The sequence below is a fragment of the Mycobacterium sp. Root265 genome, from assembly GCF_001428895.1.
GTDB lineage: Bacteria > Actinomycetota > Actinomycetes > Mycobacteriales > Mycobacteriaceae > Mycobacterium.
The window spans coordinates 168,155-281,275 of sequence record NZ_LMJA01000031.1 but is presented as its reverse complement, the minus strand read 5'-3'; the positions used below and the strand labels follow the sequence as shown (position 1 = coordinate 281,275).

Annotated in this window: 114 protein-coding genes and 1 riboswitch (2 of these 115 only partly in view); of the genes, 60 read left to right on the top strand and 54 right to left on the bottom strand. The window is 68.0% G+C overall.

Going from position 1 to position 113,121, the window contains the following annotated elements; genetic code table 11:
* The 3 genes in view from ASE48_RS27235 to ASE48_RS27225 are tightly spaced (at most 12 nt apart) and all read right to left on the bottom strand, a layout consistent with a single transcriptional unit that may run on beyond the window.
* On the bottom strand, positions 1–78 hold the start of the coding sequence (locus ASE48_RS27235) for an aldose 1-epimerase (protein WP_057170288.1). Its footprint begins 813 nt before the window's first position; only the first 78 of its 891 coding nucleotides appear in the window; its start codon is at positions 76–78; its stop codon lies beyond the left edge, outside the window.
* Positions 79–90: 12 nt separating this feature from the next.
* Positions 91–1,242 carry an FAD-binding oxidoreductase gene (locus ASE48_RS27230; RefSeq protein ID WP_057170287.1) on the bottom strand — a complete coding sequence of 384 codons (1,152 nt, stop codon included), beginning with the start codon at positions 1,240–1,242 and terminating at the stop codon, positions 91–93.
* An 11-nt stretch (positions 1,243–1,253) separates the two neighbouring features.
* On the bottom strand, positions 1,254–2,237 hold the full coding sequence (locus ASE48_RS27225; protein WP_057170286.1) for a hypothetical protein: 984 nt from the start codon (positions 2,235–2,237) through the stop codon (positions 1,254–1,256).
* 96 nt (positions 2,238–2,333) lie between these two features.
* Between ASE48_RS27225 and ASE48_RS27220 the strand changes: the two genes are divergently transcribed.
* Together ASE48_RS27220 and ASE48_RS27215 are read left to right on the top strand one after the other, a co-directional pair.
* Positions 2,334–2,960 (top strand): TetR/AcrR family transcriptional regulator, encoded by a 627-nt coding sequence (locus tag ASE48_RS27220; RefSeq protein WP_057170285.1) that lies wholly within the window; start codon positions 2,334–2,336, stop codon positions 2,958–2,960.
* Positions 2,957–3,877, top strand: a complete 921-nt coding sequence (locus ASE48_RS27215; RefSeq protein WP_235571573.1) for an antibiotic biosynthesis monooxygenase — start codon at positions 2,957–2,959, stop codon at positions 3,875–3,877. The genes ASE48_RS27220 and ASE48_RS27215 overlap by 4 nt, the downstream gene beginning before the upstream one ends.
* Here ASE48_RS27215 and ASE48_RS27210 read toward each other — a convergent pair.
* The 3 genes from ASE48_RS27210 to ASE48_RS27200 are packed head-to-tail and all read right to left on the bottom strand — an operon-like array spanning position 3,862 to position 5,734.
* On the bottom strand, positions 3,862–4,533 hold the full coding sequence (locus ASE48_RS27210) for a GAP family protein (protein WP_057170284.1): 672 nt from the start codon (positions 4,531–4,533) through the stop codon (positions 3,862–3,864). The genes ASE48_RS27215 and ASE48_RS27210 overlap by 16 nt on opposite strands.
* The gene (locus tag ASE48_RS27205; protein ID WP_057170283.1) at positions 4,530–5,099 is read right to left on the bottom strand and encodes an Rv0361 family membrane protein; all 570 of its coding nucleotides are present in this window, start codon (positions 5,097–5,099) and stop codon (positions 4,530–4,532) included. The genes ASE48_RS27210 and ASE48_RS27205 overlap by 4 nt, the downstream gene beginning before the upstream one ends.
* A gap of 17 nt (positions 5,100–5,116) precedes the next feature.
* The gene (locus tag ASE48_RS27200; RefSeq protein WP_057170282.1) at positions 5,117–5,734 is read right to left on the bottom strand and encodes a hypothetical protein; all 618 of its coding nucleotides are present in this window, start codon (positions 5,732–5,734) and stop codon (positions 5,117–5,119) included.
* Between the two features lie 158 nt (positions 5,735–5,892).
* On the opposite strand from ASE48_RS27200, the gene clpB reads away from it, so the two are divergent.
* The 7 genes from clpB (at position 5,893) to nhaA (ending at position 14,710) form a co-directional block, all read left to right on the top strand.
* Positions 5,893–8,439, top strand: coding sequence for an ATP-dependent chaperone ClpB (clpB, locus tag ASE48_RS27195; protein WP_057170281.1), 2,547 nt, complete (start codon positions 5,893–5,895; stop codon positions 8,437–8,439).
* A 137-nt stretch (positions 8,440–8,576) separates the two neighbouring features.
* Positions 8,577–9,401 (top strand): trehalose monomycolate transport factor TtfA, encoded by an 825-nt coding sequence (gene ttfA / locus ASE48_RS27190; protein WP_057170280.1) that lies wholly within the window; start codon positions 8,577–8,579, stop codon positions 9,399–9,401.
* Positions 9,402–9,407: 6 nt separating this feature from the next.
* Positions 9,408–10,178 (top strand): SDR family NAD(P)-dependent oxidoreductase, encoded by a 771-nt coding sequence (locus ASE48_RS27185; RefSeq protein WP_082614451.1) that lies wholly within the window; start codon positions 9,408–9,410, stop codon positions 10,176–10,178.
* A gap of 15 nt (positions 10,179–10,193) precedes the next feature.
* Entirely contained in the window at positions 10,194–11,078 is an 885-nt protein-coding gene (locus ASE48_RS27180) for a hypothetical protein (RefSeq protein WP_200962276.1), read from the top strand.
* The gene (locus ASE48_RS27175; RefSeq protein ID WP_057170278.1) at positions 11,071–11,727 is read left to right on the top strand and encodes a TrmH family RNA methyltransferase; all 657 of its coding nucleotides are present in this window, start codon (positions 11,071–11,073) and stop codon (positions 11,725–11,727) included. The genes ASE48_RS27180 and ASE48_RS27175 overlap by 8 nt, the downstream gene beginning before the upstream one ends.
* A 14-nt stretch (positions 11,728–11,741) precedes the next feature.
* Positions 11,742–12,869, top strand: a complete 1,128-nt coding sequence (locus ASE48_RS27170; protein ID WP_057170277.1) for a glycoside hydrolase family 76 protein — start codon at positions 11,742–11,744, stop codon at positions 12,867–12,869.
* A complete protein-coding gene (gene nhaA, locus ASE48_RS27165) occupies positions 12,866–14,710 on the top strand; it encodes a Na+/H+ antiporter NhaA (protein WP_057170276.1) in 1,845 nt (614 codons plus the stop codon). Before ASE48_RS27170 ends, nhaA begins: the two co-directional genes overlap by 4 nt.
* Here the strand turns inward: nhaA and ASE48_RS27160 are convergent.
* Positions 14,707–16,131, bottom strand: coding sequence for an MFS transporter (locus tag ASE48_RS27160; RefSeq protein WP_057170275.1), 1,425 nt, complete (start codon positions 16,129–16,131; stop codon positions 14,707–14,709). The genes nhaA and ASE48_RS27160 overlap by 4 nt on opposite strands.
* Before the next feature lie 49 nt (positions 16,132–16,180).
* Here ASE48_RS27160 and ASE48_RS27155 point away from each other — a divergent pair, with 49 nt between their 5' ends.
* Positions 16,181–16,789 carry a TetR/AcrR family transcriptional regulator gene (locus tag ASE48_RS27155; RefSeq protein ID WP_057170274.1) on the top strand — a complete coding sequence of 203 codons (609 nt, stop codon included), beginning with the start codon at positions 16,181–16,183 and terminating at the stop codon, positions 16,787–16,789.
* Here ASE48_RS27155 and ASE48_RS27150 read toward each other — a convergent pair.
* Together ASE48_RS27150 and ASE48_RS32350 are read right to left on the bottom strand one after the other, a co-directional pair.
* On the bottom strand, positions 16,786–17,499 hold the full coding sequence (locus ASE48_RS27150; RefSeq protein WP_057170273.1) for a DedA family protein: 714 nt from the start codon (positions 17,497–17,499) through the stop codon (positions 16,786–16,788). The genes ASE48_RS27155 and ASE48_RS27150 overlap by 4 nt on opposite strands.
* Positions 17,500–17,524: 25 nt before the next feature.
* Complete coding sequence (locus tag ASE48_RS32350) at positions 17,525–18,013, bottom strand: lipoprotein LpqH (protein ID WP_162264275.1); 489 nt, start codon at positions 18,011–18,013, stop codon at positions 17,525–17,527.
* A 100-nt stretch (positions 18,014–18,113) separates the two neighbouring features.
* Between ASE48_RS32350 and fbaA the strand changes: the two genes are divergently transcribed.
* The gene (gene fbaA, locus ASE48_RS27140) at positions 18,114–19,151 is read left to right on the top strand and encodes a class II fructose-bisphosphate aldolase (RefSeq protein WP_057170271.1); all 1,038 of its coding nucleotides are present in this window, start codon (positions 18,114–18,116) and stop codon (positions 19,149–19,151) included.
* Here the strand turns inward: fbaA and ASE48_RS27135 are convergent.
* A complete protein-coding gene (locus ASE48_RS27135; RefSeq protein WP_082614502.1) occupies positions 19,148–20,614 on the bottom strand; it encodes a PPE family protein in 1,467 nt (488 codons plus the stop codon). The two genes, fbaA and ASE48_RS27135, sit on opposite strands and share 4 nt — an antisense overlap.
* A 111-nt stretch (positions 20,615–20,725) precedes the next feature.
* On the bottom strand, positions 20,726–21,436 hold the full coding sequence (locus ASE48_RS27130) for an Rv0361 family membrane protein (protein WP_057170269.1): 711 nt from the start codon (positions 21,434–21,436) through the stop codon (positions 20,726–20,728).
* Between the two features lie 80 nt (positions 21,437–21,516).
* Between ASE48_RS27130 and ASE48_RS27125 the strand changes: the two genes are divergently transcribed.
* Positions 21,517–21,933: a DUF3151 domain-containing protein gene (locus ASE48_RS27125; protein WP_057170268.1), complete on the top strand. Its 417-nt coding sequence runs from the start codon at positions 21,517–21,519 to the stop codon at positions 21,931–21,933.
* On the opposite strand, the gene ASE48_RS27120 is transcribed toward ASE48_RS27125, so the two are convergent.
* The 3 genes from ASE48_RS27120 to ASE48_RS27110 are packed head-to-tail and all read right to left on the bottom strand — an operon-like array spanning position 21,930 to position 24,310.
* Positions 21,930–22,826, bottom strand: coding sequence for a cation diffusion facilitator family transporter (locus ASE48_RS27120; protein ID WP_057170267.1), 897 nt, complete (start codon positions 22,824–22,826; stop codon positions 21,930–21,932). The two genes, ASE48_RS27125 and ASE48_RS27120, sit on opposite strands and share 4 nt — an antisense overlap.
* 40 nt (positions 22,827–22,866) lie before the next feature.
* Positions 22,867–23,646 (bottom strand): site-2 protease family protein, encoded by a 780-nt coding sequence (locus ASE48_RS27115; RefSeq protein ID WP_057170266.1) that lies wholly within the window; start codon positions 23,644–23,646, stop codon positions 22,867–22,869.
* A 13-nt stretch (positions 23,647–23,659) separates the two neighbouring features.
* Positions 23,660–24,310, bottom strand: coding sequence for a hypothetical protein (locus ASE48_RS27110; protein ID WP_057170265.1), 651 nt, complete (start codon positions 24,308–24,310; stop codon positions 23,660–23,662).
* 69 nt (positions 24,311–24,379) lie between these two features.
* Here ASE48_RS27110 and ASE48_RS27105 point away from each other — a divergent pair, with 69 nt between their 5' ends.
* Genes ASE48_RS27105 through ASE48_RS27095 form a run of 3 tightly spaced genes read left to right on the top strand, consistent with a single transcriptional unit; the run spans position 24,380 to position 27,018 of the window.
* Positions 24,380–25,669 (top strand): adenylosuccinate synthase, encoded by a 1,290-nt coding sequence (locus ASE48_RS27105; protein WP_057170264.1) that lies wholly within the window; start codon positions 24,380–24,382, stop codon positions 25,667–25,669.
* Entirely contained in the window at positions 25,666–26,310 is a 645-nt protein-coding gene (locus ASE48_RS27100) for a PaaI family thioesterase (RefSeq protein ID WP_057170263.1), read from the top strand. Before ASE48_RS27105 ends, ASE48_RS27100 begins: the two co-directional genes overlap by 4 nt.
* 18 nt (positions 26,311–26,328) lie before the next feature.
* Positions 26,329–27,018 carry a hypothetical protein gene (locus tag ASE48_RS27095; protein WP_057170262.1) on the top strand — a complete coding sequence of 230 codons (690 nt, stop codon included), beginning with the start codon at positions 26,329–26,331 and terminating at the stop codon, positions 27,016–27,018.
* 284 nt (positions 27,019–27,302) lie between these two features.
* On the opposite strand, the gene ASE48_RS27085 is transcribed toward ASE48_RS27095, so the two are convergent.
* The 5 genes from ASE48_RS27085 to ASE48_RS27065 all read right to left on the bottom strand — a co-directional run.
* On the bottom strand, positions 27,303–28,681 hold a 1,379-nt coding region (locus ASE48_RS27085; protein ID WP_235571673.1), incomplete at its 3' end, for an HNH endonuclease signature motif containing protein.
* A gap of 133 nt (positions 28,682–28,814) precedes the next feature.
* Complete coding sequence (locus ASE48_RS27080; protein WP_057170259.1) at positions 28,815–29,006, bottom strand: ferredoxin; 192 nt, start codon at positions 29,004–29,006, stop codon at positions 28,815–28,817.
* Between the two features lie 2 nt (positions 29,007–29,008).
* Positions 29,009–30,208, bottom strand: a complete 1,200-nt coding sequence (locus ASE48_RS27075; RefSeq protein ID WP_057170258.1) for a cytochrome P450 — start codon at positions 30,206–30,208, stop codon at positions 29,009–29,011.
* A gap of 35 nt (positions 30,209–30,243) precedes the next feature.
* Positions 30,244–31,059, bottom strand: a complete 816-nt coding sequence (locus tag ASE48_RS27070) for an alpha/beta fold hydrolase (protein ID WP_442928769.1) — start codon at positions 31,057–31,059, stop codon at positions 30,244–30,246.
* A 1-nt stretch (position 31,060) separates the two neighbouring features.
* Complete coding sequence (locus tag ASE48_RS27065) at positions 31,061–33,037, bottom strand: MMPL family transporter (RefSeq protein WP_057170256.1); 1,977 nt, start codon at positions 33,035–33,037, stop codon at positions 31,061–31,063.
* Between the two features lie 55 nt (positions 33,038–33,092).
* On the opposite strand from ASE48_RS27065, the gene ASE48_RS27060 reads away from it, so the two are divergent.
* Positions 33,093–33,557 (top strand): MarR family winged helix-turn-helix transcriptional regulator, encoded by a 465-nt coding sequence (locus ASE48_RS27060; protein ID WP_057170697.1) that lies wholly within the window; start codon positions 33,093–33,095, stop codon positions 33,555–33,557.
* Here ASE48_RS27060 and ASE48_RS27055 read toward each other — a convergent pair.
* Positions 33,544–35,124, bottom strand: coding sequence for a Na+/H+ antiporter (locus tag ASE48_RS27055; protein WP_057170255.1), 1,581 nt, complete (start codon positions 35,122–35,124; stop codon positions 33,544–33,546). The genes ASE48_RS27060 and ASE48_RS27055 overlap by 14 nt on opposite strands.
* Before the next feature lie 24 nt (positions 35,125–35,148).
* On the opposite strand from ASE48_RS27055, the gene ASE48_RS27050 reads away from it, so the two are divergent.
* From ASE48_RS27050 to alr, 11 genes are all read left to right on the top strand, one after another.
* Positions 35,149–35,463 carry a UBP-type zinc finger domain-containing protein gene (locus ASE48_RS27050; protein ID WP_057170254.1) on the top strand — a complete coding sequence of 105 codons (315 nt, stop codon included), beginning with the start codon at positions 35,149–35,151 and terminating at the stop codon, positions 35,461–35,463.
* Between the two features lie 23 nt (positions 35,464–35,486).
* Complete coding sequence (purT, locus tag ASE48_RS27045) at positions 35,487–36,692, top strand: formate-dependent phosphoribosylglycinamide formyltransferase (RefSeq protein ID WP_057170253.1); 1,206 nt, start codon at positions 35,487–35,489, stop codon at positions 36,690–36,692.
* Positions 36,689–37,126, top strand: a complete 438-nt coding sequence (locus ASE48_RS27040) for an Rv0361 family membrane protein (protein WP_156409394.1) — start codon at positions 36,689–36,691, stop codon at positions 37,124–37,126. Before purT ends, ASE48_RS27040 begins: the two co-directional genes overlap by 4 nt.
* 16 nt (positions 37,127–37,142) lie before the next feature.
* Positions 37,143–37,574 (top strand): rhodanese-like domain-containing protein, encoded by a 432-nt coding sequence (locus ASE48_RS27035; protein WP_057170251.1) that lies wholly within the window; start codon positions 37,143–37,145, stop codon positions 37,572–37,574.
* Positions 37,571–38,791, top strand: coding sequence for an O-succinylhomoserine sulfhydrylase (locus ASE48_RS27030; protein ID WP_057170250.1), 1,221 nt, complete (start codon positions 37,571–37,573; stop codon positions 38,789–38,791). The genes ASE48_RS27035 and ASE48_RS27030 overlap by 4 nt, the downstream gene beginning before the upstream one ends.
* A 3-nt stretch (positions 38,792–38,794) precedes the next feature.
* Positions 38,795–39,196 (top strand): hypothetical protein, encoded by a 402-nt coding sequence (locus ASE48_RS27025; protein ID WP_057170249.1) that lies wholly within the window; start codon positions 38,795–38,797, stop codon positions 39,194–39,196.
* A gap of 12 nt (positions 39,197–39,208) precedes the next feature.
* The gene (xylB, locus tag ASE48_RS27020; protein WP_057170248.1) at positions 39,209–40,597 is read left to right on the top strand and encodes a xylulokinase; all 1,389 of its coding nucleotides are present in this window, start codon (positions 39,209–39,211) and stop codon (positions 40,595–40,597) included.
* Positions 40,590–41,513 carry a LysR family transcriptional regulator gene (locus ASE48_RS27015; RefSeq protein WP_235571565.1) on the top strand — a complete coding sequence of 308 codons (924 nt, stop codon included), beginning with the start codon at positions 40,590–40,592 and terminating at the stop codon, positions 41,511–41,513. Before xylB ends, ASE48_RS27015 begins: the two co-directional genes overlap by 8 nt.
* A gap of 104 nt (positions 41,514–41,617) precedes the next feature.
* Positions 41,618–43,120: an APC family permease gene (locus ASE48_RS27010; RefSeq protein WP_057170247.1), complete on the top strand. Its 1,503-nt coding sequence runs from the start codon at positions 41,618–41,620 to the stop codon at positions 43,118–43,120.
* A gap of 35 nt (positions 43,121–43,155) precedes the next feature.
* Positions 43,156–44,175, top strand: a complete 1,020-nt coding sequence (locus ASE48_RS27005) for an aminotransferase class IV (protein ID WP_057170246.1) — start codon at positions 43,156–43,158, stop codon at positions 44,173–44,175.
* A 47-nt stretch (positions 44,176–44,222) separates the two neighbouring features.
* Positions 44,223–45,305, top strand: coding sequence for an alanine racemase (alr, locus tag ASE48_RS27000; RefSeq protein WP_235571562.1), 1,083 nt, complete (start codon positions 44,223–44,225; stop codon positions 45,303–45,305).
* Here the strand turns inward: alr and ASE48_RS26995 are convergent.
* Genes ASE48_RS26995 through ASE48_RS26985 form a run of 3 tightly spaced genes read right to left on the bottom strand, consistent with a single transcriptional unit; the run spans position 45,251 to position 46,759 of the window.
* Entirely contained in the window at positions 45,251–46,111 is an 861-nt protein-coding gene (locus ASE48_RS26995) for an SDR family oxidoreductase (protein WP_057170244.1), read from the bottom strand. The genes alr and ASE48_RS26995 overlap by 55 nt on opposite strands.
* Positions 46,112–46,154: 43 nt before the next feature.
* The gene (locus tag ASE48_RS26990; protein WP_057170243.1) at positions 46,155–46,433 is read right to left on the bottom strand and encodes a barstar family protein; all 279 of its coding nucleotides are present in this window, start codon (positions 46,431–46,433) and stop codon (positions 46,155–46,157) included.
* Positions 46,430–46,759 carry a ribonuclease domain-containing protein gene (locus tag ASE48_RS26985; RefSeq protein WP_442928780.1) on the bottom strand — a complete coding sequence of 110 codons (330 nt, stop codon included), beginning with the start codon at positions 46,757–46,759 and terminating at the stop codon, positions 46,430–46,432. The genes ASE48_RS26990 and ASE48_RS26985 overlap by 4 nt, the downstream gene beginning before the upstream one ends.
* A gap of 110 nt (positions 46,760–46,869) precedes the next feature.
* Here ASE48_RS26985 and ASE48_RS26980 point away from each other — a divergent pair, with 110 nt between their 5' ends.
* Genes ASE48_RS26980 through ASE48_RS26970 form a run of 3 tightly spaced genes read left to right on the top strand, consistent with a single transcriptional unit; the run spans position 46,870 to position 48,773 of the window.
* The gene (locus ASE48_RS26980) at positions 46,870–47,364 is read left to right on the top strand and encodes a GNAT family N-acetyltransferase (RefSeq protein WP_156409393.1); all 495 of its coding nucleotides are present in this window, start codon (positions 46,870–46,872) and stop codon (positions 47,362–47,364) included.
* Positions 47,361–48,473: an LLM class flavin-dependent oxidoreductase gene (locus ASE48_RS26975; protein WP_057170241.1), complete on the top strand. Its 1,113-nt coding sequence runs from the start codon at positions 47,361–47,363 to the stop codon at positions 48,471–48,473. Before ASE48_RS26980 ends, ASE48_RS26975 begins: the two co-directional genes overlap by 4 nt.
* Before the next feature lie 9 nt (positions 48,474–48,482).
* Positions 48,483–48,773, top strand: coding sequence for a hypothetical protein (locus tag ASE48_RS26970; RefSeq protein ID WP_057170240.1), 291 nt, complete (start codon positions 48,483–48,485; stop codon positions 48,771–48,773).
* Here the strand turns inward: ASE48_RS26970 and ASE48_RS26965 are convergent.
* Positions 48,763–49,494, bottom strand: coding sequence for an MBL fold metallo-hydrolase (locus ASE48_RS26965; protein WP_057170239.1), 732 nt, complete (start codon positions 49,492–49,494; stop codon positions 48,763–48,765). The genes ASE48_RS26970 and ASE48_RS26965 overlap by 11 nt on opposite strands.
* Positions 49,495–49,564: 70 nt before the next feature.
* On the opposite strand from ASE48_RS26965, the gene fgd reads away from it, so the two are divergent.
* Positions 49,565–50,575: a glucose-6-phosphate dehydrogenase (coenzyme-F420) gene (fgd, locus tag ASE48_RS26960; RefSeq protein WP_057170238.1), complete on the top strand. Its 1,011-nt coding sequence runs from the start codon at positions 49,565–49,567 to the stop codon at positions 50,573–50,575.
* Here the strand turns inward: fgd and ASE48_RS26955 are convergent.
* The 3 genes from ASE48_RS26955 to ASE48_RS26945 are packed head-to-tail and all read right to left on the bottom strand — an operon-like array spanning position 50,535 to position 53,079.
* Positions 50,535–51,305 (bottom strand): GntR family transcriptional regulator, encoded by a 771-nt coding sequence (locus tag ASE48_RS26955; RefSeq protein ID WP_057170694.1) that lies wholly within the window; start codon positions 51,303–51,305, stop codon positions 50,535–50,537. The two genes, fgd and ASE48_RS26955, sit on opposite strands and share 41 nt — an antisense overlap.
* Complete coding sequence (gene fabG / locus ASE48_RS26950) at positions 51,305–52,081, bottom strand: 3-oxoacyl-ACP reductase FabG (protein WP_057170237.1); 777 nt, start codon at positions 52,079–52,081, stop codon at positions 51,305–51,307. Before fabG ends, ASE48_RS26955 begins: the two co-directional genes overlap by 1 nt.
* A gap of 8 nt (positions 52,082–52,089) precedes the next feature.
* Positions 52,090–53,079, bottom strand: a complete 990-nt coding sequence (locus ASE48_RS26945) for a phosphotransferase enzyme family protein (RefSeq protein ID WP_057170236.1) — start codon at positions 53,077–53,079, stop codon at positions 52,090–52,092.
* A gap of 250 nt (positions 53,080–53,329) precedes the next feature.
* Here ASE48_RS26945 and ASE48_RS26940 point away from each other — a divergent pair, with 250 nt between their 5' ends.
* From ASE48_RS26940 to ASE48_RS26925, 4 genes are read left to right on the top strand one after another with little or no spacing between them, the layout of a single operon-like run.
* Positions 53,330–54,889, top strand: coding sequence for an APC family permease (locus ASE48_RS26940; RefSeq protein ID WP_057170235.1), 1,560 nt, complete (start codon positions 53,330–53,332; stop codon positions 54,887–54,889).
* An 8-nt stretch (positions 54,890–54,897) separates the two neighbouring features.
* Positions 54,898–56,172, top strand: coding sequence for an aspartate aminotransferase family protein (locus tag ASE48_RS26935; protein ID WP_057170234.1), 1,275 nt, complete (start codon positions 54,898–54,900; stop codon positions 56,170–56,172).
* Positions 56,169–58,289: a phosphate acetyltransferase gene (gene pta / locus ASE48_RS26930; RefSeq protein ID WP_057170233.1), complete on the top strand. Its 2,121-nt coding sequence runs from the start codon at positions 56,169–56,171 to the stop codon at positions 58,287–58,289. The genes ASE48_RS26935 and pta overlap by 4 nt, the downstream gene beginning before the upstream one ends.
* The gene (locus tag ASE48_RS26925) at positions 58,286–59,389 is read left to right on the top strand and encodes an acetate kinase (protein ID WP_057170232.1); all 1,104 of its coding nucleotides are present in this window, start codon (positions 58,286–58,288) and stop codon (positions 59,387–59,389) included. Before pta ends, ASE48_RS26925 begins: the two co-directional genes overlap by 4 nt.
* On the opposite strand, the gene ASE48_RS26920 is transcribed toward ASE48_RS26925, so the two are convergent.
* The 3 genes from ASE48_RS26920 to glnX are packed head-to-tail and all read right to left on the bottom strand — an operon-like array spanning position 59,386 to position 63,904.
* Positions 59,386–61,629, bottom strand: coding sequence for a serine/threonine-protein kinase PknG (locus ASE48_RS26920; protein ID WP_057170231.1), 2,244 nt, complete (start codon positions 61,627–61,629; stop codon positions 59,386–59,388). The genes ASE48_RS26925 and ASE48_RS26920 overlap by 4 nt on opposite strands.
* Positions 61,629–62,585: a glutamate ABC transporter substrate-binding protein gene (locus tag ASE48_RS26915; RefSeq protein ID WP_057170230.1), complete on the bottom strand. Its 957-nt coding sequence runs from the start codon at positions 62,583–62,585 to the stop codon at positions 61,629–61,631. Before ASE48_RS26915 ends, ASE48_RS26920 begins: the two co-directional genes overlap by 1 nt.
* Complete coding sequence (glnX, locus tag ASE48_RS26910) at positions 62,585–63,904, bottom strand: protein kinase G-activating protein GlnX (RefSeq protein WP_057170229.1); 1,320 nt, start codon at positions 63,902–63,904, stop codon at positions 62,585–62,587. The genes ASE48_RS26915 and glnX overlap by 1 nt, the downstream gene beginning before the upstream one ends.
* 86 nt (positions 63,905–63,990) lie before the next feature.
* Here glnX and ASE48_RS26905 point away from each other — a divergent pair, with 86 nt between their 5' ends.
* Entirely contained in the window at positions 63,991–64,470 is a 480-nt protein-coding gene (locus tag ASE48_RS26905) for an NUDIX hydrolase (protein ID WP_057170693.1), read from the top strand.
* Here ASE48_RS26905 and thiE read toward each other — a convergent pair.
* Positions 64,442–65,113 (bottom strand): thiamine phosphate synthase, encoded by a 672-nt coding sequence (gene thiE, locus ASE48_RS26900; protein ID WP_057170228.1) that lies wholly within the window; start codon positions 65,111–65,113, stop codon positions 64,442–64,444. The two genes, ASE48_RS26905 and thiE, sit on opposite strands and share 29 nt — an antisense overlap.
* A gap of 93 nt (positions 65,114–65,206) precedes the next feature.
* Here thiE and thiO point away from each other — a divergent pair, with 93 nt between their 5' ends.
* Genes thiO through ASE48_RS26835 form a run of 13 tightly spaced genes read left to right on the top strand, consistent with a single transcriptional unit; the run spans position 65,207 to position 77,550 of the window.
* On the top strand, positions 65,207–66,235 hold the full coding sequence (gene thiO, locus ASE48_RS26895) for a glycine oxidase ThiO (protein ID WP_156409392.1): 1,029 nt from the start codon (positions 65,207–65,209) through the stop codon (positions 66,233–66,235).
* Entirely contained in the window at positions 66,232–66,429 is a 198-nt protein-coding gene (gene thiS / locus ASE48_RS26890) for a sulfur carrier protein ThiS (protein ID WP_057170227.1), read from the top strand. The genes thiO and thiS overlap by 4 nt, the downstream gene beginning before the upstream one ends.
* Complete coding sequence (locus ASE48_RS26885; protein ID WP_057170226.1) at positions 66,422–67,186, top strand: thiazole synthase; 765 nt, start codon at positions 66,422–66,424, stop codon at positions 67,184–67,186. The genes thiS and ASE48_RS26885 overlap by 8 nt, the downstream gene beginning before the upstream one ends.
* Positions 67,183–67,941, top strand: coding sequence for an SGNH/GDSL hydrolase family protein (locus tag ASE48_RS26880; RefSeq protein WP_235571560.1), 759 nt, complete (start codon positions 67,183–67,185; stop codon positions 67,939–67,941). The genes ASE48_RS26885 and ASE48_RS26880 overlap by 4 nt, the downstream gene beginning before the upstream one ends.
* Complete coding sequence (locus tag ASE48_RS26875) at positions 67,938–68,822, top strand: ABC transporter ATP-binding protein (RefSeq protein ID WP_057170225.1); 885 nt, start codon at positions 67,938–67,940, stop codon at positions 68,820–68,822. The genes ASE48_RS26880 and ASE48_RS26875 overlap by 4 nt, the downstream gene beginning before the upstream one ends.
* Entirely contained in the window at positions 68,819–69,565 is a 747-nt protein-coding gene (locus tag ASE48_RS26870; protein ID WP_057170224.1) for an ABC transporter permease, read from the top strand. Before ASE48_RS26875 ends, ASE48_RS26870 begins: the two co-directional genes overlap by 4 nt.
* Positions 69,566–69,584: 19 nt before the next feature.
* Entirely contained in the window at positions 69,585–71,093 is a 1,509-nt protein-coding gene (locus ASE48_RS26865; protein WP_057170690.1) for a M28 family metallopeptidase, read from the top strand.
* Positions 71,090–72,484, top strand: a complete 1,395-nt coding sequence (locus tag ASE48_RS26860) for a M28 family peptidase (RefSeq protein WP_057170223.1) — start codon at positions 71,090–71,092, stop codon at positions 72,482–72,484. The genes ASE48_RS26865 and ASE48_RS26860 overlap by 4 nt, the downstream gene beginning before the upstream one ends.
* 6 nt (positions 72,485–72,490) lie before the next feature.
* Positions 72,491–72,751 carry a hypothetical protein gene (locus tag ASE48_RS26855; RefSeq protein ID WP_057170222.1) on the top strand — a complete coding sequence of 87 codons (261 nt, stop codon included), beginning with the start codon at positions 72,491–72,493 and terminating at the stop codon, positions 72,749–72,751.
* A 20-nt stretch (positions 72,752–72,771) separates the two neighbouring features.
* Positions 72,772–74,901 carry an MMPL family transporter gene (locus ASE48_RS26850; protein ID WP_057170221.1) on the top strand — a complete coding sequence of 710 codons (2,130 nt, stop codon included), beginning with the start codon at positions 72,772–72,774 and terminating at the stop codon, positions 74,899–74,901.
* A 60-nt stretch (positions 74,902–74,961) separates the two neighbouring features.
* On the top strand, positions 74,962–76,029 hold the full coding sequence (locus tag ASE48_RS26845; protein ID WP_156409391.1) for a type III polyketide synthase: 1,068 nt from the start codon (positions 74,962–74,964) through the stop codon (positions 76,027–76,029).
* 4 nt (positions 76,030–76,033) lie between these two features.
* Positions 76,034–76,528, top strand: a complete 495-nt coding sequence (locus ASE48_RS26840; protein WP_057170219.1) for an isoprenylcysteine carboxyl methyltransferase family protein — start codon at positions 76,034–76,036, stop codon at positions 76,526–76,528.
* Positions 76,525–77,550 carry an NAD(P)/FAD-dependent oxidoreductase gene (locus ASE48_RS26835; RefSeq protein ID WP_057170218.1) on the top strand — a complete coding sequence of 342 codons (1,026 nt, stop codon included), beginning with the start codon at positions 76,525–76,527 and terminating at the stop codon, positions 77,548–77,550. The genes ASE48_RS26840 and ASE48_RS26835 overlap by 4 nt, the downstream gene beginning before the upstream one ends.
* Here the strand turns inward: ASE48_RS26835 and ASE48_RS26830 are convergent.
* From ASE48_RS26830 to thiC, 8 genes are all read right to left on the bottom strand, one after another.
* Positions 77,486–78,769 (bottom strand): uracil-xanthine permease family protein, encoded by a 1,284-nt coding sequence (locus tag ASE48_RS26830; RefSeq protein ID WP_057170689.1) that lies wholly within the window; start codon positions 78,767–78,769, stop codon positions 77,486–77,488. The two genes, ASE48_RS26835 and ASE48_RS26830, sit on opposite strands and share 65 nt — an antisense overlap.
* Positions 78,770–78,798: 29 nt before the next feature.
* Positions 78,799–79,638: a bifunctional hydroxymethylpyrimidine kinase/phosphomethylpyrimidine kinase gene (gene thiD / locus ASE48_RS26825; protein ID WP_057170217.1), complete on the bottom strand. Its 840-nt coding sequence runs from the start codon at positions 79,636–79,638 to the stop codon at positions 78,799–78,801.
* Between the two features lie 14 nt (positions 79,639–79,652).
* The gene (locus ASE48_RS26820) at positions 79,653–79,922 is read right to left on the bottom strand and encodes a hypothetical protein (RefSeq protein WP_057170216.1); all 270 of its coding nucleotides are present in this window, start codon (positions 79,920–79,922) and stop codon (positions 79,653–79,655) included.
* An 11-nt stretch (positions 79,923–79,933) separates the two neighbouring features.
* On the bottom strand, positions 79,934–81,409 hold the full coding sequence (locus ASE48_RS26815; RefSeq protein WP_057170215.1) for a flavin-containing monooxygenase: 1,476 nt from the start codon (positions 81,407–81,409) through the stop codon (positions 79,934–79,936).
* A 27-nt stretch (positions 81,410–81,436) separates the two neighbouring features.
* A complete protein-coding gene (locus tag ASE48_RS26810; RefSeq protein WP_057170214.1) occupies positions 81,437–82,168 on the bottom strand; it encodes a DUF4190 domain-containing protein in 732 nt (243 codons plus the stop codon).
* Positions 82,165–82,779: an alpha/beta hydrolase family protein gene (locus tag ASE48_RS26805; RefSeq protein WP_057170213.1), complete on the bottom strand. Its 615-nt coding sequence runs from the start codon at positions 82,777–82,779 to the stop codon at positions 82,165–82,167. Before ASE48_RS26805 ends, ASE48_RS26810 begins: the two co-directional genes overlap by 4 nt.
* Positions 82,776–83,609 carry a bifunctional hydroxymethylpyrimidine kinase/phosphomethylpyrimidine kinase gene (gene thiD, locus ASE48_RS26800; RefSeq protein ID WP_057170212.1) on the bottom strand — a complete coding sequence of 278 codons (834 nt, stop codon included), beginning with the start codon at positions 83,607–83,609 and terminating at the stop codon, positions 82,776–82,778. The genes ASE48_RS26805 and thiD (ASE48_RS26800) overlap by 4 nt, the downstream gene beginning before the upstream one ends.
* On the bottom strand, positions 83,606–85,147 hold the full coding sequence (gene thiC, locus ASE48_RS26795) for a phosphomethylpyrimidine synthase ThiC (protein ID WP_057170688.1): 1,542 nt from the start codon (positions 85,145–85,147) through the stop codon (positions 83,606–83,608). Before thiC ends, thiD (ASE48_RS26800) begins: the two co-directional genes overlap by 4 nt.
* Positions 85,140–85,248: riboswitch (TPP riboswitch) on the bottom strand. Its footprint overlaps the gene before it by 8 nt.
* An 85-nt stretch (positions 85,249–85,333) precedes the next feature.
* Between thiC and ASE48_RS26790 the strand changes: the two genes are divergently transcribed.
* From ASE48_RS26790 to ASE48_RS26780, 3 genes are all read left to right on the top strand, one after another.
* Positions 85,334–87,049 (top strand): MFS transporter, encoded by a 1,716-nt coding sequence (locus ASE48_RS26790; protein ID WP_057170211.1) that lies wholly within the window; start codon positions 85,334–85,336, stop codon positions 87,047–87,049.
* Positions 87,050–87,813: 764 nt separating this feature from the next.
* Positions 87,814–88,071, top strand: coding sequence for a hypothetical protein (locus ASE48_RS26785; protein WP_057170210.1), 258 nt, complete (start codon positions 87,814–87,816; stop codon positions 88,069–88,071).
* Between the two features lie 92 nt (positions 88,072–88,163).
* Positions 88,164–88,805, top strand: coding sequence for a class I SAM-dependent methyltransferase (locus tag ASE48_RS26780; RefSeq protein ID WP_057170687.1), 642 nt, complete (start codon positions 88,164–88,166; stop codon positions 88,803–88,805).
* On the opposite strand, the gene ASE48_RS26775 is transcribed toward ASE48_RS26780, so the two are convergent.
* From ASE48_RS26775 to ASE48_RS26740, 8 genes are read right to left on the bottom strand one after another with little or no spacing between them, the layout of a single operon-like run.
* Positions 88,792–89,439 carry a hypothetical protein gene (locus ASE48_RS26775; RefSeq protein ID WP_057170209.1) on the bottom strand — a complete coding sequence of 216 codons (648 nt, stop codon included), beginning with the start codon at positions 89,437–89,439 and terminating at the stop codon, positions 88,792–88,794. The two genes, ASE48_RS26780 and ASE48_RS26775, sit on opposite strands and share 14 nt — an antisense overlap.
* Positions 89,439–90,221 (bottom strand): exodeoxyribonuclease III, encoded by a 783-nt coding sequence (locus tag ASE48_RS26770; protein WP_057170208.1) that lies wholly within the window; start codon positions 90,219–90,221, stop codon positions 89,439–89,441. The genes ASE48_RS26775 and ASE48_RS26770 overlap by 1 nt, the downstream gene beginning before the upstream one ends.
* 10 nt (positions 90,222–90,231) lie before the next feature.
* A complete protein-coding gene (locus ASE48_RS26765; RefSeq protein WP_057170207.1) occupies positions 90,232–91,758 on the bottom strand; it encodes a hypothetical protein in 1,527 nt (508 codons plus the stop codon).
* Positions 91,759–91,813: 55 nt separating this feature from the next.
* On the bottom strand, positions 91,814–95,152 hold the full coding sequence (locus ASE48_RS26760; protein ID WP_057170206.1) for an ATP-binding protein: 3,339 nt from the start codon (positions 95,150–95,152) through the stop codon (positions 91,814–91,816).
* The gene (locus tag ASE48_RS26755; RefSeq protein WP_057170205.1) at positions 95,149–95,808 is read right to left on the bottom strand and encodes a DUF4194 domain-containing protein; all 660 of its coding nucleotides are present in this window, start codon (positions 95,806–95,808) and stop codon (positions 95,149–95,151) included. Before ASE48_RS26755 ends, ASE48_RS26760 begins: the two co-directional genes overlap by 4 nt.
* A complete protein-coding gene (locus ASE48_RS26750) occupies positions 95,805–97,217 on the bottom strand; it encodes a DUF3375 domain-containing protein (protein ID WP_057170204.1) in 1,413 nt (470 codons plus the stop codon). Before ASE48_RS26750 ends, ASE48_RS26755 begins: the two co-directional genes overlap by 4 nt.
* The gene (locus ASE48_RS26745) at positions 97,210–98,136 is read right to left on the bottom strand and encodes an N-acetylglutamate synthase, CG3035 family (protein ID WP_057170686.1); all 927 of its coding nucleotides are present in this window, start codon (positions 98,134–98,136) and stop codon (positions 97,210–97,212) included. Before ASE48_RS26745 ends, ASE48_RS26750 begins: the two co-directional genes overlap by 8 nt.
* Before the next feature lie 19 nt (positions 98,137–98,155).
* A complete protein-coding gene (locus ASE48_RS26740) occupies positions 98,156–98,749 on the bottom strand; it encodes a peptide deformylase (protein WP_057170203.1) in 594 nt (197 codons plus the stop codon).
* 127 nt (positions 98,750–98,876) lie between these two features.
* Here ASE48_RS26740 and ASE48_RS26735 point away from each other — a divergent pair, with 127 nt between their 5' ends.
* From ASE48_RS26735 to ASE48_RS26715, 5 genes are read left to right on the top strand one after another with little or no spacing between them, the layout of a single operon-like run.
* The gene (locus tag ASE48_RS26735; protein ID WP_019513723.1) at positions 98,877–99,185 is read left to right on the top strand and encodes a DUF3263 domain-containing protein; all 309 of its coding nucleotides are present in this window, start codon (positions 98,877–98,879) and stop codon (positions 99,183–99,185) included.
* Between the two features lie 19 nt (positions 99,186–99,204).
* Positions 99,205–99,672 (top strand): LytR C-terminal domain-containing protein, encoded by a 468-nt coding sequence (locus ASE48_RS26730; RefSeq protein WP_057170202.1) that lies wholly within the window; start codon positions 99,205–99,207, stop codon positions 99,670–99,672.
* A 10-nt stretch (positions 99,673–99,682) separates the two neighbouring features.
* Complete coding sequence (gene sodC, locus ASE48_RS26725; RefSeq protein ID WP_057170201.1) at positions 99,683–100,366, top strand: superoxide dismutase[Cu-Zn]; 684 nt, start codon at positions 99,683–99,685, stop codon at positions 100,364–100,366.
* Positions 100,347–101,480, top strand: coding sequence for a glutamate--cysteine ligase (locus ASE48_RS26720; RefSeq protein ID WP_057170685.1), 1,134 nt, complete (start codon positions 100,347–100,349; stop codon positions 101,478–101,480). The genes sodC and ASE48_RS26720 overlap by 20 nt, the downstream gene beginning before the upstream one ends.
* The gene (locus tag ASE48_RS26715; RefSeq protein WP_057170200.1) at positions 101,480–102,112 is read left to right on the top strand and encodes an LON peptidase substrate-binding domain-containing protein; all 633 of its coding nucleotides are present in this window, start codon (positions 101,480–101,482) and stop codon (positions 102,110–102,112) included. Before ASE48_RS26720 ends, ASE48_RS26715 begins: the two co-directional genes overlap by 1 nt.
* Here ASE48_RS26715 and mnhG read toward each other — a convergent pair whose 3' ends face one another.
* Genes mnhG through ASE48_RS26680 form a run of 7 tightly spaced genes read right to left on the bottom strand, consistent with a single transcriptional unit; the run spans position 102,113 to position 108,657 of the window.
* Positions 102,113–102,454: a monovalent cation/H(+) antiporter subunit G gene (gene mnhG / locus ASE48_RS26710; protein ID WP_057170199.1), complete on the bottom strand. Its 342-nt coding sequence runs from the start codon at positions 102,452–102,454 to the stop codon at positions 102,113–102,115.
* On the bottom strand, positions 102,451–102,732 hold the full coding sequence (locus ASE48_RS26705) for a monovalent cation/H+ antiporter complex subunit F (protein ID WP_057170198.1): 282 nt from the start codon (positions 102,730–102,732) through the stop codon (positions 102,451–102,453). Before ASE48_RS26705 ends, mnhG begins: the two co-directional genes overlap by 4 nt.
* On the bottom strand, positions 102,732–103,265 hold the full coding sequence (locus ASE48_RS26700; protein WP_057170197.1) for a Na+/H+ antiporter subunit E: 534 nt from the start codon (positions 103,263–103,265) through the stop codon (positions 102,732–102,734). Before ASE48_RS26700 ends, ASE48_RS26705 begins: the two co-directional genes overlap by 1 nt.
* Positions 103,262–104,854 carry a Na+/H+ antiporter subunit D gene (locus ASE48_RS26695; protein ID WP_057170196.1) on the bottom strand — a complete coding sequence of 531 codons (1,593 nt, stop codon included), beginning with the start codon at positions 104,852–104,854 and terminating at the stop codon, positions 103,262–103,264. Before ASE48_RS26695 ends, ASE48_RS26700 begins: the two co-directional genes overlap by 4 nt.
* A complete protein-coding gene (locus tag ASE48_RS26690; RefSeq protein WP_057170195.1) occupies positions 104,854–105,318 on the bottom strand; it encodes a Na(+)/H(+) antiporter subunit C in 465 nt (154 codons plus the stop codon). The genes ASE48_RS26695 and ASE48_RS26690 overlap by 1 nt, the downstream gene beginning before the upstream one ends.
* On the bottom strand, positions 105,315–108,182 hold the full coding sequence (locus ASE48_RS26685) for a Na+/H+ antiporter subunit A (RefSeq protein ID WP_057170194.1): 2,868 nt from the start codon (positions 108,180–108,182) through the stop codon (positions 105,315–105,317). The genes ASE48_RS26690 and ASE48_RS26685 overlap by 4 nt, the downstream gene beginning before the upstream one ends.
* Before the next feature lie 43 nt (positions 108,183–108,225).
* Positions 108,226–108,657 carry a DUF1707 domain-containing protein gene (locus ASE48_RS26680; RefSeq protein ID WP_057170193.1) on the bottom strand — a complete coding sequence of 144 codons (432 nt, stop codon included), beginning with the start codon at positions 108,655–108,657 and terminating at the stop codon, positions 108,226–108,228.
* A gap of 92 nt (positions 108,658–108,749) precedes the next feature.
* Here ASE48_RS26680 and ASE48_RS26675 point away from each other — a divergent pair, with 92 nt between their 5' ends.
* The 3 genes in view from ASE48_RS26675 to ASE48_RS26665 are tightly spaced (at most 49 nt apart) and all read left to right on the top strand, a layout consistent with a single transcriptional unit that may run on beyond the window.
* Positions 108,750–109,217, top strand: a complete 468-nt coding sequence (locus ASE48_RS26675; RefSeq protein WP_057170684.1) for an SRPBCC family protein — start codon at positions 108,750–108,752, stop codon at positions 109,215–109,217.
* Positions 109,218–109,266: 49 nt separating this feature from the next.
* Positions 109,267–111,996: a phosphoenolpyruvate synthase gene (locus ASE48_RS26670; RefSeq protein ID WP_057170192.1), complete on the top strand. Its 2,730-nt coding sequence runs from the start codon at positions 109,267–109,269 to the stop codon at positions 111,994–111,996.
* Positions 111,989–113,121, top strand: partial view of an AMP-binding protein gene (locus ASE48_RS26665; protein WP_082614446.1) — the 5' end (the start) only. Its footprint extends 2,140 nt past the window's final position; only the first 1,133 of its 3,273 coding nucleotides appear in the window; the start codon lies at positions 111,989–111,991; its stop codon lies off the right edge, out of view. Before ASE48_RS26670 ends, ASE48_RS26665 begins: the two co-directional genes overlap by 8 nt.

The window sequence follows — 113,121 nt, the reverse complement described above, 5'->3', positions numbered from 1 at the left end:
CATGCCCGCGCCGGGCACGAACGCGGCCGTCAGCGCCGACGATGGGTCCCGCAGGGTGATGCGCTCGAGTTCGGCCATGACGGAATTCTGTCACGCCAGCGGGTCGTGCTGGATCCGCTCGGGCGGTGCGCCTTTCGCGATCAGTGCGGCCTTGGTCGCGGTCACCATGTCCGGACCGCCGCAGATCAGGATCTGGCGGTCACCCCAGCTGCCGTAGCTCGTCACCACCTCGGGCAACTGCCCGGTCTGACGCACATGCAGGCCGCGTGGTGGCTGGTGATCGGGATAGTCGGCGGCCCACGGCGGATTGGTGGAGAACTCCGAGACCGGCGTCACCGACAGCCACGGGTTGGTCGAGGCGATCTCCCACAGTGTGCGCAGATCGTAGAGATCGCAGGGATAACGGCCGCCGAAGAACAGGTGCACCCGCGGGTTCTCGGCAAAACGGCACAGGTCGGAGATCAACGCCCGCAGCGGCGCCAGCCCGGTGCTGCCCGCCACCAGCAGCACGTCCTCACCGTCGCGGTCGATCTGCAGTCCGCCGTGCGGGTTGGACAGTCGCCACCGGTCCCCGGGCACGGTTTCGCCGACGATTGCCGTGCTGACCATTCCGCCGCTGACGGACCGGACGTGGAACTCGATGGCACCGCTGCCGTCGGCGGGTATCGACGGACTCAGATAACGCCACCGGCGCGGCCACTGCGGCACCTGCACCGTCACGTACTGCCCGGGGTGATAGGACAGCGGCCGGTCCAGCTGCAACCGGACGATCGAGACGTCCCGCGTCGCCCGGATGTGCTCGAGCACCGTGCCGTCGACGAACGGCGGCGTCTGCTCGGCGTCGGCGGCGCCGCGCATCACACCGATCACGAGCCCCACGAAATCCGTTGTGGCCTCGGCGATCCGGCCGTCCCAGGCCTCGGCGAGCTCGCCGCGCAGGGTGGCCAGCAGCGCCTGGCCCAGGGTGTCGTAATGCGCCCCGGTGACACCGTATTTGCGGTGATCCCGCCCGAGTTGGGCCATGAAGGCGACCGGTTCGTCGGCGCGCTGGGCGATCATCTCGGCTAGCAGCCAGCTCAGGGCTTCACCGAAGGACGCCCGCTGGCGGGTCAGGTCGGGAGGAAACAGATCGCGCGCCGACATGTCGATGGCGAACCAGCGCGTGTAGATCCTGCGGATCACCTCATCGGTGCCGACCGCGGCACGCAGGGTCTGCAGCGCGTCGCGGTCGTCGAGTCCCACGGGGTACGAGTTTAGGCGCGGCGGATCGCGGCGGTCGCAATCAGCGCTGTGCCCGCGATCGCCCAGCAGCTCAGCACCAAAATCGCCGAGGTGGCGCCGGAACCGCCGAAGTAGGCCGTCGACCGCAACAGGGTGGCGGTGGCACCTTGGGGCAGCAGCTGGCCGATCGTGCCCCAGCCGGCGGGCAACATCTCGGGTGCACTGGTCAGCCCCGACAGCGGGTTGCCGACCAGCACCGCCAGCCCCGACCCGATGGCCAACCCGGTCCGTCCGAACAGCGACCCCAGCCCGAGGACGAACAGCAGTGCGGCCGCAATGCCGAGCGCCAGTCCACCGGCGACGCCCCAGAAGTTCTCATCGATCGACCCCAGCGGGTAGCGCAGCAGCACCGCGGCCGTCACACCCATCAGGCCGGCGAAGGCGATCGCCGCGGCGAAGCGGAGCCATACCTGCTGCCTAAGGACGAGGACCAGCGCCATCGCGGGCAGGATGCTGGCCAGCGTGATGGGCAGTGCCGACGCGGCCAGGCCGGCGCCGCGCGGGTCATCGGCACTGGGCGGGGCGATGTCCTCGGTGTTCAGCTGCACTCCGTTGTGCCCGGCGATACCCGACCCGATCTGGGTGAGCAGCTGTGCGATTGCGGGGCTGCCGCCGGTGGCGGTGAACAGCGTCGGTTGGCCCGTGTCGAAGGCGATGCCGCCGTACACCTGCCGGTCCAGCACAGCCTGCCGCAGCGCGGCGGCACCGGGGTAGTAGGTGACGGCGAAGGCACCGGGGGCGGTCCGCTCGAGCATCTCGGCCACCGCTGTGGGCCCGGCGATCCCGATCGGTACCTCGTGTGGTTTCGACTTCGCCGCGGGCAGCGCGAAGGCGAGCGCGAGGATCGCCAGCAGGGCGGTGAGGGCGAACACGACGGCCGCCGCCCGGGCCGCGGCAGGGGGCTGGAGCTCGGGGACGGCATGGTGGGCCGGCCTGGCGGGGGCGGGAGCGGTCATCGTGCGCTCTTTTCATCCAGTGTTGAAATAATGTCCGCAGAGCGTAACTCCGCCTCGGCGGTATTTCAACAGTGAGTGAAATGATAATGTCGAAACATGCCTTCACCAGCACAGAGAACCTCGAAGCGGGGTAGGAGGCAGGGTGAGCCGGTCTCCAGGGACGCCGTGCTGGCAGCGGCCAAGCACCATTTCGCGGCGCACGGATACGAGAAGACGACGCTGCGCGCCATCGCCCGCGACGCCCACGTCGACCCGTCGATGGTGCTGTATCTGTTCGGGTCCAAGGCCGACCTGTTTCGCGAATCCCTGCGGCTGCTGCTCGATCCCGAACAACTCGTCGCGGCGATGACCGCCGCCGAGGGAGATGTCGGCACCCGCCTGGTCCGCCGATACCTGCAGATCTGGGAGGGGCCGGAGACCGGGCAGAGCATGATCGCGATGCTGCAGTCCGCCACCTCGAACCCCGACGCGAACGAGGCGCTGCGGTCCTTCATCCAGACTTACGTGCTGACCGCGGTGTCCGGAGTCATCGGCGGTGGCGAGCAGGCCCCGCTGCGGGCGATGCTGGCCGCCACCAATCTGCTGGGCACCGCACTGCTGCGCTATGTGATGAAGGTGCCCCCTTTGGCGGATCTGCCGACCGAGGATGTGGTGACCCTGATCGGGCCCACCGTGAACCGCTACCTGACGGCCTCGGCCGTCGAGTTGGGGCTGCCCGAGTGACCGGGCGCGAGGTGACCGCGGTGCTGGTGTTCCACCCCGGCGGCGACGGCACGTTCTCGGAGTGGGCGAACGCGTTGACCGCCACCGCACCCGGCTGCATCAGAGCTCGGGTGTCGGTGGTCGACGGATGCTTCGAGCCCGCCGTTGCGGTGACCTTCACCGGCACAACGGAAGTGGACGCCTGGCTGGACGACGCCGACGTGTTGCGCACTGCGGGATGGCTACCGGCGGCTCCGGCAATCCAGCTCGCGACCGACGAGCCGCCTCCGGCCGGCATCGCAGCCTTTCGGCATCAGCTCGTCGAGGGCAAGGCCGGCGAGTTCCTGGATTCGCAGCGCGGACTCGCCGCGGCCGCGCGCGGATTCAGCGGGTATGAGGGCACCGTTCTCTTTGTGGATGGGGGAGAAGCACTCTCGGTGCTGCGTTTTCGCACCGATCGGCAGTTGGCCGGGTGGATGTCATCGGGTCAACGCGAGTCCGCCCTGCCCGGTCTGCGGTCGAGCCTGACCGCGGAGTTCGCCGCAGCGTCGGGCACCACCGGTTTCGGCACCACCGTGCGCACCGACGGTGGCCGCATGCTGATGACACCCAACTGGAAGTCGGTCATGCTCGTCATGGTCGTGCTGTACCCGACGGTGATGCTGCTGTCGAGGTTCCTCGGTCCGGTGCTGGACCGGTTCGGGGCCGAGCCCTGGCTGTCGCTGTGGCTGAGTCAGGTGGTCAGCGTGGTCCTGATGCAGTGGTGGCTGATGCCTTGGGCGTCGAGGCCTTTCCGGCGGTGGCTGGATCCGGTGGACGGTGCGGGCCGGCGCAGCAGCCTGGCCGGCGCGCTGGTGATCCTGCTGCTCTACGGGGCCACGTTGCTGCTGTTCGATTCGGTCCGATGGTTGCAGTTCTGGGACTATGCGAGTGCGTGAATTCCCTTGTACAGCAACATGAGACCGATGAGGACCAGGATGGCGGCCACCAGGGTGGCGTGCTGGTGCTCCATCCACTCCTTCAGTCGGGTCAACGGGGCCGCCAACCGTTCCCCACTGACGACATAGGCCAGGATCGGCAGGAGCGCGGTGCTACCGGCGATCAGCACGAAGTAGATCATTGCCAGCCAGGCGTGCGCTTGGCCGATACCGGCGGTGCCGATCGCCAAACCCGCGGCGATGCAGATGAACAACACCTTGGGGTTCACCACCGCAAGCGCCGCGGCGGTCACCACGGCCCGGGTCGGGGTGAGGCCGCTCAGCTTGCGCATCCAGGCCGGTGAATGCTCGGACTTCTTGCGGGTCACCCACTTGTATCCGCCGAACACGATCAGTGCCGCACCGACGATGATGCGCAGCCAGGACGCCCAGCTCGGCGGCTTGTCCAGGGAGCCGACCAGATCGGAGGCCACCACGAACAGCGACACCAGCGCGGCCAGCCCCAACAGCCAGCCGGCCAGGAAGGCCAGCCCGGTCGGACGCGGTCGGTCGGTGTGCAGGGCGAGCACCGCGGGAATGATGGACAGCGGTGAGAGCGCGATCACCATGGCCAGCGGAATGAGCTCGGTCAGCACGGAACCCCAGCTGTCGGTCATAGTTCACACCACTTCCACTGGCCGTTCTCGTAGGAGAACGCGATGTCGTCGGGGTCTTTGCCGTCGTTCTCGATCACGGTGTCGGCAGTCTTGCCATTGACGTCGATCGACGTGACGCTCAGATCCAACTGACCCATCTCGTCGCGCATCTGGGCGAAATTGGCCCGGGAGAATTGTTCATCGGCACGCATGTCGGCGCACATCAGATTGCGCAGGTTGTCGAATTCCTGTCCGTTCCAAGCCTGCTGGAACTGCTCGACGACCTTCTCGATCTGGTCCTCATCGGAGAGCGCCGCGGCGGTCGTGGTCGTCGTCGGGGCGCCGACCGGACCAGCGGTCGGTCCGTCGCGGGTCACGGCGATGGTGACGACCGCGCCGACGGCGATCAGTAGCACGGCGCCCACCGCACCGAGGATGAGTCCGTTGCGGCGCCCGGACTTCCCCGCCGGCACCCACAGCGGCCAGCCCGGTGGCGGCGGCGGCCAGGACGGGTCGGGCTGCCAGCCGGCGGGCGGCGCCCACCCCGGCGGGACAGGCGGCCAGTTCGGCGGGGGATTGAAGCGCATCGCCACAGTGTCGCCGATCAGCCGAAGGTATTTCGTCCGAGACTTTCCACGAACCGGGGACCGAGCAGCTCGAGCTCGTCGAGGTAGGTGCCTGCCCAGCCGCCGAACGGATGGTGCGCGAGGTACTCGTTGCGGAAGCGGTCGTCCTCGGACACCTCGGTGGCGCAGAACTCCGGTATCACCAGATCGACGACGGGCCCGCCGCGCTCGACCTCGGCGATCACCAGGGGAGCGTTGCCGCTCAGGAACCGGTCGATGATCCAGCCGTCCTCGCCCAGCCACGCCGAGTACCGGACCTTCACGACGACGTGCTCGGCCCGCGCCACGATCTGCCCGGCCACCACCGGATCGAGTTCGCGCTCGGCCTCGTAGCGGGTGCCGCCGGTGGCGGGCCCCTTGGCGGTCATGGTGCCGATCGTGTCGTCACTCAGTGCCTGCACGAGTTCGGCGGGCGTCCCACTGAGCTCGGCGGGGGCCGGACCCTGGAGGCGGATGCGGACCGCGTAGCCGTCCGCGGCGAACAGGTAGGCCTGCACGATCAGCGCCGGAGTGGGATCGGACGCCGCGACGGCGGGCATCTCGCGGACGAAGAACTTCCGTTCGAACTCGAAATCGCCGGAACCGGACTCGGACATACACAGACGTTAACCCCGTCCGGTCGAACGTCGGCGGGTGCGCGGCGCGACTCACCGAAAATTTATAGAGTTGAGCGGAACAGACTCAACCTTGACTGCGTTGCACAACACGACAAGCATTTTTACCCAGCTGTAAAGAACCTAGAAAGGTAGGTGTCGTGGACTCGTTCAATCCGACCACGAAGACCCAGGCGGCACTGACCTCGGCCCTGCAGGCGGCGACGTCGGCAGGCAACCCGCAGATCACTCCCGCTCATTTGTTGATGGCGTTGCTGACGCAGAACGACGGTATCGCCGCGCCTCTGCTGGAAGCGGTCGGAGTCGAGCCCGCGAGGATCCGGTCCGAGGCCGAGCGCCTCGTCGCCCGGCTGCCCAGCGCCTCCGGTTCCAGCTCGCAACCCCAGCTCAGCCCGGACGCGATCACCGCGATCACCACGGCGCAGCACCTGGCCACCGAGATGGACGACGAGTACGTCTCCACCGAGCATCTGCTGGTCGGCCTGGCCACCGGCAATGCGGACACGGCCAAGCTGCTCACCGGTGCCGGCGCATCGCCGGAAGCCCTGCGTGACGCGTTCACCAAGGTGCGTGGCAGCGCCCGGGTCACCAGCCCCGACCCCGAGGGCACCTATCAGGCGCTGGAGAAGTACTCCACCGACCTGACCGCCGCCGCCCGGGAAGGCAAGCTCGACCCGGTGATCGGGCGCGACAACGAGATTCGTCGCGTCGTGCAGGTGCTGAGCCGCCGTACCAAGAACAACCCGGTGCTCATCGGTGAGCCCGGTGTCGGCAAGACCGCCATCGTCGAGGGCCTGGCCCAGCGCATCATCGCCGGCGACGTGCCGGAGAGCCTGCGCGACAAGACCCTGGTCTCCCTGGACCTGGGTGCCATGGTGGCCGGCGCCAAGTACCGCGGTGAATTCGAGGAGCGCCTCAAGGCCGTCCTCGATGACATCAAGAACTCGGCCGGGCAGGTCATCACGTTCATCGACGAGCTGCACACCATCGTCGGCGCCGGTGCCACCGGTGAGTCGGCGATGGACGCCGGCAACATGATCAAGCCCATGCTGGCCCGTGGCGAGCTGCGCCTGGTCGGTGCCACCACGCTCGATGAGTACCGCAAGTACATCGAGAAGGACGCCGCGCTGGAGCGCCGCTTCCAGCAGGTGCTGGTCGGCGAACCCTCCGTCGAGGACACCGTCGGCATCTTGCGTGGTCTCAAGGACCGCTACGAGGTGCACCACGGTGTGCGCATCACCGACTCCGCGCTGGTGGCCGCCGCGACGCTGAGCGACCGGTACATCACCAGCCGCTTCCTGCCCGACAAGGCCATCGACCTGGTCGACGAGGCCGGATCGCGGCTGCGGATGGAGATCGACTCCCGGCCCGTCGAGATCGACGAGGTCGAACGGCTGGTCCGCCGCCTCGAGATCGAGGAGATGGCGCTGGCCAAGGAATCGGACGACGCCTCGAAGGACCGCCTGGAGAAGCTGCGCGCCGAGCTGGCCGACAAGAAGGAACAGCTGTCCGAACTGACCACGCGGTGGCAGAACGAGAAGAGCGCCATCGACATCGTCCGCGATTTCACCGAACAGCTGGACCGGCTGCGCGGCGAGGCCGACCGCGCCGAGCGCGACGGTGACCTGGCCAAGGCCGCCGAGCTGCGCTACGGCCGCATCCCGGAGATCGAGAAGAAGCTCGACGCCGCACTGCCGGTCGCGGAGGCCCGCGAGAACGTGATGCTCAAGGAGGAGGTCGGTCCCGACGACATCGCCGAGGTGGTGGAGGCCTGGACCGGTATCCCGGCCGGGCGGATGCTCGAAGGGGAGACCGCCAAGCTGCTGCGCATGGAGGACGAGCTGGGTCGTCGCGTCATCGGTCAGAAGGACGCGGTCGCCGCGGTCTCCGACGCGGTGCGGCGTTCACGCGCCGGCGTCGCCGACCCGAACCGTCCGACGGGCTCGTTCATGTTCCTCGGGCCCACCGGTGTCGGTAAGACCGAGCTGGCCAAGGCGCTCGCGGAGTTCCTGTTCGACGACGAACGCGCGATGGTCCGCATCGACATGAGCGAGTACGGCGAGAAGCACTCCGTCGCTCGGCTGGTCGGTGCGCCTCCGGGCTACATCGGCTACGACCAGGGCGGTCAGCTCACCGAGGCGGTGCGGCGCAGGCCGTACACCGTGGTGCTGTTCGACGAGGTGGAGAAGGCGCACCCGGACGTGTTCGACGTGCTGCTGCAGGTCCTCGACGAGGGCAGGCTGACCGACGGTCAGGGTCGCACGGTCGATTTCCGCAACACCATCCTCATCCTGACGTCCAACCTCGGGTCGGGCGGCACCGAGGAGCAGGTGATGGCGGCCGTTCGGGCGGCGTTCAAGCCGGAGTTCATCAACCGTCTCGACGACGTGCTGATCTTCGACGCGCTGACCCCCGACCAGCTGGTGTCCATCGTCGACATCCAGCTGAACCAGCTGCAGAAGCGGCTGGCTCAGCGCAGGCTCACCCTGGAGGTGTCGCTGGAGGCCAAGCAGTGGCTGGCCGATCGCGGATTCGACCCGCTCTACGGTGCCCGCCCGCTGCGCCGGCTGGTGCAGCAGGCGATCGGCGACCAGCTGGCCCGGATGTTGCTGGCCGGCCAGGTGCACGACGGAGACACCGTCACCGTCGACGTCAGCGCCGACGGCGAGGGCCTGATCTTGGCCTGATCCACCCCGCTCGATGGCCACTTGTTGCACGGTTCCCCCGCGATTCCGTGCAACAAGTGGCCATTGGTGCTCGAGTAACCCTGTTGTGACCATCTCGAGTTCTGGCGAATCGGGCTCCAGCAAGTACGCTGAGGGCAATGGTTCCTCTCTGGTTCACGCTGTCCGCCCTCTGCTTTGTCGGAGCTGCGGTCTTGCTGTACGTGGATATCGACCGCCGGCGCGGGTTGGGCCGGCGGCGTAAGTCGTGGGCGAAGTCGCACGGTTTCGACTATGAACACGAATCTGCCGACATCCTGAGCCGCTGGAAGCGCGGCGTGATGTCGACCGTCGGGGAAAGCGTCACGGCCCGCAATGTGGTGCTGGGCCAGATCCGCGGCGAGGCTGTCTTCATCTTCGATCTCGACGATGTCGCCACCGTGATCGCGCTGCACCGCAAAGTCGGCACCAATGTCGTGGTGGACCTGCGTCTCAAGGACATCAAGGAGCCCCGCGAGAGCGATATCTGGCTGCTCGGCGCCATCGGCCCGCGGATGGTGTACTCCACCAATCTCGATGCGGCCCGCCGCGCGTGCGACCGCCGGATGGTGACGTTCGCGCACACCGCACCCGATTGCGCCGAGATCATGTGGAACGAGCAGAACTGGACGCTGGTGGCCATGCCGATCACCAGCAGCCGCGCCCAGTGGGACGAGGGACTGCGCACCGTGCGTCAGTTCAACGACCTGCTCCGGGTGCTGCCTCCGGTCCCGCAGCCCGGCCACAACGGTGTCGGTGCCCGCAGCGGTCAGCCCGCACTGGCCCGCCGCAGCGGTTCGCCGAGCCGTCCGTTGCTGCCGCGCCCCGCCGAACTTCCCGCCGGACGCGGCGACCTGCCGCCCGGCCGCGCTGACGTGGGCCGCTATGTCCAGCAGCGTCCGCCGGTGCACAACAGCACCCGGCAGTCACCGCACTACCAGCGGTAACCGCCTGTGCCGGTAGCACTGATCACCGGGCCGACCTCCGGCCTCGGAGAGGGTTTCGCCCGCCGTTACGCCCAGGACGGGTACGACCTGGTCCTGGTAGCCCGCGACACCGCACGCCTGGAACAACTCGCCGCCGAACTGCGCGATGAAGCCGGAAGCACCGTCGAGGTACTCCCCGCCGACCTGGCCGTCGCCGCGGATCGGCAACGGGTCGCCGAGCGGCTGTCCGCCGGGGTGCACACCCTGATCAACAACGCCGGGTTCGGCACCTCGGGCGAGTTCTGGACCGCTGACTTCGCGCTGCTGCAGTCCCAGCTGGACGTCAACGTCACCGCCGTCATGCAACTGACCCATGCCGCGCTGCCTGCCATGCTGGCCGCCGGAGAGGGCACCGTCATCAACGTGGCCAGTGTGGCGGGCCTGCTGCCCGGCCGCGGCTCCACCTATTCGGCGTCCAAATCCTGGGTCATCGCCTTCTCCGAGGGCCTGGCCAACGGCCTCGGCGGCACCGGTGTCGGCGTGCACGCACTGTGCCCGGGCTTCGTGCGCACCGAGTTCCACGAGCGGGCCGGCATCGAGATGTCGGGCACGCCGTCCTGGTTCTGGCTTGAGGTCGACGACGTGGTCCGGGACTGCCTGGCCGATGTCGCCAAGGGTGAGATCGTGATCGTGCCCGGCCTGCAGTACAAGGTGCTCACCACCGGCAGCCGGCTGGTTCCTCGGAACCTGTTGCGCGGCTTGACCAAAAGGGTCGGTAAAGGCCGCGGGCGGACCTGAATGCGGTGGAAACGGATGCTGGCGGCCACGCTGGCGGTGCTGACGCTTGCGGCGTGCTCCGGCAGCGACGACACCGCAGGCCCCTTCGGCACCCAGCAGGCCAAGGTGGGCGAGTCGCTGTCCGTCCTGGGCTGGAACGTGTCGGTGGCCAATCTGCGGTTCGAGGGCGATCAGGTGCTCATCGACGTCGATGCCGCCGTCGCCGAGGAGGGCGGCGCGCACGCTCCGGCGGAGACCCTGCGGTTCGGTCTGTACGGTGCGCTCGCCCACCCCATCGAAGGCAATGCCATCGGCGGGTGCGCGTCGGCGCCCGACCTGAGCCTGCAGCCCATCACCGCGCGGGACCCGCAGCGCCTCAGTGGCACAGCATGTCTGGGCCCGATCCGGGACCAGAGCCAGGTGCGCGGGGTGTACCTGTACTCGCCGCACGACCGGATGCCCAAGACGACGGTCGCCTACGCGGCGGCCTTCCCGGTCGGGTTGGCGCCCACCAGCGCCACCGAGACCGGCCTGGCGATGCGCTCGACCAGCGTGGATGCTTTCAAGGCCGACGGCTCGCAGCTGGCGCCGACCGCGCTGGGTGACCCGGAGGCGTTCAGCGGCAACGGATACATGCTGCTTGGCCTGTCGATCGACGGGCTGGCCGAACGCTACCAGGACGACTCGAAGGCGCGCGGTGGTCCGCTGATGGTGCTGACCGGCCCGACCCTGCCGGGAAGTGGCCTCTCCCATGCCTGTTCGTTGTACGGCTCCTCGCTGTTGGTGATGCCCGACGCGGCGCGGGACGCGGTGTCCATCCGGGCATCGATGTGCACCCAGGGTGAGATCAACGCCGCGCTGCTCTACCCGTCGGTGTCACTGGTCGGCACCCACGCGGCGCTGTGGACGACCGGTGACTGACAGCTCGTCAGAGCGACCAGGCCCCACCGAATGGGGCGAGACGCCGGGCGTCGGCCCCTGGGACAGGCCCGCACCCGATGACCCACGCTACGATCCGGACTTGTTGCGCGACGGGGACACCCGCAATGTCGTTGACGCATACCGGTATTGGACGCGTGAGGCGATCATCGCCGATATCGACACCCGAAGGCACCCGCTGCACGTGGCCATCGAGAACTTTGGCAGCGATGCCAATATCGGCACCGTGGTGCGCACCGCCAACGCCTTCGCGGTGGACACCGTGCACATCGTCGGCCGGCGCCGCTGGAACCGTCGCGGCGCCATGGTGACCGACCGCTACCAACGGCTGCGCCACCACGACTCCACCGCCGAGCTGCTGGACTTCGCCGCCGGCGCGGGCCTCACCGTCGTCGCCGTCGACAATGTGCCGGGGTCCCAGCCCCTCGAACACGTCACGCTGCCCCGGGAATGCCTGCTGGTGTTCGGGCAGGAGGGCCCGGGCATCACCCCGGAAGCCTCCGGCGGGGCCGAATTGACGGTGTCCATCGCCCAGTTCGGCTCGACCCGCAGCATCAACGCCGGTGTCGCCGCCGGCATCGCGATGCACGCGTGGATCCGCACGCATGCCGACACATCCCGGGCCTGGTAGGGCAGGATCTAAGCATGGTTCAGGTGTGGGCAAATCGTGCAGCCAGTTCGGAAGCCGCGATCACCAAGCGACACCTCAAACGGTTGTGGGGGCTGCCCGGCACCCAGCTCGGCGTGGTGGCCTGGCCGGCCGCCCGCAAACAGACCCTGTTCGGTACCTGGCACTACTGGTGGCAGGCCCACCTGCTGGACTGCCTGGTCGACGCGCAGCTGCGCGACCCCCAGCCGCAGCGCCTCACCCGCATCAACCGTCAGATCCGCGGGCACCACATCCGCAACAACCTCCGCTGGACCAACGACTACTACGACGACATGGCCTGGCTGGCGCTCGCACTGGAACGTTCCGGGCGGCTGTGCGACATCGGACGACCAAACGCGCTCGACAAGCTGGCCGATCAGTTCCTGAACTCCTGGGTGCCCGAGGACGGCGGCGGCATCCCGTGGCGCAAACAGGACCAGTTCTTCAACGCACCGGCCAACGGACCCGCCGCGATCTTCCTGGCGCGCCACGACCGGGTGCGCCGCGCCCAGCAGATGGCCGACTGGATCGACGAGACGCTGATCGACCCCGAGACCCACCTGGTGTTCGACGGTGTCAAGGGCGGTTCGCTGGTGCGCGCGCAATACACCTACTGCCAGGGCGTGGTGCTCGGGCTCGAGGTCGAGCTGGCCAACCGCACCGACGACCCCGAACACGCCCAGCGGGTGCACCGACTGGTGGCCGCGGTCGCCAAGGAGATGACCACCGATGGGGTCATCCGCGGTGCCGGCGGTGGTGACGGCGGGCTGTTCAACGCGATCCTGGCCCGCTATCTGGCGTTCGTCGCCACCGATCTGCCCGGCACCGCACCCGAGGACGAGCAGGCCCGCACCACCGCCCGGGATCTGGTGCTCACCTCGGCGCGGTCGGCGTGGGATTACCGGCAGACGGTGGACGGGTTGCCGTTGTTCGGCGCCTTCTGGGACCGCAACGCCGTGGTGCCGCAATCGGTGACCGGGGATGCCCAGTTCGTGGAGGGAGCGGTCAACGCCTCCGAGATCGCCGAGCGTGACCTCTCGGTGCAGCTGTCCGGCTGGATGCTGATGGAAGCCGCCCACACGCTCGACGACACCGACGACGCTGACGGAGACGCCGATCAGTGACTGAGCCGACGACCGAGCGGGGTTTCCCGCTGCTGCCGTCGCGGTTCAGCCGTGGCAGCAAGGCCACCAGGACGACGGACAACACGGCGGCCGCATTGCTGCTGTTGTTCACCGTCATCGCCATCGCGTGGGCGAACTCGCCCTGGGCCGAGAGCTATTCGGCCCTGCTGGACACCCACGTGGGTTTCAGTGTCGGTGCGCACCACTTCGAGATGACGGTCAAGCACTTCATCAACGACGCGTTGATGACGTTCTTCTTCTTCATCGTCGGGCTCGAGGTGACCCGCGAATTCACCATCGGTGAGCTGACCGACCGGTCGCGGGCCGCGGTGCCGGTGATCGCCGCGGCCGCGGGCCTGGTGATCCCGGCCGTGGTGTTCCTGGCGTTCAACCCGACGGGTGAGAACGCCCAGGCGTGGGGCGTGGTCATCTCCACCGACACAGCGTTCCTGGTCGGTGCGCTGGCCATCATCAAGCCCAAATTCCCTGCGCGCGTGCGGATCTTCCTGCTCACCCTGGCGGTGGTGGACGACGTCGGGGCGCTGTGTGCGATCGCGCTGTTCTACTCCGACAGCGTCCAGGTCGGCCCGCTGCTGGTCTCGGCGGCGCTGACCGGCGCCCTCGCGCTGGTGCGGTACCTGCCGCCGGGATTCCGTGGACCCGCCTACGCGGTTTTCGGGGTGGCGCTCTGGGTCGCCCTGTACATGGCCGGGATTCATCCGACGCTGGCCGGCGTGGTGATCGCGCTGCTGATCCCGGTGTTCACGCCCGAGCGGCGTCCCGTCGAGCGGGCCGTCGACCAGATCCGCGCGTTCCGGCAGTCGCCCAATTCCGAGTACGCCCGCGCCGCGAGTCGCGCGCTGCGCGAATCGATCTCGATCAACGAACGGCTGCAGACCACGGTCGGACCCACCGTCTCGTTCGTCGTGCTGCCGCTGTTCGCCTTGGTCAATGCCGGCGTGCGGCTCGACGCGCAGAGCTTGTCCACGGCGCTGCAGTCACCGCTGACGTGGGGCATCGTCGCCGGCCTGGTGATCGGCAAGTTCGTCGGCATCACCGGGGCCACCTGGCTGATCCAGCGCATCGGGCTCGGCGAGCTCGCCCCCGGACTCACCCTGCGCCGGATCGCCGGTGGCGCAGCGCTGTCCGGTATCGGCTTCACCATCTCGCTGTTCATCGTCGACATCGCAATCACCGACCCCAGCCGTCAGGACCAGGCGCGCATCGGTGTGCTGGCGGCGTCGGTCATCGCATTCGCCCTCGGCTGGGCCATCTTCCGGCTCACCGACTGGCTCAGTCCCCCCGAGCCGGTCGGGCTGAAACTGCTGCGCCCCATCGATCTCGACCGGGACCACGCCCGCGGCGAGCCCGGCGCCCCGCTGACCCTGGTCGAGTACGGTGACTTCGAATGCCCGTTCTGCAGCCGCGCGACCGGCGCGATCGACGAAGTGCGGGCGCATTTCGGCGACGAATTGCTCTATGTGTGGCGGCATTTCCCGCTCGAGCGCGCCCACCCGCGGGCCTTCGACGCCGCGCGGGCCAGTGAGGCCGCGGCACTGCAGGGCAAGTTCTGGGAGATGGCGCACGAATTGTTCGCCCACCAGGACGACCTGGAATGGTCGGACATCTACCGGTATGCGGTGGCCGCAGGGTGCGACATCGAGCAGTTCGACCAGGACGTGCGGGTGCATTCGTCGAAGGTGCTGCACCGGGTCACCGATGACGCCGAGGACGCCGAGGCGATGGATCTCAACGCCACGCCGACGCTGTTCGTCAACGGCATACGACACCAGGGGCCGTGGGATGCGGCCAGTCTGATCCGGGCGCTCGAAGAACGTTAGGCCCGGCGGCTCCGCACGATCCCGAACGCCACCAGTGCGCCGGCCAGCACGGTCAGCACCAGTCCCGCGATCGTGACGGACTCCCGGAATTGCGCGGTCTGCGCCGCGCTCCAGTGCGAGGTGGCGATGGCGCCGGTGAACAGTGCCGCCAGGATCGTGCCGCTGACCGCGACCCCGACACCGGAGGTGACCTCGGAGGCGGTATCGACGAGCGCGGTGCCGATCGTGGTCCGGTTCTCCGGCAGACCGCGCAGCACGTTGACCGCGGCGACCACCCCGACCACCCGCATCCCGGCCGCGACGAGGACCAGCGCCACCGCCACCCACGGATAGCAGTAGTTGCCCAGCAGCCCGTAGACCGCCAGCCCGGCCACCACCGCCGAGGCGCTCAGCCAGGCTGCCCGCTCCGGGCCGACCCGCGCGACGAACGGGTTGACGAAGAAACTGCCGACCACCAGCACGATGACCTGCGGCAGCATCCCGACCGCGGCCAGCGCCGGCGACCAGCCCCAGTCCAGTTGCAGCTGCAGCGTGACCAAATAGCCGAGGCCCGCGAGCGCCAGGCCGGCCGCGGCCTTGAATGCCAATCCGCTCGAAACCAGTGGGCGCGCAAGGAGGTCGAGCGAGATCAACGGGTAGCGCGCTGACCTTTCCCTGAGCACGAACAACACCGTCGTCACGGCTGCCACGGTGGCGACCAGCCACGGGATCCACGACCCAGGACCCTGCTCGACGAACAGCGTCGGAGCCACCAATGCCAGCACGATGGCCGCCGTCCCCAGCACGGCGCCGGCGCTGTCCAACGGATCGTGATGCAGGTCGTCCGCCTGGTCCGCGCCGATCCCGGACCGCACCCCGATGATCGCGAGGATGGCGATCGGCACATTGACCAGCAGCAGGATCTGCCAGGGCGCGACCGCGATGACGAATCCGCCGACGGTCGGGCCGATCGCGAGCCCGACCAGGCCCACCGTGGAGATCAGGGTGATCGCCCGGATGCGCAGGGCGTCGTCGGTGAACAACCGGAACGCCAGCGCCATCGAACCGGGCGTGGTCATCGCCGCCGCGAAACCCGTCAGCACCCGGACGGCGATCAACTGCCCCGCGGTCTCGACGAAGGCGGTGGACAGACTCGCGACGGCGAGCAGCACCAGCCCGATGACCATGACCCGGCGTCGCCCGAACCGGTCGGCGACGGCGCCGAAGATGAGCATCAGCCCGCCGAAGACGACGGCGTAGGCGCCGGTCACCCACTGCAGCGCGGCGGTGGAGGCGTGCAGGTCACGCCCGATCGTGGGAAGCGCCACCGTGAGGATCGAGTTGTCCAGCATCTCGAAGAGGAACACCGCCGACAGGCCCATCAGCGCCGGCCAGGCCTCCCGCAGCGAGCGAGGCGGCACAATGCTCTGAGTACCAACCATGCAACTAAACTAAGTGACTAAACTAAGTCAGTCAACACAGTGAGGTGAAATGCCGAGAAACGCGGAGCGCGGCGGCCCGCTCACGCGCCGGAAAATCTCCGATGTCGCGACCGTGTTGTTCCTCGATCGCGGGTTCGACACCGTCACCGTCGCCGACGTCGCACGCGAGGCGGGGGTCTCCAGCGTCACGGTGTTCAAGCACTTCCCGCGCAAGGAGGACCTGCTCTTCGACCGCGAGGAGGATGCCGTCGAGATCCTGCGGACGGCCGTGAGCGACCGCGCGTCCGGCGTCGACGTCCTCGCGTCGCTGCGCGACGTCGCGTTTCGTCTCGTCGACGACCGTCACGCGCTGTCCGGCATCAAGGAGGGGTCGATACCCTTCTACCGGACCGTCGCGGCGTCACCGGCGCTGATCGCGCGGGCGAGGGAGATCGCGTCGGAGATGGAGCGCACCCTGGCGGAGCTTCTCGACGGCGACCCGGGTTTCGCCGGGGACGCCCCGTTGTTCGCCGCGCTCTTCATCGCGGGCTACGCGACGGTGATGACCGGAACGGCGCGACGCGTCATCGCCGAAGGCCGGCCGGATGCCGTGGTGGACGACCACCGTGAGCGGCTGGGACGGCTGTTCGATGCGCTGCGCAGCGGAGTGCCGACCTAGGCTGACGGCTGCTCGCCGGACTCCATGGGCGGGGTGGGGATGCCGGCCTTCTTGGCGGCCTTGCGGCGTTTGTACCACTCGATGGCGATCGGCAGCACCGACAGCAGGACGATTCCGATGACGATCGGTTCGAGCAGCTTCTGGATGATCTCGAAGCGGCCCAGCCAGTAGCCGAGCAGCGTCAGCCCGACACCCCACACGATGGCGCCCACCGCGTTGTACAGCGTGAAGACGGCGTAGTTCATCTTGGCCGCGCCCGCGGTGATCGGGGCGATGGTGCGCACGATCGGGACGAAGCGGGCGATCACGATGGCGAACGGCCCGCGCTGCTCGAAGAAGAGGTGCGCCTCGTCGAGGTACTTCTGCTTGAGGAAGCGCGCGTTCGGCTTGAACATGGCGGTACCGACATTGCGGCCGATCCAGTAACCGACCTGCGCACCGAGGATCGCGGCGATCGGGATGAACACCAGGAGCTGCCAGAGCTGGAAGTCCGTGCTGGCGACGTTGCCCTCCGCCGATGCCGTCTGGATACCGGCGGCCAGCATGCCCGCCACGAACAGCAGCGAGTCACCGGGAAGGATCGGGAACAGCACCCCGGACTCGACGAAGACGACCACCAGCAGCCCGACCAGGGCCCAGGTTCCGAAATAACTCAACAGATTGATCGGATCCATGAAATCCGGCATCAAGGCCAGATGGGTGGTGGTCATGAGGCCCCAAGATACCGGCTGGGGCTTACGGGCAGGCCACGGCGATCTGATAGCTGGAGGCGACGACCCGCGCGGGGTCGGCCGAATCGGTGCCGCTGCCGGACCCGGAGACGATGACCGTGGCGCCGTTGCGCGAGGCGGTCGGTGCCTGACTCGCGGTGCCCACGGCGAACCCGAGAGCGACGCCGCCGACATCGCCGATGCTGACCGACCGGACCGCGGGCACGTCGTCGTCGGTCACGATCACGCTGACACCCAGGGAGCTGTCCCCGACGCTGATCGTGGTCAGCCCGTCATCGGTGGAACAGCTCACCGGGCCGGTCGGGCCGGTGTCCCCGTTGACGATGACCTGAGCGCGCCCCGGGGCCACGGACCTGGCCAACTCGGGTTCCGGCGGGCGAGTCGGCGCGGCGACGGGAGTGGATATCGGTGTGGAAGGAGAGGCAGGGGCGCACCCGACCACCGATGCCGATGCCACTGACGCCAGCAGAATCAGGACCGGTTTGGCGCGCACTTCGTCCACGGTAAACGGTGAAGGCGGTATCCGCCCTGCCGCCGGCGTCGCTTTATTGAGATACTGCCGGGGAAAGCGCTCGCGACACAGGAGGAAGTCAATGCCCATCGCCACGCCCGAGGTATACGCCGAGATGCTGGGCCGTGCCAAGGAGCACTCGTTCGCCTTCCCGGCCATCAACTGTGTCGGTTCGGAGAGCATCAACGCCGCCATCAAGGGCTTCGCCGACGCGGGCAGCGACGGGATCATCCAGTTCTCCACCGGTGGTGCGGAATTCGGGTCCGGTCTGGGCGTCAAGGACATGGTGACCGGCGCCACCGCGCTGGCCGAGTTCGCGCACGTCGTCGCCGCCAAGTACCCCATCACGGTGGCCCTGCACACCGACCACTGCCCCAAGGACAAGCTGGACACCTTCGTCCGGCCGCTGCTCGCGATCTCTGCCGAGCGGGTGGCCAAGGGGCAGAACCCGCTGTTCCAGTCGCACATGTGGGACGGCTCCGCGGTGCCGATCGACGAGAACCTGCAGATCGCCCAGGAACTGCTCAAGCTGTCGGCCGAAGCCAAGATCATCCTGGAGATCGAGATCGGTGTGGTCGGCGGCGAGGAGGACGGTGTCGAGGCCGAGATCAACGACAAGCTCTACACCACGCCCGAGGACTTCGAGAAGACCATCGACGCGCTCGGCGTCGGTGAGCACGGCAAGTATCTGCTGGCCGCCACGTTCGGCAACGTGCACGGCGTGTACAAGCCCGGCAACGTCAAGCTGCGCCCCGACATCCTCGAGCAGGGCCAGAAGGTCGCGGTGGCCAAGCTCGGTCTGGCCGAGGGCAGCAAGCCGTTCGACTTCGTCTTCCACGGCGGGTCCGGTTCGCTGAAGTCCGAGATCGAGGATTCGCTGAACTTCGGCGTGGTGAAGATGAACGTCGACACCGACACCCAGTACGCCTTCAGCCGGCCCATCGCCGGCCACTTCTTCACCAACTACGACGGGGTGTTGAAGGTCGACGGCGAGGTCGGCAACAAGAAGGCCTACGACCCGCGCAGCTACCTGAAGAAGGCCGAAGCCGGGATGACCGAGCGCGTCATCGAGGCGTGCAACGACCTGCACAGCGCGGGCCGTTCGGTGTCCGCCGGCTAGTTCTCGTCGTCCGGGCGCCAGCCGCCCGGCAGCATCGGGCTGACCGCCGCGCCGCCGAACTGATCGGTGCGCACGGTGGTCAGCCCTTGTGCGTCGATACCGCTGCGCGTCGAGGTGCCGATCCAGGATGCGGCCCGGCGTTCGGGCTCGGGCTCCTCGGGTTCATAGTCTGCGTACGCGTCGGCGTACGCGCGGTCCTCGATGACGGCGGCCTTCTTGCGTCGCCGTTTGCGTTGCGCGACCGATGACGCCGCGATCCCGGCCGCGGCGGCCGGAATGCCCTCGGCCGGTGCCTGCGCGCTGTTGTGATCCCGCAGCGTCGGGGTGAAACCCTCGCCTGGATCGCCGCCGGCCACCGCGTACGGAACCAGCGGTGCGGCCACGGTCGCCGCGGGTGCGGCAGGTGCCGCCGCCGTCGCGGATCCCGCGGGAGCTCCCGCGGCTGCCGTCGCCGGCGCACCGCCGCCCGGGAACGCCGCCGGGGTCAGCTGCTGCTGCTCACCCTGCGGCTGCGCGGCCGGCTCACCCAGATCCAGCGGCGGCAGGTCCTGCAGCTTGAGCAGCTCGTTGAGCATGTAGGCGCCCACGCCGATCAGGATGCCCAACGCCGCGGCGGCCATCAGCGGCGCCAGGAAGATCATCGGGTAGGTGGTCAGCGCGCCGACCCACGAGATCGCCTGATAGGCGACGGCCGCCAGGAACGGCCCCCACGTCTGCAGCGCCGCCGCCGGATTCGTCAGGAAGTCCCGGATCAATGCGATCGAGTTGCCCAGCGGGTTCTGCAGAAAGTCCCAGAGGATGTCGCCGCCGGGCAACCCGAGCGTGTACTGCTCCAGCCAGTCGGCCAGCCAGTTCGACGAATTCAGGGCGGCGGCCGCATCGAGGGCCTGCGGCTGGGCGGTCAGCGAGCTCGCCATCGCGGCGCCCATCTCGCCGGCACCTGGGACGAGCACCGGCGGCGGGGGTGCGGTGACCGGACCCGCCATCACCGCGGCTGTCGACACCGCCTGATAGGTGGTCATGGTGGTGGCGGCCTGCACCCACATCCGCACATAGTCGGCTTCGTTGACGGCGATCGGGATGGTGTTGATGCCGAAGAAGTTGGTGGACACCAGCACGCCGCGGGTGGCGTGGTTGAGCGCCAGTTCGGGCAGGGTGGGCATGGTCGCCAGCGCCGTCGCGTACGCCGCGGCCGCCGTCTCGTGCTGAGCCCCGGTCGCGGCACTGTTCGCGCTCGCCTGAGCCAGCCAGCCCAGGAAGGGGGAGTGCGCGACGATGTACTGCTGCGCGCTCGGGCCTTCCCACCCACCGGCCTGCACGGTGCCCAGGGTGGCCGTCAGCTCGGCTGCCGCGGTGGCGTATTCGATGCTCAGCTGATGCCATGCCGCCGCGGCGGCCAGGAGTGGGCCCGCGCCGGGGCCACTGCTCAGGAGTGCTGAATGGACCTCGGGTGGCACTGCCATCCACATCATGAAAGCGACTATGGCACAGGCAAACTGGCAATCAGTGCCCCACGTTTTTGATAGGGGAGAGCGGCACTCAGTTTGCCGGGCACCCGAACTCTGGGTCGGGGGTCAGCCGTTCTGGCAGATCTTCCACTGGTCGTCGCGGAACTGGAGGTCGAAGCTCCGGGTGGAACGCGTCTGCGGCGCGTTGGCCATGAAGGTGGTGACGTTCGCCTCGGCGTGGTCGTTCACCACGACCACCTCGTCGATGCTGGCCACCACCGGGTACTGCTTGGCGGCCGCGACCCGCTTGTGGGTCTCGGTCCACGAGCGGTCGTCGTACTGGACGTAGCTGTCCCTGGTGGCGCCGCAGGTGATGCCCCGCAGCGCGGCCAGGTCACCCTTCTGGATGGCGACGTCGAAGCTCTCGATGGTGGAACGGACCTGGTCTTCCTGCGACGTGGCGTTGGCGCCACCGCGGGTCAGTAGCACCGTGCCCAGCACGGCGAGCGCCACCAGCGCGGCGATCACCAGCACGACGGCGATCACCCAGCCCCAGCTGCGCCGGGTCCGAGGCGACTTGGGTGCATCATCGCGCGGCGGAATAACCTGCGGTGCAGCCACTTTGGAGCTGTCGGTGAACGCGGTGCTGTCGATCATCTCGGTGGGTTCACCGGCAGCGAAGATCTCGGTGGGAGGCTCGGGCACCGACTGGATGATCTGGGTGGAGCCGTCGAAACCCGACGGCGCGGTGTACCGGCGTTCCGACGAATCGTCGGTCTCCGGTGCATCCGGATCGGGTTCCTGCTTGCCGCCTTGGGGCTCTGTTGGGTTCGACATCCCTACTGCAGTCCTCCCTCGTGATGCTTCAGCGCAAGCCTAATCACAGCCGGCATACGCCCGCACGGCACAATAGGCCTATGACTCGTATGGGTGACCTGCTGGGGCCGGATCCGACGCTGCTACCGGGCGATACAGAAGCCGAGGGCGAACTCGAAGCCGGGGAGACTCCCGCCAACGTCGCCGCCGCGCATCCGAGTGCGTCGGTGGCCTGGGCGACGCTCGCCGAGCAGGCGCTGGACGAGGACCAGCCGGTGGCCGCCTACGCATATGCCCGGACCGGGTATCACCGCGGGCTCGACCAGCTGCGCCGCAACGGGTGGAAGGGCTTCGGCCCGGTGCCGTACTCGCACGTGCCGAACCGTGGCTTCCTGCGCTGTGTGGCCGCGCTGGCGCGGGCCGCTCAAGTGATCGGTGAGACGCCCGAGTACGCGCGTTGCCTGGATCTGCTCGATGATTGCGACCCGTCCGCGCGGGCCGCTCTCGGGGTGAACTAGCAGTTCTTCGCACCGCAATCGCCGACGCCGCCGGGCGGCTCGACCTGGACGGTGGCGTGTTCGAGGCCGCGCGCGGCCAGCACTGCCTGGGCGTCGACCAGTACCCGGGCGGCGTCGTGGGTGCTGGTCAGGTGCGCTGTGGCCATGTCCCGGCCGGGTACCAGCGTCCACACGTGGAGGTCGTGCACCTCGGTGACCCCGGGGACGTCCTGCAAGGCGGTGCGCAACTCGTCGACGTCGATGTGGGCCGGCGATGACTCGCTGAGGATCCGCAGCGCGGCGCGGGCGAGGGCGAAGGCCCGCGGGAGTACCCACAGGGCGACCAGGACGGCGACGACGACGTCGGCATACGGCCAGCCGGTGGTGACGGTGACGATGCCCGCGATCAGCACCCCGATGCTGCCCACGGTGTCGGCGACGACCTCCATGTAGGCGCCCTTGACGGCCAGGCTGTGCTCGGAGTCCGCGCGCAGCAACAGCACCACGACGGCGTTGGCGGCCAGGCCGGCCAGCGCGACGACGATCAGCGGCACACCGGGGACATCGGGTGCGTCCCCGAGTCGCTCGAAGGCCTCGTAGAGGATGAATCCGGCAACACCCAGCAGCAGCGCGGCGTTGGCGACGGCGGTGAACACCTCGGCGCGGTGCCAGCCGTAGGTGCGGGCCGCGGAGGTGGATCCGCGGCGGGCCAGCAGCACGGCGGTCAGGCCCATGAACATCGCGACCAGGTCGGTGAGCATGTGCCCGGCGTCGGCGAGCAGTGCGATCGAGTTGATCGTCAGCGCGGTGACCAGTTCCAGCACGAAGAACGCACCGAGGATCGCCGCGCCGATGATCATCCGGCCGACGCGCGTGTCACCGCCGCCGTGGCTGTGGTCGTGTCCAGCTCCCATGCAGCCGAATATATGCGGAAAGTCGCATATGTTGCAAGGCTCAGAGCCAGGCCGACCAGAACCGGGTGAGTCCGCCGCCGATCGATACCAGCGAGCCGTTGATCCCGGAAAGGTCGACGAACCAGAACACCACCGAGAAGAACACCTGGTTGAGCTGCGGCACCAGCAGCACGATGAGCAGGATCAGGAAACCCCAGCCCTTGACCGGCTCCAGGGCGCGCTGGGTGTCCGGCTTGAGATGCGGTTCCAGCGCGCCGTAGCCGTCCAGGCCCGGAATCGGCAGCAGGTTCAGCAGCACCGCGGTCACCTGCAGGAAGCCCAGGAAGGCGACACCGCCCCAGAACACCAGATGAGCCGGGTCGTAGAACAGGCTCACCGCGGCCAGCAGCAGCACCGCCAACACCACGTTGGCCAACGGGCCGGCCAGACTGACCTGGGTGCGCTGCCGTGCCGTCATCCAGCCGGTACGCACATACACGGCACCACCGGGCAGGCCGATGCCGCCCAGGGCGATGAAGAGCAGCGGCAATCCGAGCGAGAGCATCGGGTTGGAGTACTTGAGCGGGTTCAGCGTCAGATAGCCGCGCACCGCGATGTCGTGGTCGCCGAACTTCCACGCCGTGTAGGCGTGGCCGAACTCGTGCAGGCACAGCGACACCAGCCACCCCGCGACCACCAGGACGAACACCGCGGCATAGGACAGCGGCTCGATGGCGTCCCCGCAGAACCAGGCCAGCCCGCCACCGGCGAGGGTGAGCGCGACGATCCCCAGGAAGATCGGGCTGGGTCGTACCGACTGGCGCAGCGGACGGATGTTCACGTTTCGACGCTACCTACTTCACGGCCAACCAGCCTTCCGTGTGGCGGTAGAACGTCGACCGTCGCAGCGCGCGGGTGCTCGGGTCGCCGTCGCGGACCACGAAGGCGCCGGTGGTCCCGAGCTGCGCGGCGCGCCCGGTCACCCAGCGCTTCGGCCGCATGCGCGAGGACAGCACCGTCGCACGCAGGCCGGGCATCGTCCCGATCGGCTCGATCCGCACCGCGGTCGCCTCACCGTCGAAGAGCACCGTGTCGTCCACGACGGCCTCGCCCTCCAGCCCGGTCTCGCCCACCCACAGCCCGACGCCGACGAGCGCGCGCCCGGAGTCGTCGCGGATCAGCGGTACCCGGGTGGCGGCGCGTGTGAGGGCCGCGCGGGCCGCGCGCCGCCCGCTCGGCAGCCCGTAGGCGCGGGTGGCGGGGGTGCGCCGGCGCGGTACGAACGCCACCTCGACATCCAGTTTTTCGGCCTTCAACAGTGAGGTGAGTACTGCGGCGAGGTCCTTGTCGGTGCCCACCACGACGATTCGGCGAGCCGTCACAGCGGCCGCGATCTGACCGGTTTCTTGCACCGTCACCGCAGGTAGATGGCCTAATGCGCGGGGTGGGCGGCGCCCGCCGAACAGCAACACTGCGCAATCTGGCCGGCCGTTTGTGGTGGTCAAGGCCTCTCCTATGGCTCCGCTCGGATAGGGTGGGTCACCGGCTGCATCACTTTAAGCGGGAGAAATGCCATGCCGGCAATCGTGCTCATCGGGGCCCAGTGGGGCGACGAGGGCAAAGGTAAAGCCACCGATCTACTCGGTGGACGTGTGCAATGGGTAGTTCGCTACCAGGGCGGTAACAACGCGGGTCATACCGTGGTGTTGCCGACCGGGGAGAACTTCGCGTTGCACCTCATCCCCTCGGGCATCCTCACCCCGGGTGTCACCAACGTCATCGGCAACGGTGTCGTGGTCGACCCAGGCGTGTTGCTCACCGAGCTCTCCGGGCTCGAAGACAGGGGTGTGGACACATCGCGGCTGCTGATCTCAGCCGACGCCCACCTGCTCATGCCGTATCACGTCGCCATCGACAAGGTGACCGAGCGCTACATGGGCAACAAGAAGATCGGCACCACCGGTCGCGGCATCGGCCCCTGCTATCAGGACAAGGTCGCGCGGCTCGGTATCCGGGCGGCCGACGTTCTCGATCCCGCGCTGCTCGCCCAGAAGATCGAGGCGGCACTCGAGCTCAAGAATCAGATCCTGGTCAAGATCTACAACCGCAAGGCGCTCGACGCCGACGAGGTCGTGGCGACGCTGCTGGAGCAGGCCGACGGTTTCAAGCACCGCATCGCCGATGCCCGGCTGCTGCTCAACGAGGCGCTGGAGAACGGTGAGACGGTGCTGCTGGAGGGCTCGCAGGGCACTCTGCTCGACGTGGACCACGGCACCTATCCGTTCGTGACCTCGTCGAACCCCACCGCCGGTGGCGCGGCCGTTGGCTCGGGCATCGGGCCCACCCGCATCACCACGGTGCTGGGCATCCTCAAGGCGTACACCACCCGGGTGGGCTCGGGCCCGTTCCCGACGGAACTGTTCGACGAGCACGGCGCGTACCTGGCCAAGACCGGTGGCGAGGTCGGTGTCACCACCGGCAGGCCGCGGCGCTGCGGCTGGTTCGACGCCGTCATCGCCCGGTACGCCACGCGCGTCAACGGCATCACCGATTACTTCCTGACCAAGCTCGACGTGCTCTCCAGCCTGGAGACGGTCCCGGTGTGCGTGGGTTACACCGTGAACGGCAAGCGCACCGACGAGATGCCGATGACGCAGGCCGATATCGCCCGCGCCGAGCCCATCTACGAAGAGCTGCCCGGCTGGTGGGAGGACATCTCCGCGGCGCGTGAGTTCGACGACCTGCCCGCCAAGGCGCGTGACTACGTGCTGAGGCTCGAAGAGCTTGCCGGAGCCCATGTTTCGTGCATCGGTGTGGGGCCGGGGCGGGAGCAGACCATCGTGCGCCGGGACATCCTGGCGTGACCGATTTCGGCCTGGATCCGCGGCGCGTCGACCCGCAGTACGACCGGCATGGTGGGTTCCCGGTGTTCGAGGCCGCGGATCCGGGCCCTGGATTCGAACGGTTCCTGACGGCCATGCGCCGGGCGCAGGATCTGGCGGTGTCGGTGAACCCGGACAGCGACACCTGGACGGCCGCAGCAGACCGCGTCGAGGAACTGGTGGCACTGCTCGAGCCGTCGCAGGCGGCCGAGGGTGTGGGCCCGGCCAACCGGGTGCCCTCGTTGCCCGGTGCGGGCAGTCTGTTGATGCCGCCCTGGCTCGTCACCAAATTCGAGGCCGACGGTGTGGAGTTGACGGTGCAGTTCAGCCGCTTCCACGTGGGCGGTAATCAGGCGGTGCACGGTGGTGTGCTGCCGCTGCTGTTCGATTCGGTGTTCGGCATGGTCATCCATGCGACGGGCCGGCCGATCAGCCGCACCGCGTACCTGCATGTGGACTATCGCCGGGTGACCCCGATCGATGTGCCGCTGACGGTGCGCGGCTGGTTGCGGGAAGCCGAGGGCCGCAAGGCGTTTGTGAACGCCGAATTGCTGGACGCCGAGGGCAATGTGCTCGCCGAGAGCAACGGCCTGATGGTCAGATTGCTGCCCGGCCAGCCCTAGGCGTGTCACCATGACGGCGTGACCACACACCCGTCAGATCGGCATCTTCGCAAGCTCACCACGCCGCGTGCGGCCGCGGTGGCCGGCGTGCTGTTCGCGCTGCTGTTCGGGACCGCGCTCGCGTTGATCCGGACTGCGCTGCCCGAGGGCGCCGAACACGGATCGCAGTGGATCGCCGGGGCGAGCGGACAGTTGAAGGTGGCCTCGGTGCTGATGCCGTTCGCCGGCATCACGTTCCTCTGGTTCATCGGCGTCATCCGCGACGGGTTCGGCCGGTACGAGGACAAGTTCTTCGCGACCGTGTTCATCGGTAGTGGCCTGCTTTTCCTGGCCATGATGTTCGTGTCCTCGGCGGTGGGCGCCGGGTTGGTTGCCACCAGGGTCGGCTTGCCCGATGTGACGGTGCGCGACGAGCTGGCGGTGTTCGGCCAGGGCATGCTGGAGAGCCTCGCCACCACGTACGGACTGCGGATGGGGGCGGTGTTCATGATCTCGCTGGCCACCATCTGGCTGCGGACCGGGTTGATGCCGCGCTGGCTGGTCATCGTGACTTACCTTGTGGCGCTGAGCCTTCTGGTATCGGGTGGGGTCAGCATGTGGGTGGTGCTGGCTTTCCCGGTGTGGGTTCTGGTGGTCAGCATGCTGCTCCTGGCGCGGGCCGGGGTGATCGACCTGCACCATGACGGCCCGGAGGAGCCGGCCCGCTAGAAGGGCGGGTCGCTGTTGTTTTCGGCGAGTTCGGCTGCGTTGCGGGTGCGTTCGGCTGTGATGCGCTGGGCGCGGTCTTGGGCGCGGGTGCGTTTTCGGACCGGCATCTTGGTGTCGCGGTCGGTGTCGTTAATCAGCCGGATGGCGCGCTTCCGCGGGATGGGGGTCTCGATGTTCCAATGCGGGAACATGATTGCTGCCCCGGGCGCCTTGGTGTAGGTGTGCCCGGTCGGTGCTGACCATTGGATGCGGCCGTCGGGTTTCGCTGCCGGTTCCCAACCACNGTCTCGATGTTCCAATGCGGGAACATGATTGCTGCCCCGGGCGCCTTGGTGTAGGTGTGCCCGGTCGGTGCTGACCATTGGATGCGGCCGTCGGGTTTCGCTGCCGGTTCCCAACCACAGAACGTCTTGATCAAATGGTGCAGACGGCACAGTGGTGCCAGGTTGCCGGGATGGGTGGCCCCGGCGGGCCATGGGGTCAGGTGGTCGAGGTCGCAGCGGTGCGCGGGGCGGTTGCAGCCGGGGAAGCTGCACGTCATGGCGCGCATCCGGACGAACGCGGTCAGTGCGGCCGAGGGCCGGTATTGGCGTTCGGCGGGCAGGTCGGCGATCTCGGAGAGCGGCTTTACTGTGGCGCCGGTGGCGGCGAGGTCGGCCAGCATGTTGGCGGGGATGATGGCGCCGTCGAGCGTGACGCCTGGGCTGGGATTGCAGGCCGCGGGTGGGATGTTGGCCGCGGGCGCGGCGGGTTCGGCGCGGGCCGCAGGTTCGGCGGGCTCGTCGGGTTCGGATTCTGCTGCCGGAGTCTGCTGCTTTTTCTCCGGCGCAGTCTCGGTCTCGGCGGGCGCCGTTTCCGGGGTGGCCGCGGTGCCCGGGCTGGTGTGCCGCGGAGACTCTTCGCCGGCGGAGGGCACCTGGTCGGTCAGCACGTAGATGGTGACTGCGCCCGAGCGTGGATCTTTCCCGCTGCCCGCACAGTTCACGTCCCCGCACTCGCAGGTCAGGCGCTCCAGTGCCGGGCCGACCACACCCAATGCAGCCAGCGCGGCCGCCCGCAGTTCCCCACGCTTACGGGGATCGTTGGGGCAGACGGTGTCGGCCAGGGCATTGAGGCGCTGCTCCAAGATCTTCTTGTCGGTGATGCGCAGCCGCCCCCAAAAGGACGCCACCCCGTTGGGGTCATCCTTGTCGTCGAACTCGACGTAGAGGTCCTTGGCCGCCCGTTTGGAACGCACCACGGCGTCGGGGTCGAACTTCTCCACCCACAGATCCACCGCCCCGATCAGCTGCTTCTCCGAATGCGCCCCGTACTCGCCGGCTTCCCCGGCGATGGCGGTATCGATCAACACGAGCGCATCTGCGTCGACGACGAGGTGGGTGCGCCAGGTGATCGCATCGATCACGGTCGCCGAGATCGCGCCCTTGGCGAACAGGGCGGCGGTGCGGGGCAGCCGGTCGCGCAGGGCCTGGGCGATGCGCATCTGTTTGGACGCCGCATGAGAATTCAGGTTGCAGGCCGCCGCTACCGCGGCCTGCGCCCATGCCCAACCGTCGATGACCTGATGGGCGATGACGTCGTCCTCGTCGTCACATTGGCGGGCGATGACCTCACCGATGAACGCCAGCCGCTGCGCGGCGGCCGTGGCCTCAGTCCGGGTCATGGTCGTGACCGCCGAGATGAGCGCTTCGTCGCTCAACTCCGCGATCGCGGACCGATCCAGGGCTTCGAACATATGTGCGATACTACCGACCTGGTCGGACATGCACGCCAAATCTTTCTGGCCCTGTGGATAACTAATCGACCAGCTTCAACGCCGACGCGGGGCACAGCTTCACGGCCTCGCGGGCATGCTCCAGTTCGCCCTCGGGCACCTCTTCGGTGAGCACCACCACCACGCCGTCGTCATCCTGATCGAACACCGCGTCGGCCACCATCACACAGTTGCCCGCGGTGATGCAGGAGTCGTGATCAGCTTCAACCTTCATCGTCACCACCTCACTGGTAGCGACCGTAGTCCGTAGATGAAGTGGAAGTCCCGGAACTCGACATCTTCGAACGGTTCGGCCAACGCCAGTGTGGGGAAGCGCTTGAACAGCGCCGGAAAGGCGATCCGCATCTCCATCCGGGCCAGTGGCGCACCCAGGCAGTGGTGCACGCCGTGGCCGAACGCGAGGTGCCCGGGGGCGCCCCGACGCACATCGAACTCGTCGGGCCGCTCGACGAACGCGGGGTCGCGGTTGCCCGCGGGCAGTGACGCGAAGACCAACGCGCCCTTGGGTACCACCACACCGGCCATCTCCACGTCGGCGGTGGCGAACCGCGGAATGGCATGGTGCACCACCGACAGCCAGCGCAGCAGTTCCTCCATCGCGGGCCCGATGGCATCCGGGTCATCGCGTACCAGCGCCAGCTGGTCGGGTCTGCGCAGCAGCGCAAGTGTCCCCAGCCCCAGCATGTTCGACGTCGTCTCGTGACCGGCGAGCAGCAGCAGCCCGGCAATGCCGACCAGCTCGTCGTCGGTCAGCGCGTCGCCGTGCTCGCGGACGAGCATGCCGAGGATGTCCTCGCCGGGAGCCTTCCGCGCCCGGTCCACCAGGCTGTGCATGTAGTCGCGGCTCTGCTGTTGCAGCTGCATGCGCTCGGCGATGGGCAGCGACAGGTCGAGCTGGCGGGCCGAGCGGTGCTGAAAGTCATCCCGGTCGTCATAGGGCACGCCGAGCAGCTCGCAGATCACCAATGACGGTACGGGCAAGGCGAATTCGGCCACCAAGTCCGCGGGCGCACCGCCGGCCGCCATGGTATCGAGGTGCTCGTCGACGATCTCGGTGATGCGCGGCTCCAGCCGCTTCATCCGCCGGATGGTGAACTCGGGGGTGAGCAGACGGCGCAACCGCTGATGCTCGGGCGGATCCAGGCCGAGCAAGTTACCGGCGCGCGTCTTGGCCAGTTCCTCCGCAGACATCTCCGGCGCGCCGGGCAGGGTGAAACCCGGTGGGCGCGCGTTGGAGAAGTGCTCGTGATCGGCCAGCACGGACTTGACGTCCTCGTGCCTGGTCACCAGGTACACGGTGTTGCCGAGCGCGCTGACGACGGATTGCACACCGGCTTTCTCGCGGATCGCTCCGAGTTCGGGAACGGGGTCGAAGCCGTTGCGCCGCATGTGGACCGGCGGCAGCGTCTGTGTCATGCGCGAGGCTCCTCGCTGGCTGTCATGATCACACGCTACGCGTCGAACACAAAGTCCTTGATCAGCGCGTTGACGAGGCGCGGATTCTCCAGTGCGGCCAGATGCGCGACGCCATCCAGGACGGCGGTCGCCGCACCCTGAATGGCGTCGGCCATCTCAAGCGTCTCGGCGACGGGGAAGGTGGCGTCCTCGGCACCCGCCACCACGAGGACCGGGGTGCGCACGTCCGAGAGCAGCGCACGTTGGTCCGGCCGCTGGGGCACCACGCTCGTCACCGCCCATGCACTGGAGTCCAGGTCCACCGCGCGTGCCGCATCCCGGACGAATCGCACCACGTCGGGCCGGTCGCGAAAGGTCGTCGGCCCGAGAAAGGCCTTGAGCACCTGGCCCGTCAGCGGTCCGCGTATGCCTCCGAGGAGCTTCGCCGTCCGCAACAGCAACCCGTACTCGACACGCTGGCGCCGCCCGGCCGGCGAGGCGGTGCAGTTCATCAGGACCGCCCGCCCGATCCGGTCCGGGTGCCGCGCGGCGAACGTGCCGCCGATCATCCCGCCCCAGGAATTGCCGACAAAATGGGCCCGCTCGACGCCCAGCCCGTCCAGAACATCCACCACGGTCTGTGCGCACTCATCGAAAGTGAAAGGCCCCGACAGCTTTTCGCTGCCGCCGTGGCCGGGCGGGTCCACCAGGATCACCTGATGCCCGTCCTGGAACTCCGAGGCCTGCCCGGCCCACATATCGCCGGTCATCAGCAGGCTCGGCCAGAACAGGATGGCCTCGCCCGTCCCGGCGGTCTGCACGCGCAGCCGTCCCAGCCGGGTCGTAACCGTCCGTGCGTCCACCGCCCTCACGCTAGCGTTCGGCGTGTAACCCCGGAGCCCAGATGCGCGGACCGATCAGGGTGAACAGTGCCGGGATGATCACGGTGCGCACCAGGAAGGTGTCCAGCAGGATCCCGAGGCCCACGATGATGCCGATCTGCGTCAGCACGATCAGGGGGAGCACACCCAGCACGCAGAACACCGCGGCCAGCACGATGCCGGCACTGGTGATGACGGCACCGGTCGCCGACACGGCGCGCACGATGCCCTGCCGGTTGCCGAATTCCGGTGTCTCCTCCCGCGCCCGGGTCACCAGGAAGATCGTGTAATCCACGCCGAGTGCCACCAGGAACAGGAACGCGAACAGCGGAGTACCGTTGTCCAGGGCCGGGAAACCGAACAGGTGCACGCTGGCCCAGCCACCGATCCCCAACGCGGCCAACGCGCTGAGCACCGTGACCGACACCAGGACCACCGGCGCCAGCGCCGAACGGAGCAGCACGAAAAGCACCACGAGCACCACCGCCAGGATCGCGGGGATGACCACCATGCGGTCGCGCTGTGCGGCCGACGCCGAATCCCGCGCCTTGGCATCGGACCCGCCGACCACAGCCTCGGGACTGACGGAATGCACCGAACTACGCAGCGCATCAACGGTTTCGAACGCCTCATCCGACGCCGGTTCGGCCTGCAGAACCACCGACCATTGGCTCAGCCCGGTGCCCGATTCCCCGGCGGGCCGAGCCGACACCACGCCCGGCACCCCGGTGATCGCCGACGACACCGCGGCCGCATCGGCGGTGGGTGCGATGACGACGGCGGGATCGGTCAGGCCGCTCGGAAAGTGTTCGGCCAGTGTGTCGTACCCGCTGACCGACTCGGCCTGAACCCGGAACTGTTCGGTCTGCGACAAACCGACCGGGGTGCCGACCAGGCCGAAGCACAGCGCGACCAGCACGCCGAGTGCGCCGGTGGCCACCCATCCGGGCCGGCCGGCCACCCAGGAGGCGACCCGGTGCCAGACGCCGCTGTCGGTGAGAGCCTCGTCGCCGACCTGAGGGATGAACGGCCAGAACAGCTTCTTGCCGAACAAACCGAGGAACGGCGGCAACACGAACAGGACGAAGATCGCCGCCACCACCAGGCCCGCCGCGGCCTGCACGCCGAGGCTGCGGTTGGACGGCGCCGTGGCGAACGCCAGGGTGAGCAGCGCCAGCACGACGGTGGCATTGCTGGCCAGGATCGCCGGCCCGGCCGCACGGGTGGCCACCCGCAATGCCTCGCGGTGATCGGCCGAACGTCCCAGCTCCTCGCGGTAGCGCGAAATGAGCAGCAGCGCATAGTTGGTGCCGGCGCCGAACACCAGCACGCTGGTGATACCGCCCGTCGACCCGTCCGGGTTCAGGCCAAGTCCGGAGGCCACCGCGGTGCCCACCACGGAACCGACCCGGTCGGCGAAGGCGATCACCAGCAGGGGCACCAGCCACAGCACCGGGGAGCGGTAGGTGATGATGAGCAGCAGGGCCACCACCGCGGCCGTCACCGCGAGCAGGGTGATATTGGCTCCGGCAAAGGAATTCGCGATGTCGGCGCCGAAGGCCGGGCCGCCGGTCACCTCCGCCTGCAGCCCTTCGGGCAGCCGTTCGGCGGTCTGGGTGCGCAACTCCTGCACCGCATCGTTGAGGGCGAATCCGGACAGGTCGGCCGACAGCGGGGACACCGACACCGCGGCCAGCCCGTCCTGCGACACCTGCGCGCCGGGGCCGGCCGCAGCCACCTCGGCCGGACTCAACGGTCCGCCGTCGGTCCGGGTGAACACGATGATGGCCGGCGCGATATCGCCGCCGGGGAACTCGGCTCGCAGGGCGTCGGCGCGCGCCGATTCGGCACTGGCCGGCACCGCCACCGGCGACTGCGAGGCGGAGTCCGACCCGCCGAGCAGGCCCAGACCGGCGCCGGAGGCCAGGATCACGAGTATGGCGACGAGCCAGGAAACACGACTGGACATGCGATAAATATTTCAGAAACTTAACGATTAATCAAATGAACGATATGCTGTGGTCATGCAGCGAGAAGATCGGGAGCGGCTCATCGCTGCCGATGTGCGAGCCCTGACGGCCGAGTCGGATCAGATCGGCCGTGAATTCGCGAACCGCAATGATGTGTCCGCCAACGATTTTCGCGCTCTGCTGCACGTCATGGTGGCCGACGCCGCGGGTGCCCCGCTGACCGCGGGCGAACTGCGCAAGCTGATGGGGACCTCCGCGGCGGCCATCACGTATCTGGTGGAGCGGATGATCGAGTCCGGGCATCTGCGCCGGGAGGCCCATCCCGGTGACCGGCGGAAGGTGATCCTGCGGTACGACGATCACGGACTCGCGGTCGCCAACGATTTCTTCACCCCGCTGGCCGAGATCAACTCCCAGGCGCTGGCCGACCTGCCCGACGCCGACCTCGATGCCGCGCACCGCGTGTTCACCGCGCTGCTGGCAGGGATGCGCGAGTTCCGGACCGCTACCGACGGTTGAGGGTGGCCTCTTCCAGGTCCAGCCCGCGCAGCACCTCGCGCAGCACCTCATCGTCGATGTTCCCGGCGTCGCGTTCGGCGATGAAGGTATCGCGTTCGGCGGCAAGCATTTCCAGTCGTAGCCGACGGAACACCGAAGCCGGGCTCTCGCCGATCTCGTCCTCGCTGCGGCCCAGCCGCTCCCACGCCGAGTTACGCCGGGCGGTGTTCCACTTGCGCAGCACCTGGGCGGCATCGTCGGTGACCGCCGCGGACTGGCTGACGGTCCCGTCGGCGCGCTGCTGCTCGAGCAGTTGGTCGAGCCTCTCGGCCGCGGCCCGGGCCGCCTTGTCCTGCGCCGCCGCCTGAGCCAGCGCATCGCGCTGCGCGTCGTCGCTGTGGATGCCGAAGCGCCGGATCACCCACGGCAGCGTCAGGCCGTGCAGCAGCAGGGTGCCCACCACCACGACGAAGGTCAGGAACACCAGCTGCGGACGCCCCGGGAACTCCGCACCGGACATCGTCGTCAACGGCACACCGAACGCGGCCGCCAGCGACACCACGCCGCGCATCCCGGCCCACGCGACCACGAAGACCTCCCCGGCCGCCGGCCGCGGGTTGCGCAGGAACGTGGTCGCGTACACCCAGGCGATCCGTACCACGATGACGGTGGCCAGCACCGCCACCGACGAGACCGCGATCGCCGCCGCGGACAGCCCGGACAGCTCCCGCACCACCCCGGGCAGCTGCAGTCCGATCAGCAGGAAGGCGAACGACTCCAGGATGAGCTGCAGCGCCTTCCACACCGCGTCGTCCTGCAGGCGGGTGGCGTACCCGGCGTTCGTCGAGCGTTGGCCGAGCATCAAAGCGGCGACGACGACGGCCAGCACACCGGAGGCGTGTGCCTCCTCGGCCAGCAGATAGATGACGAACGGCGCGACCAGGCCGATGGCGCTCTCCACCAACGGGTCGTCCAGCCGGGAGCGGATGAAGGTGATGGCCGACCCGGACAACACGCCGACAACGACGCCACCCGCTGCGGCCAGGACGAAGGTGCCCAGCCCCGACACCCATCCCGCCGACGCCCCGATCGCCGCGGCCAGCGCGACCTTGTAGGCGGTCAGCGCGGTCGCGTCGTTGAGCAGGCTCTCCCCGCCGAGCAGCGTCATGATGCGCCGCGGCAGGCCGAGCCGGCGGCCCACCGCTGTCGCCGACACCGCGTCCGGTGGGGCCACGATCGCGCCCAGCACCAGCGCCGCGGCCAGCGTGAAATCGGGCACCACGTGATAGGCCACGAACCCGACGACCAGCGTGGTGGCCAGTGGCAGCCCGACCGCCAGCGAGCCGATCGACCGAACGTTGCGGCGCATGTTGACGTAGCTGCTCTCCAGCCCCGCCGACCACAGCAGCGGCGGCAGGATGACGAACAGCACCAGCTCGGGGTCCAGTTCGACCTCGTCGAGCCCGGGGATGGCGCTGGCCACCAGACCGGCGACCACCAGCGCCAGCGGTGCCGAGATGTCGAGTCGACGGCTCACCGCGGCCAGCAGGACCGCGGCCACCAGAACTGCCAGCAGTGTCGCTGCCACGGCATCAACCTATCCTTGATCAACATGCGCAAGAGTTCCCGACGCCGTGCGACGGCACCTCCGGCAGCCCCGAACTCGTGTGAGCATCTTCAGACCGCGGTAGGCATCGTAGATCCGGAGCCGGTGACCCCGGGACGCTGCCAGCAATGCACCGATGACGGGCAGGACGCCTGGGCGCATCTGCGGATGTGCCTGGCCTGCGGACACGTCGGATGCTGCGATTCCAGTCCGCATCAGCACGCCACCGAACACTTCCGGCAGACCGGCCATGCGGTGATGCGTTCGGTGGAGCCCGGCGAGTCCTGGCGATGGTGCTATGTCGACAGCCGGATCGGCTGAGGATCTGGCAGGCTGGGTGAGCGATGACCAGACATGCTGAAGAGACCGCGAGACCTCTGGTGATGCTGCTCGGGTCCGGTGAGGTGAGTCGTGAACTGACGCTGTCCTTTCAGCGTCTCGGCGCGGCCGTCGTCGCCGTCGATCGCTACGCCGACGCACCGGCACACCGGGTCGCGGATCGCAGCGCGGTGGTGCGGATGAACGACCCCGATGCCCTGACCGCCGCGGTCGAGGGGGAGCGCCCCGACTACGTCGTCGTGGAGGCGGGTGTGGTCGCCACCGATGCACTGGGCGCACTGTCCGAACGCATCGAGGTCTTCCCCGCGCCGCGCGCCACCCGGCTGAGCCTGGACCGCGAGGGCCTGCGCCGCCTGGCCGCCGACGAACTCGGCCTGCCCACCGCCCCGTTCTGGTTCGCAGGTTCGGCCAAGGAACTGGCCGCCGTCGCCGAGCACGCCGGATTCCCGCTGGCGGTCACCCCGGTCGCCGGCGCCCCGGGCGAGGGCCGCTCGGTGCTGCTGCGCACCGAGGATGTCGAGCCGGCCTGGAACCGGGCCATCGCGGCGGGCCACCTCACCACGCCCAACCGGGTGATGGCCGAGACGGTGGTCGACGTCGACGACGAGGTCACCCTGCTGACCGTGCGCACCAGCGGCCCGACGGGGCCGGCGGTGCACTTCTGCGAGCCGATCGGGCATCGCGTCGCCCAGGACGGCACGCTGGCGACCTGGCAGCCGCACCGGCTCAGCCCGGCCGCCCTCGATGCTGCCAAGTCGATCGCGGCCCGCATCGTGAACTCACTCGGCGGACGCGGGGTGTTCGCGGTGGAACTGCTGGTGCGCGGCGATGAGGTCTACTTCTCCACGGTCCGTCCGCGGCCCGTCGACAACGCGTTCCTCACCGTGCGGACCCAGCGGCTCTCCGAGTTCGATCTGCATGCCCGGGCGATCCTGGGCCTCACGGTCGACACCATCATGATCTCGCCCGGCGCCGCAGAGATCGGCTACGCCGGCGGCGAGACATCCGTGCCTGCCGAATCCGACATCGTCGGGGTGCTCTCCGAGGCGCTCGCGGTGGCCGAGAGCGATGTGCTGCTGTTCGACCGGCTCGACGAGACCGATGGCAGGCACCGGCTGGGGGCCGCGATCGCCACGGCTCCCGACGTCACGGTGGCCAGGGACCGTGCGCAGCGCACCGCGGTGTCGCTGCGTAGGCTCTGGCAGTCGTGAGCGACGCACCCGACGATCAGGACCGGCCGACCGCGACACCGTTCCTGCTGGCCCTGGTCATCATCGTGGTTGTGATCACCGGGATTTTTGTGGTCAACCGCGGTGACGGTGACGGCGACCCCGAACAGATCGGGCGGGTCGTGGTCGCCCAGAACGATGCGCTCCAGAGGCAGGACTACGCGGCTTTCCTGGCGAGCACCTGCGCCGAACAGCACGGCACCGAGGACGAGGTGCTCACCCGGCAACGGGATTCAGCGGCCCAGCGTGGGGAGCGGTACGTCGACGGCGCGAGCAACGTCGAGGTCGATGGTGACAAGGCCACCGCCACCGTCAGGTATCACTTCGGCGAGAACGAGGAGACCGAGGCCACCGTGGACATGTCCTTCGTGCGTGAGGACGGCAGCTGGAAGGTGTGCTCGGTTGGACCGGCCTAGCCGTTACGGTATTGGGGTGTCATCATCCGAGAGTCCGGGCTACGCCGGAGACATCACGCCAGAGCAGGCATGGGAGCTGCTGTCCGCCAATCCCGAAGCCGTGCTCGTCGATTGTCGTACCGAAGCCGAATGGCGTTTCGTGGGAGTGCCCGACCTGAGCTCGCTGCGCCGCGATGTCGTCTACGTGGAGTGGACCAAGACCGACGGCTCCCACAATGACAACTTCGTCGATGATCTCGGCAAGGCCGGTATCGCCCCCGGGCAGCGCGCGGTGGTGTTCCTGTGCAGGTCCGGCAACCGATCCATCGGTTCGGCCATCACCGCCACCGAGGCGGGAATCGGACCGTCCTACAACGTGCTCGACGGGTTCGAGGGCAACCTCGACGCCGACGGCCACCGCGGCGCGACCGGGTGGAAAGCGGTCGGCCTGCCCTGGACGCAGTCATGACCAGCCCCGATGAGCAGGTGCCGTCGGTCCGGATTCCCGCACCGCTGCCCGACGGCGTCAGCCAGGCCACCATCGGGGTGCGCGGCGGCCTGCTGCGGTCCGGTTTCGAGGAGACCGCCGAGGCGCTGTATCTGACCTCGGGCTACGTGTACTCCTCGGCCGGTGATGCGGAGAAGGCGTTCACCGGCGAGATCGACCGGTACGTCTACTCCCGGTACGGCAACCCGACCATCTCGATGTTCGAGGAGCGCCTGCGCCTCATCGAGGATGCGCCCGCCGCATTCGCCACCGCCACCGGTATGGCCGCGGTGTTCACCTCGCTGGGCGCGCTGCTGGGTGCCGGTGACCGGCTGGTCGCCGCCCGCAGCCTGTTCGGTTCGTGTTTCGTGGTGTGTAACGAGATTTTGCCGCGTTGGGGTGTGGAGACGGTCTTCGTCGACGGCGACGACCTGTCGCAGTGGGAAGAGGCGCTCAGCAAGCCCACCCAGGCGGTGTTCTTCGAGACCCCGTCCAACCCGATGCAGTCACTGGTCGATATCGCGGCGGTGTCCGAACTGGCGCACGCGGCAGGCGCAAAAGTGGTGCTGGACAATGTCTTCGCCACGCCGTTGCTGCAGCAGGGTATCCCGCTCGGAGCTGACGTGGTGGTCTACTCCGGCACCAAACACATCGACGGCCAGGGCCGCGTGCTGGGCGGGGCGATCCTCGGCGACAAGGAGTACATCGACGGACCGGTGCAGAAGCTGATGCGCCACACCGGTCCGGCGATCAGTGCCTTCAACGCCTGGACCTTGCTCAAAGGTCTTGAGACGCTTGCGGTCCGGGTGGACTACTCGAACCGCTCGGCGCACCGGGTCGCCGAGTTCCTGGAGCAGCAGGCCGGGGTGAACTGGGTGAAATACCCGTTCCTGGAATCACATCCGCAGTTCGACCTGGCGAAGCGGCAGATGCGCGGCGGCGGGACGGTCGTCACTTTCGAGCTCGATGGCGGCAAGGACCGCGCCTTCGAGGTGCTCGACAAGCTGAACATCATCGACATCTCCAACAACCTCGGTGACGCCAAATCGTTGATCACCCACCCGGCCACCACCACCCACCGGGCGATGGGCCCGGAGGGTCGCGCGGCGATCGGACTGGGCGACGGCGTGGTGCGGATCTCGGTCGGCCTGGAAGGCACCGAGGACCTGCTCGCCGATCTGGACCAGGCGCTGAGCTGAGCTGTGTCCAAGCGTGGAGATGCCAAGAAGGCCCGCCGTAAGAAGCGGCAGGGGGCCGCTCGGGTTCCTGCGGTGATCATGGACCAACTGGCGGCCATCCCGGACGGGATCGTCGCCGATCTGGCCGAGTTCGACGAGCGGATCACCGCCCGGGACTGGACCTTCGACGAGGAACAGTCCGATGACGATTACGCGGTGTGGTTCTTCGAACCGTCCGGTGCGGAGGTCGACGACGGTCTGCCGGTGACCTCGCTGTGGCTGGATGCCGCCGAGGACGGTGCGATCGTGCGGGTGGTGCTGGTCGGCACCACCACCCAGCACCCGTTCACCCATACCCAGCTGTTCGAGCACCTGGCAGCCATCGAGACGTACCGGAACGGTGACCCGGTCCCGGAGTTCGGCTAGGGTCTCTCACCCATGACCCTCGTCGCGGGAATCGACTCCTCCACGCAGTCCTGCAAGGTGCTGGTCTGCGACGCCGAGACCGGTCAGATTCTGCGCGAGGGCCGCGACCGCCATCCCGGCGGCACCGAGATCGACCCTGCCGCATGGGAATCCGCCGCCGACACGGCGATCGCGTCGGCCGGTGGGCTGCAGGACGTGGCAGCGGTGTCGGTCGGCGCCCAGCAGCACGGCATGGTGTGCCTGGACGCCGACGGGCAGGTGGTGCGAAACGCGCTGCTGTGGAACGACACCAGATCGGCGGGCGCGGCGGCCGACCTGGTGTCCGAACTGGGCGCGGCAGCCTGGGCCGAGCGGGTCGGGGTGGTCCCGCTGGCCGCGATCACGGTGGCGAAGCTGCGCTGGCTGGCCGACAACGAACCGGCCAACGCTGACCGCACCGGCACCGTCTGCCTGCCCCATGACTGGCTGAGCTGGCGACTGCGCGGTGAGAGCGATCCGGCCTCGGTGTTCACCGACCGCAGCGATGCCAGCGGCACCGGATACTTCGACGCCGCCCGCGATGCCTACGACACCGATCTGCTGGAACTGGCGCTGCGCGGCCGAGCACCCGCATTGCCTTTGGTGCTGGCGCCGGGGGACGCCGTTGCGGCGGGAGACGCCGTGTTCGGCGCGGGGCTGGGCGACAATGCCGCCGCCGCACTGGGTCTGGGTGCCGTCGAGGGTGATGTCATCGTGTCCATCGGCACCTCGGGGGTGGTTTCGGCCATCGCCGGGGCCCCGGCCCGCGACACCGGCGGCTTCGTCGCCGGGTTCGCCGACGGCACCGGCCGTCACCTGCCGCTGGTGTGCACCCTCAACGGGGCGCCGGTGCTCGACGCCGCGGCCGCCCTGCTGCGCGTCGATCACGACGAGCTGTCCCGGCTGGCGCTGTCGGCGCCGGCGGGCAGCGAGGGGCTGGTCATGGTGCCCTACCTGGAGGGGGAGCGGACCCCGAACCGGCCCGCTGCCACCGGGGCGATCCACGGGGTGCGGGTGGGCAATGCCACCGCCGCGAATCTGGCGCGGGCCGCGGTCGAGGGCCTGCTGTGCGCACTGGCCGACGGCCTCGATCACCTCACGTCGCTCGGTGTGCCCGCTCGGCGGATCCTGCTGGTCGGTGGCGGCGCCAAGTCGGCGGCGTTGCGCGAGATCGCCCCGACCGTGTTCGGTGTGCCGGTGTACGTCCCGGAAGCCGCCGAGTATGTGGCGCTCGGCGCGGCACGTCAGGCCGCGTGGGCGCTGACGGGCACACTGCCGGAATGGGATTCGGCGCCCGCACGACGTTACGAGGCGGCCGCCGTGCCCGCGGTGCGGCGCCGCTACGCCGATGTCCGCGATCTCACCGAGGGCTGTCGTGAGTGACCTGACGTTGCGGCAGCTGCGCTACTTCGCCGTCCTCGGTGAGGAGCTGAACTACCGTCGCGCGGCCGAGCGCCTGTTCATCACCCAGCCGGCGCTGTCCACCGCGATCAAACAGCTCGAACAGGCCTTCGGCGTGGTGCTGTTCAACCGCAACACCCGCGAGGTCGCGCTCACCGATCTCGGTGCGGCGTGGTTGCCGCAGGTGCAGCAGGCGCTCTCCGGGATCGACGCGGTGGTGGCCAATCTGGTCACCCTGTCGGGCACCCGGCAGGGCCGGCTGCGGCTGGGTTACCTCATCGGCACCGGTGCCGATCTGCTGTTCCGCGTCGTGCGGCATTTCGAGGCCGCCTACCCGGATGTCAGCGTCGAACCCATCGAGTTCGATTTCGCCGACCCCACCGCCGGCCTGGCCGCCGGCACCACCGAGGTCGCCCTGATCCGCCCGCCGGTCGACCTGCCCGAGCACCGCATGCTGGTGCTGGACTCGGAATCCTGGGTGGCCTGCCTGCCCCGGGACCATGCGCTGGCGGGCCGCCACGAGGTCGAGATCGCCGAACTGCTCGACGACCCGATCGTCTGCGCGCCGCTGACCGCCGGACCGTGGCGGGACTACTGGATGGCGATGGACGCCCGCGGTAACCGGCCACCGACCATCGCGGCGGTCGCGGCCACCTACGAGGCCGAGACCACCTGCATCGCCCGCGGCCTGGGCATCAGCTTCACCACCTCGTCGGTGGCCCGGTTCTATGACCGGCCCGGGATCGTCTACGTCCCGATCGTCGATCGCCCGCCCAGCCATGTCGCGCTGGCCTGGCATCCCGGCACGCTGAGCCCCCAGGCGGATGCCCTGATCAGGCATGTCCAGCAGAATTGGGGATTCGACGACGGCGACGAAACTCCGCTCGACCAGCACTGATAAATATTGGTTATCAGAAGATCAAAAGATGGAACTTCCGGTGACCGCCCGGTGGCGATTGTCTGTCATCAGACATCTCACCCCTGCTCCGACCTGGAGATCCCATGACCGACACCCCGGTACGACCCACTGATACATCGGCGTCCGCATTGAATGCCGAAGATTCCAAGCTCGCCGAGCTGGGCTACACCCAGAAGTTGGACCGCTCGGTCGGCACGCTGGCCTCCTTCGCCATCGGCTTCGCAACCATCAGCGCCACCACCGCGGTGTTCACCGGCTTCGGTGCCGGTTACTTCACCGCGGGCGCCCCGTTCGTGTGGACGCTGCTGCTCGCCGGCGCGGTGTTCGCGCTGTGGACCTTCATCGCGGCGGACCTGACCGCGAAGCTGCCGCTGGCCGGCTATTCCTACCAGTGGATCAGCCGGATCAACGGGCCGAATCTGGCCTGGTTCACCGGTTTCATCGCCCTGATGGGGTGGGTGTGCGGGATGACCGGTGTCGGCTTCATCCTGTCCGGCTACCTGGGCGGGCTGTTCGGCTGGACCATGACGCAGACGACGCAGATCCTGCTGGCCATCGCCGTGGTGTTCGTCTGCGTGCTGATCAACATCTACGGTGTCCGGTTCGCGACCATGGTCAACAACATCGGCGTCAGCCTGGAACTCGTCATCACCGTCGGCGCCACCGCGCTCATCGCCATCATCGCGTTCTCCGCGCCCGAGAACCACCAACCGATCTCGGTGCTGTTCACCGGCGGAGAAGCGGGCGACAAGGACTCCTACATGCTGGCCTGGCTGGCCGCCGCGCTCGGTCCGTTCTTCGGGCTCATCGGGGTCGAGTCCGGCGCCGACGTCGCCGAGGAGACCAAGGACGCCCGCCGGGTCGTGCCCAAGACGATGTTCTACGCCCTGGTCACCTCGATCGTGATCGAGCTGCTGATGTACATCGTCTACGTACTCGCCATCAAGGATCCGGCTGCGGTGGAGGCGAACTCGGGCGCACCGATCGAGGAGATCATCACTCAGCAGGCCGGCCCCGTCGTCACCAAGATCATCGTCGCCATCGCGCTGACGAACATCCTGGCCTGCCTGCTGGCCAACATCCTGGTCGCCACCCGGCTGACCTACTCGATGGCTCGCGACAACATGCTGCCGTTCTCCCATGTGTGGCGCCATGTTTCGCCCACCCGCAAGACACCGACCTACTCGATCATCGGCCTGGGCTGCCTGTCGACCCTGCTGCTGCTCTCGGCGATCGTCAACGAGAAGGCGTTCAACTACATCATCGGCATCGCGTCGCTGCTGTTCTTCTTCGTCTACATCCTGCAGACCATCGGGCTGCTGGTCGGCTACCGCAAGGGCACCATCCCGGCCGCTGACCCCGGCACCTTCGACCTGGGCCGGTTCCGGCTGCCGATCTACATCACCGCGCTGGTCGTATTCCTCAGCGTCGCCGTGACACTGCTGTTCCTGCCGCAGTTCACCAACAACAAATGGGTGTTCCTCGGTGTCGTGGTGATCGCCGCGATCTGGTGGGCCACCGGCCTGAAGGCCCGCCTCGCCCGGGGTGAAGCCGGCGTGGCATACGCCAAATCCCACAACGTCTAATAGCCACAACGTCTAATTCGCAAAAGGAAATTCACATGACCGCAACAGATATCGGCACCTCCAACCTCGTCGCCGTCGAGCCCGGCGCCGCCATCCGCGAGGCCACCCCGCAAGGTTCGGTGATCCAGTACAGCGACTACGAACTGGACACCTCCAGCCCGTTCGCCGGTGGCGTCGCCTGGATCGAGGGCGAGTACATGCCGGCCGAAGAGGCCAAGATCTCGATCTTCGACACCGGGTTCGGGCACTCCGACCTGACCTACACGGTGGCGCACGTCTGGCACGGCAACATCTTCCGGCTGGGCGATCACCTGGACCGGCTGCTCGACGGTTCGCGCAAGCTGCGCCTCGACGCCGGCATGAGCAAGGACGAGCTCGCCGAGATCACCAAGAAGTGCGTCTCGCTGTCACAGCTGCGGGAGTCTTTCGTCAACCTCACCGTGACCCGCGGCTACGGAAAGCGCAAGGGCGAGAAGGACCTCTCCAAGCTGACCCACCAGGTGTACATCTACGCCATTCCCTACCTGTGGGCCTTCCCGCCCGCCGAGCAGATCTTCGGCACCACCGCCATCGTGCCGCGCCACGTCCGCCGCGCCGGGCGCAACACCGTGGATCCCACCATCAAGAACTACCAGTGGGGTGATCTGACCGCGGCCAGCTTCGAGGCCAAGGACCGTGGCGCCCGTACCGCGATCCTGCTGGACTCCGACAACTGCGTCGCCGAGGGCCCCGGGTTCAACGTGTGCATCGTCAAGGACGGCAAGCTGGCATCCCCGTCGCGAAATGCGTTGCCCGGCATCACCCGCAAGACGGTGTTCGAGCTGGCCGACCAGATGGGCATCGAGGCCACCCTGCGCGACGTCACCAGCCATGAGCTCTACGACGCCGACGAATTGATGGCGGTCACCACCGCCGGCGGTGTCACCCCGATCAACAGCCTCGACGGTGAGGCGATCGGCAACGGTGAGCCCGGCCCGATGACGGTCGCGATCCGGGACCGGTTCTGGGCGTTGATGGATGAGCCGTCGCCGCTGATCGAAGCGATCGAGTACTGAGCCCGGAAGCGGTCATCGACCTGTCGGCGATCGCCCACAACGTCGCTGTGCTGCAGGATCGCTCCGGCGCCGGGGTGATCGCCGTGGTCAAGGCCGACGGCTACGGCCACGGCGCGGTGGAGGTGGCCCGCGCCGCGCTGGCGGCAGGAGCCGTCGAGCTCGGGGTGGCCACCGTCGGCGAGGCACTGGCGCTGCGGGCCGGCGGCATCACCGCCCCGGTGATCGCCTGGCTGCACACGCCGTCAACGGATTTTGCCGCGGCCATCGCTGCCGGGATCGAAGTGGTGGTCGCGGCCCCATATCAGTGGGAACGCGTTCTTGCTGCCGCACGACAGCTGGGACGGCAGGCCACCGTCGGCGTCAAGATCGACACCGGTCTGGGGCGTAACGGCTTCACGCTCGCCGATTGGCAGGAGGTCCGTCCCCGCTTGGCCGATGACGCCGTGAGGCTGCGCACGGTGATGTGTCATCTCGCCTTCGGCGACGAGCCGGGCCACCCGCTCAATGCCGCGCAGGCCGCCGGCCTGGATGACTGCGTCGCCGATCTGCGCCGTCTCGGCCTGCGTCCGGACCGGGTGCATATCGCGAATTCTGCGGCGGCACTGACGGATCGGGGGCTGAGCCGGGATTTCGTGCGTACCGGTATCGCGCTCTACGGGCGCAGCCCGGTCCCACAACTCGGTGATTTCGGGCTGGTACCGGCGATGACCTTCACCGCGGAGGTGGCGATGATCAAGAAGATCGCCACCGGCCAGGGTATTTCGTACAACCATCGCTGGGTTGCCCGCCAGGACACCACCGTTGCGGTGCTGGCCTGTGGGTACGCCGACGGGGTGCCCCGCGCGCTCAGTGACGGGCTGCCGGTCCAGATCAACGGACGGCGCTTCGCGGGCGTCGGGCGGATCTGCATGGACCAGCTCGTGGTGGACCTCGGCCACGACGGCGGTGGCGTGACCGAGGGAGATCATGCGGTGCTGTTCGGCGGCGACGGTGCCAGCGCCCAGGACTGGGCGCAGGCCACCGGCACCATCGACTACGAGATCCTCACCGGGATCGGCGGGCGGACCCGCCGCCGCTACTTGCCGTCGGACTCGATGACACCCTGCGCGGCCCGCGCGCGGTCCTCGTAGCTCTTGCGCTTGGCGGTATCGACCTCGAGGAACACCCGGTCCAGGCCGAGCGCCTTGTTCATGGCGCGGCGGCCCTTGGGCGGCAGCATCTGGGCGGCCTGCGCGGTGAACCGCAGCGGCGGCGGCACCGACACGTGGGTCTTGGGCTTGTCGAGCGTCTTGACGATCGCGGCGGCGATCTCTTCCGGCTCGACGGGCTTGATCGCACCGCCGGACTTGGTGCCGGAGATCAACTCGGTGTTGGTGAACGGCGGCATGATCACCGAGACGTTGACGCCGTGCGGCGCCATCTCGTCGGCGAGCGCGGTGGTCAGCCCGACCACCGCATACTTGGCGCCGACATAGACCACCTGGCCGGGCAGCGGGATCAGCCCGGACAGCGAGGCGATGTTGATGATGTGGCCGCTGCGGCGGCGAACCATGTCCGGCAGTGCGAGCTGGCAGCCGGTGAGCACGCCGTAGACGTTGACCTCCAGCGAGGACCGGACCGACTGCTCGGTCTCCTCCAGGAACGGGCCCACCGGCATCACGCCCGCGTTGTTGATCAGCACGTCGATGTGGCCGCCACCGTCGGTGCGGGCCTTGTCCAGGAACGTTTCGAAGGACTGCCGGTCGGTGACGTCGAGGGGGTAGCCGGAGACCTGCCCGAGCTTGGTGAGGTCCACCACGGCGGATTCCTGCAGTGCGACGTCACGGTCGCCGATGACGACCCGGGCCCCACGTGCCAGCAGGGCCTTGGCGGTGGCATAACCGATACCGCGGGCAGCTCCGGTGATCGCGATGGTCTTGCCGCTGATGTTGTCCATGGCGGCGAACTTTACACGTGTCAAGTTTTTTGCGAAAGTGGCCTCAGGGAGTGAGCCACAGGTCGACACCCTCGGTGCCGAACAGGCGCAGCAGGGTGCTCCACATCTGATCGCCGACGGCCCCCTTGACGTGGCGGTATGACGTCATGACGAACCGGAATCCGCCGTCCTCGGGGGTGCCGAAGCCGCCGCGCAGACAGTCGGCCAGCGCGTCCAGGTTCGACCCGAAATAGCCGCCGTCACCGTTGACCGCGCGACCGATCTCGGCGTAGAAGTCCGGCGGCGATGAGATCCGTGCGCCGTCGATCCGGTAGGTCTTCATGCGACTCCGATCTGGCAGAAGGATTCGTAGTGATCGTCGGTGTAGTAGAAGTCCGGCGGGTCGCCGCCGGCGACGATGCGACGCGTCCCGCGGTGATGCAGTCCCGGTGTCGGCACGGTGTACTCGCGGTAGTAGCCCCGCTCGTGCTCGGGCAGGCGGCCCTCGTAGTTGCCGAAGGTCGTCCCGTCATTGCGGGGATGCGGAAAGGGTCCGCCGGCCTCGATGAGGTCCACGGTGGCCGCGACCTCCGGGGGCAGGCGGACCAAGGAACATTCGTCCGCCGGTGTGCAGCCGGCGATCAGCCCACACAACAGTGCGGTCGCCATCGCCATGCGCATGAGTCAAGACGCTAGCAACCTGCGCCTATTTTCGATCATGCTGAGCTGATACCCCCGCCCGGAATGCGGGACGGCTGGGCACGTTAGACATTCACGTGATGGTAGGAGCATTGGTGGAATCTCTGAGCTTCGTCGCCGTGGGCCAGACCGACCCGCTGGCGGAGCCGCTGCTCGCCGAACTGACCATCGAATACTCGCAGCGCTACGGCGGTACCGCAGCCGGCGTGGCGGCCTGGCTGCGCGGTCATCCGGCCGAGGAGTTCGCCGCACCACACGGTGCACTGCTGATCGGGTTGCTCGGCGACGAGCCCGTCACCGGCGGCGCGTTCCAGCGCTTCGACGCCGACACCGCCGAACTCAAACGGATCTGGACCCACAGCGGGTACCGGCAGCGTGGCTACGCCAAGGCACTGCTGGTGGCGCTGGAGGCAGTGATCGCCGAACGCGGCTACCGGCGCATCTACCTGACCACCGGGGATCGCCAGCCCGAGGCGGAGGCGCTCTACGAATCGGCCGGCTACACCCGCCTGGCCGAACCGCTGCCCGCCGAGGGCGACATCTACCCGATCGCATTCGAGAAGGTACTGACATGAGCGTTCCACTTTCCGTGCTGGACCTCGCCCCGCTCAGCGCGGGCAGTGACGCCCCTACGGCGTTGCGCAACACCGTGGACCTCGCCCAGCACGCCGAGCAGTGGGGCTACCGCCGCTACTGGGTGGCCGAACATCACTATGTCGCGGTGGCCAGTGCGTCACCGGCGGTGCTGATCGGTCAGATCGCCTCCGCCACCAAGACCATTCATGTCGGCGCGGCCGCGGTGCAGCTCGGCCACACCACCGCCATCGCGGTGGTGGAGAGCTTCGCGACCCTGGATGCCTTTCACCCGGGACGCATCGACCTCGGGGTGGGCCGTTCGGGGCAGCGCCGCACCGAGGCGATCCGGGAGACGCCGCGCGAGCCGAGGCCGCCACGGGAGTGGCACGAGGTCGACGGTGTCGTGGTGCCCGCCCCGTTCGACCTGTCGGCACTGATGCGCAACCCGCGGCTGAAGGCGACGATGACGACGCTGCAGCAACCCGACGCCGTCGCACCGGATTTCGGTGATCAGGTCGCCGATATCCTGGACCTGCTCAACGGCACGTACCGGGTGGACGGATTCGAGGCACACGCCACTCCCGGCGAGGGCACCGCCTTGCGGCCGTGGGTGTTCGGCAGCAGCAGGGGGCAGAGCGCACGAGTCGCCGGTGCGCAAGGATTACCGTTCGTCGCCGCCTATCACATCGCACCGGCCACCGCGCTGGAAGCGATCGAGGCCTACCGCAACGCCTTTCAGCCCTCGGAGGCGTTGGCCGAACCCTACGTGGTGGTGTCGGCGGACGTGCTCGCCGCCGATGACCACGCGACCGCGCAGCATCTGGCCGCAAGTTTCGGGCACTGGGTGCATTCGATCCGGGCCGGCGGCGGCGCCGCGCCGTATCCCGATCCGGACGGCGTGTCACCACTGAGCGATGAGCAGCGTGCGCTCGTGAAAGACCGCATCGCAACGCAATTCGTGGGCGACGCCGACGAGGTGGCGCAGCGGCTGGCGGACCTGCAGCGGGTCACCGACGCCGACGAACTGGTCATCACGTCGGTGGCGTACCGGCACGAGGATCGGTTGCGCTCCCATGAGCTGGTCGCCAAGGCCTGGACGGCCTCGTAGTCTGAGGCGGTGTCACTCGCCACCGTGGGCCTCCTGATCCTGGCCGCCGCGCTGTTCACGGCGCTACTGGGCATCGGTGTGCGCACGCTTGTCGGCCGCAACAGCGAGGTACCCGCCGTGCGGCGAACGGTGATCCGACTGCGCGGCAATGCGGCGGGCCGGGTGCTGTTCGGACCGTCGGAGAACGACGCCCTGGACAGCGAGGAACTCGACCAGATGATCCTGCTGCCCACCATCGTGCTGGTGTGCGGTCTGGTGGTGACCGCGGTCTTCCTGTTCGGTTACGAGCTCATCGGCTAGCCGCGTCCGCGGCGTCCCGGATCGGACCGCGCCACACCGGACCGTGCCCGGGCAGCAGCACCTCGGTGTCCAGCATGCCCAGGGCGGCCAGGCTGCGCACACAGCCGTCCTGATCGTGGTTGAACAGGCCCGGCAGCAGCTGCGGGCCGCGCCGGGAGCTCACCGGGTGCCCGGTGATCAGCGCGTCCCCGGCCACCAGCACCCCGTCGACCAGATAGGAGCAGTGGCCATCGGTGTGCCCCGGCGTCGGAACGGCGATCGGGGTGCCGGGCAGCGTCGCGGCGATGTTCTCGTCGAACGCCTCGGCCGTCGGGATGCCCTCATGGGTCAGACCGCCCTTGCGGACCAGCGCCAGCGACCAGGCGAGGTAGCGCGGCTGCCAGGCGCGGGTGAGCACATCCACCGGCGAGGCCTGCTCCAGGTACTGCCGCTTCGCGTGCCCGACCTCGGTGGCGTGCGTATACACCGGTGTGCCATGGGTTTTCGCGAACCAGATGGCCGATCCGAGGTGGTCCACGTGAGCGTGGGTCAGCAGGATGGCCCGCACGTCGCCGGGGCCGAATCCCAGCTCGCGCACCGAGTCGAGGACCTCCTCGCGGCTACCCGGATACCCGGCGTCGATCAGGATGACGCCGTCGTCGTCGGTCACCAGCGTCCAGTTCACCAGGTCGGTCTGGACGAAGTAGACGGTGTCGGTGATGCGGTGCAGGGCTGCCGGCATGCCCGCGAGTGTAGGTCCGGAGGGCAGGAGCGAAGCGACAGGGGAAATGGAGACGGAGTAAAAAGGAACCGTGGCTGAACTCAAACTGGGATACAAGGCGTCGGCGGAACAATTCGCCCCGCGTGAGCTCGTCGAACTGGCCGTGGAGGCCGAGGCGCACGGCATGGACAGTGCGACCGTCAGTGATCATTTCCAGCCCTGGCGCCACGAGGGCGGCCATGCCCCGTTCTCGCTGGCCTGGATGACCGCCGTCGGTGAGCGCACGCAGCGGCTGATCCTGGGCACCTCGGTGCTCACCCCGACCTTCCGCTACAACCCGGCGGTCATCGCGCAGGCCTTCGCGACCATGGGCTGCCTGTACCCGGACCGGATCTTCCTCGGTGTGGGCACCGGTGAAGCACTCAACGAGATCGCCACCGGATACGAGGGCGAATGGCCGGAGTTCAAGGAGCGCTACGCCCGGCTGCGTGAATCGGTGCGGCTGATGCGCGAGCTGTGGCTCGGTGACCGCGTCGACTTCGAGGGTGAGTACTACAAGACCAAGGGCGCCTCGATCTACGACGTCCCCGAGGGCGGTATCCCGATCTACATCGCCGCCGGTGGGCCGCAGGTCGCCAAGTACGCCGGGCGCGCCGGTGACGGTTTCATCTGCACCTCCGGCAAGGGGGAGGAGCTCTACAAGGAGAAGCTCATCCCGGCCATGCGCGAGGGCGCGGAGGCGGCGGACAAGAACCCCGATGACATCGACCGGATGATCGAGATCAAGATCTCCTACGACACCGACCCGGAGGCCGCGCTGGAGAACACCCGGTTCTGGGCGCCGCTGTCGCTGACCGCCGAGCAGAAGCATTCGATCGACGACCCGCTGGAGATGGAAAAGGCCGCCGACGAGCTGCCCATCGAGCAGGTGGCCAAGCGCTGGATCGTCGCGTCGGATCCCGATGAGGCCGTCGCCAAGGTCAAGGACTACGTGGATTGGGGCCTGAACCACCTGGTGTTCCACGCGCCCGGCCATGACCAGCGCCGCTTCCTGGAGCTGTTCAAGCGGGATCTGGAACCACGGTTGCGGAAACTGGGCTGACACCACCGCCATTGCTGGTCGCGGTCAACCGGACCCGGTCGGCGCGGAACAGGTCGTAGGCGAACTCGAACGGGCGCCCGCTGTTGTCTCGCGTCACCCGGGTGATGGCCAGCAGCGGTTTGCGGTGCGCGATCGCGAGCCAGGTGGCTTCCCGCGGGCTCGCGCTGACCACCTCGATGGTCTCGGTGGTGCTGGCGGGCTCCAGTCCGTACCGCTGCCGCAACAGTTCGTACAGCGATCCGCCGAGCGGCTGGGCCAGCAGATCGGCGGCATGTGCGGCGACGAAACAGGACAGGTCCACCGACAGCGGTACCCCGTCGGCATATCGCAACCGGCGGATCACGATGACCGGGGTGTCCTCCGGGACCTCCAGGGCAACCGACTCGGCGAGGGTGGCCGGTCTGCTATCGGTGCCAAGGACTTTCGTGTCGCTGGTGTGGCCACCGCTGTGCAGCCGGGCGGGTAGCCCCACCTGCTCGGCGGCGTTGCGCTGCACCACATCTGCGCGAATGAAGGTGCCGCCGGCGCGACCGGTGCGGCGCTCCAGCACTCCGGCCTGGCTCAGCGGCAGCAGTGCGCTGCGCAGCGTTGCACGCGACACGGCGAACTGCTCGGCCATCTCCCGTTCGGTGCCCAGCCGAGAACCCGGGCGCAGTGCACCGCTGGACAGCATGGACAGAATCCGCCGGCGCACATCTTCTGCTACCGCTCCCCCCGCCGATTCCATGATCAGGTGGCTATCGCGTCCAACGACTCGGGCAACACCTGGCCTCCATCGACGGCGATGGCCTGGCCGGTGATGTAGGCGGCTTCTCTGGTGGCCAGGAACGCCGCGAGATGACCGATGTCCTCCGGTGTGCCCAGGGCGCCGGCCGGAATCGACCGCGCCATGCTCGCGATGTAGTCCTCCCCGTTCTCCAGAAGGCCTTCGGTGAGGATGTTGCCGGGCAGCACGGCGTTGACGGTGATCCCCTTGGGCGCCAACTCGATTGCGGCGGTGCGCATGAATCCGAGCTGTGCGGCCTTGGTGGCGCCGTAGTGGGACCAACCGGGGTAACCGGTGATCGGCCCGGTGATCGACGACGTCAGGATGACCCGCCCGGTGCCGGACGCGATCAGCGCGTCCAGGCAGGCCTGCACCGCGTAGAACGTGCCGTTGACGTTGACGCCCATGATCTCGTTGAGCTGCTCGGGCGTCATGGTGGCAAGTGGAGCGTCGGGAAAGATTCCGGCATTGGCGCACAACACATCCAGGCCGCCGAAGGCCTCGACGGCGGTGGCGGCCATCTCGGTACAGGACTGCCGGTCGCTCACGTCGGCGCGCACCCCGATCACCGTGCCGTCACCCAGCTCGTCCAGGGCGGCCACCGCCTCGTCGAGACCGGTTGCCGTCCGCGCCGCGATCGCGACATTCGCACCGGCGCGGGCGAAGACCGTGGCGATACCGCGGCCGATCCCCTTACTGCCGCCGGTCACCAGAACCGAGCGGGACTGCAGGTCGAACATGTGTCTCCTCAACGTAACCAGGTGCGATCGGCGAGATACCGCTCGGACAGGCGGGCGGTCCCGACGGCGTATCCGGGACCGATGGCTTTGGCGGCGTCGGCGTCCGCGTGCGAGGCGATCCACGCGGTGAGCTGGATCCGGCGCAGCATGACGAAGGTGGGGATGAGCGCCAGGTGCTCGTCGGGCAGCGCGCGCACCTTCAGGTAACCGCGCAGCCATTCGGCCACGATGCGCTCGGCCTCGGGGGTGTCCTCGATCCAGGACACCACCGCGCCCAGGTCGGCCAGATTCCAGCCCCACCCGGAGTCGTCGAAGTCGATCACGGTGATCCCCGCCGACGGTGCGACCGGATCGACCATCAGGTTCGCCAGCCGCAGATCGGCATGGATCAGGCCGAATCTGTCTGATTCGGTGCCGAATTCGGACAGCTGTTCAGTGATGTGGTGCGCTGCGCGCATGATGGCGGACCGGTCCGTGTCGGCCAGTCCGGGTGCCTCGCGCCAGTCACCCCAGCGGGCGCCGGGGCCGAGGATGTCGTCGAGGTCCCAGCGGAAGCGGGTGAAGTCGGACGGCGCGGCCCAGTCCTGCACATGATCGTGCATGATCGCGGTCAGCTCGCCGAGCTCGGCGAACCCGACCGCGTGCGGAACCTCCTCGGCGGTACAGCCCGAAATCAGGGTGACGGCGTCGACGTGCAGGTCGCGGCCGTCCACGGAGGCGGTGACCACATCGAGGCCGGAGGTCGAGCGCACCAGCTCGGGGGTCTTGACCACGGTGTCGTGGCGCAAGGCGGCCATCCAGGCGAGTTCGGAGCGGATGCCGTCGAGGGAGTGATAGCCCGGCCGGTGCACGCGCAGGACGATCGGATCGTCATCGCACACCTGGTAGGTGGCGTTCTCGGACAGGCTGAGCAGCCGCAGGGGGGTATCGAGGTCGCGGCCATAGGCGGACAGTGCCGCCCGGGCGAAGCGCGCATGGTCGGCAGGCAATCCCGGCATTCGATCAGTGTGGGCCAATTGTCGGGCCAAAGCAGACCAAATCGACGTTTTTAACGGCGGCGTTGCAATACGCTCAGGTTGGAAACACTGCCGAAACACAGCTAATTGCCAGCTTAAATCTCCAGTTGACCAACGAATCTGAGCGAGGTAACAATTGCCGGCGTCGTCTTTCGTCATCGGCATCGGGGCCGACGGCACTTCGAAACCAGACCAAATATCGGTCTGGGATATGCCCTCAGATTGGGATGCAATGAGCGAGATCATCGATCCACCGGCCCCCACGGGTGCCAACCCCATCCAACGTCTCAAACCGAATGCGGTCGGGCTGTGGGGTGTGCTGTTCATGGCGGTCGCCACCGCGGCGCCCATCACCGCGATGGTCGGCAACGTGCCCATCGCGGTCGGCTTCGGTAACGGCGCCAACGCGCCCGCCGGTTATTTCGTCGCCACCATCGTGCTGACGCTGTTCGCCATCGGCTACGCCGCGATGAGCAAGCACATCACCGCCACCGGCGCCTTCTACGGGTACATCTCCCACGGCCTGGGGCGCATCGTCGGACTGGGCGCCGGCTTCCTCACGGCGTTGGCGTACATGGTGTTCGAGGCGTCGCTGATCGGGATCTTCTCGTTCTTCGGCACCGACCTGTTCTCGTCGCTGTTCGGCGTCGACGTGCCGTGGCTGGTGTTCGCGCTGGTGATGCTCGCCGTCAACGCCCTGCTCACCTACTTCGACATCAATCTGGCCGCCAAGGTGCTCGGGGTCTTCCTCGTCACCGAGATCGTCATGCTGGCCGCGATGGCGCTGTCGGTGTTGTTCACCGGCGGCGGTCCGCAGGGCTGGTCCTGGGGATCACTGAACCCGCTCAACGGTTTTCAGAGCCTGTCGGGCGTCGTCGAGGGTGCCGACGGTTCCACGATGGCCGTCGTCGGGTCCGCCGGTGTCGGCCTGTTCTTCGCGTTCTGGTCCTGGGTCGGTTTCGAGTCCAGCGCCATGTACGGCGAGGAGTCGCGCAACCCCAAGAAGATCATCCCCATCGCCGTCATCAGCTCCGTGATCGGCATCGGCGCGTTCTACGTGGTGGTGTCCTGGCTCGCGATCGTCGGTACCGGACCGGAGAATGCCATTGCGCTGGCACAGGATTCGGCCACGGCGGGCAACATCTTCTTCAACCCGGTGCAGGACAACCTGGGGCAGTGGGCGGTCGATCTGTTCAAGATCCTGCTGATGACAGGTTCGTTCGCCTGCGGCCTGGCATTCCACAACTGTGCCGCCCGCTACCTGTACGCCCTGGGCCGGGAGGATGTCATCCCCGGTATGCGTAAGACCATCGGTGCCACCCACCGGGTGCACGGCTCACCGCACATCGCCGGCTTCGTGCAGACCGGTTTCGCCTTCCTGGTCGTGATCTTCTTCGAGCTCACCCACCGTGACCCCTACACCGGTCTGTACGGTCTGATGGCCCTGCTGGGTACCACGGCGATCATGATCGTCCAGGCGCTCGCCGCGTTCTCGGTGATCGCGTACTTCCATGTGCAGAAACGTCATCCGGAGACCGCCAACTGGTTCACCACCTTCCTGGCGCCGCTGCTGGGCGGCCTCGGGATGGTGTACGTGGTCTACCTGCTGGCCAAGAACGCGTCGTTCGCGGCGGGCACGGCGGCCACCGACTGGATCTTCGCCGCCATCCCGTGGGTCGTCGGCATCGTCGGCATCGGCGGTGTGCTGCTTGCGGTGTTCCTGAAGTTCAAAGATCCGCAGCGGTATGGCGAACTGGGCCGTACCGTTCTGGAAGAAGCCCACGAGCGCTGACGGGAATCATGCCTTTCTCCAACATCATGGATTCCAACAGCTATCAGGGTGGTCAGCTGCACGACCCCCTGATAGCTGCCCGTGACCGGGTCCTGGGTCCCGCGTACCGGCTGTTCTATGACAAGCCGGTGCATCTGGTGCGGGGATTCGGCACGAAGCTCTACGACGCCGAGGGCAATGACTACCTCGACGCCTACAACAACGTCGCCAGCGTCGGGCACTGCCACCCGCACGTGATCGATTCGGTGACAAGGCAGTTGAGCACCCTCAACACTCACACCCGGTACCTGCACGAGGGCATCGTCGACTACTCGCAGCGGCTGCTGTCCACCATGCCAGACGCCATCGATCAGGTGATGTACGCCTGCACCGGTTCCGAGGTCAACGATCTCGCGCTGCGGGTCGCGGCGATGCACACCGGCGCCACCGGCGTGATCGTCACGGAAGAGGCCTACCACGGCAATACCGAAGCGGTGACGGCGATCTCGCCCTCGATCGGAGGGCGCACCGTGCTGGGGCGCCATGTGCGCACGGTGTCACCGCGGCTGGAGCGCGCCGAGATCGCCGCGGCGATCTCCGACCTGCAAGACAGCGGTTTCGGCGTGAGCGCGCTGATCGTCGACACCATTTTCTCCTCCGACGGCATCTACCCGGACCCGTTGGTGCTGGCGCCGGCGGTGGCGGCGGTCCGGGCCGCCGGCGGGGTGCTGATCGCCGATGAGGTGCAACCGGGGTTCGGCCGCACCGGCGCGGGAATGTGGGGCTTCACCCGACACGGTGTGGTGCCCGACCTGGTGACCATGGGTAAGCCGATGGCCAACGGGCTGCCGGTGGCCGCCATGGCGGCCCGGGGTGATGTACTCGCCGGCTTCGCCACCGGTGTGCCGTACTTCAACACCTTCGGGGGCAACCCGGTGTCGATGGCGGCCGCGGCCGCCGTTCTGGACGTCATCGAACGCGAACGCCTGATCGCCAATGCCGCCACCGTGGGTGGCGACCTGCGTGCCGAGGTGGCCCGGCTGGCGGCCGGCCATCCCCGCATCGGGCAGGTGCGCGGTGCCGGGCTGTACCTCGGGGTGGAGGTGCTCGACGATGCCGGCCTGCCGGATCGCGCGACGGCACGGTGGATCGTGAACGCCATGCGGGAACGGCGGGTGCTGATATCGGTGTGCGGTGGGGACGGCAATGTCCTCAAGATCAGACCGCCGATGGTGTTCTCGATGTCCGACGTGGACCGCTTCGTTGCCGAACTCGGTGAGGTGCTGGCAAGCTTGGCCGAGTGACCGCGCATGCTGCTTCGGCCATCTACATAGCGTCACCCGAGGGTGACACCGGAAAATCCACCATCGCACTGGGCATTCTGCACAAGCTGGCCGCCTCCGTCGCCAGGGTTGCGGTGTTCCGGCCCATCACCCGACTGGAACATCGTGATTCTTCCCCGTCGCCTCGCTCGCCCCAGGATGACGCCGAGGGCGAACGCGACTACATCCTGGAACTGCTGCTGTCCCAGGCGACCGCCGGACTCTCCTACGAGGAATGCGCCGGTGTCAGCTACCAGCAGCTCCACGAGGACCCCGAGGCGGCCATCGCCGAGATCGTGGACCGCTTCCACCGGGTCGCCGACCGCTCCGATGCGGTCCTCATCGTCGGCAGCGACTACACCGATGTGGCGGCGCCCAGTGAACTGAGCGTGAACGCCCGCATCGCGGTGAACCTCGGCGCACCCGTGGTGCTCGCGGTGAAGGCACAGGGACGCACACCCGCGGAGGTCGCACAGGTCGTCGAGGTGTGCCTGGTGGAACTGGCCTCCCAGCACGCACACACCGCGGCCGTGGTGGCCAACCGCTGCGATCCCGAACAACTTGTGGCCGTGGCCGACGCACTGCGCGCGCTCGGCCCGAAGAGTTACGTCCTGCCCGAGGAGCCGCTGCTGGTGGCGCCGTCGGTGGCCGAGCTGCGCGATGCGGTGCACGGCGAACTCACCGGTGGTGACGAGCAGTCACTGATCCGCGAGGCGTTGAGTGTCCTGGTGGCGGGGATGACCGCCGAGCACGTGCTGGAACGCCTGAAGGACGGGATGGCCGTCATCACCCCCGGCGACCGCTCCGATGTGGTGATGGCGGTGATGGGTGCGCATGCGGCGGCCGGGTTTCCGTCGCTGTCCTGCGTGATCCTCAACGGCGGTCTGCCGCTGCACCCGGAGGTCGCCCGGCTGGTGGCGGGCCTGGGCACGCGGCTGCCGATCATCAGCACCGAACTGGGCACCTATGACACCGCACGCGCCGTCGCGTCGGCCCGCGGCCGGGTCACGGTGGACTCCCATCGCAAGGTCGACACCGCGCTAGCGCTGATGGAGCAACACGTCGACACCGCGGATCTCATTGACACCCTGTCGATTCCGATCCCCACGGTCACCACACCGCAGATGTTCACCTACCAGCTGATCGACACGGCCCGCGCCGATGTGCAGCGCATCGTGCTGCCCGAGGGCGATGACGACCGGATCCTGCGCGCGGCCGGGCGCCTGCTGGCGCACCGGGTGGCCGACCTGACCATTCTCGGTGAGGAGAAGACGGTCCGGGCCCGGGCCGCCGAACTCGGCGTGGACCTGACCGCCGCCACCGTGCTCGACCCGCGCACCAGCGAACTGTGTGACCAGTTCGCCGAGCAGTACGCGAAACTGCGCAGCCACAAGGGTGTCACCGTCGACCAGGCCCGTGAAACCATCTCCGACGTCTCGTATTTCGGCACCATGCTGGTGCACAACGACATGGTCGACGGCATGGTGTCGGGTGCCCGGCACACCACCGCGCACACCGTCCGCCCGGCCTTCGAGATCATCAAGACGCTGCCCGGGGTCAACACGGTGTCCAGCATCTTCCTGATGTGCCTGGAGGACCGGGTACTCGCCTACGGTGACTGCGCGATCGTGCCGGACCCGACGAGCGAGCAGCTCGCCGACATCGCCATCTCCTCGGCGCGGACCGCCGCGCAGTTCGGGATCGACCCTCGGGTCGCCATGCTGTCCTACTCCACGGGCAGCTCCGGTACCGGAGCTGACGTCGACAAGGTCAGGGCGGCAACCGAACTGGTGCGCCAGCGGGAACCGGAACTGCTGGTGGAGGGCCCGATCCAGTACGACGCGGCGGTGGATCCGTCCACCGCGCAGACCAAGATGCCGGATTCGAAGGTGGCCGGCCGGGCCACCGTGCTGATCTTCCCGGACCTCAACACCGGCAACAACACCTACAAGGCCGTGCAGCGCAGCGCCGGGGCCATCGCGATCGGTCCGGTGCTGCAGGGCCTCAACAAGCCGGTCAACGATCTCTCGCGGGGTGCGCTGGTGGAGGACATCGTGAACACCGTGGCGATCACCGCGATCCAGGCGGCCGGGCAGTGACCACGGTGCTGGTGCTCAACAGCGGCTCCTCCTCGGTGAAATACGATCTGTTGGAGCCTGATTCGGGTACCTCGCTGGCCAGTGGCGTGATCGAGCGGGTGACCGACTACCAGCAGGCGCTGGGTGAGGTGTTCGCGGCGCTACCCAGCCTGGACGGCTTGCTGGCGGTCGGGCACCGCGTCGTGCACGGCGGGAACAAACTGCACCGGCCGACCCTGATCGACGATCAGACCATCGCGACCATCGAGGAACTGTCGCCGCTGGCCCCGCTGCACAACCCGCCGGCCGTGCTCGGCATCAAGGAAGCGCGCAAGGTGCTACCGGAGGTGCCCCATGTCGCGGTGTTCGACACCGCGTTCTTCCACGACCTGCCGCCCGCGGCCGCCGAATACGCGATCGATCGGGAGGTGGCCGATGCCTGGAACATCCGCCGCTACGGCTTCCACGGCACCTCACACCGCTACGTCAGTGAACAGGCCGCGGTGTTCCTGGGCGCACCGTGGGAGTCGCTGAACCAGATCGTGCTGCACCTGGGCAATGGTGCCTCGGCCTCGGCGATCGCCGGTGGGCGTCCCATCGACACCTCCATGGGCCTGACCCCGATGGAGGGGCTCGTCATGGGCACCCGGTCAGGGGACATCGATCCCGGTGTCATCACCTACCTGTGGCGCACGGCGAAGATGAGCGTCGAGGACATCGAGACCATGCTCAACCGGCGGTCCGGTGTGTTCGGACTCGGCGGCGAAATCGACTTCCGGGCTATGCACAAGCGCATCGATGCCGGCGACGAGGCTGCGCAACTGGCCTATGACGTCTACATCCACCGGCTGCGCAAGTACATCGGCGCCTACCTGGCCGTGCTCGGAAAGACCGATGTCATCACCTTCACCGCCGGTGTCGGGGAGAACGATGCCGCGGTGCGCCGCGATGCGCTCTCCGGTCTGGTCACCCTGGGCATCGAGATGGACGAGCAGCTCAACACCGCGTCCGAGCGGGGGCCGCGGCGCATCTCGGTGGAGCGGTCGCCGGTCACGGTGCTGGTCATCCCGACCGATGAAGAGCTGGCCATTGCGCGGGCGTGTGTGGACGTCTTGGGTTAGAACGTGCTGGTCGGCCGCACGCTGTTGGCCAGATCGACCAGCGCGTACCGATGCTCCTGCGTCGGGGCGACCCGTGCCAGCCCGCGCAGCGATGCCTCCACGCCGAGTTGCAGACCATGCTGGGTGAACGGGAACCCGAGGATGTGATTGGTGCTGGCGGTGTTGTCGGCCAGCCAATCCATCGCGGTACCCAGCACCAGCGCCCGGATCTGCAGCACCCGGGGCTCGCTTTCGGGTAGCGCCTCCACCCGCCTTGCGGCACTGCGGATCTGCTGTTCGGACACCTCGCTGATGGACCGTCCGGACAGCAGTGTCACCGAACTGGTGAGCCGCGCGACGGTGAAATGCCTTGAGGTGGGGGGAACCTGGTCGAGGGTCCGGACCGCGTCGTCGCGCTCACCCTCCGCGGACTGCGCCCGGGCCAGCCCGAATCCGGCAGAGATGACACCATTGTCGGTGCGCCACACCGTCTGATAGAACCGGCGCTCATCGGAACTGCCCGCCAGCTCGGCCGTGGCGGCCAGCGCGAGTTTGGGTGCCAGCTCACCGGGCAGTGTGTCCAGCACTTCGGTGAAATACTTTGTGGCGGTGTCATAGTCGGCGGTCAACAGGGCGGCCACGCCACGGAACCAGACCAGCCGCCAGCGCCACCCGACCCGCTCGAACAGGTCGTCGAGCTTGCGGGTGGCCTTGGCGACATCGCCGAGGTCCAGCAGCGCCCGCGCCTCCATCAGCGGCAGTTCCACCGACTCGGACAGATCGATACCCTCGGAGTCCAGCGTGCCGTGCCGCGCCGCGCGCAGCGAATCCAGCGTCTGCACAGGCTGACTGAGCACGGTGGCGGACAGGATCGGCGCGCCGACATCGGCCGGGTCGACCAGCGGCACCTGCAGGGCCTTGACGATCTCCGGGGCCGTCAGCTTCTCCGAGTGCACCTGACCGTCCAGGTACACATCGGTGTGCGCGACCAGCAGCTCGACGCCGAAGGTGGACCGCGGCGGACTGAACACCGTCGACAGGCCCGAGCGGGCCACCCCGGTGTCCTGGGCCACCACCTCGCGCAGCACTCCCAGCAACTGGCCCGACATCTCGTCGGCGCTGGCGAAGCGGCGGTGCGGATCCGGGTCGATGGCGCGGCGCAGCAGCCGGGCGAACGAGTCGTACTTGGCCAGCACCGGGTCATCCTCGGGCAGGCCGTCGACGTAGCGGCCCTTGCGGGTGCGCAGGTTCAGGGTGAGTGCCGCCAGCGTGCGCCCCACCGTGTAGATGTCGGTCTGCACCGTGGGCCCGGTGCGCACGATCTCCGGTGCCTGGTAACCCGGTGTGCCGTAGAGGTATCCGAACGAGTTGATCCGCGACACCGCGCCGAGGTCGATGAGCTTGAGCTGCTCCGCGGTGACCATGATGTTCTCGGGTTTCAGGTCGTTGTAGACCAGGCCGACGGAGTGCAGATAGCCGAGTGCGGGCAGGATCTCCAGCATGTACGCGATCGCCTGTGCCACCGGCAGTTTGACGCCCTTGGGCTGTTTGAGCGAGGTGCCGCCGACGTACTCCATCACGATGTACCCGACGGGCTCACCGTGTTTGTCGTCGTGTTCGACAAAGTTGAAGATCTTCACGATCGCGGGATGGGTCACCTCGGCGAGGAACTGCCGTTCGGCCATCGCGGTGGCCTGTGCCTCGGCGTCACCGGAATGCACCAGACCCTTGAGGACGACCGGTCGGCCGTTCACATTGGTGTCGAAGGCCAGATACACCCAGCCCAGACCGCCGTGTGCGATACAACCCTTGATCCGGTACTGGTCGATGACCATGTCCCCGGGACTGAGTTGCGGCAGGAAGGAGAACGGGCTGCCGCAGCGCGGGCAGATGCCCTCGGAGCGGGCGGGCCCGTCCTTGGAGGCGCGCCCCACCGGCCGGTTGCAGTTCCAGCAGAACCGTTTCGCCTCGGCCACCACCGGATTGGTCATCAACGCGGTCAGCGGATCGCGCTCGTAGACTCGGGGCACCTCGACCAGGCCGCCACCGATGCGGCGGATGGTGGAACGCGGCCGGGTCAGCGTGGTCATGCTCTCGGACGGCTCGGTGGACACCGTGGCGGCGCGGTCGGTGTCCTCGAAATCGGGTCGGTACACGGCCTGGGTGGCCATCGGGCGCAGTGTCGCGACCGAATCCTCGTCGAAATCTTCGAGATCGGACAGTGCGGCGGGCTGGGTGCCGGGGTCGTTGTCGTCGTTCATCAGTCGGAATACCTCGCCACCGGGGGTGCCGGCGTCGGACCCAGCACCGTCAACCACTTGCGGTACAGCGTATTCCAGGTGCCGTCGCGCCGGATGCGCTCCAAGGTGCCGTTGACGAACCGGACCAGGCCGGGGTTGTTCTTGTTGACCCCGATCCCGTAGGGCTCCTGATTCATGCTGGGGCCGACGATGTGCAGATACGGATCCTGGCTCACCAGACCGGCAAGGATCGAATCGTCGGTGCTGACCGCGTCGACCTGCCGTTGCTGCAGCGCCACCAGGCAGTCCGCCCAGGTCACCACATCCACCAGGTTCACCGGCGGCTGGATCTGCTGGATGCGTTTGCGCGACGTGGTGCCCTTCACCGCGCACACCCGCTTGCCGGACAGATCGCCGGCCTGCCGGATCATCGAGTCGCGCGGGGCCAGGATGCGCTGGTTCGCCGACAGGTATTCGGTGGAGAAGTCGACCTGCTTGCGGCGTTCGCAGGTGATGCTCATGGTCTTCACCACGATGTCGACCTGATTGTTCTCCAGCGCCTCGATCCGGTCGGCCGAGGACAGGATGCGGTACTCCACCTGCGATGGGGTGCCGAAGATGTCGCGGGCCACCTCACCGGCGATGTCGACGTCGAACCCGGTGATCTCACCGGTGATCGGGTCCCGGAAGGAGAACAGGTTACTGCCGATGTCGAGTCCCACGATCAGCCGGCCGCGGTTGCGGATGTTCTCCACCGCATCCTCGGCCTGGGCCCGGTTCGGGAAGGGGCGCAGGCTCGCGGTGCGGTCGCAGGTGGAGTTGTCGGGCAGGGCGGGGATCTCCTCCGGCGGGGCCTGCTCCATTCCGGCCGGGGTGGGCGGGGAGAGCGTCACCGCCGGAATCGGATCGACGGTGGAGGCCTGCTGGCAGCCGGTCAGCACCGCCGCCGCAGCCACGAGAGCCCAGAGTTTTCTCACTAGCGGTACTCGCTGAGTCTCGGCCACAGCCCGAGCGCCACCGCGAAGGCCGCAAGGACGCTGAGCGCCGCGGCGCCGACGGTCGCCCCCGACAGCACCCGGCGGGCGTTGACGATATCGGTGCGCAACTGGCCGCGGCTCTCCTCGATGGCCTTGGCCAGCGCGGCGTCCAGGCTGCTGAACGCCGGCGTGGAGTTGTCCTCACCGGTGCCCAGCGCCACCTGGGTGGCGGCCTGGTAGTCGCCGACGGAGATGTAGGCGTTGATCCGGTCATTGGACGCCCGCCACTTGCGCAGCAGATCTCCGGCGCCGGACAGGTCCTGTTTGTCGATGCCGTTGTCGGCGTTCAAGAAGGTGTTCAGCTGCTGCTGCATGCTGTCGATGCGCTGGTAGTAGGACTGCTTGCGGACGTCCTCGTCGCCGCGGCGCACCAGGGCGATCGTCTCGTCGGCGCGGGCCTGCTGCGCGGTGATGGCCATCGTCGTCACCGTCTTGAGCGATTGTGCCGCAGTGTTTTTGGCGCTGCGACTGTCCGAGGTGGAGATGACGAGTGCGGTGCCCACCCACACCACCATAATCAGCACGGCCAGCCCGCCCGCCACGAAACCGATGTTGACCCGCCGCCTTGTCCGCTTGGTCAGCCACCTGTTGGCGAACAGCCCGAACATGACGGTGGCCAGCACCACCAGGATGACCGGCGCCGGGATGCGGGTGGAGGCGGTGGTCTCGGCGTCCACCCGCGCCGAGGTCGCCTCGTAGAGCCGTTGCGCATCCGGCAGGATCTTGGACTGCATCAGGGCCGACGCCTCGGACAGATAGGACGAACCCACCGGATTGCCCGCGCGGTTGTTGGTCCGGGCGGTTTCGACCAGGCCGGTGTAGACGGCCAGTTCGGCGTTGACCCGGCCCAGCATTTCGATCATGGGCTCGGTGGTCAGCCCGGCCGAGGCGCGGGTGACGGCGACCGACGCGTCGGTGATGGCCTGTTCGTAGCGCTGCCGCACATCCTGGGGTTCGGCGCCCGCGATGAAGGCGGTCGCGGCGGCCGCGTCGGCGACCGACAGCGTGGTGTAGAGCTGACCGGCGGCGAAGGCCAGCGGCTCGCTGTGGTCGAGCACCGTGGTGAGCGCTTCCTGGCGGTCGTTGATCGTCGTCGATGTCGCGAACGCGCACGCGATCACGAGCGCGGACAGCACTACACCGATGGTCAGGATGCGCCCGGGTGTGGTCCACAGGAACCACCAGCGCGGGTGCACGGGATTGGTCGGCGAACGTGAAGCCAGCGGTTCGGTCGACGGGTGCGCCAACTCCACGGTCACGTGTTGGCCGACCTCCTCCCGTTTCTAAGAAGTCTAAGAGACATTGGAGTGACGTGTGGGAATTCGCGAGCCCCTATTCTGATGTCGTGCGCGGTGACGGTGACGGTTGGGTGGTTTCGGACGGCGGCGGCCACTTCTGGGGACGTCACGGCGCGGCCGGACTGCTGCTTCGCGCGCCCGGTCCCGACGGTACCTTCGCCGTGCTGTTGCAGCATCGAGCCCCGTGGAGCCACCAGGGTGGCACCTGGGCACTGCCCGGCGGAGCCCGCGACAGCCACGAGTCCGTCGAAGAGGCCGCGGTGCGGGAAGCCTTCGAGGAGGCGGGTGTGCAGGCCGTCCAGATGACCGTCCGGGTCTGCGTCGTCACCCACGAGGTGCCCGGCTGGAGCTACACCACCGTCATCGCCGATGCCGCCGAGCAGTTGCACACCATCCCGAACCGGGAGAGTTCCGAGCTGCGCTGGGTGCCCGAGCACGAGGTGTCCGAGCTGCCGTTGCATCCCGGCTTTGCCGCCAGCTGGGAGCGGCTGCGCACGGTTACGGCTGAAATCCCACTGATTCCTTGAGGCTGCGAGCCGCGGCCTGCGGGTCCTCGGCTGCGGTGATGGCCCGCACCACGACGATGCGGCGAGCGCCGGCTGCCAACACCTCGGGCAGCCGCTGCCCGTCGATTCCACCGATGGCGAACCACGGCTTGTCCGGTGCCAGCGCCGCGGCGTGGCGGACCAGATCCAGTCCCGGCGCGGTCCGCCCGGGTTTGGTCGGGGTGGGCCAGCACGGCCCGACACAGAAGTAGTCCACCGCCTCGTCGATCGCCGCCCCGACCTGACCGGCATCGTGGGTGGAGCGCCCGATCACCGGTCTGGGGCCGATGACGTCGCGCGCAATGTCCAGCGGCAGGTCGTCCTGGCCGAGGTGCAGCACATCGGCAACCGCCGCCCGCGAGATGTCGGCGCGGTCGTTGACCGCGAACAGCGCGCCGTGGCGGCGTGCCGCATCGGCCAGCACCGCCAGCGCATCGAGTTCCTGGCGGGCCTCCAGCGGGCCGAACTGCCGCTCGCCCGCCGACCCCTTGTCGCGCAGCTGGATGATGTCCACCCCGCCGGCCAGCGCCGCGTCCGCGAATTCGGCCAGGTCGCCGCGTTCACGCCGGGCATCGGTGCACAGGTAGAGAGAAGCTGAGGCGAGGCGTTCGAGGGGATCGGACACCCGAGTATCCTGACAGCTGAACACGGGAGTCCCGGGACCGGGGACTGAGAGTGGGCGCACGACCGGCCCTGACCGTCGCACCTGATCCGGGTCATGCCGGCGAAGGGAGAGGAAATGGTGGCGGGATCTCTTGCCGTGATCGGCGGCGGTGTCATCGGCCTGTCGGTGGCGCGCCGCGCCGCGCAGGACGGCTGGTCGGTGCGCGTGCACCGGACCGAGGCACGTGGCGCCTCCTGGGTGGCCGGCGGCATGCTGGCCCCGCACAGCGAGGGCTGGCCGGGGGAGGACGCCCTGCTGGCGATCGGTCTCGAATCCCTCAAGCTCTGGCATGCCGGATTCCTGGACGGGCTGCCCGCCGAGGTGGTGACCGCCCACGAATCGCTGGTGGTGGCGGTCGACCGGGCCGACGTCGCGGACCTCAAGACGGTGGCCGACTGGTTGTCCGAGCAGGGGCACCCGGTCACGGTGACGACGTCCGCCCGCGATGTCGAGCCGCTGCTCGCCCAGGGCATCCGGCACGGGTTCCGCGCCGATACCGAACTGGCCGTGGACAATCGGGCTCTGGTGGCCGCCCTGGAACAGGCCTGCGAGGAACTGGGCGTGCAGTGGGCGCCGCCGGTCGAGGATCTGGCCGCGGTGGACGCCGATCAGCGGGTGATCGCCAACGGGATCGACGCGCCCACCCTGTGGCCGGGTCTCGCGGTGCACCCGGTCAAGGGCGAGGTACTTCGGCTGCGCTGGCGCAAGGGCTGTATGCCGTTGCCGCAGCGCGTTGTTCGGGCCCGCGTGCACGGCAGGCCGGTGTACCTGGTGCCGCGCGGAGACGGGGTGGTGGTGGGTGCCACCCAGTACGAGCACGGCCGGGACACCGCCCCGGTGGTCCGAGGGGTGCGTGATCTGCTCGACGATGCCTGCGCGGTGATGCCCGCGCTGGGCGAGTACGAACTCGCCGAGTGTGCGGCCGGATTACGTCCGATGACGCCGGACGGGCTGCCGCTGGTCGGTAGGCTCGACGAGTGCACGCTGGCCGCCACCGGTCACGGACGCAACGGTTTTCTGCTGGCGCCATGGACGGCGGAGCGGATCGCCACGGAACTTGTAGCACGCAGAGGGGCAACATGATCTTGCTGGTCAACGGTGAGGAAGCCGAGGTGCCCGACGGCACCACGGTCGAGGAATTGGTGAACCAGTTGGGTTTTCCGGACAAGGGCATCGCCGTCGCGGTGGACTGGGAGGTGCTGCCCAGGTCGTCGTGGCACACCGCGCTGGCCGTCGGCGCCCGGGTGGAAGTGGTGACGGCGGTGCAGGGTGGCTGACAGCAAGAAACTCACGATCGCGGGCCGGGAGTTCGGCTCCCGGCTCATCATGGGCACCGGTGGCGCGGCGAACCTGGCGGTGCTGGAGGAGGCGCTGATTGCCTCCGGGACCGAACTCACCACCGTGGCCATGCGCCGGGTCGACGCCGAATCCGGTACCGGCGTACTGGATCTGCTCAACACGCTGGGCATCACCCCGCTGCCGAACACCGCCGGCTGCCGCGGCGCGGCCGAGGCCGTGCTCACCGCCCAGCTGGCGCGCGAGGCGCTGGGCACCGAGTGGGTCAAGCTGGAGGTGATCGCCGACGAACGCACCCTGCTGCCCGACGCGATCGAGTTGGTCAAGGCCGCAGAACAATTGGTGGACGACGGCTTCATCGTGCTGCCCTACACGAATGACGATCCGGTGCTGGCCCGCCGGCTGGAGGACACCGGCTGCGCGGCCGTCATGCCGCTGGGCTCACCCATCGGCACCGGTCTGGGTATCGCGAACCCGCACCACATCGAGATGATCGTCGACCAGGCGAACGTCCCGGTGATCCTGGACGCGGGCATCGGCACCGCCAGCGACGCCGCGCTGGCGATGGAACTGGGTTGCGACGCCGTGCTGCTGGCCACCGCGGTGACCCGCGCCGCCGACCCGGCCGCGATGGCCGCGGCCATGGCGGCCGCCGTCACCGCAGGACACCTGGCCCGGCACGCCGGGCGGATCCCGAAGCGTTTCTGGGCGCAGGCATCGAGCCCCGCCATCCCGTGACCCGGTACGTGGCGCTGGGCTCGTCGATGGCCGCCGGCCCCGGTATCCCCCCGACGGTGCCCGGGTCGCCCCTGCTGGCGATGCGCTCACAGCGCAACTACCCGCACCTTGTCGCGCAACGCCTGGACCTCGACCTGGTCGACGTCACCTACTCGGGGGCCACCACCGCCCACGTGCTGACCGACCCGCAGCACGGCGAACCGCCCCAGGTCGATGCGCTCGACGGATCCGAGGCGCTGGTCACGGTCACCATCGGCGGCAACGACGTCGGCTACGTGCCGATGCTGTGCGCCGCCGCGCTGCCCGCCCCGTTGCGGTGGCTGCCGCCGCTGCGCGGTATGCGCGACGCCGGCGCACGCGAGCGGGCACTGGGCGCGGTGGCCGACGAGCTGATCGAGGTCGGCCGGCTGATCCGGCGGCGCGCACCGCAGGCGCGGGTGATGTTCGTCGATTACCTGACCCTGCTGCCGCCGCGCGGGGCGGCACCACCGCTGTCCGCGGGCGACACCGCCCTGGGCCGACGCATCGCCGCTGAACTGGAACGTCTCACCGCCGCCGCGGCGGAGGTCACCGGTGCCGCCGTGGTGCGGGCCGGGCAGGCCAGTCGCGAGCACCACCCGTGGTCGGCACAGCCCTGGACGAACCTGCCGAGCAGGTTTCCGGTGCCCATCCCCGGCCACACCGCGCCGCTGCACCCCAACGCCGACGGCATGCGTGCGGTGGCCGACCTGATCGTGGCAGAGTTCGCAGCGTGATCGAACTGACAGGGCTGACAAAAACTTTCGCCTCTGTCCGGGCTGTCGACCAGCTGACCTGCACCATCGAACCCGGGGTGGTGACCGGGTTCCTGGGGCCCAACGGGGCAGGCAAATCGACCACCATGCGGATGATCGTCGGGCTGGACCGGCCCAGTGCCGGCACCGTCACCGTCGCCGGCCGGCCCTATCACGAGCACAAGCACCCGCTGCGCACCGTGGGCGCGCTGCTCGATGCCCGGCAGGTGCACCCGAACCGGACCGCACGCTCGCACCTGCGGTGGATCGCGGCAACCAACCGGATTCCGGAACGCAGGGTCGACGAGGTGCTGGCCGAGGTCGGATTGACCGAGGCGGCCGGGAAGCAGGCCGGCGCGTTCTCGCTGGGCATGCTGCAGCGCCTCGGCATCGCGGCCGCACTCCTGGGCGACCCGCAGGTGCTGCTGTTCGACGAGCCGGTCAACGGGCTGGATCCCGAAGGTATCCGCTGGATCAGAACCCTGATGCGGAGGCTTGCCGCCGAGGGCCGCACCGTGTTCGTGTCCAGTCACCTGCTGGCCGAGATGGCCAACACCGCCGACCGGGTGCTGGTGATCGGCCGGGGCCGGCTGATCACCGCCACCACCATGACCGAATTCCTGAATCAGGCCGACACGGTCCGGGTGCGCAGCCCGCAGATCGACCAACTGGCCGCGCTGCTACCGGGAGCCCGCCGCGAGGGTGCGGCACTGCTGGTCGACGGCACCAGCACCGAACAGGTCGGTGACCTGGCCGCGGCGCACGGCATCGTGCTGCACGAACTCACCGCGCAGGGGGCCTCCCTGGAGGAGGCCTACATGAACCTCACCGACGATGCCGTGCAGTACCGGGCCGGCTCATGAGCACCATCGACGCCGAGCGCATCAAACTCACCAGCACCCGGTCACCGCTGTGGCTGGCGCTCACCGTGGTCGTGATCAGCCTGGGCCTGGCCGCCATCCAGGCCGCGGCGGCACTGCCCTACAGCGTGGTGACCCCGGACCGGGCGGTGCTCGGGGTGGCGATGTTCGGCGTCCCGGTGCTGATGATCCTGTCCGCGCTGACCGTCACCGGGGAGTACCGGACCGGGATGATCCGCACAACGTTCATGGCGACACCGCGACGATCCCGGGTGCTCGTCGCGAAAGCCGTTGTCAGCATGGTGTTCTCCGGGGCGCTCGCCGCGGTCATGTCGTTGGGTTCGCTGGTGCTGGTGCGGGCGATGCTCGATGAGCGCCAGGGTGTGCAGCTTGCACTAACCGACTTCGCACCGTGGCGCACCGTCGGGGTGGTGACGCTGTACGCGGTGCTGGCCGCGCTGCTGGCGGTGGGCCTCGGCGCGTGGGTGCGGCACAGCGCCGCCGTCGTCGCGATCCTGCTGCTGATGCCGTTCGTGCTGGAACCGCTGCTCGGGGCCATCCCGGGTGTCGGATCCAGGGTGGGCCCGCTGCTACCGTTCGCCAACGCCAACGCGTTCACCGAAATAGCGTGGTTGCAGACCTTTTCAATGTGGTGGGGCCCGCTGGGCTCGGCCGTCTACTTCGCCGCGGTGGCGGTGGCGGTGTTCGCCACAGCTGTCGGCATCGTTGCCCGACGCGATCCCTGAGTCGGCTACCGTGGGGCTCATGCAGTTCAGATCACGGTCCCTGGTGGCCATGCTGTCCGTGGCCGCCCTCGCCGTGGGTGTCAGCGGATGCGGCAAGGACGCCGATACCGCGTCACCGTCGGAACCCGGCAGTTCGGCGACGGAGTACGCCGAGAAGATCGGTCAGAGCCTCGGCGTCGACGCCATGATGGGGCACCTGACCCGCCTGCAGGAGATCGCCGACCAGCACGGCGGTAACCGTGCGATGGGCACCCCCGGGTATCAGGCCAGCGTCGACTATGTGGCGAACCTGCTGCGTGACAAGGGTTTCGACGCCAAGACCGAAGAATTCGAGGTGCGCCTGCCGTTCGCCGAGGAGCCCGATGTGACGGTGGCGGGCAGCAAGGTCGCAGCCAAGGGCATGTCCTTCACGGTCGGCACCGAGCCGCAGGGGGTGTCCGGCCCGTTGGTGGCCGCACCCGCCGACGAGAGCCCGGGCTGCGCCGACGCCGACTACGAGGGCCTGCCGGTGCAGGGCGCGGTGGTGCTGGTGGACCGCGGCACGTGCCAGTTCGGCGACAAGGCGGGCATCGCCGCCAAGCGCGGCGCAGTGGCACTGCTCATCGCCGACAACGAGGACCGCCCCGTCGAGGAGTTCGGCGGCACCCTCGGCAGCAAGACCGCCGTCAAGATCCCGGTCCTGGCCATCACCAAGGCCGAGGGCGCCCGGTTGCGCGCCAACCCCGGCGAGGCCACTGTCACACTCAAGGCCGGTGTCAACGTCAAGAAAACCAGCAATGTGATCGCCCAGACCAAGACCGGATCCACCGAGAACGTCGTCATGGTGGGCGCCCACCTGGACAGCGTGCCCGAAGGGCCGGGGATCAACGACAACGGTTCGGGAGTGGCCGCGGTGCTGGAGACCGCGCTGCAGATGGGCAGCTCGCCGGATGTCGAGAACGCAGTCCGCTTCGGATTCTGGGGCGCCGAGGAACTCGGCCTGCTCGGCTCGTCGGACTACATCGGCAAGCTGGATGCCGACGCACTCAAAGACATTGCGCTGTACCTGAACTTCGATATGGTGGGCTCGCCGAACCCGGGGTACTTCACCTACGACGGGAACCAGTCCGCGCCACCGGCGGCCGACGGCAGTGTCCCGCGGGTGCCGGAGGGCTCCGCCGGGATCGAGCGCATGCTGGTCGGGTACCTCGACGGCACGGGTAAGCCCGCCAGGGACACCAGCTTCGACGGGCGCTCCGATTACGACGCCTTCACTCAGGCCGGCATCCCTTCCGGTGGACTGTTCTCCGGTGCCGAGGAGAACATGACCGCCGAGGAGGCCGAGCTGTGGGGCGGAAAGGCCGACCAGCCGTTCGACCCGAACTATCACAAGAAGACCGACACCCTCGACCAGATCGACCGCACCGCGCTGGAGATCCTCGGTCGCGGCGTCGGCTACTCGACAGCTCTCTACGCTCAGGACATCAGCGGCCGCAACGGAGTTCCGGTGCGCGAGGACCGCACCCGGCACGCACAGTCCGCCTCATGAGACGAGCGCTGGCGGTGGCCGCCGCTGCGCTGATGCTGGCATCCTGTTCGGCCCCAACCGAACCCGCGCCCACCGACCCGGCGCGCGACCTCGCGGGCAAGGTGAACGCCGATGCCATCTTCGCCCACCTCGAGGAGCTCAATGGCATCGGGATCCGGTCGGTGGGCACACCCGGGTACGAGGCCACCGTCGACTACATCGCCGGCGTGTTGAACGACGGCGGATTCCAGGTCAGCACACCGGATTTCGAATGGTTGAAGATGGGCGACCCGGGAAAGCCGACCCTGCAGATCGGCGGCCGCAGCTATCCCGTCACGCAGGCATCCCCGCTGGCCGGCACCCCGCGCGGCGGCATCAGCGGGCCGTCGCTGCGGCCGGGTGAACCCGCCGGTTGCGCGGCGGCGGATTACGGCGATGTGCGCGGTGCGCTCGCGATCGTCGACGACACCGGATGTTCGGTGGTGGTCAAGCAGAACGCGGCGGTCGCCAAGGGCGCCGTCGGGCTGCTGGTGGTGAGCGCCGGCGGCACCAAGGGACTGTTCGAGCCCGGCTACTACCAGAAGCTCACGCTGCCGGTCGCCGTCATCGACCGCACCACCGATGCCGCCCTGCGCCGCACCAGCGCAGCAGTCCGGCTGACCCTCGACGCCCAGGCGTCGGTGGCCAGATCGCGAAATGTCATCGCCCAGACCACCACCGGCGACACCGCCAATGTGGTGATGGCCGGCGCCAACCTGGACAGCGCGCCACGCAGCCCCGGAATCAACGACAACGGCACCGGCGTGGCCGCGCTGCTGAGCATCGCCGAGGCGCTGGGGTCGGCTCCCGCGGGTGGTAACGCCGTCCGTTTCGCCTTCTGGGGATCCGAGAGTCTGGGCGCGGCAGGCAAATACGTGTCCGGGCTGGACGCAGGCCAGCTCGGCGATATCGCCGCCTACCTGGATGCGGACATGCTCGGCTCGCAGAACGCCGGCTTCTTCACCTATGACGGAGACCAGTCCGCGGCGGTCAACGAGGCACCCGAGGGCTCGGCCGGGATCGAACGCACCCTGGCCGGCTACCTGAACCTCGCCGGTGTCCGGCCCGCCGACATCCCGCTGGACAACGCCGGCGATTACAGCCCGTTCCTGACCGCGGGCGTGCCCGTCGGCGGCCTCACCACCGGATCGACCCAGCAGAAGAGCGCTGTGCAGGCCCGGCTCTGGGGTGGGCGCGCCGGGGTCGCCTTCGACCCCAATCACGGCACCGCCCGCGACGACATCGAGAACGTCGACCACCGCGCCCTGTCGATCACCGGCCCGGCCCTGGCCTTCGCCATCGGCACCTACGCGCATTCGATCGAGGGCGTCAACGGTGTCCCGGCCCGGGACGCCCGGCATCGCCGAGGATGAGGACACATGTACCTGCGTATCGATCCCAGCGCCACCCCGCCGCTCGTCGAGGTCGTCGAACCCGAGGACTTCACCTCCTTCAAGGTCGTCGTCGTCACCACGGCGCACTCGTGGGTGGATCCCGCTGACCTGACCGCACTGGCCGGGCGCGCCGACGACCCGGACTGGCAGCAGAAACTGGCGGGCATGATCTCCTACGCGGGATCCAAGGGCTGGCTCGACGAACAGGGCCGCATCCGGGCCCACGTGGAGACCCAGGACGGGTAGCCATCGGGCACCATGAGCCGGTGGAAAAACCCGGCGTTCTCGAACGCCTCGCTCATCTGGCCATCGCCGCCCCCCGACGGATTCTCGCCGTCGCCGCTTTCCTCGCGGTCGCCGCGGCGATCTTCGGTGTCCCGGTCACCCAGAAGCTGACCGCCGGCGGATTCCAGGATCCCCACGCGGAATCCAGCCGGGCGGCCGAACTGCTGACCGGCAGGTTCGACCAGGGCGATATGCAGTTGCTGATCGTGGTGTCGGACCCGGACGGCGCCATGAACCCCGACGCCCGCCGGGTCGGGACCGAGATCGTCACGGCACTGCAGGAATCCGAGCATGTGGCCGACGTCAGTTCGGCGTGGACCGTTCCACAACCCGCCGCGCTGCTCAGCCGGGACGGCAGCGCAGGCCTGATCGTCGCCGGGATCAGCGGGGGCGAGAAGTACGCCCAGAACAACGCCAAGGACCTCGTCGACACCCTGGTGCACGACCGGGACGGGGTGCGCGTGCAGGCCGGCGGGCTGGCCATGGTGAACACCCAGATCACCGAGCAGTCGCAGCGCGACCTGCTGGTGATGGAGTCGATCGCCATCCCGTTCAGCTTCCTGGTGCTGGTGTGGGTGTTCGGGGGCCTGCTCGCCGCCGCGGTACCGGTGGTGGTCGGTGTGATGGCGATCCTCGGGTCGCTGGCGGTGCTGCGGCTGATCACCATGGCCACCGATGTGTCGGTGTTCGCCCTGAATCTCTGCATGGCAATGGGTCTGGCGCTGGCCATCGACTACACGTTGCTGATGATCAGCCGCTACCGTGACGAACTCGCCGACGGAGCCTCCCGTGAGGACGCGCTGGTGCGCACGATGGTGACGGCCGGGCGCACCGTCGTCTTCTCGGCGACGACGGTGGCGTTACCGATGTCCACGCTGGTGCTGTTCCCGATGTACTTCCTCAAATCCTTCGCCTACGCCGGTGTGGCCACCGTGGTGTTCGCGGCGGTCGCGGCGCTGGTGCTCACCCCGGCGGCCATTGTGCTGCTCGGCGACCGCATCGGCAGGACCAAGCCCGGCGGGCGCCCGGTCGAGCAACAGTTCTGGTACCGCTCAACCACATTCGTGCTGCGCCGGGCCGTGCCGATCGGACTGGCGGTGGTGGTGCTGCTGGTCCTGCTGGGCCTGCCGTTCACCGGGGTCAAGTGGGGTTTCCCCGATGACCGGGTGCTGCCGCCCACCGCGTCGGCCCATCAGGTGGGGGACCGGCTGAGGCAGGACTTCGCCCACAACTCGGCGACCGATGTCACCGTCGTCCTCCCGGATTCGGCCGGGCTGACGCGCGCCGACCTGGACCGCTATATGGCGGAATTGTCCGCGGTGAACGATGTTTCGGCGGTCTCACCGCCGGTGGAACGCGACGGCAGCATGTTCCTGCGGGTGTCCAGTTCGGCACCGTTGTTCTCCGAGGCGTCGTCGGCACAGCTGGACCGGCTGCACGAGGTGACCGGCCCGGATGGCCGGCAGGTCCTGCTGGGCGGGGTGGCGCAGACCGACCGGGACAGTGTGGACGCCATCGCCGACAAGCTGCCGCTGGTGCTCGGTCTGATCGCGGCCATCACGTTCTGTTTGCTGTTCCTGCTCACCGGCAGTGTGGTGCTCCCGCTGAAAGCGCTTGTGCTCAACATGTTGTCGCTCACTGCCACTTTCGGTGCGATGGTGTGGATCTTCCAAGACGGGCACCTCGGCGCGCTGGGCACCACGTCCACGGGCACGCTGGTCGCCAACATCCCGGTGCTGTTGTTCTGTATCGCCTTCGGGTTGTCGATGGACTATGAGGTGTTTCTGCTGGCCCGTATCCGCGAGTACTGGCTGGCCTCGGGGCGCACGTCGGCCGATGTCGGGGAGAGCGTGGCGCTGGGCCTGGCGCGTACCGGTCGCGTGGTTACCGCTGCGGCACTTGTGATGTCGATCTCGTTTGCCGCGCTGATTGCGGCAAATGTGTCATTCATGCGGATGTTCGGTCTGGGGCTGACGCTGGCGGTGCTGATGGATGCCACGCTGGTGCGGATGGTCCTGGTACCGGCATTCATGCAGTTGATGGGCCGGTGGAACTGGTGGGCGCCCAGGCCGCTGGCCCGATTGCATGAGCGGATCGGATTGAATCACTGACGGATTGAACCGAAGGGCGTAGCACCCCGTAATCAGGGTATGGCCACTAATCTCGCCGGAATGCCCAGTTACAGCACGATCGCCGGTGTGCACGGGGTGCTGCCCCCACACCGGTACACTCAGGACGAGATCACCGAAGCGCTACTCGCCCTGCCCGGATACGAGGGTCTCGAAGACGCCGTTCGTGGCCTGCACAAGAGCGCCAAGGTGAACAGCAGGTATCTGGTCCGGCCGCTGGAGGAGTATGCGACCCTGACCGATTTCGGTGAGGCGAACAATTTGTTCATCGAGCACGCAACCGAACTCGGTTGCGCTGCGCTGGCGGGTGCACTCGACGAGGCCGGGCTCAAACCCGAAGATGTCGATCTGATCGTCACCACCACCGTGACCGGTGCGGTGGTGCCCTCCCTGGATGCCCGGATCGCCGGCAGGCTCGGGTTGCGCCCCGATGTGCGCCGGATCCCGATCTTCGGGCTCGGTTGTGTGGCCGGTGCGGCCGGGATCGCGCGGCTGCACGACTACCTGCGCGGTGCGCCCGACAAGGTGGCGGTGCTGGTGTCGGTGGAGTTGTGCTCGCTGACGCGCAAACATCATCCCTCCATGCCGACGCTGGTGGCCGGTGCGCTGTTCGGCGACGGCGCCTCGGCCGTGGTGGCCGTCGGCGAGGAGCGGGCCGAGCAGCTGAACCCGGTCGGACCGGATGTGCTGGACTCACGCAGCCACCTGTACCCGGATTCGCTACACGCGATGGGCTGGGACATCGGCACCAAGGGATTCGAGATCGTGCTCAGCGCCGAGGTGCCGTCCTTCGTCGGCCGTTACCTCGGCGATGATGTCACCGAATTCCTTGGCGCACATGACCTCACGGTCCCCGATATCGGCACCTGGGTCAGCCATCCGGGTGGCCCGAAGGTGATCGAGGCCATCATCGACACGCTGTCGCTACCAGCGGACGCCCTCGACCTCACCTGGCAGTCGCTCGCCGAGATCGGCAACCTGTCTTCCTCGTCGGTGCTGCACGTGCTGCGCGACACCATCCGCAAACGGCCGGCCGCGGGCACGCCCGGTGTGCTGATGGCGATGGGTCCGGGCTTCTGCTCCGAACTCGTGCTGCTGCGGTGGCGCTGACGCGATGAGGGCTTTCGTCGCACTGATCCTGCTGGTCGCGGTCGAGCGGGTGGCCGAACTGGTGGTGTCCAAACGCAACCTGGAATGGAGCAAGGCCAACGGGGGCCGTGAATTCGGGGCCGGGCACTACCCGGTGATGGTGGCGTTGCACACCGGACTGCTGGCCGGAGCCGTGCTGGAGGCGCGTACCCGCAGGCGCTGGATCTGGCCGGCGTTCTGGGTGGTGCTGGCCGCCCAGGCACTGCGCTGGTGGTGCATCACCACGCTCGGTAAGCAGTGGAACACCAGGGTGGTCGTGGTGCCGGGCGCGCCGCGCATCGTCGGCGGTCCGTATCGCCTTGTGCCGCATCCCAATTACGTGGCCGTGATCCTGGAGGGAGCCGCGCTGCCTCTGGTGGGTGGCGCCTGGATCACCGCCGGGGTGTTCTCGGTGGCCAACGCGCTGTTGCTGCGCACCCGGATCCGGGTCGAGGACGAAGCACTACAGAGCTTGTCGTGATCGATCTGCTGGTGGCCGGAGGCGGGCCGGCGGGGCTGGTCACCGCCGCGCACGCCGCCCGGGCCGGCCTCGAGGTCGTCGTCGTCGAGCACCGGCGCGGGCCCATCGACAAGGCCTGCGGTGAGGGTCTGATGCCGCACTCCCTGGCCCATCTGGACCGGCTCGGGGTGGGATTCGAAGGACGTCCGTACCGGAACTTCTATGGCATCCGCTACCTCGACGGCCGGCGCACCGCCGAGGCCCGTTTCGCCAACGGTCCGGGCCGCGGGGTGCGCCGCACCGTGTTGCACGACGCCCTGTCCAAGGCCGTCGCCGACGCCGGGGTGCAGGTGGTGCACGGTGAGGTCGGCGAGGTGACCCAGGACGCGACCTCGGTGAGCGCCGCGGGATTACGGGCCCGCTACCTGGCCGCCGCGGACGGTCTGCACTCACCGATCCGCCGTGCCCTGGGCCTGGCCGCGCCCGAACCGCAGCGGCGGCGCTGGGGCATCAGACGTCATGTCCAGATCGCACCCTGGTCGGACTGCGTGGAAGTGCACTGGGGCCGCGACACCGAGGCTTACATCACCCCGGTCAGCGATGACTCTGTGGGCGTCGCGATTCTCAAGTCCACCCGCGGCGGCTTCGAGGAACACCTGCGCCAGTTCCCGGCGCTGATGGACCGGCTGCACGATCTGCCGCACGGGCAGGACCGCGCCGCCGGACCGCTGCGCCAGAAGGTGCGGCACCGCACGGCCGGGCGGGTGCTGCTGGTCGGTGATGCCGCCGGCTATGTGGATGCGCTGACCGGTGAAGGGATGGGGCTGGCCTTCGGCGCGGCCGAACTGCTGGTGGACTGCATCGTCACCGACCGCACCGGGGACTACGACCGGCAGTGGCGGTTGCTGACCCGGCGTTACCGGCTGCTGACCGCGGGGCTGTTGCACGCCACCGGGATTCGGCCGGTGCGCGCCGCCATCACTCCGGTGTCGGCGGCGCTTCCTGCGGTGTTCTCGGCTGTGGTGAACGCTCTCGGCGAATAGCCCCGAGCCCGGTCATCCCGTGGTAGACGACCAGTGCCGCGATGGCGCCCAGGGAGATGCCGGTGAACGTCAACGAGCCTGCCTGCCAGGTGAAGTCGGCGATCCCGATGATCAACGGGATGGCCGCGGTCATCTGGTTGACCGGCTTGGAGAAGTCCACCTGGTTGGTCAGCCAGATCCGGATGCCGAGTACCCCGACCAGACCGTAAAGCACGATGGTCGCCCCGCCCAGCACGCCCGGCGGGATGGCCGAGATGGTGGCACCGACCTTGGGGCACAACGACAAGACGATGGCGACCACGGCGGCCACCCAGTAGGCGGCCGTCGAATAGATGCGGGTCGCGGCCATCACGCCGATGTTCTCGGCGTAGGTGGTGGTGGCCGAACCGCCGCCGGCGCCGGCGAGCACGGTGGCCACACCGTCGGCGGCCAGAGCCCTGCCCATCAGTGGGTCCAGATCGGTGCCCGTCATCTGGCCCACCGACTTCACGTGGCCGATGTTCTCGGCGACCAGCGCAATGACCGCCGGCAGGAACAGCGGCAGCACGGCGAGGCTGAACGTCGGGGTCTGGAACTCGGGCAGCCCAATCCAGGCCGCGTCGGCGATCGCCGCGGTGTCCACCTCGCCGAGGGCCAGTGCCAGCAGATACCCGATCACCACCGCCAGGAAAATCGCCAGGCGGCCGATCAGGCCCTTGAAGAACGCCAGTGCCCCGACCAGCAGCACCAGGGTCACCAGGCCGACCAGCGGTCCCTGCTCGAAGTTCGTCTTCGCCGCAGGCGCCAGGTTGAACCCGATCAGTGCGACGATGGCGCCGGTGACGACCGGGGGCAGCGTCAGATCCAGCCAGCGGGTGCCGATCAGGTGCACGACCGCACCGATCAGGATGAGCAGCAGCCCGACCGCGATCAAGCCGCCCAGCGCGCTGCCGGTGCCCTGCGCGGTGACCGCGGCGGTGACCGGGGCGATCACCGCGAAGCTCGAGCCCAGATAGCTGGGCAGCCGGTTGCCGGTGATCAGCAGGAATCCGATGGTGCCCAGACCGGAGAACAGCAGGGTGGTGGCGGGCGGGAAGCCGGTCAGCACCGGCACCAGGAACGTCGCCCCGAACATCGCGACCACGTGCTGGGCGCCGATCCCGAGAGTGCGCGGCCAGCTCAGTCGTTCATCGGGCGCGACGACGTCGGCATCGGGTCCCACATATTTCCAGCGCAGCATGGTCACGAGTGTCGACTACACACCAGCAATCACAGCCCCGCAAGCCGGGCCATGCCGTTGACCGGTCCGTGGCCTCGGCCGATCGGGTAGGCCGCCTGGATGCACTCGGTGACCCAGACTTTGGCGAAGTTCACGGCGGCCGGAACCGTGTAGCCGTGCGCCAGTGCGGCGGCGATCGCCGCCGCGAGGGTGTCGCCGGCACCGTGGTCGTGCCGGGTGTCGACGCGTGCCGCGGCGAACTGGACGAAGTCCGAGCCGTCGAACAACAGATCGGAGCTGACCGGCGAGTTGCGCAGGTGACCGCCCTTGACCAGTGCCCACTGCGGTCCCAGCGCGTGTAGGGCCCGGGCGGCGTCGCGTTGACTCTGTTCGTCGACGACGTCGATGCCGACGAGCAGGCGCACCTCGTCGAGGTTGGGTGTGACCAGCGTGGCCAGCGGAATGAGGTCATCGCGCATCGCGTCGAGCGCGCTGGGGTGGAGCAGTGGTTCACCGACATTGGAGGCACACACCGGGTCGACCACCAGCGGGACGGCGCCGGCGAGCCGTTCGGCGCGCCAGGTCGCCACGATGGTCTCGATGATCGCCGTGGAGGCCAGCATGCCGGTCTTGGCCGCCTCGATGCCGATGTCGGAGGCGACGGCGCTGATCTGCCCGGCCACCACATCGACAGGGATTTCGTGGAAACCCTTGACGCCCAGTGAGTTCTGTACCGTCACGGCTGTCACCGCGGCGCATCCGTGCACGCCGAGCATGGCGAAGGCGCGCATATCGGCCTGCAGGCCTGCGCTGCCACCGGAGTCGGATCCGGCGATCGTCAGGATCCGCCGCGGCGTCTGTCCCGGTGCGGGCAGCGGGAGATCGGCCATGGCAGGGACCTGGTTCAGCGGTTGCGTGCGGCGTTGGCGCCCAGATATGCGAGGTAGCCCAGTCCGCCGATCGCCGCCAGCTTGCGCGTCTTGGGGACGAGCACGGCCACGCCGAGTGCGGTCTCGATGGTGCCGTTGATCTTGATATACCGGGCGGTGTCGTTCGGGAAGGCAGGCTTGGTGAACGACTCGAATACCTGCGGGGCGACGAAATGCCCCAGGCCCGCGCCGACCAGCGACAGGCCGGCCAGCGTGATGCCCTTCGAACTCTTCTTCTCGCTCAAGGAAATACCTCTCAGTTGAGGATGTAATCGCTCAGGGGGAACTCGGAGGCTTCCCTGATCGCGGTTTCGGTGGTGGTCGGGCGCAGCAGCGTCGGTTCCCCGGCGGGGTTGTAGTAGTAGGACCGTGCGGTGGCGCAGTTGCCCTGGGTGAACAGCGAGTCGCCGAGCAGTTCGGTCATCCGGTCCAGGTAGCGGGTGTTGGCCTCCTCGGAGACCTCGAAGGTGGTGGCACCGCGACGTTGCACCTCGTCGAACAGCCGGTCCATCAGCCGCATCTGATACTCCATGGTGTTGAAGAAGTTCAGGCCCAGGAAGGCGTACGGGCTGGCCAGGCTCAGGTAGTTCGGGAAGTAGGGCATCGACACACCCTGGTAGGCCTGGAACCGCGTGTCACGCCACCACTTTCCGAGGTTGCGTCCGTCGCGTCCGATCACCTCGATGGCGGGGAAGTTGGCCTCCCACAGATCGAAACCGGTGGCCAGCACCAGGGTGTCGATCTCGACCTTGGTGCCGTCCTTGCCGACGATGCCGTCGGACTGTACGTGGTCGATACCGGCATCCTGCAGATGGACGTTGTCGCGGGTGAATGCCCGGTAGTAGCCGTTGCTGAATGTGGGCCGCTTACAGCCGAAGTCGTAATCCGGGGTCAGCCTGCGCCGTAGGTCCTTGTCGCGGATCGTGATGAACCGGTGCAGCTTGGACAGATCGGCGGCCGAGATGTTGCCGCGACCGCGAAACGTCTTGAAGTGGACCACGCCGATCGACACCATGACCTCGTAGACCGAGTCCGTGAACCAGCGCAGCACCCGCTGAGTGGCGGGGATACGGGCGAACACCTTCTTGGCCAGCGGGCCGAAGCGCAGGTCGATCTTGGGCACCACCCAGATCGGGGTGCGCTGGTACACGGTGAGATCTGCGGCCGACTTGGCCAGTTCGGGGATGAGCTGCACCGCGGTGGCGCCGGTGCCGATGACGGCGATCCGTTTTCCGGTGGGGTCGTAATCGTCCTGCCACTCGGTGGTGTGGATGACGCGCCCGTCGAAGTTCTCGATACCGGGGATGTCGGGGATCTTCGGCTGGGACAGGAAGCCGGTCGCGGTGATCAGGTACTGGGTGCTCAGCACCTCACCGTCGGCGAGGCTCACCTGCCACCGGTTGGTCTCCTCGTCCCAGCGCGCCCCGTCGACGACGGTGCTGAACCGGATGTGGCGGCGCACGTCGTACTTGTCGGCCACATCGTCGGCGTACTGCTTGATCTCGTCGCCGGTGGAAAACAACCGCGACCAGTTCGGGTTCGGCTCGAAGAAGTAGGAGTAGGTGGTGGTGGGGACATCGACGGCAAGCCCGGGATAGTGGTTCACGTACCAGGTGCCGCCGAGGTCGTCCTCGCGGTCCAGGATCACGAAGTTCTCGATCCCCGACCGTTTGAGCTGGATGGCAGCGCCGATGCCGGCGAATCCAGCGCCCACGATGACGGCGTCAAACATGGGTGAAACGGTACCTCAGGTATCGGGCTACTCCTGAAGCGAACCGGTGCGCGGCACCTCGGTGGTGGCGATGCAGGTCACCGCGCGGTCGCCGCGCTTCCACGAGTCCGCCGTCGGGTACAGCACGAACATTCCCACCTCGGGGTCCGCCATCGCCGACGGTGAGAACTCCTCCAGCGCGGGCTGGCATTTGTCCTGGTAATCGACGATCGCGGTCTCGCCCGGGAACTCGCTGCCCGGGACGGTGACAACGTGGTAGACCTCGCCCTTGTGCGGATCGGTGCACGCCACGGTCTTCACCGAGGCCACCAGGCTGGCGTCGGACGGGATCTCCGACAGGCAGTCGCCGAGACCGACATCGGCGGCGTTGACAGAGTTCGGGTCGAAGATCTCGTCCTTGTTGGCCACGATCACCGCCACCACCGCGATACCGACCACCACCCACACCGCGGACAACACCAGGCCGGCGATCGCCATCCCGCGCCCGCCCTGGCCCTGCTTGGCCTTGTTGAGCCCGACGAACCCGCAGACCACGCTGACCAGGACGCCACCGAGGACACCGAAGATCAGCGAGACGACGGCCCACCAGTTGGTACCCGGGGGCCGCGGCGGGGGATAGGCCTGCCCGTACGGGTCGGAATAGGGGATGGGAGGTGGCGGCGGGTAGGACCCGGCCGGTGGGGGTGGATAGTTCCCGGGCGGAGGCGGCGGGAAGCTCCCGGGCGGCGGCCCGTACCCAGGGGGTGGCGGCAGGCTCATGCAAGAAAGATAGCCGCGGCGGTCACCGCGAGCAGGGGGACGTCCAAAGTCTTGGACCCCAGATCATGTCGCGCCCCGGTGACCTCGACGATCTCTGTCGGCCCGGTCACCAGCGCGGCCGCCGTGCGGATCTCGTCGATGGTGCCGAACGGGTCGGCGGTGCCGTGGGTGAACACCGTCGGCGCGGTGATGCCGGGCAGGTGTTCGGTGCGTGCGCGTTCGGGCTTGCCGGGCGGGTGCAAAGGATAGGAGAACAGTGTCAGCACGTCGGGTGCTGACGTGTCGGCCGCCACCATGGAGGTCATCCGCCCGCCGTAGGAGTGCCCGCCGGCGATCACCGGCCCGTGCCCGAGCCCGCGTGCCCAGCCGATCGCCTCGACGATGCCCTCCTGATCGGATGTCGCGGAGTTCGACGGCGGCCCCTTCGGCCGGCGGCGGCGGTAGGGCAAGTTGTAGCGGACGGCGAGATAGCCGTGGCGCGCCCATTCGTCGCAGATCCGGACCAGCATCGGGGAATCACGGTTGCCGCCCGCGCCATGGGTCAGCACGACGGTGCCCTTGGGTTTCCCGTCCGGTTCGTGTGCGACCCCGGCCAGGTCGTCGAGCGTCACTGCAGAAGCCTGAACAGCGCGTTGACCGGTCCGTGTCCGTGACCCAGCGGGTATGCGGCGCGCAGACATTCGGTCACCCAGCGCTTCCCGAAGGCCACCGCCTCGGGAACGGTGTACCCGTGCGCCAGCGCGGTCGCGGTGGCGGCGGCCAGGGTGTCGCCGGCGCCGTGGTCATGGCCGGTGTCGATGCGCGGTCCGTCGAACTCGTGGAACTCGGTGCCGTCGAACAGCAGGTCGGGGCTGGCACCCGAGGAGCGCAGGTGCCCACCCTTGACCAGCACCCACTGGGCGCCGAGCGCGTGCAGCGCCCGGGCCGCTTCCTTCTGGCTGACCGCGTCGACGACGTCGACATCCACGAGCAGTCGCACCTCGTCGAGGTTCGGGGTGACCAGGGTGGCGAGCGGAAACAGTTCGGTGCGAATGGAGTTCAGCGCCGACGGATGCAGCAGCGGGTCCCCGTGCATGGAGGCACACACCGGATCCACCACCAGTGGCACCCCGGTGTCCAGACCGCGCCAGGTCTCGGCGATCGTGGCGATGATCTCCGCGGAGGCCAGCATGCCGGTCTTGGCGGCCTGGATACCGATATCGTCGACGACGGCGGTGATCTGACCGGCGACCACGTCGAGCGGTATCTCGTGAAACCCCTTGACACCCACCGAGTTCTGCACCGTGACGGCGGTGACGGCCACACACCCGTGCACGCCCAGCATGGCGAAGGTGCGCATATCGGCCTGGATGCCCGCGCCGCCGCCGGAATCGGAGCCGGCGATGGTCATCACCCGGGTCGGGGTCTGCCCCGGTGCGGGCAGCGGTAGGAACTCGGTCATGAGGTCAAGGGTAGATACACCCGGTTGCCGTGTTCCGCGAACTCCAGTGATTTCTCCGCCATGGCGTCCCGGATGTCCTGCGTGATGCGCATCGAGCAGAACTTCGGGCCGCACATCGAGCAGAAATGCGCGGTCTTGGCCGGCTCGGCGGGCAGCGTCTCGTCGTGGTACTCGCGGGCGGTGTCCGGGTCGAGGGACAGGGCGAACTGATCGTGCCAGCGGAACTCGAAGCGGGCCAGCGACAGTGCGTCGTCGCGCAGTTGTGCCCGGGGATGCCCCTTGGCCAGATCGGCGGCATGCGCGGCGATCCGGTAGGCGATCACCCCGTCCTTGACGTCCTTGCGGTTGGGCAGGCCGAGGTGCTCCTTGGGGGTGACATAGCAGAGCATCGCGGTGCCGGCCTGGGCGATGATCGCCGCGCCGATCGCGCTGGTGATGTGGTCATAGGCCGGTGCGATGTCGGTGGCCAACGGGCCGAGGGTGTAGAACGGCGCCTCCTCGCACCACTCCTCTTCCAGCCGTACGTTCTCCACGATCTTGTGCATCGGGACGTGTCCGGGGCCTTCGATCATCACCTGCACGCCATGAGATTTGGCGATCTTGGTGAGTTCGCCGAGGGTACGCAGTTCGGCGAACTGCGCCTCGTCGTTGGCGTCGGCGATCGATCCCGGGCGCAGGCCGTCGCCGAGTGAGAACGTCACGTCGTAGCGGGCGAGTATCTCGCAGAGTTCCTCGAAGTTCTCGTACAGGAACGATTCCCGGTGATGGGCGAGCATCCAGGCCGCCATGATGGAACCGCCGCGTGACACGATCCCGGTGATCCGCTTGACGGTCAGCGGGATATAGCGAAGCAACACCCCGGCGTGCACCGTCATGTAGTCAACGCCCTGCTCACACTGCTCGATCACGGTGTCGCGGTAGGACTCCCACGTCATCTTGGTGGGATCGCCGTTGACCTTCTCCAGCGCCTGGTACATCGGCACGGTGCCGACCGGCACGGGGGAGTTGCGCAGGATCCACTCCCTGGTGAGGTGGATGTCCTTGCCGGTGGACAGGTCCATGATCGTGTCCGCACCCCACCGGGTCGCCCAGACCATCTTGTCGACTTCTTCGGCGATCGAGCTCGTCACGGCCGAATTGCCGATATTGGCATTGACTTTCACCCCGAATGCCTTGCCGATGATCATCGGTTCGCTCTCGGGATGGTGGTGGTTGGCCGGGATGACAGCCCTGCCGATGGCCACCTCGTCGCGCACCAACTCGGGGGAGACCCCTTCGCGTTCGGCGATGAACGCCATCTCGGCGGTGATCTCGCCGTTCCGTGCGCGCTGCAGCTGGGTGCCGCGGTCGGAGACGATGCCGGCCCGCGGTGGCAGGCCCTTCTCCAGATCGATGGTGGCGGTGTCATCGGTGTACGGGCCGGACGTGTCGTAGAGGTCGAAATGGTCGCCGGTGCTCAGATGCACGCGCCGGCACGGCACACCCGTCGGCGAATAGAACTTGGAACTGCCCGCGATGGGACCAACGGAAACACTCATCAACACATCTCCCTACGCCGGCATTACCCGGTCAGGTTCGTACGGTCGACGGCCCTAGCCGTCCTCTCAGCGCGCTGGTGCGCGCTCCCGTGTGGACGGGTCCAACGTAGCGCATCCCGTCCGGATTGCCGAGAGATCGTTTGTATAGCTAATATATGTTTTTGCCGATTCGTAGATCGAGATCTGATGACAACTGAGCTTGAACGCAACCGCGCCCGGCTGGATCACGACCATCCCTTCTACAAGTGGATAGTGCTGTCCAACACCACGTTGGGCATCCTGCTGGCCGCCATCAACGCCTCCATCGTGCTCATCTCGCTGCCCGCGATCTTCCGGGGTATCGGGTTGAACCCGTTGGCGCCGGGCAATGTCAGCTATCTGCTCTGGATGATCATGGGCTACCTGGTGGTGACGGCCGTCCTGGTCGTCCCGTTCGGCCGGCTCGGGGACATGTTCGGCCGGGTGCGGATCTACAACCTGGGTTTCGTGGTCTTCACCGTGGCGGCCGTCGCGCTGTCCTTCGACCCGTTCCACCTCGGCGGCGGCGCGGTCTGGCTGATCGCCTGGCGCGTCATCCAGGGCATCGGTGGCGCCATGCTGATGGCCTCGTCGTCGGCGATCCTCACCGACGCGTTCCCCGCCAATCAGCGCGGGATGGCGCTCGGGGTGAACATGGTGGCCGCGGTGGCCGGGTCGTTCCTGGGCCTGCTGATCGGCGGCGTGCTCTCCGAGTGGCACTGGCAGGCCATCTTCTGGGTCGGGGTGCCGATCGGTGTGCTGGGCACCATCTGGAGCGTGCGGTCGCTGCGCGAACTCGGGGTGCGTACCCCGGGACGGCTGGACTGGGCGGGCACGCTGACCTTCGGCATCGGGCTGACGGTGCTGCTCGTAGGTATCACCTATGGCATCCAGCCCTACGGCGACGCCACCACCGGGTGGACCAACCCGTGGGTGCTCGGATCGATCATCGCCGGGGTGGGGATCCTGGTGGCTTTCTGCTTCATCGAATTGCGGGTCGATCAGCCGATGGTGGACATCCGGCTGTTTCGTTCTGCCGCATTCGGAATGGGCAACCTGGCCGGACTGATGTCCTCGGTGGGGCGCGGTGGTCTGCAATTCATGCTGATCATCTGGCTGCAGGGGATCTGGCTTCCGTTGCACGGGTACAGCTTCGAATCGACCCCGCTGTGGGCGGGCATCTATCTGCTGCCCGTGACCGTCGGGTTCCTGGTGGCCGCGCCGGTGGCGGGCACGCTGGCAGACCGGTTCGGCGCGCGTCCGCTGACGGTCGGCGGGATGCTGCTGATGGCGGCGTCCTTCGTTGCGCTGCTGATGATTCCGGTGAACTTCGACTACTGGGTTTTCGCGCTGCTGGTTTTCCTGAACGGACTGGGCGGCGGTATCTTCACCGCGCCCAATACGGCGGCCATCATGTCCAGCGTGCCCGCCGCCCAGCGCGGTGCCGCCTCGGGCGTGCGGGCCACCTTCTTCAATGCGGGGTCGTCGCTGTCGATCGGCATCTTCTTCTCACTGATGATCGTCGGGCTGGCCAACTCACTGCCATCGGCGTTGAGCAGCGGTCTTCAGGCGCAAGGTGTTTCGGCCTCCGTCGCGCACGAGGTGGCCAACACGCCGCCGGTGGGCAGTCTGTTCGCGGCGTTCCTGGGCTACAACCCGATCGGCGAACTGCTCGCGCCCTCGGGTGCGCTGGACGCGCCGGGGGTCAATGCCGAGGTGCTGACCGGCAAGACGTTCTTCCCCGAGCTGATCACCGAGCCGTTCCATTCCGGGTTGACGGTGGTGTTCCTGGCCGCCGCGGTGATGATGCTCATCGGCGCGGTGGCGTCCATGTTCAGCGCGGGTCGCTACGGAGCGGACAGCCAGAACGGTGACGGTTCGTAACCCGAATAGTGCGTAATCCGAGTAGGTGACTACTCGGGTTCGAGGCGCGCCGACTGGCTACCCTTCCCTCAGTTCCTCGTGAAGGGAGGGTCATGAAGCATCGATCAGCACGACGGGCACCAGTTGCATTGGCCGCCTTGGGTGTTGTGCTCCTCGTCGGAGTGCCCGGTGTGCCACTTGCATCGGCGGAACCGCTTGTCTGTGAGCCACAGAAGGGCGGCGGTGGAAAGATCTGTACTGACGGCGAATCGACGTACACGATCCACGAGTTCTGCGGTGCGGATGGGTGCGACGAGACCCAGCCGGAGATCGCCCCCGGCGGTTAGTGGAACTCGCGCTGCCAACTGTGGACGCCTGGAAAGTGAGCCGTTCCAGCAATCCGTCTAGCGCACCTCATCGACGGGGACGGCTGGATCGGACGGGGTCGACGCCCCGGTGTGGTCGCTGGCAGATCTTGCCAACACTTTGCTATCGCGACCATTTCTCGTCGATTGTGCAATACGGAGAGTCCAGCTGTTCGGCTCGCGAAAACCGCTGTTCAGGGCTTATCGACGGGCGAACCGATGTTTCCGGAGGCAAATCTCGACCTGGCTAATTTCGGGGGTATTCAAGATCACTGTTCTTGCGTATGCAAGTACGCGATCTTGATCGATTCTGGATCCTGCGACGAAGGGGCATGTACCTGCGAAAACGTAGGTGACTAATGGCTCGGCAACTTGTACAGTCGAAGCAACAACTCAACGCGATCCTGGGGGGATAGCAAAATGAACAAGATCATTGTGGGGGCACTGGGAGCGGCGTTTGCCGCGGCCACCATTGGGGTAGCTGCACCGGCTCAGGCCGATGATGCCTTCCCCAGCCCGTTCGACCTCTATGGCCAGGAGATCATCAAACTGCCCTTCTTCGGCAGCATCCGCTTCATCGATGGTCCAGACCGCGGTCCCGGCTTCCAGGGCGTCAAGGGTCCTCGTGGGGCGAACACGTCCGGGCCGAAGTCACACGGAAACCCTTCAGCTCCCTGACACCCACTGACCAATGAGCCCCGCGCCCCGTCCGAGGTGCGGGGTTCATCGGCATCCGCAGCGCTGTGGTGTCCGCGCCTACACTCGGCTCCGTGACGACCATTCAGCGCAGGGCCTTCAACGACGCGATCACCCGGTTCTGGAGTTTCGCCGCCCCGGCCTACGACACGGGGTGTCTGCAGCGCTTTGTGTACAAGCCTGCCCAGGACGAAGTCATCGAGCAGCTCCGCAGCCACGGTTCCCGGCAGATCGCCGACGTGGCGTGCGGCACCGGCATCCTGGCCGCGCGCATCCAGCGCGACCTGCGCCCCGACGAGGTCTACGGCCTCGACATGTCCGACGGCATGCTCGCCCAGGCCCGTCAGCGCTCGGACCGGGTGCGCTGGATGTCCGCACCGGCCGAGCAGCTGCCCTTCGAGGACGGCTTCCTGGACGCGGTGGTGACCACCTCGGCCTTCCACTTCTTCGATCAGCCGGCCGCACTCAAGGAATTCCACCGGGTGCTGACGCCGGGCGGCATCGTCGCCGTCACCACCATGAGCCCGCGTCAGGCGTTCCCGCCGTTGCACGCCCTTTCGGCCGGCCTCGGCGCTCCCGCCCACGCACCGACCCCGGATGCGATGCGGGAGCTGTTCGAAGCGGCCGGCTTCCGGGTCGAGGAACAGCATCGGGTGCAGCGGCCGGTGTGGACGCCGATCTCCGACCTGATCACCGTCGGCGTCAAGCCTTCTTGATCCACTTCTCGCCGGCCTTGGCGGCGCGGTGCAGGGCGCCGTACTCGCCGAGGTAGGCCGCGACCGCCCCGACCACCGGGAGCATGCCGATATAGCGGAAGATCTGCCGCGGGTGCGGCCGCTTGCCGAGTTCGTCGCCGACGGAATTGAGAATGCCGGCGAGGTGCCACAGCTTCTGCACCATGTTGTCCGGCCACGGCTCGTCGATGTCCGGCAGCGGCGGGTCGGGGATCTCGCGCCCGCACAGCACCGAGGCCAGCATCCGCACCTGGTCCTTGCGGTCGGTCAGCTCGTACTCGCGTGCCACCGCGCACAGGATGAGCGTCTGGCCGGCGAAGCCCAGCAGATCCTGGATAGGCAGCCGGCTGGCCAGCGCCCCGAGGGCACCGGGCCAGGCCACCGCGACGGTGTCCAACAGGCCGACCCGCCAGATCCACCAGCTGACCCGTTCGGAGCGGCTCTTGGCGTCCCACGCCTCGGTGCCGGGCACCTCGAGGAACTCGAGATGCTGTCGGACGCCGAGCGGATCGAACTCCGCGAGCACGTCCAGGATCAGCCCGGACAGCGCTGCGGCCCGCCCGAGCGCGTCGGCGACATCATTGTCCGACAGTTCGACCTTAGGCAGCAGATCCATCAGGACACCTCGATCAGGACGGGGGCATGATCGCTGGGCGACTTGCCTTTTCGTTCCTCGCGGACGATCTCGGCGTGTGTCACCCGCTCGCCCAGCGCAGCGGATCCGAGGATGAAGTCGATGCGCATGCCCTGTTTCTTCGGGAACCGCAACTGGGTGTAGTCCCAGTAGGTGTAGACGCCGGGCCCCGGCGTGAAAGGCCTTACCACGTCGGTGAATCCGGCGTCGACCATGGCCTGGAAGGCTGCCCGCTCCGGCGCCGAGACGTGGGTGGACCCTTCGAAGGCCGTGGGATCCCAGACGTCCTCGTCGGTGGGGGCGATGTTCCAGTCACCGGTCAGCGCGACCGGCAGCGACGGGTCGTCGGCGATCCACTTCGACGCGCTGTCGCGCAGGGCGGCAAGCCATTCCAGCTTGTACGGGTAGTGCGGGTCGGCCAGGGTGCGGCCGTTGGGAACGTACAGGCTCCAGACCCGTACCCCGCCGCAGGTCGCGCCGATGGCCCGGGCCTCGGCCAGCGCCTGCCATTGAGGCTGGCCGTCGAAGCCGATCTCGACGTTGTCCAGCCCCACCCGGGAGGCGATGGCCACCCCGTTCCACTGGTTGAGCCCCACATGCGCGATCTCATAACCCAGCGCCGCGAACGGCAGCGCCGGGAACTGGGCATCGGTGCACTTGGTCTCCTGCATGGTCAGCACGTCGACATCGGCACGGGACAACCAGTCGGTCACCCGGTCCACCCGGGTGCGAATGGAGTTGACGTTCCAGGTGGCCAGGCGCATGCCCCCAACCTTAGGACAGGCGCCGGAACCCCATGTCATCGCCGATCACCGTGGTCGGTCCGATCGGCACCTGCTTGGGGTCCGCGCCACCCGTCTCGACGAACGTCAGCTTGTCCGTCCAGGCCTTGCGGATGAGATCTTCGAATGCCATCACGGTGAGTTGCTCACCGGGGCAGCGCCGGTAGCCGAACCCGAACGGGGCGAAACCCGCGTAGTCGCACACCGGCGACGGGCGGTCGTCGGCCACCCCGAACACCGTGCCGAACGCGCTGTTGTGCAGAGACGCCTTGCGTCCGTCCTTGACCTCGAAGGTCTTCGCCGGATCGAAGGGGCAGTTCGCCAACCCCATCTGCCGGATGCGGGCCTCGTCGATCTGGGCGCTGGTCGGCGCATCCCGGTAGCGCGCCGGGTCGAAATCGTCGGGGTTGGTCCACTGCACCGGATCGTGGCTGGTCGAGGTGTGCGGATTGATGATGAAACTGTGCCGCTCGATGACCGGCTCACTGGTCTCGGCCAGCGCGGAAATGCTGCCGCCGTTGGGCGATATGGTGCGGAAGAGTTCCATCACGAAGCGTTCCAGTGGCGGGAACGCGGTGCCGTCGGGACGGTCGAACGGGCCCGACATCGTCGCGGTGTAGGAGTCCTTGACCTGCTGATCGGTACTCAGTCTGGTCATCACGTTGTACAGGGAGTTGCCCCACTGGCTGAACGCGACGAAGTTGTGGAAGCACTCGAACACCACATCCTTGTGATTGAAGTGCTCACTGCCCTCACCGTTCTTGATCCAGTACCAGCCGAACGTCTTCTGCGGTTCGGGCGTCTTGCCGGAGCTGATATCGGCGAGCCGGTCGTCGATCCACGATTTCAGGAAGTCGAGGTGGCGCCGTACCGTCATGTAATTGTCGTAGACGATCTGCTCTGTCGGATCACGATATGCCAGAACGGTATTGAAGCTCGCCCCGATCTCGCGGACCTGCTGCGGGATATCGGCTCCCCGCACACCCAGGTGCAGGTCCCAGTAGAGATCCCAGAAGGTGTCCAGGTAGATCGACATCAGTGGCTTGTCGGCGTTGGCGGGGCTGAACAGGTCATCCCAGTAGCGGACGATCTTGTCGCGGTACATCCCGGCGTACAGGTCCGGAGTGACCGCCGACATGTAGATCCGCTTACGCAGGTTGTCGGGACCGCGCTTTTCCAGCCCTTGCAGGAACACCGTGACGCCCTGCTCGGGGTCGGGTTTCCAGGTCTTGGACAGTAGGCCCCACAGGTCGAACGGGAGGGCGTTCTCCTTGGTGAGGGCCACGTCGATCATCGGCAGCACCGGACGTTGACCCTCCAGCACCCGGTTCATGAAGTGCGGGACGATGGCGTTGTCGACGTACTCCTGGTCGTAACGCTCCAGGAACTGGTTGCGCAGGTCGGCGATCTGGCCGGGCAGGTCGCTGGATGGCGCGGTGGCCGTGTCGGCTGATGAACAAGCGACCGAGAGGGTGGAGACTGCGCCCGCACCGCCCGCCAGGAAGGTACGTCTGCGCATGGTGGATAACCTTTCGCCGGATGTCCTCCGACAAAATTAGCACTGACGTCACTTTTTAGACGGGTTCGGGCACTTTCAGTTCCTTGCGCAGCGCGGTGAAATCGCTGATCGTCTTGGTGGCGACCGACGCGACGGGACGGGCATTGCGGCCGGTCGCCTCGGTCTTGGACACCATGACCACCCCGTCGATATAGGGCTGAATGGTGGTGGCGTTCTGCACGGTTGCGACGATGACGAGCTGGAACCCGAACTTACGGAACGCCTGCAGGGCCTGCTGGGCGAACTGCGGATCGGATTTGGAGAACGCCTCGTCCAGCATGAGCTGCGCGAAAACCGGTTTGTTGTCTCCACTTTCGGGATTGGCCAGGTTGAAGCTCAGCGCGCCCGCGAGGCAGAACGCCATCAGCTTCTCCTGCTCACCGCCGGAGTTGTCGCCGGCGTTGCTGTGCGTCCGGATCAGTTCCTCGCTGCGCACATCCCACTCCGCGCAGTCGAAGGTGAAGCGGTTGCGCACGTCGAGAGCGTCGCGGGTCCAGGCGCGATCCTCGGGAGTGTTGCCGGCCAACCGATTACGCAGGCGCAGGATATCGGCGTACTGATCCAGGATCGCCTTCTTGTCGCCGAGGCCGACCTCGGCGATACGGCGCGAGATGGACTTGACGATATCGGTGAGCTCTGCGACGGCGACCAGGCTGCGCGGAGTGGCGCGCAGCGTCAGTCGGGTGCCGCGGTTGAACTCCACCGAGCCCAGTCCGGTGTTGACCCTGTCGATCTGGTCACTGATGCGCCGGGTCTCCTGCTCGGCCACCCGGTGCAGGGTCAGGATCGCATCGGGGGCCTGCTCGGTGATCAGCCGCATCATCCGGTCGTAGGCGTCCGGCAGCTCGCGTTCATCGATGTGGCGGCAGACGGCGACGTAATCGTGGACCCGCTCGTCGAAATCCTCGGAGTCATTGGGAATGGCATCGGGGAACGACGTGTCGAAGGTGGTGATGATGCGGGCCAGTTCCTCATGGGAACGTCTGCGGCTTTCGGTGAGCTGATCACGCTCGCGGCGGATCGCGGCCAGCAGCGCCTCGCGGTGCGGTTCCGGGTTCAGCAGCTCCAGCGCGACGGGGACCTCGGCGGAGTAGCGGCGCAGCAGCTCGGTGGCGGCATCCGAGATCGCCGCCGGGGCCAGCCGGTCCTGCAGATCCATCAGCCGGGTACGGCGTCCGTCGAGGTCGTCACGCCGGGTCTGGATGGCGCCACGGCGCGTCATCAGGGTCTGGATGTCGATCCAGCACTCGTCGGCGCGGGCGCTGAGCGCCTCCACATCGGGATTGTCGGCCATCAGCAGGTCGTACTGCTCGCGCAGCCGGTCGGCGTGCCCGTCGGCGGTCTCGGTGTCGATCTGGCTCCACTGCGGGAACTGCTCGCAGATCGCCTTGCAGGCCGCGGCGCGGTCCCGCCACTGCTGGCGACCGGCGGCGATATCGTCGGCGGCCTGGCGCGCCTGCTCGAAAGCCTGCTCGGCTTCTGCCAATTCGGCGGTCAGCGCGTCCAGCTTGGCGGTGATGTCGCCCTGGTAGATGTACTCCGACGGTTTGAGTGCGCGGCGGTCGTCCTTGATCGCCAGCCGGTCGGAGTCCTTGTACAGCCCGGCATCGGTGACCGCCCGGCGGAACCGAGCGAACAGATCCGGGGTGTCCACGCAGATGTGGTCGCCGGCGGCGCTGAGGATATCGAGTGCCTCTGCCGCGCAGGGATGGTCCGGGTTGACGACGAACAGCTTGCCCGCCAACGTGTTCGGCTCGGGCTCACGATCGGGGGCATTGATCCGTACATGGTGCAGCGCGAGCCGGCCACGCATATTGGTCTCGTTGACGAAGCGCAGCACCTTGGCGTAGTGCTCATCGGGGACCAGTAGCCGCAGCCCGACCGAACGCAGCACCTTCTCGACCGCGGCACGCCACCGGTTCTCCTCGGGGCGCAGGTCCATCAGCTCGGCGACATAGGGCAGCGCCGACGGATCGACACCCACTGCGGCGCAGATGTGTTCGCGCATGGTGACCGCGAACTCGGGCAGCGCGGACCCCACGTGTTCGACGCGTTTGAGTTCCTTTGCCGCGTGGTCGCGCGTCATCCGCGCCGCCTTCTGGGCGTATTCGGCATCGGTGGAGGCTTCCCGGCCGCGTTCCAGCTTCACCGCAAGGCCGGCGGCCTGCTTGCTGAGATCCTCACGCAGATTCCAGAATTCGTCCGCGCTCTCGGGCACCGGCACGCCCTGCGCGGAGACCATCTCCTCGTAGGCCGCGTAGCGCCGGGTGATCTCCTCGGCCTGGGCCTCGGCGGCGGCCACCTGCGATTGCAGCGGGCCGACATTGGTGCTCGCGCCGCTGATCTGGGCGTTGAGCGAATCACCTTCGGCCTTGGCCAGATTGAGCTGCCTGGTCAGGTCGGCGTATTCGTTCTCCAGCTGATCGATGGTGCCGTCCAGGTTCTCGACCTGGGCCGGGCACTGCTGCAGACGCACATGATCGGTGTAGGCCCGCACCATCTGGGTGTCGACGAGATCGATGATGCCGAGGTCCGAGGACTCCGAGGCGTAGCGGACCTGGATGGTCTCGATATCGCCGAGGATCTTGCGTTTACGCTGGGCCACGGCCAGCAGCTCGCGGGCCTCCACCAGCGGGTCGATCTGCTTGAGGGCCTCGGGCAGCCGGGCCAGGCTGTCGGGTTCATCGAGCATGAAATCGCGGACGAACTGCTCAAGGCCGCCGACGCTCTTGAGCGACTTGGCCTTTCCGAGCAGCTGCTGGGCGGCCTCGGAGGCGCGGATCCCGATGGAGGCGTACAGCTGGGCCAGATACTGGGATTCCACCTTGGTGGAGAACCGCCAGCTGTCCTTGAAGACCGCGCTGTCGAAACGGCCGGCCGCCCAACGGTTGCACACCTCTTCGATGTCCAGGTCGCCGTCACCGAGGACGAACCTGCTCGACGAGTCCGAACGCGATTCGCCGGTGAGCCATTTCAGCACCAACCCGGTGATGGAGCGGCCGGTGTTGCTGGTGTAGGTCACGGCGACCGCCGACCAGGTGGTGCCCTCGCCGCGCAGATAGATGACCTGGCTGACCCCGTTGTCACTGCGCTGGCCCCAGGCCCCGCGCACGTATTTGTCGACGGTGCGCCGGCCGGCGCTTGACCCGGCGGCGGTGTTGTCTCCCGAGGCGTTGAAGTTGCGCCGGTTGAACGGCAGGAATCCGAGCGAGATGGCATCCAGCAGTGAGGATTTGCCACTGCCCGACCCGCCGGCGATCAACGACCCGCCTGCGCTGATCGGCACCGAATGGTAGCCGTCGAAGACACCCCAGTTGATGACCTGCAGCCGGGACAGGTGGAACTGCTCACTCATTCCGAACCGCCCTTCAGCAGCTGCTCGAACTGCTGCTGCAGTTCGGTGATGACCGAGGCCGTCATGATCGCGGTGATCACCGGGCTGACGGTATAACTGTCCTCGTCGTCGCGGGTCTTGCGCAGGATGTCCAGCCCGGCCAGTCGGGCGATGGCGGCGTCGACACGCGCGGTGAAGGTGACGGTGTCGCGGTCGGTGTCATTGAGCACCCCGGCGAACAGCCCGTGCACCTCATCGCGGGTGATGAGGAAGCTGGAATCGCCACCGGCGCGCATCATCTGGGCCAGGTGCAGCGCCAGGATGGAGTCGTAGGTGCCCAGCGGTTCGCGCCGCAACAGCTTGGCGCCCTTGGTCGGCTCATAGCGCGCCTGCTCGATGTAGGCGATGTCGACCTGTTCGGCGATCCGGAGCTGAAGGTCCAACTCGGACAACCGGACCGACAGCTCGGTGCGGTACTCCAGGATCCAGCTGTAGATGTCGGGATCGGATTCGCTGCTGACGTAGCGCCGGGTCAGCAGGTGCTGCAGCGCCCAGCAGGCCCGGTCGGGCATGGCGCTGACGTCGCCGTCGAAGCGTGGACGGCGTTGCGTCGGTGTGCGACCCCCGTTGCGGTCCACATCGGGTAGCGAGGCGAAGTCGATGTCGGAGTCGGTCACGACGCAACCTCGGAAACCGGTTCGGTGAACATCAGGTGCGGAACCTCCATCTCGCGGTCGTGGCCGTCCAGCGAGTGGAATCGGACAGTGACCGGTACTGCGTCCGTGGTGGACGGTTGCTTGAGCGCCCACGACCAGAGCACGATCACATGACCCAGATACGGGGAATCGAGCATCTCCAGGGCGTCCGGAAGAGACACCGGCAGAGACGAATTCAGCATCTTCGACAGAGCGGGCGCATCGACCTGGGTGGTCAGCGAGGAGAACGTGGTCAGGTCGACCACGCCGTCCGCCACCTCGGCGGGCTTGGGCGCGGACAGGTCGTTGATCCGGAAGCTCAGCGCCCCGACCGAACTGATCGCATGCCGGGCCAGCGGCACCTCGATGGGCAGGCGGGAGTCGGTGAACGACTCCTTGAGCAGGGCCCGCGCGGTACCGATGGCCTCGTTGAGCTGACGGGCCACCCCGCGGGTCTGCTCCAGGGTGCCGAACGCGGTGAACCGCTTGACCCGCTGGGCGCAGCGCTGCTGGATGCGCTCCACCTCGTCGATCTGGTGGCCGACCAGTTCGAAGAAGCCGGCCATCACCTTGCGCAGCGCCGGGTCCAGTTCGGGCAGGGTGGCGGCCACCGTGGCGATATCGGCCTCGAACTCGGCCCGCTGATCGGGGTCGTTGATCATCCGCAGGAACGCCCGATGCGAATCGCGGCCCGCCGAATCCCAGGCCGCCTGGTAGTCGTCGTACATCTGGCGCTGCCGGTCGCGGTACTCGAGGTTGGTGTCGATCGGGTCGTCCAGCGCCGAGGTGGCCTGCTCGATCATGGTGCCGTACAGGCCGATATCGGTGATCAGCCGTTCCATCTGCATCGCGATGGCGCGGGCCTCGTCGTACATGCCGGTGACATCGGGCTCGGGCCGCAACCCGGCGTCGAGTTCGTCGAGTTCGGCGTGCAGCGCCGCGATCTCGGCCTCGATGCCCTCCCGGATCCGGTCCGGGTCGTCACCGACGCGGATGGCGACCTGCTTGAGCCGCGACGCGATGCCGTTGATGGATCCGCCGGTGGCGATGGTGTCGTTGCGGCGCATCCCGCGCACGAAGTCCAGGGCCCGGCGCGCGTCCTGGGTCAGGTAGCAGACATTGCGTTCGCTTCCCTGATGTTGGGAGGCCACGCGGTGCAGCCAGCCCTGGCTGGCCCAGGTCTTGATCAGCGCCAGGCCGGACTGTTCGCCGGTCTCGTGGAGTGCCTCCAGGTCGCGTTCCAGCCGGACCACCAGCTCGGTCTCGCCGACCAGTCCCTCGAACAGGTGACGCTCCATCAGCGTGGCGTAGACCGCGAGGTTCGAGGTGGCCAACAGCCGCACCGCGCGCGAGCCCTGCACCTCGCGGTTGGCATCGAGTAACTCACGCATGGGGCACGAGGCTATCTGCGCGCACGTAGCGGTGACGGTGATGCAACCGAAATCCGGCGGACTCGTAGAGCGTGAGCGCCGGCCGATTCTCGTCGAGGACCTCGACGTAGGCGCGGGTCGCGCCCTGTTCGGTGCCCCAGATCTGCAGGGCCGAGCAGATTGCGCGGGCCAGTCCGGTGCGGCGCGCGGATTCCGCGACACGCACGCACGACACGCCGAGCCAGCGCGTGCCGTCCGGTGCCGTGGTCACCGCGCCCCGGCCGACGGCGGTGACTTCTCCCGTCGCTGCGCTCGCCCCGGTACCGAGCGAGGCGAACGTCACGCGGCCGTCGAGCACGGCGGTCAGGACCTCGGTGGGCACCTCGCGCCGGTAGGTCGCCAGCCAGGCCTCGCTGGGCCGGTCGGCCAGCGTCACATCGGGGCGGGCGGACGGTGACGTCGTCAGGGAACAGGTCAGCATCCGGGTGGGTTTGATGCCCGCGGCCTTGATGGGCAGCAGCCGCTCGGGCAGCGCCAGCCAGGGCTCCAGGTGGCGCTGCGCGTACCAGTCGATGATGGCGGGCAGCGCCTCGGTGTTCGACGAGAACAGCAGCGGGACAGCGGAGTTGGCGCGGCTGGTGTGACCGCCAGCGGCGCGCAGCAGCCAGCCGTCGCACCAGTGCTGTTCGGTACCCGGCCAGGCCAGCGCGGCGGCATGTTCGAGGGCACGGATCTCGGAGTTACGCACCGCCGCGTGGGACAGCTCGCGCACCGACACCACGTCGGCCGGGTCGATCTCGACGGCGTCGCCGGACTTGGTGCGCACCACCACGACGGGCCCGAGTGCCTCCAGGTGCCCGACCACGTCGGTCAGGGCGGCGTCATTCAGGGCGCTGGGAATCCGGTAGCGCAGGGACACCCGGCTGCCGACGGACGGCATGGCGGCGTCGTTGATCAAGCTAGTGGCCGAACGGGTCAGGATCCTCGCCGGGCAGCCAACTCAGCCCCGGAACCCCCCACTGGTGCGATTTCACCATCCGCTTGGCGGCGCGCGCGTGCCTGCCGATCAGGCGGTCCAGATAGGTGAACCCGTCCAGGTGGCCGGTCTCGTGCTGCAGCATCCGGGCAAACAGGCCGTTGCCCTCCAGCGTGATCTCGGTGCCGTCGGCGTCCAGGCCGGTGACCCGGGCCCAGTCCGCGCGGCCCGTCGGGAACGACTCGCCGGGCACCGACAGGCAGCCCTCGTCATCGTCGTCGGGGTCGGGCATGGTCTCGGGAACCTCGGAGGTCTCCAGCACCGGGTTGATGATCGCCCCGCGGCGCCGCGCGGTTTTGCCGCGGTCGTCGGCGCAGTCATAGACGAACACCCGCTCGGTGCGCCCGATCTGGTTCGCGGCCAGGCCGACACCGTTTGCTGCGTCCATGGTGTCGTACATGTCGGCGATCAGCTCGGCCAGTTCGGCCGGTAGCGTTCCGTCGGCGGCGACAGGCACCGGAGTGGTCGGGGTGTGCAGGACGGGATCTCCCACAATGCGGATTGGTACGACAGCCACGGTTGGTTAGCTTAAGTCAGCCGACGCGCGGGTAACGATCACGCCTCAACTACCGGGGCCGTGATTGAATGATCGCCGAACCACACGAATGTCATTTGCGAGTTATCGGAAGGGTCCAAAGAGCGATATGGATGGCGCCATCGCGCGGACCGGCCAATCCGGAGACGACTCCGAACCCGCGGACGGGTTGACCCGCCGCGAACACGACATACTGGCCTTCGAACGCCAGTGGTGGAAATACGCAGGGTCCAAGGAAGACGCCATCAAAGAGCTCTTCTCGATGTCGGCGACCCGGTACTACCAGGTGCTGAACGCGTTGGTGGACCGTCCCGAGGCCTTGGCCGCCGACCCGATGCTGGTCAAGCGGCTGCGGCGGGTGCGGGCGAGCCGGCAGAAGGCGAAGGCGGCCCGGCGGCTCGGCTTCGACATCACCTGAGCCGTTAGGCTTGCCCCCGATGAACCAGCGAGACTCTTCCGGGCTGCCACTGCGCGCCATGGTCATGGTGCTGCTCTTTCTCGGCGTGGTGTTCCTGCTGGTTGCGCTCCAGTACCTGGGCCCCGACGACGATGACGACGGCGACTCCGCCGTGGTGAGCACCACCACCAGCAGCGCCACTTCCAGTGCCGAACCCTCCCCGGAGCCGGAGCAGGCCAAGGCCGACGTCCGGGTGTTCAACATCTCCGAGGTCCCCGGCGCGGCCGAGGGAACCGCCACCCGGCTGCGCGATGCCGAGTGGAACGTCACCGAGACCGGCAACCTGGTTCTGGAAGGCGTGCCGGTGACGACGGTGTACTTCGGTGAGGCACCGGGCGAACGCGAGGCCGCCGAAGATGTCGGCAGGCTGCTGGAGGCTCCGGTCGAGCCGAGACGCCCCGAACTGGTGGAGCAACCACCGGGCGTCATCGTGGCGGTCACCGGCTAGGCTCTCGGACATGCCGATCTCAGCCACGATTCGCCTTCTCGCCGCTGCCGCCGTCATCGTCCCGATCGCCGCCGCGTGCGCACCCAACGAGCCGGTCGCGACTGAGCCGGGCACCACTCCGCCGGTGTGGACCGGATCGCCCTCGCCCACACCGTCCGGCGAAGCCGGCCACGGCGGCGGGCACGGTTCCGGTGCAGGCGCCACCAGTGGCGAGACCCTGACGGCGAACCTGGCGACCGCGGACGGCACCGAGGTGGCGACCGCCACGATCGAGTTCACCGACGGCTTCGCGACCGTGACCGTCGAGACCACCACCGCGGGTGAGCTGACCCCCGGTTTCCACGGCCTGCACATCCACCAGGTCGGCTCCTGCGAGGGTGATTTCACCAGTGCCGGTGGGCACTTCCAGGCCGAAGGCCACTCCGGGCATCCTTCCAGCGGCGACCTGAGCTCGCTGCAGGTGCGCAGCGACGGGTCGGCGAAGCTGGTGACCACCACCGACGCGTTCACCGCAGAAGAGCTGCTCTCGGGGACCAAGACCGCGATCGTCATCCACGAGAAGGCCGACAACTTCGGCAACATTCCTGCCGAGAAGTACCAGCAGGTCAATGGCACCCCCGGTCCTGACCAGCAGACGCTGTCAACCGGTGACGCCGGCGGCCGGGTGGCCTGCGGTGTCATCTCCGCGGAGTAGTCCCAGCCGAATCGATTTCGCCGGGTCCCCCCGGCCGACAGTCGGTGTCGAATGGGAGTTCGCGCTCGTCGATCCCGACACGCGTGACCTGAGCAACGAGGCCGCCGCGGTGATCGCCGAGATCGGCGAAACCCCGCATGTGCACAAGGAATTGCTACGCAACACCGTCGAGATCGTCACCGGGATCTGCGAGACCGTCCCAGAGGCGATGACCGACCTGCACGACACCCTGGTCCCGGTGCGCCGCATCGCCCGGGAACGCGGGATGGAACTGTTCTGCGCCGGCACCCACCCGTTCGCGGAATGGTCCACCCAGCAGCTCACCGAGGGCCCGCGCTACGCCGAGCTGATCAAGCGCACCCAGTGGTGGGGCCGCCAGATGCTGATCTGGGGTGTGCACGTGCACGTCGGAATCTCCTCGGCACACAAGGTGATGCCCATCATCACCTCGCTGCTCAATCAGTACCCGCACCTGCTTGCGTTGTCGGCGTCATCGCCCTACTGGGACGGTGACGACACCGGCTACGCCAGCAACCGGGCCATGATGTTCCAGCAGCTGCCGACCGCCGGACTGCCCTTCCAATTCCAGGAGTGGTCGCAGTTCGAAGGCTTCGTTCACGACCAGAAGAAGACCGGCATCATCGACCACATGAACGAAATCCGCTGGGATATCCGGCCTTCGCCTCATCTGGGAACCATCGAGGTGCGGATCTTCGACGGGGTGTCCAATATCGCCGAACTCGGCGCGCTGGTCGCGCTGACCCACTGCCTGATCGTGGACCTGGATCGCAGGCTCGATGCCGGTGAGCAGCTGCCGACCATGCCGCCCTGGCACGTGCAGGAGAACAAGTGGCGCGCAGCGCGTTACGGCCTGGACGCCGAGATCATCCTGGACGCCGACAGCAACGAGCGTCTGGTCACCGATGATCTCGACGAACTGCTGACCCGGCTGCAACCGGTGGCGGTGTCGCTGGGCTGCGCGGACGAGTTGGCACGGGTGTCCGGGATCTACCGGGGCGGCGGGTCGTATCAGCGTCAGCGCCGGGTGGCCGAGGAACACGACGGTGACCTGCGCACCGTCGTCGATGCACTGATCGGAGAGCTGGTGCTCTGATGGCAGCGACGCCGATGTTCCCGCTGGAGGTGGCGATGCTGCCCGGTGAGGAACTGCCGCTGCGGATCTTCGAACCGCGCTACAGCGCAATGGTTTCCGACTGCCTGGCCGGGGATCCGGTGTTCGGGGTGGTGCTGATCGCGGCCGGGCGTGAAGTCGGCGGCGGGGATGTGCGCAGTGATGTCGGTGCGCTGGCCCGGATCGTCGAGCATGCCGACTTGGGTGACGGACGCTACCGGTTGCGCTGCATCCTCGGTGAGCGGATCAGGGTGACCGAGTGGCTCGACGACGCCCCCTATCCGCGGGCGACCACGGTGCCGTGGCCCGATGAGGCGGGCCCGTCGGTGACCGGTGCGGATATCGCAGGAGTCGAGGACACCGTGATGGCGCTGTTCGAGCGGATCGCCGAGTCGCGCAATGCCACGCTGCCCCCGCGCGAAGACCTGCTGGGCGGGCCGGAACCGGGCCAGGAAGCCGGAGATCGGCTGTACGCCTTGGCTGCCCGCATCCCACTCGGCCAGGCCGATCGCTACGCCGTGCTGGCCGCCCCGGGTGCGTGCGCCCGGCTGGAGGCGCTGCGCGAGGCCGTGGAGACGGTCGCGGCCATGGTGGAGTTCCAGCTCTCGGAGTGACTACTTCGGATCGGGGAACGGGTTGTTGGCCAGATCATCTTTGACCACGTCGTCGGACACCGTCTGTTCCCGATAGGCGAGCTGGCCGACGCGGTTGGCCACCACGGGTGCGGTGATCAGGGTGAACAAGCCGGCCAGGATGATCATGCCGACATCGGGATGGCCGCGCAGCCGGATCGCCGCCCCGGCCAGCACCAGCAGTAGCCCCAGCACCTGCGGCTTGCTGGCAGCGTGCATGCGCGACAACGTGTCCGGGAAGCGCACCACGCCGATCGCGGCGGTCAGTGCGAGCGCCGAACCACCCAGCACGAGCACCGAGGTGATGATGTCGACGGCGGTCATCGGATCCTCCGATCGTCGAGATCGCGGTCGGGAACCCGGAAACGCGCCACGCTCACCGACCCCACGAAGCTGATCAATGCCAGCGCCGTCAGGCTGTAGGTCACGGTGCTGTCCAGGCTGAATGCCGCCCAGGTCCCGATACCGCACATCGTCACCGCCACAAAGGCGTCCAGCGCGACCAGCCGGTCCAGGGTGCTCGGCCCGGCCAGCAGCCGGTACATCGTGATGGCGGCGGCGGACGACAGCATCACCGCCGCGGCGATCCACACCACATGCATCAGGCGTCCTCCTTCTCGGCAGACGGTCGCCAGTCGGCGGTCCGCTCGAATGCCGCCACCATGAGGCGCTCCACCGTCTTGACCTGACGGTAGAAGCGCTCGACGGCCTTGTCGGTACCGACGTCGAGTACGTGGACGTAGATGAGCCGGCGCTTCTGGTCGATCTCCAGCACCACCGATCCCGGAATCAGGGTGAGCACGCCGACCGCCAGTGACAGCACCAGATCGGACTTGATGGCCAGGTGCGCGCGCAGCACCGCGGTGGCGGGCGGCGGACCGGGCTTGATCGCCAGCCAGGCCACCTGATACGACGACACCACCAGGTTCACGGCGACGTAGAGGATGAGGCGCAGCAGGGCCAGCGGACGCACCTTCCCCTCGACCGGCACCCGTGGCAGCGGGAGCAGCAGCGTGATCACCAGCGCGACCACCAGTCCGCCGACGATGTTGCCAACAGAGAAGGTGCCCCACAACAGGATCCACACCAGCGTCAGAAAGCAGAGCGTCCAGATTCGCAGAGCGGCTTTTCTCATGGCTGCAACACCGCCGAGATGTACTGGCTGCGGTCGAGTATCTCTTCGGCCGCCCGCTCGCTGTAGGCGTAGATCGGTCCGGCGAACACCGTCAGGACCAGACCCACCGCGATGAGCGCCCCGGTGGGCAGCAGCATCCCGACCGGCATCTTGCCGACATCGTTACGGTCGGCGAACGCGATGTCGTCGTCGTCGTCGATCAGCGCGGCGGGCACGGTATTGGACAGGTCGCCCTCGGGGGCGTCGGCGCGGACGCGCCAGAACGCCTTGGTCCACACCCGGGTGACCGCGTAGAGGGTCAGCAGGCTGGTGACGACACCGCCGCCGACCAGCACCCAGGCCAGCGTGGAGCCCACTTCGGAGCCCGCCTCCAGCAGCGCAACCTTGCCGATGAAGCCCGAGAACGGCGGTATGCCACCCAGATTCAGCGCGGGGATGACGAACACGAACGCCAGCAGCGGGCTGGCGGCGGCCAGCCCGCCGAGGCGTTGCAGTGTCGACGCCCCGGCCTGCCGTTCGATGAGACCCACCACCAGGAACAGGGTGGTCTGCACGACGATGTGGTGCGCCACGTAGTAGACGGCCCCGGACATGCCGAGGTGGTTGCCCAGCGCGATACCGAAGATCATGTAGCCGATGTGACTGACCAGGGTGAAGGACAACAGCCGTTTGATGTCGTTCTGGGCGATGGCGCCCAGGATGCCGATGACCATCGTCAGCAGCGCGGCCACCATCAGCACGTTGTCCAGTCCGCCGTTCGGGAACAGCAGCGAGTGCGCCCGGATGATCGCGTACACGCCGACCTTCGTCAGCAGGCCGGCGAACACCGCGGTGACCGGCGCCGGTGCGGTGGGGTAGGAGTCGGGCAGCCAGGTCGACAGCGGGAACACTGCGGCCTTGATGCCGAATGCGACGATCAGCACCGCGAACAGCGCGGTGCGGGTGCCATCGGGGACATCGTCCAGACGCAGGGCCACCTCGGCCATGTTGAGCGTGCCGGTCGTGGCATAGACCAAGGCGATGCCGATCAGGAAGATCAGCGAGGACACCATCGACACCATCACGTAGGCGATGCCTGCGCGCACCCGTTCGGCGCTGCCGCCGATGGTCAGCAGCACGAAGCTGGCGGCGAGCAGCACCTCGAAACCGACGAACAGGTTGAACAGGTCCCCGGCCAGGAACGCGGTGCAGACGCCTGCGGACAGGATGAGATAGGTGGGCTGGAAGATCGAAACGGGTTGGCGTTCATCGCCGTCGCTGATGCCCTGCCCGATGGCGTAGAAGACGACCGCCAGCAGCACGATCGAGGACACCACCAGCATCAGCACCGACAGCCGGTCGGCCACCAGGGTGATGCCGAGCGGGCCCATCCCGGGTTCGCTCTGGCCCCAGCCGCCGACCTGCACGGCGACCGTGCCGTCGCGGTCTACCAGGTAGAGCAGCACCGAGCACACCGCCACCACCGCGGTCAGCGATGTCAGCGAGATCAGTTGCTGCAGCCGGGGACTGCGGCCGGCGACCATGGTGATGGCCGCCGCGATGGTCGGGATGAGGACGGGCAGGGGAGTCAGAGTGGTGGCAAGGGTCATCAGCGTGAGCCCTCCGCGCCCGGCAGGGCGTCGAGTTCGTCGGGCGCGTCGGTGTCGCGGGACGGCACCACATCCGGGATGTCCCGGTCCACGGTGTCTTCGTCGACGCGCTCGGCCACCCGAGTGTCCTCGGGGTCGTTGCTGACCTCTTCGATGGTGGTCAGCTGATAGGACCGGTAGGCCAGAGCCAGCACGAAGGCGGCGATGCCCATGCTGATCACGATGGCGGTCAGGATCATGCCTTGGGCCAGCGGGTCGGCGTCGGTCTCGGCGCCGTTGCTGGACCGTCCGTAGACCGGCGGATTACCGGACGGGCCACCGACATTGAGGATCAGCAGGTTGACGGCATTGCCGATCAGCAACAGTCCCAGCAGCATTCGGGTCAGCGTGCGCTCCAGCAGCAGGTAGACCCCGGCGCTGGTGAGGCCACCGATCAGGACCAGGGGAACCAGGTAGGTGATCATCGTCGCACCATCTCCACATCGACGCGGGCACCCAGGCTGCGCAGGATGTCGAGAACAAGACCGACCACGATCAGATACACACCCAGGTCGAAGAACAGTGCGGTGACGAGCTTGATGTCACCGAGTAACGGGATGTCGACATGCAGCACCGCCGAGGACAGCACCGGCGCGCCGAGCAGCAGCGAGGTGACCGCGGTTCCCGCCGACAGCGCCAGTCCGGTGCCCAGCACCTTCCCGGCGTCCAGCGGCAACGTCTCCCCGAGTTCGTATCGGCCACCGGCCAGATAGCGCAGCACCAGTGCCAGGCCGGCCGTCAGCCCGCCGGCGAAACCACCGCCGGGGGTGTTGTGTCCGGCGAAGAACAGGTAGGCCGAGAGCACCATGATGAGCGGGAAGATGATGCGGGTGGCCACCTCGAGCACCAGCGAGCGGTGCCGAGGGTCGCGCAGTTCGCTGCCGCGCAACCAGGTGACATCGCCGGCAGCCGGGCTGTACGCCCCGACCAATCCGATGTCGGGCTGGCCGACGGCGCTCGGTTTGGCCTGCGACACGCGCGGCGCGGCACCGAAGCGCCTGTTGCGGAACACCATCGAGGCGACGCCGGTGGCGGCGACCACGAGCACCGAGATCTCCCCCATGGTGTCCCAGGCGCGGATGTCGACCAGCAGAACGTTGACGGTGTTGGCGCCGTGTCCGCGGTAGTAGGCGGCGTCGGGCAGCAGTTCGGCGATCGGGCGGGTGTCGCGGGCGGCCATCGCGAAGACCGCCAGCCCGGTCACCGCCGCACCGACCGCCAGCGACAGCGCGGCCCGGGGCAGCCGGCTGCGGTTGATGTTGGAGCGGTCGGCTTCGGCGGGCAGGGTGCGCAGCACCAGCACGAAAATCACCAGAAGCAGTGTCTCGACCAGGAACTGGGTCAGCGCGAGGTCGGGCGCACCGTGGAAGGCGAAGATGGCGCCGCAGCCGTAGCCGGTGACGCCGACCAGCAGGACGGCGGCCAGCCGGTTGCGCATCACCGTCGAACCCACTGCGGCGGCCAGGATCACCAGGCCGATCACCACCTGCAGCGGGGAATCCCAGAGTGCCAGTTCCGGCCGGTTGCGGGCGCCCATCATCAGTGCGGCGACCGGCAGCAGCACCAGTGTGCAGAGGATCACCGACTGGGTGGCGGGCAGCGATCCGCGCTGGGTCTGCGCCGTCAAGCGCACCGCCAGCACATCCAGGCCGCGCATCACCTCGTCGTAGATCCGGTCGGCGTTGCCCAGCGGGGTGAACCCGGACTTGCCGCGGGGCAACCGGTTACGGCCGAAGAACACGCACGTGCCGACCCCGAGGATCAGCACCGACAGCAGCAGCGGAACCCCGAAGCCGTGCCACAGGGCGAGGTGGTAGTCCGACGGGCCGGGGATGGTCTCTGCATAGTCGTCGAGCACCGAGTCCAGCCCGGACGGCCAGAGACCGAGCGCCAGACCGGCGGCCGCCAGGACGGCCGGTGGCAGCAGGAAGGTCACCGGCGGGCGGTGCATCTCCTGGACACGGAGGCTGGGTTCGCGGTGTCCCTTGTCGCTGAAGGCGCCCCACAGGAACCGCAGGCTGTAGATGGTGGTGAAGACCGAGCCGACCACGATGCCGGCGAGCACGAACGGTGCCGCGGCGGCCAGGGCCGGGCTGTGCAGCACGGTCTCCAGATCGGCTTCCTTGGCGACGAACCCGAAGAACGGGGGTAGCGCGGCCATGCTCGCGGTGGCGCCGACGGCGATGACCAGCAGGGGCCGGTGCTGTCTGCCGAGACCGGCCAGCTTGCGGATGTCACGGGTGCCGGTGGCGTGGTCGATGACGCCGACCACCATGAAGAGCGCGGCTTTGAACATGGCGTGCGCGCAGAGCATGGCCAGTCCGGCCAGCATCATGTCGGGCCCGCCTGCACCGACCATGATGGTGATCAGCCCGAGTTGGCTCACGGTGCCGAACGCGAGGATGAGTTTGAGGTCGTACTCGCGGACCGCGCGCCAGCCCGCCATCAGCATGGTGAGCAGGCCCAGGCCCACCACCATGGGTCTCCACAGCGGGGTGTCGGCGAACCCGGGTGTCATGCGGGCCACCAGGTAGACGCCGGCCTTCACCATCGCGGCGGCGTGCAGATAGGCGCTGACCGGGGTGGGTGCGGCCATCGCGCCGGGCAGCCAGAAGTGCAGCGGAACGATGGCCGATTTCGACAGCGCACCGACCAGGATGAGCGCGATACCGATGGTGGCGGCCGTGCCGGTCGGGGGAGCGGCGATGAGCTCGGAGATCAGATAGGTACCCGACAGGTTGCCCAGCACGATGATGCCGACCAGCATGGCCAGCCCGCCGAAGGTGGTCACCAGCAATGCCTGGGTGGCGGCCCGGCGGCTGGTGGCGCGCTCGGCGTAATGGCCCACCAGCAGGAACGACAGCACCGTGGTGGTTTCCCAGAAGATGTAGAGCAACAGCATGTTGTCGCTGACCACCAGGCCGAACATCGCGCCGGAGAAGGCGACGAGTTCGGCGGCGAAGCTGGGTAGCCGCTTCTCGATGCGGCCCTCGTGGTGGTGGAAGTACTCGGCGCAGTAGAAGAGGACGAGTGCGCCGATGGCCAGCACCAGCACGCTCATGATCGCCGACAGCGAATCGAAGCGCAGCGTGATGTCCATGGACAGTTCGGGCACCCAGGGGATGTGAACGGTCGGGGTGTTGCCTCCGCTGGGCCAGTTCATCCCCACCCAGATCAGTGAACCGAGCGGAACCAGAGCAAGGGGATAGAACGCCAATCGGCCCCATCTGGCGACCAGAAGGGGCGCCACTGCGGTGGCGACCGCATGGGCGAGGAGAACGGCGAGCATGGCACTCCGATCGGATTGGGGTCGGGGTGTCAGCCACTAGGGCTTATGCCATTCTACCTGGGCCGTTTTGCGACCTGACGTGGGCCATTATCGGAATGACGTGCGATACCACGCCGATGCCCCAGCCCATGATCGGCCAGACCGGCCAGAAGTACCAGCCGCCTCCGCCGAGGCCGACGGCGAGCCAGATCCCGAGCATGAGCAGCGCCCCGGCGAGGTAGGCGGCGACGTGGATACGCACGCTGAGCCGCGCTGCCCGGATCTGTGCGGCACGACGGCGGGGGTCGTGCTGGCGCAGTCGGGCAACCGGTAGATCGGCGACGAGTTCGTCGAGTTCTCCGGCGCCGTGTGCGGCGAAGGCGCGGCCCAGCCGGTCCTCGTATTCCGCCATGGGTAGGTAGCCCTGAGCCAGGGCCTGCCCCAGATCGGTGGCGGTCCGTTCCCGCTCGCGGTCCCCGGCGCGGATATCGGACATGGCGGCCTCCCTGAAATCTAGTCAGTGACAAGTTTGACTATTCCAGCTGAACTAGTCACCGTCAAGATATGTAGCCTGCTGGGGTGAGCCGGATTGTGAGCGCCAGCCGCGAGATCGCCGCGGAACCCGAAGTGATCTTCGAGCTGATCGCCGACCCCGCGCAGCAACCGCGCTGGGACGGCAATGACAACCTCACCGAGGCCGCCGCCGGGCAGCGGGTGCACGCGGTGGGCGATGTGTTCCGGATGATGGTGCACTCCGGGACCGTGCGGGAGAACCACATCGTCGAATTCGAGGAGGGCCGCCGCATCGCGTGGCTGCCATCCGAGGAGGGCAAGCCGCCGCCCGGACATCTGTGGCGCTGGGAGATCGAGCCCCTCGGTCCGGCGGGCGGGAGCGAAGCACCCGGGGGATCGGGGAGCGGCCGTTGCAAGGTCACCCACACCTATGACTGGACGAACCTGACCGAGGAGAAGCGGCTGGTGCGCGCGCGGGCCACCACCGCGGCCAATCTACTGGCCTCGATCGACCGGCTGAATCGGGTACTGCACTACTCATAACCGTCTGTCCCATACGCCTCACTCTGTAGCGAACAGAGAGGCAGGGAATATGGCGGACGGATTTCTCCTCACGTCGGGATCACCCGTCGATCGGGTGAACGCATCGGCAGGTGGCAAGGCGCGCAACCTGTTTGCGCTCACCGCGGCCGGCGTCCCGGTGCCGCGGTGGGCGGTGCTGGGTACTGACGCGTTCCGCGCCGCTGCCGCGTCCGCCGGTGTGCAACTCAGCGATGCACCGCTGACGCTTGCCGAGCGCCTCGCGGAAGCCGCTCGCGCAGAACGGATGATGTCCGAGTCGGCCATTTCTGCCGAGATCCGTGAGGACATCCACGCCGCACTTGAGCATGTCGGAGATGGCAGGGTCGCGGTGCGGTCCTCGGGGCGGCAGGAAGACGGCGCCGCGCATTCCTTCGCCGGCTTGTTCGACACCTTCCTCAACGTCACCGGAATCGACGCCGCCGAGGACGCGGTCCGCCGGTGCTGGGCGTCGGCGTTCTCGCAGCGGGCCACCCAGTACCGGCACCTGCGCGGGCTCGGCTTCGGCGATGTCGAGCTCGCCGTGATCGTGCAGCACCTGATCGAATCATCCAGCAGCGGTGTCCTGTTCACCGCCGATCCGGTCACCGGGGCGACCGACCGGATCGTCATCAACGGCGTGCTCGGACTGGGTGAGGGATTGGTATCGGGTGCGGTCGACCCGGACTCCGTCGTCGTCGACAAGGACACCGGGCGGGTGGTCCGGACCAGTCTCGGTGCCCAGCAACAGATGCTGGTCGCCGGCGACTCCGGCGGTGTGCGCACCGTCGAGGTGCCCACCGACCGGCGCGACACGTGCAGTGTCGATCCAGCACTGGCCGCGGAACTCGCCGAACTGGGGACACGTCTGGAACAACACTTCGGCGTGCCGCAGGACATCGAATGGGCGTGCGGCGATGCGCGGACCTGGATTCTGCAGTCCCGGCCGATCACCACTCTCGATCGCACATCCACAAGCGCGGAAGAGTATCTGGGCGAGGCAGTCCCGGCCGGCGAGCTGCGGATCTGGGACAACTCCAACATCATCGAGAGCTATGCCGGTGTCACCTCGCCGCTGACGTTCACCACCGCGCGCACCCTGTACGCCGACGTCTACCGGGTCTACGCCCGCAGTCTCAACGTGGCACCGGCTCAACTCGAGCAGATGGAGTCGTGGCTGCCGGTGATGCTCGGCCAGTTCAACGGGCACGTCTACTACAACCTGCTGCACTGGTACCGCATGGTGGGTATCGCCCCCGGATATGCCTTGAACAGGCGCGTGCTCGAGGTCGCCCTGGGCGTCGGGGAACCGCTCGACGCCGCGACCGCACAGACCCTGCGGCCCTTCACCTTCGACAACGCCGCGACCAGGTGGTGGCACCGCGCCAGGACCACCGCCACCTACGTGCAGCGGTTCCGCCACATCGACGCGTTGGTCGAGGATTTCGACACCGCGTTCCACGAGTTCATCGCCCGGCACGGGTTGGCCGACGTATCGGGGCTGGACGGGCCGCAAGCTCAGCGGATGTTCGGCCGGATCCACGACGAGGTCGCCGAGATCTGGGGACCGATGATGGTGCTCGACGCGATCCTGCTCACCTCGGTGGGGCTGTTGGCGGCGATGACCAGAGCTTTCCTGCCGAAGGCACCCGAATGGTTCGGGTTCGCGGTGGTGAACCCCGGCGCCGATGTCGTGTCCATCGAACCGGCCAGGGCGCTGGCTGATATCGCCGCGTTCGCACATCGCCATCCCGAGCTGTGGGCATTCATCGAATCTGCGGACCCCACCACGGCATACCTGCACTTGATCGAATACGCCGAGGACGACAGCGGGCCGTGGCGTGAGTTGCACCGCAAGGTCACCGACTACATCGACCGGTTCGGCTACCGGTGTCTCGACGAGCTCAAGCTGGAGGCGCCAGACCTGCGCCAGGACCCGTCGGGCATCTTCCACATGCTGCGGATGGCGTCCCCGGACGGGGCCGAGCGTCCCGGTGATGCGGCCCAGGCCTACCTCGACGCGCATCTCAAAGGCCCACGTCGAATGCTGTTCGACGTCCTCCGTGCCAAGATTCAGCGCGCGGCGACCCACCGTGAGCGGCTGCGCTTCGCCCGCACACAAGGGTTCGGAATCCTCAAATCGCTTGTCGCGGTGATGGCCCGCGACCTCGTGCGCCGCGACATCATCGAGAACCGTGCCGATGTGTTCCTGCTGCGCCGCGACGAGCTGTTCGGGTTGTACGACGGCTCCACCACCCCGGCGGCCGCCCGGCAGGTGATCACCCGGCGGCGGACATTGCAGGAGGAATACCGAAAGTTCAAGGCACCTGCCCGGTTCAGCACGATCGGCTCGGCCTACGCGCCGGCCGACCTCGGGCAGGCCGGCTGGCGCGACGCCGACGATGTCGCGCAGGCCGCGGTAGGGACGGTGCTGACCGGAACCCCTTCCAGCCCCGGGGTGGTGACCGGGCGGGCAGTCGTCGTGGAGAAGCCGGAGGATTTCTCCAGCGGAATCTTGGTGGCCTACCGCACCGACCCGGGCTGGGTGGCCGCGTTGCCGTTCGCGTCGGCGCTGTTGATCGAACGTGCCTCACCGCTGACCCACGTCGCGATCATCGCCCGCGAGCTGGGAGTCCCGACGGTCGTGCAGATCGACGGCCTGACCGATGCGGTCCGAACCGGCATGACCGTCACGGTCGACGGGGCCGCCGGCAGCATCGTGGTGCTGCAGGGTGAGCCGGAGCAAGCGAGAACCGATGCGTGACAATGCTATCGACCGAATCCGTGGCTGGATGGATGCACCCGAGGCCGGTACCGGTGTGCATCTGGCCGACGATGACGGGGGCTGGGACTTCTGCTCCTATGTGACCCTGGCCGACGGCGCCCGGCGCATCGCGGGCGTGCTCGCCGGCCTGGGCATCCGCGCGGGCGACACCGTCGGGGTGCTGATGCCGACATCGCACCTGTGCCTGTCGGCGATGTTCGCGGTACCTGCGGCGGGAGCGACTCTGACGCCCATCGCGCCGCCGCTGTTCCATGACCCCGAGCAGTACCTCCGGCACCTGGCCGGTGTGCTGGCGAGCTCGCAGGTGCGCACCGTGCTCACCGGCGTTGCCTTCGCGGACACGGTCGCCAGAGCGGTCGCCGGCCTGGCGCAACCACCCCGGGTGGTGCTGCTCGATGACGTGCCGGAAGCGGAGCCGTTGGCCGAACTGGCCGAGCCCGGCGCGAACGTGCTGCTGCAGATGACATCCGGGTCGACCAGCGCACCGAGGGGCGCACAGATCGGCTGGCCCAGCCTGGCGAGCAATCTCGACGCCATCGACACCGCATGCCTGCTGGGTGCCGGGGACGCCACCGCCTCCTGGCTGCCGCTGTATCACGATATGGGCCTGATCGGCGCGGTGTTCCAGACCATCACCCGCCAACGCGACCTCTACCTGATGCGTCCCGATCAGTTCGTCCGCGATCCGGCCCGCTGGTTGCGGGCCGCCGCGCACGCCCGCCACACCGTGACTCCGCCGTTCGGGCTGGCCTACGCCGGCAGGCGGTTGTCCGCGGCGGATATCGCCGACATCGATCTGTCGACGGTGCGCACCGTCGTGGTCGGCGCGGAGCCGATCCATCCGGCTCATCTGCGGTCGTTCGTCGAACTCACTGCCGCTCGGGGCTTCTCGCCGCGCGCCTTCCTGCCGTCCTACGGGTTGGCCGAGGCGACCCTGATCGCGTCCGCGCACCGGCTCGGTCAGCCGCATCGGATGGTGCGTATCGACAGATCCGCACTGCGGCAGGGGGATCCGGTACCTGTGCTCGAACATGCCGAAGACCTGAGCGCCGCCGGTTCGGACTGGGTGGTGTCCGTCGGCGTCCCGATGCGCGGGCACCGGAT

Excerpts from the sequence above, each read along its gene's own strand:
- ASE48_RS26670 (WP_057170192.1), top strand. The coding sequence starts at position 109,267 with ATGGCGGACGGATTTCTCCTCACGTCGGGATCACCCGTCGATCGGGTG.
- ASE48_RS26775 (WP_057170209.1), bottom strand. The coding sequence starts at position 89,439 with ATGGATCTGCTGCCTAAGGTCGAACTGTCGGACAATGATGTCGCCGAC.
- ASE48_RS26760 (WP_057170206.1), bottom strand. The coding sequence starts at position 95,152 with ATGAGTGAGCAGTTCCACCTGTCCCGGCTGCAGGTCATCAACTGGGGT.
- ASE48_RS27105 (WP_057170264.1), top strand. The coding sequence starts at position 24,380 with ATGCCGGCAATCGTGCTCATCGGGGCCCAGTGGGGCGACGAGGGCAAA.
- ASE48_RS26840 (WP_057170219.1), top strand. The coding sequence starts at position 76,034 with ATGAGGGCTTTCGTCGCACTGATCCTGCTGGTCGCGGTCGAGCGGGTG.
- ASE48_RS26695 (WP_057170196.1), bottom strand. The coding sequence starts at position 104,854 with ATGACCCTTGCCACCACTCTGACTCCCCTGCCCGTCCTCATCCCGACC.
- ASE48_RS26965 (WP_057170239.1), bottom strand. The coding sequence starts at position 49,494 with ATGCCGGCAGCCCTGCACCGCATCACCGACACCGTCTACTTCGTCCAG.
- ASE48_RS26935 (WP_057170234.1), top strand. The coding sequence starts at position 54,898 with ATGCCTTTCTCCAACATCATGGATTCCAACAGCTATCAGGGTGGTCAG.
- ASE48_RS27220 (WP_057170285.1), top strand. The coding sequence starts at position 2,334 with ATGCCTTCACCAGCACAGAGAACCTCGAAGCGGGGTAGGAGGCAGGGT.
- ASE48_RS26680 (WP_057170193.1), bottom strand. The coding sequence starts at position 108,657 with ATGTCCGATATCCGCGCCGGGGACCGCGAGCGGGAACGGACCGCCACC.
- ASE48_RS27065 (WP_057170256.1), bottom strand. The coding sequence starts at position 33,037 with ATGTCCAGTCGTGTTTCCTGGCTCGTCGCCATACTCGTGATCCTGGCC.
- ASE48_RS26785 (WP_057170210.1), top strand. The coding sequence starts at position 87,814 with ATGAACAAGATCATTGTGGGGGCACTGGGAGCGGCGTTTGCCGCGGCC.
- ASE48_RS27225 (WP_057170286.1), bottom strand. The coding sequence starts at position 2,237 with ATGACCGCTCCCGCCCCCGCCAGGCCGGCCCACCATGCCGTCCCCGAG.
- ASE48_RS27160 (WP_057170275.1), bottom strand. The coding sequence starts at position 16,131 with ATGGTTGGTACTCAGAGCATTGTGCCGCCTCGCTCGCTGCGGGAGGCC.
- ASE48_RS26985 (WP_442928780.1), bottom strand. The coding sequence starts at position 46,759 with ATGGCGACCGCACTGTTGTGTGGGCTGATCGCCGGCTGCACACCGGCG.
- mnhG (WP_057170199.1), bottom strand. The coding sequence starts at position 102,454 with ATGACCGCCGTCGACATCATCACCTCGGTGCTCGTGCTGGGTGGTTCG.
- ASE48_RS26690 (WP_057170195.1), bottom strand. The coding sequence starts at position 105,318 with ATGATCACCTACCTGGTTCCCCTGGTCCTGATCGGTGGCCTCACCAGC.
- ASE48_RS26830 (WP_057170689.1), bottom strand. The coding sequence starts at position 78,769 with ATGCTGCGCTGGAAATATGTGGGACCCGATGCCGACGTCGTCGCGCCC.
- ASE48_RS26860 (WP_057170223.1), top strand. The coding sequence starts at position 71,090 with ATGAGACGAGCGCTGGCGGTGGCCGCCGCTGCGCTGATGCTGGCATCC.
- ASE48_RS26790 (WP_057170211.1), top strand. The coding sequence starts at position 85,334 with ATGACAACTGAGCTTGAACGCAACCGCGCCCGGCTGGATCACGACCAT.
- xylB (WP_057170248.1), top strand. The coding sequence starts at position 39,209 with ATGACCCTCGTCGCGGGAATCGACTCCTCCACGCAGTCCTGCAAGGTG.
- ASE48_RS27210 (WP_057170284.1), bottom strand. The coding sequence starts at position 4,533 with ATGACCGACAGCTGGGGTTCCGTGCTGACCGAGCTCATTCCGCTGGCC.
- ASE48_RS26735 (WP_019513723.1), top strand. The coding sequence starts at position 98,877 with ATGGATGGCGCCATCGCGCGGACCGGCCAATCCGGAGACGACTCCGAA.
- ASE48_RS26990 (WP_057170243.1), bottom strand. The coding sequence starts at position 46,433 with ATGAAGACCTACCGGATCGACGGCGCACGGATCTCATCGCCGCCGGAC.
- ASE48_RS26810 (WP_057170214.1), bottom strand. The coding sequence starts at position 82,168 with ATGAGCCTGCCGCCACCCCCTGGGTACGGGCCGCCGCCCGGGAGCTTC.
- ASE48_RS26975 (WP_057170241.1), top strand. The coding sequence starts at position 47,361 with ATGAGCGTTCCACTTTCCGTGCTGGACCTCGCCCCGCTCAGCGCGGGC.
- ASE48_RS27130 (WP_057170269.1), bottom strand. The coding sequence starts at position 21,436 with ATGTCGAACCCAACAGAGCCCCAAGGCGGCAAGCAGGAACCCGATCCG.
- fbaA (WP_057170271.1), top strand. The coding sequence starts at position 18,114 with ATGCCCATCGCCACGCCCGAGGTATACGCCGAGATGCTGGGCCGTGCC.
- ASE48_RS26750 (WP_057170204.1), bottom strand. The coding sequence starts at position 97,217 with ATGCGTGAGTTACTCGATGCCAACCGCGAGGTGCAGGGCTCGCGCGCG.
- ASE48_RS27170 (WP_057170277.1), top strand. The coding sequence starts at position 11,742 with ATGGTTCAGGTGTGGGCAAATCGTGCAGCCAGTTCGGAAGCCGCGATC.
- ASE48_RS26940 (WP_057170235.1), top strand. The coding sequence starts at position 53,330 with ATGAGCGAGATCATCGATCCACCGGCCCCCACGGGTGCCAACCCCATC.
- ASE48_RS26730 (WP_057170202.1), top strand. The coding sequence starts at position 99,205 with ATGAACCAGCGAGACTCTTCCGGGCTGCCACTGCGCGCCATGGTCATG.
- ASE48_RS26745 (WP_057170686.1), bottom strand. The coding sequence starts at position 98,136 with ATGCCGTCCGTCGGCAGCCGGGTGTCCCTGCGCTACCGGATTCCCAGC.
- ASE48_RS27005 (WP_057170246.1), top strand. The coding sequence starts at position 43,156 with ATGACCGCAACAGATATCGGCACCTCCAACCTCGTCGCCGTCGAGCCC.
- ASE48_RS26980 (WP_156409393.1), top strand. The coding sequence starts at position 46,870 with ATGGTAGGAGCATTGGTGGAATCTCTGAGCTTCGTCGCCGTGGGCCAG.
- thiO (WP_156409392.1), top strand. The coding sequence starts at position 65,207 with ATGCCGGCGAAGGGAGAGGAAATGGTGGCGGGATCTCTTGCCGTGATC.
- ASE48_RS26920 (WP_057170231.1), bottom strand. The coding sequence starts at position 61,629 with ATGAACGACGACAACGACCCCGGCACCCAGCCCGCCGCACTGTCCGAT.
- thiS (WP_057170227.1), top strand. The coding sequence starts at position 66,232 with ATGATCTTGCTGGTCAACGGTGAGGAAGCCGAGGTGCCCGACGGCACC.
- ASE48_RS27180 (WP_200962276.1), top strand. The coding sequence starts at position 10,194 with ATGCTGGCGGCCACGCTGGCGGTGCTGACGCTTGCGGCGTGCTCCGGC.
- ASE48_RS27030 (WP_057170250.1), top strand. The coding sequence starts at position 37,571 with ATGACCAGCCCCGATGAGCAGGTGCCGTCGGTCCGGATTCCCGCACCG.
- ASE48_RS27205 (WP_057170283.1), bottom strand. The coding sequence starts at position 5,099 with ATGCGCTTCAATCCCCCGCCGAACTGGCCGCCTGTCCCGCCGGGGTGG.
- thiD (WP_057170217.1), bottom strand. The coding sequence starts at position 79,638 with ATGGCCGATCTCCCGCTGCCCGCACCGGGACAGACGCCGCGGCGGATC.
- ASE48_RS26685 (WP_057170194.1), bottom strand. The coding sequence starts at position 108,182 with ATGCTCGCCGTTCTCCTCGCCCATGCGGTCGCCACCGCAGTGGCGCCC.
- ASE48_RS27135 (WP_082614502.1), bottom strand. The coding sequence starts at position 20,614 with ATGGCAGTGCCACCCGAGGTCCATTCAGCACTCCTGAGCAGTGGCCCC.
- ASE48_RS27150 (WP_057170273.1), bottom strand. The coding sequence starts at position 17,499 with ATGACCACCACCCATCTGGCCTTGATGCCGGATTTCATGGATCCGATC.
- ttfA (WP_057170280.1), top strand. The coding sequence starts at position 8,577 with ATGGTTCCTCTCTGGTTCACGCTGTCCGCCCTCTGCTTTGTCGGAGCT.
- ASE48_RS27125 (WP_057170268.1), top strand. The coding sequence starts at position 21,517 with ATGACTCGTATGGGTGACCTGCTGGGGCCGGATCCGACGCTGCTACCG.
- ASE48_RS26945 (WP_057170236.1), bottom strand. The coding sequence starts at position 53,079 with ATGCCGGGATTGCCTGCCGACCATGCGCGCTTCGCCCGGGCGGCACTG.
- ASE48_RS26705 (WP_057170198.1), bottom strand. The coding sequence starts at position 102,732 with ATGCATGTGGTGTGGATCGCCGCGGCGGTGATGCTGTCGTCCGCCGCC.
- ASE48_RS26865 (WP_057170690.1), top strand. The coding sequence starts at position 69,585 with ATGCAGTTCAGATCACGGTCCCTGGTGGCCATGCTGTCCGTGGCCGCC.
- sodC (WP_057170201.1), top strand. The coding sequence starts at position 99,683 with ATGCCGATCTCAGCCACGATTCGCCTTCTCGCCGCTGCCGCCGTCATC.
- ASE48_RS26870 (WP_057170224.1), top strand. The coding sequence starts at position 68,819 with ATGAGCACCATCGACGCCGAGCGCATCAAACTCACCAGCACCCGGTCA.
- fabG (WP_057170237.1), bottom strand. The coding sequence starts at position 52,081 with ATGTTCGACCTGCAGTCCCGCTCGGTTCTGGTGACCGGCGGCAGTAAG.
- ASE48_RS26765 (WP_057170207.1), bottom strand. The coding sequence starts at position 91,758 with ATGCGCAGACGTACCTTCCTGGCGGGCGGTGCGGGCGCAGTCTCCACC.
- ASE48_RS27010 (WP_057170247.1), top strand. The coding sequence starts at position 41,618 with ATGACCGACACCCCGGTACGACCCACTGATACATCGGCGTCCGCATTG.
- ASE48_RS26815 (WP_057170215.1), bottom strand. The coding sequence starts at position 81,409 with ATGTTTGACGCCGTCATCGTGGGCGCTGGATTCGCCGGCATCGGCGCT.
- ASE48_RS27120 (WP_057170267.1), bottom strand. The coding sequence starts at position 22,826 with ATGGGAGCTGGACACGACCACAGCCACGGCGGCGGTGACACGCGCGTC.
- ASE48_RS26715 (WP_057170200.1), top strand. The coding sequence starts at position 101,480 with ATGGCAGCGACGCCGATGTTCCCGCTGGAGGTGGCGATGCTGCCCGGT.
- ASE48_RS26855 (WP_057170222.1), top strand. The coding sequence starts at position 72,491 with ATGTACCTGCGTATCGATCCCAGCGCCACCCCGCCGCTCGTCGAGGTC.
- ASE48_RS26845 (WP_156409391.1), top strand. The coding sequence starts at position 74,962 with ATGCCCAGTTACAGCACGATCGCCGGTGTGCACGGGGTGCTGCCCCCA.
- thiC (WP_057170688.1), bottom strand. The coding sequence starts at position 85,147 with ATGAGTGTTTCCGTTGGTCCCATCGCGGGCAGTTCCAAGTTCTATTCG.
- ASE48_RS27060 (WP_057170697.1), top strand. The coding sequence starts at position 33,093 with ATGCAGCGAGAAGATCGGGAGCGGCTCATCGCTGCCGATGTGCGAGCC.
- ASE48_RS27050 (WP_057170254.1), top strand. The coding sequence starts at position 35,149 with ATGCGCAAGAGTTCCCGACGCCGTGCGACGGCACCTCCGGCAGCCCCG.
- ASE48_RS27155 (WP_057170274.1), top strand. The coding sequence starts at position 16,181 with ATGCCGAGAAACGCGGAGCGCGGCGGCCCGCTCACGCGCCGGAAAATC.
- ASE48_RS27080 (WP_057170259.1), bottom strand. The coding sequence starts at position 29,006 with ATGAAGGTTGAAGCTGATCACGACTCCTGCATCACCGCGGGCAACTGT.
- ASE48_RS26770 (WP_057170208.1), bottom strand. The coding sequence starts at position 90,221 with ATGCGCCTGGCCACCTGGAACGTCAACTCCATTCGCACCCGGGTGGAC.
- thiD (WP_057170212.1), bottom strand. The coding sequence starts at position 83,609 with ATGACCGAGTTCCTACCGCTGCCCGCACCGGGGCAGACCCCGACCCGG.
- ASE48_RS27075 (WP_057170258.1), bottom strand. The coding sequence starts at position 30,208 with ATGACACAGACGCTGCCGCCGGTCCACATGCGGCGCAACGGCTTCGAC.
- ASE48_RS26995 (WP_057170244.1), bottom strand. The coding sequence starts at position 46,111 with ATGGACAACATCAGCGGCAAGACCATCGCGATCACCGGAGCTGCCCGC.
- ASE48_RS26700 (WP_057170197.1), bottom strand. The coding sequence starts at position 103,265 with ATGAGAAAAGCCGCTCTGCGAATCTGGACGCTCTGCTTTCTGACGCTG.
- purT (WP_057170253.1), top strand. The coding sequence starts at position 35,487 with ATGACCAGACATGCTGAAGAGACCGCGAGACCTCTGGTGATGCTGCTC.
- ASE48_RS27200 (WP_057170282.1), bottom strand. The coding sequence starts at position 5,734 with ATGTCCGAGTCCGGTTCCGGCGATTTCGAGTTCGAACGGAAGTTCTTC.